This window comes from Rhizobium rhizoryzae (genome assembly GCF_011046895.1).
GTDB classification, from domain to species: domain Bacteria; phylum Pseudomonadota; class Alphaproteobacteria; order Rhizobiales; family Rhizobiaceae; genus Neorhizobium; species Neorhizobium rhizoryzae.
In genome coordinates this window covers 940,001-1,055,343 of record NZ_CP049250.1, presented here as the reverse complement: position 1 = coordinate 1,055,343, position 115,343 = coordinate 940,001, and the positions used below count along the sequence as shown (strand labels likewise).

105 protein-coding genes (2 of these 105 running past the window's edge) are annotated in these 115,343 nt (G+C 56.6%); 46 read left to right on the top strand and 59 right to left on the bottom strand.

Translation table 11 applies throughout. The features are described from left to right. Positions 1-2,666, bottom strand: partial view of an NAD-glutamate dehydrogenase gene (locus G6N80_RS11250; RefSeq protein WP_165133838.1) — the 5' portion only. It extends 2,089 nt beyond the left edge of the window; only the first 2,666 of its 4,755 coding nucleotides appear in the window; its start codon is at positions 2,664-2,666; the stop codon falls past the left edge of the window. A gap of 174 nt (positions 2,667-2,840) precedes the next feature. On the opposite strand from G6N80_RS11250, the gene pdxY reads away from it, so the two are divergent. Together pdxY and G6N80_RS11240 are read left to right on the top strand one after the other, a co-directional pair. Further along, complete coding sequence (gene pdxY / locus G6N80_RS11245; protein ID WP_165133835.1) at positions 2,841-3,713, top strand: pyridoxal kinase PdxY; 873 nt, start codon at positions 2,841-2,843, stop codon at positions 3,711-3,713. Between the two features lie 131 nt (positions 3,714-3,844). Beyond that, positions 3,845-4,486 carry a carbonic anhydrase gene (locus tag G6N80_RS11240; RefSeq protein ID WP_062557225.1) on the top strand — a complete coding sequence of 214 codons (642 nt, stop codon included), beginning with the start codon at positions 3,845-3,847 and terminating at the stop codon, positions 4,484-4,486. A gap of 63 nt (positions 4,487-4,549) precedes the next feature. On the opposite strand, the gene G6N80_RS11235 is transcribed toward G6N80_RS11240, so the two are convergent. Further along, positions 4,550-5,359 carry a lytic murein transglycosylase gene (locus tag G6N80_RS11235; protein ID WP_062557226.1) on the bottom strand — a complete coding sequence of 270 codons (810 nt, stop codon included), beginning with the start codon at positions 5,357-5,359 and terminating at the stop codon, positions 4,550-4,552. Between the two features lie 187 nt (positions 5,360-5,546). Further along, positions 5,547-6,581 carry an aspartate-semialdehyde dehydrogenase gene (locus tag G6N80_RS11230; protein ID WP_062557227.1) on the bottom strand — a complete coding sequence of 345 codons (1,035 nt, stop codon included), beginning with the start codon at positions 6,579-6,581 and terminating at the stop codon, positions 5,547-5,549. Between the two features lie 367 nt (positions 6,582-6,948). On the opposite strand from G6N80_RS11230, the gene G6N80_RS11225 reads away from it, so the two are divergent. From G6N80_RS11225 to G6N80_RS11215, 3 genes are all read left to right on the top strand, one after another. Next, a complete protein-coding gene (locus G6N80_RS11225; protein WP_165133832.1) occupies positions 6,949-8,022 on the top strand; it encodes an MraY family glycosyltransferase in 1,074 nt (357 codons plus the stop codon). Beyond that, entirely contained in the window at positions 8,019-8,951 is a 933-nt protein-coding gene (locus G6N80_RS11220; RefSeq protein ID WP_165133829.1) for an NAD-dependent epimerase/dehydratase family protein, read from the top strand. Before G6N80_RS11225 ends, G6N80_RS11220 begins: the two co-directional genes overlap by 4 nt. A gap of 68 nt (positions 8,952-9,019) precedes the next feature. Continuing rightward, complete coding sequence (locus G6N80_RS11215; protein WP_062557230.1) at positions 9,020-10,915, top strand: polysaccharide biosynthesis protein; 1,896 nt, start codon at positions 9,020-9,022, stop codon at positions 10,913-10,915. Between the two features lie 14 nt (positions 10,916-10,929). On the opposite strand, the gene G6N80_RS11210 is transcribed toward G6N80_RS11215, so the two are convergent. The 4 genes from G6N80_RS11210 to G6N80_RS11195 form a co-directional block, all read right to left on the bottom strand. Beyond that, on the bottom strand, positions 10,930-11,676 hold the full coding sequence (locus G6N80_RS11210; RefSeq protein WP_165133826.1) for a phosphatase PAP2 family protein: 747 nt from the start codon (positions 11,674-11,676) through the stop codon (positions 10,930-10,932). A 478-nt stretch (positions 11,677-12,154) separates the two neighbouring features. Next, positions 12,155-13,264 carry a 3-isopropylmalate dehydrogenase gene (leuB, locus tag G6N80_RS11205; RefSeq protein ID WP_376748652.1) on the bottom strand — a complete coding sequence of 370 codons (1,110 nt, stop codon included), beginning with the start codon at positions 13,262-13,264 and terminating at the stop codon, positions 12,155-12,157. Positions 13,265-13,407: 143 nt separating this feature from the next. Then, entirely contained in the window at positions 13,408-14,013 is a 606-nt protein-coding gene (gene leuD / locus G6N80_RS11200) for a 3-isopropylmalate dehydratase small subunit (RefSeq protein ID WP_062557233.1), read from the bottom strand. A gap of 315 nt (positions 14,014-14,328) precedes the next feature. Next, entirely contained in the window at positions 14,329-14,562 is a 234-nt protein-coding gene (locus tag G6N80_RS11195; protein WP_062557234.1) for a hypothetical protein, read from the bottom strand. Between the two features lie 113 nt (positions 14,563-14,675). Here G6N80_RS11195 and G6N80_RS11190 point away from each other — a divergent pair, with 113 nt between their 5' ends. From G6N80_RS11190 to G6N80_RS11180, 3 genes are read left to right on the top strand one after another with little or no spacing between them, the layout of a single operon-like run. Then, positions 14,676-15,575 carry an HpcH/HpaI aldolase/citrate lyase family protein gene (locus G6N80_RS11190; protein WP_165133820.1) on the top strand — a complete coding sequence of 300 codons (900 nt, stop codon included), beginning with the start codon at positions 14,676-14,678 and terminating at the stop codon, positions 15,573-15,575. Beyond that, positions 15,572-15,778 (top strand): DUF1737 domain-containing protein, encoded by a 207-nt coding sequence (locus G6N80_RS11185; RefSeq protein ID WP_062557236.1) that lies wholly within the window; start codon positions 15,572-15,574, stop codon positions 15,776-15,778. The genes G6N80_RS11190 and G6N80_RS11185 overlap by 4 nt, the downstream gene beginning before the upstream one ends. A gap of 22 nt (positions 15,779-15,800) precedes the next feature. After that, complete coding sequence (locus tag G6N80_RS11180) at positions 15,801-16,433, top strand: LysE family translocator (RefSeq protein WP_165133817.1); 633 nt, start codon at positions 15,801-15,803, stop codon at positions 16,431-16,433. A gap of 16 nt (positions 16,434-16,449) precedes the next feature. Here G6N80_RS11180 and G6N80_RS11175 read toward each other — a convergent pair whose 3' ends face one another. After that, positions 16,450-16,893 (bottom strand): metallopeptidase family protein, encoded by a 444-nt coding sequence (locus G6N80_RS11175; protein WP_062557238.1) that lies wholly within the window; start codon positions 16,891-16,893, stop codon positions 16,450-16,452. 204 nt (positions 16,894-17,097) lie between these two features. Here G6N80_RS11175 and G6N80_RS23345 point away from each other — a divergent pair, with 204 nt between their 5' ends. The 5 genes from G6N80_RS23345 (at position 17,098) to bfr (ending at position 23,777) form a co-directional block, all read left to right on the top strand. Next, positions 17,098-18,015, top strand: a complete 918-nt coding sequence (locus G6N80_RS23345; protein ID WP_246251475.1) for an ImuA family protein — start codon at positions 17,098-17,100, stop codon at positions 18,013-18,015. A gap of 40 nt (positions 18,016-18,055) precedes the next feature. Then, positions 18,056-19,486, top strand: a complete 1,431-nt coding sequence (locus tag G6N80_RS11170) for a Y-family DNA polymerase (RefSeq protein ID WP_246251474.1) — start codon at positions 18,056-18,058, stop codon at positions 19,484-19,486. Next, complete coding sequence (locus tag G6N80_RS11165; RefSeq protein ID WP_165133811.1) at positions 19,483-22,884, top strand: error-prone DNA polymerase; 3,402 nt, start codon at positions 19,483-19,485, stop codon at positions 22,882-22,884. The genes G6N80_RS11170 and G6N80_RS11165 overlap by 4 nt, the downstream gene beginning before the upstream one ends. Before the next feature lie 121 nt (positions 22,885-23,005). Continuing rightward, a complete protein-coding gene (locus G6N80_RS11160; protein WP_343048872.1) occupies positions 23,006-23,326 on the top strand; it encodes a (2Fe-2S)-binding protein in 321 nt (106 codons plus the stop codon). After that, positions 23,292-23,777, top strand: a complete 486-nt coding sequence (gene bfr / locus G6N80_RS11155) for a bacterioferritin (protein WP_062557243.1) — start codon at positions 23,292-23,294, stop codon at positions 23,775-23,777. Before G6N80_RS11160 ends, bfr begins: the two co-directional genes overlap by 35 nt. A 53-nt stretch (positions 23,778-23,830) precedes the next feature. Here bfr and G6N80_RS11150 read toward each other — a convergent pair whose 3' ends face one another. After that, a complete protein-coding gene (locus tag G6N80_RS11150; RefSeq protein ID WP_165133808.1) occupies positions 23,831-24,790 on the bottom strand; it encodes a quinone oxidoreductase family protein in 960 nt (319 codons plus the stop codon). An 88-nt stretch (positions 24,791-24,878) separates the two neighbouring features. On the opposite strand from G6N80_RS11150, the gene G6N80_RS11145 reads away from it, so the two are divergent. Continuing rightward, on the top strand, positions 24,879-25,721 hold the full coding sequence (locus G6N80_RS11145) for a LysR family transcriptional regulator (protein WP_062557245.1): 843 nt from the start codon (positions 24,879-24,881) through the stop codon (positions 25,719-25,721). Between the two features lie 6 nt (positions 25,722-25,727). Here G6N80_RS11145 and G6N80_RS11140 read toward each other — a convergent pair whose 3' ends face one another. From G6N80_RS11140 to rplU, 14 genes are all read right to left on the bottom strand, one after another. Continuing rightward, entirely contained in the window at positions 25,728-26,255 is a 528-nt protein-coding gene (locus tag G6N80_RS11140) for an RNA pyrophosphohydrolase (protein ID WP_165133805.1), read from the bottom strand. A 12-nt stretch (positions 26,256-26,267) separates the two neighbouring features. After that, a complete protein-coding gene (locus tag G6N80_RS11135) occupies positions 26,268-27,443 on the bottom strand; it encodes a divergent polysaccharide deacetylase family protein (RefSeq protein ID WP_165133802.1) in 1,176 nt (391 codons plus the stop codon). 75 nt (positions 27,444-27,518) lie between these two features. Continuing rightward, entirely contained in the window at positions 27,519-28,898 is a 1,380-nt protein-coding gene (locus G6N80_RS11130) for a S41 family peptidase (RefSeq protein ID WP_062557248.1), read from the bottom strand. Further along, the gene (locus G6N80_RS11125; RefSeq protein WP_062557249.1) at positions 28,888-30,282 is read right to left on the bottom strand and encodes a murein hydrolase activator EnvC family protein; all 1,395 of its coding nucleotides are present in this window, start codon (positions 30,280-30,282) and stop codon (positions 28,888-28,890) included. The genes G6N80_RS11130 and G6N80_RS11125 overlap by 11 nt, the downstream gene beginning before the upstream one ends. An 81-nt stretch (positions 30,283-30,363) precedes the next feature. Beyond that, complete coding sequence (gene rlmH / locus G6N80_RS11120) at positions 30,364-30,846, bottom strand: 23S rRNA (pseudouridine(1915)-N(3))-methyltransferase RlmH (protein WP_165133799.1); 483 nt, start codon at positions 30,844-30,846, stop codon at positions 30,364-30,366. A 104-nt stretch (positions 30,847-30,950) separates the two neighbouring features. Continuing rightward, entirely contained in the window at positions 30,951-31,394 is a 444-nt protein-coding gene (rsfS, locus tag G6N80_RS11115) for a ribosome silencing factor (protein WP_082547382.1), read from the bottom strand. Between the two features lie 68 nt (positions 31,395-31,462). Then, positions 31,463-32,053 carry a nicotinate-nucleotide adenylyltransferase gene (locus G6N80_RS11110; protein ID WP_062557327.1) on the bottom strand — a complete coding sequence of 197 codons (591 nt, stop codon included), beginning with the start codon at positions 32,051-32,053 and terminating at the stop codon, positions 31,463-31,465. 40 nt (positions 32,054-32,093) lie between these two features. Beyond that, positions 32,094-33,374 carry a glutamate-5-semialdehyde dehydrogenase gene (locus G6N80_RS11105; RefSeq protein WP_165133796.1) on the bottom strand — a complete coding sequence of 427 codons (1,281 nt, stop codon included), beginning with the start codon at positions 33,372-33,374 and terminating at the stop codon, positions 32,094-32,096. Continuing rightward, on the bottom strand, positions 33,367-34,539 hold the full coding sequence (gene proB, locus G6N80_RS11100; RefSeq protein WP_165133793.1) for a glutamate 5-kinase: 1,173 nt from the start codon (positions 34,537-34,539) through the stop codon (positions 33,367-33,369). Before proB ends, G6N80_RS11105 begins: the two co-directional genes overlap by 8 nt. 1 nt (position 34,540) lies before the next feature. Then, on the bottom strand, positions 34,541-35,602 hold the full coding sequence (gene obgE, locus G6N80_RS11095; protein WP_165133790.1) for a GTPase ObgE: 1,062 nt from the start codon (positions 35,600-35,602) through the stop codon (positions 34,541-34,543). Positions 35,603-35,762: 160 nt separating this feature from the next. Next, the gene (locus tag G6N80_RS11090) at positions 35,763-36,335 is read right to left on the bottom strand and encodes a GNAT family N-acetyltransferase (protein WP_165133787.1); all 573 of its coding nucleotides are present in this window, start codon (positions 36,333-36,335) and stop codon (positions 35,763-35,765) included. Further along, positions 36,332-36,967 carry a GNAT family N-acetyltransferase gene (locus G6N80_RS11085; RefSeq protein WP_062557255.1) on the bottom strand — a complete coding sequence of 212 codons (636 nt, stop codon included), beginning with the start codon at positions 36,965-36,967 and terminating at the stop codon, positions 36,332-36,334. The genes G6N80_RS11090 and G6N80_RS11085 overlap by 4 nt, the downstream gene beginning before the upstream one ends. A 136-nt stretch (positions 36,968-37,103) precedes the next feature. After that, positions 37,104-37,373 carry a 50S ribosomal protein L27 gene (gene rpmA / locus G6N80_RS11080; RefSeq protein ID WP_062557256.1) on the bottom strand — a complete coding sequence of 90 codons (270 nt, stop codon included), beginning with the start codon at positions 37,371-37,373 and terminating at the stop codon, positions 37,104-37,106. 40 nt (positions 37,374-37,413) lie between these two features. Then, the gene (gene rplU, locus G6N80_RS11075) at positions 37,414-37,725 is read right to left on the bottom strand and encodes a 50S ribosomal protein L21 (RefSeq protein ID WP_062557257.1); all 312 of its coding nucleotides are present in this window, start codon (positions 37,723-37,725) and stop codon (positions 37,414-37,416) included. Between the two features lie 355 nt (positions 37,726-38,080). Here rplU and G6N80_RS11070 point away from each other — a divergent pair, with 355 nt between their 5' ends. Next, positions 38,081-39,703, top strand: a complete 1,623-nt coding sequence (locus tag G6N80_RS11070; protein WP_062557258.1) for an ABC-F family ATP-binding cassette domain-containing protein — start codon at positions 38,081-38,083, stop codon at positions 39,701-39,703. 135 nt (positions 39,704-39,838) lie between these two features. Continuing rightward, a complete protein-coding gene (locus G6N80_RS11065) occupies positions 39,839-40,225 on the top strand; it encodes a thermonuclease family protein (RefSeq protein ID WP_246251473.1) in 387 nt (128 codons plus the stop codon). A 38-nt stretch (positions 40,226-40,263) separates the two neighbouring features. On the opposite strand, the gene acs is transcribed toward G6N80_RS11065, so the two are convergent. Beyond that, positions 40,264-42,225, bottom strand: coding sequence for an acetate--CoA ligase (gene acs, locus G6N80_RS11060; RefSeq protein ID WP_062557328.1), 1,962 nt, complete (start codon positions 42,223-42,225; stop codon positions 40,264-40,266). 224 nt (positions 42,226-42,449) lie between these two features. Here acs and G6N80_RS11055 point away from each other — a divergent pair, with 224 nt between their 5' ends. Continuing rightward, entirely contained in the window at positions 42,450-43,154 is a 705-nt protein-coding gene (locus tag G6N80_RS11055) for a DUF1013 domain-containing protein (RefSeq protein ID WP_062557260.1), read from the top strand. 79 nt (positions 43,155-43,233) lie between these two features. On the opposite strand, the gene G6N80_RS11050 is transcribed toward G6N80_RS11055, so the two are convergent. Together G6N80_RS11050 and G6N80_RS11045 are read right to left on the bottom strand one after the other, a co-directional pair. Next, positions 43,234-45,171 carry a propionyl-CoA synthetase gene (locus G6N80_RS11050; protein ID WP_165133781.1) on the bottom strand — a complete coding sequence of 646 codons (1,938 nt, stop codon included), beginning with the start codon at positions 45,169-45,171 and terminating at the stop codon, positions 43,234-43,236. 101 nt (positions 45,172-45,272) lie between these two features. Continuing rightward, entirely contained in the window at positions 45,273-45,932 is a 660-nt protein-coding gene (locus G6N80_RS11045; RefSeq protein WP_062557262.1) for a YggS family pyridoxal phosphate-dependent enzyme, read from the bottom strand. 162 nt (positions 45,933-46,094) lie between these two features. Here G6N80_RS11045 and leuS point away from each other — a divergent pair, with 162 nt between their 5' ends. Genes leuS through holA form a run of 3 tightly spaced genes read left to right on the top strand, consistent with a single transcriptional unit; the run spans position 46,095 to position 50,286 of the window. Then, the gene (leuS, locus tag G6N80_RS11040; RefSeq protein WP_165133778.1) at positions 46,095-48,728 is read left to right on the top strand and encodes a leucine--tRNA ligase; all 2,634 of its coding nucleotides are present in this window, start codon (positions 46,095-46,097) and stop codon (positions 48,726-48,728) included. Beyond that, positions 48,718-49,239 carry an LPS assembly lipoprotein LptE gene (locus G6N80_RS11035; RefSeq protein ID WP_244484849.1) on the top strand — a complete coding sequence of 174 codons (522 nt, stop codon included), beginning with the start codon at positions 48,718-48,720 and terminating at the stop codon, positions 49,237-49,239. Before leuS ends, G6N80_RS11035 begins: the two co-directional genes overlap by 11 nt. 3 nt (positions 49,240-49,242) lie before the next feature. Next, positions 49,243-50,286: a DNA polymerase III subunit delta gene (gene holA / locus G6N80_RS11030; protein ID WP_165133772.1), complete on the top strand. Its 1,044-nt coding sequence runs from the start codon at positions 49,243-49,245 to the stop codon at positions 50,284-50,286. Positions 50,287-50,375: 89 nt separating this feature from the next. Here the strand turns inward: holA and G6N80_RS11025 are convergent, their stop codons facing one another. The 8 genes from G6N80_RS11025 to hemE form a co-directional block, all read right to left on the bottom strand. After that, the gene (locus G6N80_RS11025; RefSeq protein WP_062557265.1) at positions 50,376-51,257 is read right to left on the bottom strand and encodes a ParB/RepB/Spo0J family partition protein; all 882 of its coding nucleotides are present in this window, start codon (positions 51,255-51,257) and stop codon (positions 50,376-50,378) included. 37 nt (positions 51,258-51,294) lie between these two features. After that, entirely contained in the window at positions 51,295-52,086 is a 792-nt protein-coding gene (locus G6N80_RS11020) for a ParA family protein (protein WP_062557266.1), read from the bottom strand. An 18-nt stretch (positions 52,087-52,104) separates the two neighbouring features. Continuing rightward, positions 52,105-52,725 carry a 16S rRNA (guanine(527)-N(7))-methyltransferase RsmG gene (gene rsmG / locus G6N80_RS11015; RefSeq protein ID WP_165133769.1) on the bottom strand — a complete coding sequence of 207 codons (621 nt, stop codon included), beginning with the start codon at positions 52,723-52,725 and terminating at the stop codon, positions 52,105-52,107. Between the two features lies 1 nt (position 52,726). Beyond that, positions 52,727-54,604: a tRNA uridine-5-carboxymethylaminomethyl(34) synthesis enzyme MnmG gene (gene mnmG, locus G6N80_RS11010; protein ID WP_165133766.1), complete on the bottom strand. Its 1,878-nt coding sequence runs from the start codon at positions 54,602-54,604 to the stop codon at positions 52,727-52,729. 36 nt (positions 54,605-54,640) lie between these two features. Continuing rightward, positions 54,641-55,945: a tRNA uridine-5-carboxymethylaminomethyl(34) synthesis GTPase MnmE gene (gene mnmE / locus G6N80_RS11005; protein WP_165133763.1), complete on the bottom strand. Its 1,305-nt coding sequence runs from the start codon at positions 55,943-55,945 to the stop codon at positions 54,641-54,643. 46 nt (positions 55,946-55,991) lie between these two features. After that, positions 55,992-57,257 (bottom strand): transcription termination factor Rho, encoded by a 1,266-nt coding sequence (gene rho / locus G6N80_RS11000; RefSeq protein WP_137133652.1) that lies wholly within the window; start codon positions 57,255-57,257, stop codon positions 55,992-55,994. 160 nt (positions 57,258-57,417) lie between these two features. After that, positions 57,418-57,963, bottom strand: a complete 546-nt coding sequence (gene hemJ, locus G6N80_RS10995) for a protoporphyrinogen oxidase HemJ (RefSeq protein WP_062557270.1) — start codon at positions 57,961-57,963, stop codon at positions 57,418-57,420. Next, a complete protein-coding gene (gene hemE / locus G6N80_RS10990; RefSeq protein ID WP_165133760.1) occupies positions 57,956-58,993 on the bottom strand; it encodes a uroporphyrinogen decarboxylase in 1,038 nt (345 codons plus the stop codon). The genes hemJ and hemE overlap by 8 nt, the downstream gene beginning before the upstream one ends. A 401-nt stretch (positions 58,994-59,394) precedes the next feature. Between hemE and G6N80_RS10985 the strand changes: the two genes are divergently transcribed. Genes G6N80_RS10985 through dnaQ form a run of 5 tightly spaced genes read left to right on the top strand, consistent with a single transcriptional unit; the run spans position 59,395 to position 62,987 of the window. Then, positions 59,395-60,216, top strand: coding sequence for a pyruvate, water dikinase regulatory protein (locus tag G6N80_RS10985; protein WP_062557272.1), 822 nt, complete (start codon positions 59,395-59,397; stop codon positions 60,214-60,216). A gap of 28 nt (positions 60,217-60,244) precedes the next feature. Further along, a complete protein-coding gene (locus G6N80_RS10980) occupies positions 60,245-60,844 on the top strand; it encodes a Maf-like protein (RefSeq protein ID WP_062557273.1) in 600 nt (199 codons plus the stop codon). Further along, positions 60,837-61,688 carry a shikimate dehydrogenase gene (locus tag G6N80_RS10975; protein ID WP_165133757.1) on the top strand — a complete coding sequence of 284 codons (852 nt, stop codon included), beginning with the start codon at positions 60,837-60,839 and terminating at the stop codon, positions 61,686-61,688. The genes G6N80_RS10980 and G6N80_RS10975 overlap by 8 nt, the downstream gene beginning before the upstream one ends. Next, complete coding sequence (gene coaE, locus G6N80_RS10970) at positions 61,685-62,296, top strand: dephospho-CoA kinase (protein ID WP_165133754.1); 612 nt, start codon at positions 61,685-61,687, stop codon at positions 62,294-62,296. The genes G6N80_RS10975 and coaE overlap by 4 nt, the downstream gene beginning before the upstream one ends. Further along, entirely contained in the window at positions 62,289-62,987 is a 699-nt protein-coding gene (gene dnaQ, locus G6N80_RS10965) for a DNA polymerase III subunit epsilon (RefSeq protein WP_165133751.1), read from the top strand. Before coaE ends, dnaQ begins: the two co-directional genes overlap by 8 nt. Positions 62,988-63,079: 92 nt before the next feature. Here the strand turns inward: dnaQ and secB are convergent, their stop codons facing one another. Both secB and G6N80_RS10955 read right to left on the bottom strand, forming a co-directional pair. Continuing rightward, on the bottom strand, positions 63,080-63,541 hold the full coding sequence (gene secB / locus G6N80_RS10960) for a protein-export chaperone SecB (RefSeq protein ID WP_062557277.1): 462 nt from the start codon (positions 63,539-63,541) through the stop codon (positions 63,080-63,082). A gap of 83 nt (positions 63,542-63,624) precedes the next feature. After that, entirely contained in the window at positions 63,625-64,137 is a 513-nt protein-coding gene (locus G6N80_RS10955) for an FxsA family protein (protein WP_062557278.1), read from the bottom strand. Positions 64,138-64,253: 116 nt separating this feature from the next. Here G6N80_RS10955 and G6N80_RS10950 point away from each other — a divergent pair, with 116 nt between their 5' ends. The 13 genes from G6N80_RS10950 (at position 64,254) to G6N80_RS10890 (ending at position 77,758) form a co-directional block, all read left to right on the top strand. After that, on the top strand, positions 64,254-64,952 hold the full coding sequence (locus tag G6N80_RS10950; RefSeq protein ID WP_062557331.1) for a Tim44/TimA family putative adaptor protein: 699 nt from the start codon (positions 64,254-64,256) through the stop codon (positions 64,950-64,952). Further along, positions 64,949-66,067: a murein transglycosylase A gene (gene mltA, locus G6N80_RS10945; protein WP_165133748.1), complete on the top strand. Its 1,119-nt coding sequence runs from the start codon at positions 64,949-64,951 to the stop codon at positions 66,065-66,067. The genes G6N80_RS10950 and mltA overlap by 4 nt, the downstream gene beginning before the upstream one ends. Next, positions 66,064-66,618, top strand: a complete 555-nt coding sequence (locus G6N80_RS10940; RefSeq protein WP_062557280.1) for a Smr/MutS family protein — start codon at positions 66,064-66,066, stop codon at positions 66,616-66,618. The genes mltA and G6N80_RS10940 overlap by 4 nt, the downstream gene beginning before the upstream one ends. Beyond that, on the top strand, positions 66,615-66,980 hold the full coding sequence (locus tag G6N80_RS10935; RefSeq protein WP_165133745.1) for a helix-turn-helix domain-containing protein: 366 nt from the start codon (positions 66,615-66,617) through the stop codon (positions 66,978-66,980). Before G6N80_RS10940 ends, G6N80_RS10935 begins: the two co-directional genes overlap by 4 nt. 131 nt (positions 66,981-67,111) lie before the next feature. After that, the gene (gene gyrB / locus G6N80_RS10930) at positions 67,112-69,538 is read left to right on the top strand and encodes a DNA topoisomerase (ATP-hydrolyzing) subunit B (RefSeq protein ID WP_165133742.1); all 2,427 of its coding nucleotides are present in this window, start codon (positions 67,112-67,114) and stop codon (positions 69,536-69,538) included. A 295-nt stretch (positions 69,539-69,833) separates the two neighbouring features. Next, the gene (locus tag G6N80_RS10925; protein ID WP_062557283.1) at positions 69,834-71,114 is read left to right on the top strand and encodes a polyhydroxyalkanoate depolymerase; all 1,281 of its coding nucleotides are present in this window, start codon (positions 69,834-69,836) and stop codon (positions 71,112-71,114) included. Positions 71,115-71,268: 154 nt separating this feature from the next. Then, the gene (locus tag G6N80_RS10920) at positions 71,269-71,688 is read left to right on the top strand and encodes a DUF2852 domain-containing protein (protein ID WP_165133739.1); all 420 of its coding nucleotides are present in this window, start codon (positions 71,269-71,271) and stop codon (positions 71,686-71,688) included. 204 nt (positions 71,689-71,892) lie between these two features. Next, entirely contained in the window at positions 71,893-72,663 is a 771-nt protein-coding gene (locus tag G6N80_RS10915) for a M48 family metallopeptidase (RefSeq protein WP_165133736.1), read from the top strand. A gap of 56 nt (positions 72,664-72,719) precedes the next feature. Next, positions 72,720-73,391, top strand: coding sequence for a phosphoribosylanthranilate isomerase (locus G6N80_RS10910; protein ID WP_165133733.1), 672 nt, complete (start codon positions 72,720-72,722; stop codon positions 73,389-73,391). Next, a complete protein-coding gene (gene trpB, locus G6N80_RS10905) occupies positions 73,388-74,608 on the top strand; it encodes a tryptophan synthase subunit beta (RefSeq protein ID WP_062557286.1) in 1,221 nt (406 codons plus the stop codon). The genes G6N80_RS10910 and trpB overlap by 4 nt, the downstream gene beginning before the upstream one ends. A 2-nt stretch (positions 74,609-74,610) precedes the next feature. After that, complete coding sequence (gene trpA / locus G6N80_RS10900) at positions 74,611-75,450, top strand: tryptophan synthase subunit alpha (RefSeq protein ID WP_165133730.1); 840 nt, start codon at positions 74,611-74,613, stop codon at positions 75,448-75,450. A gap of 39 nt (positions 75,451-75,489) precedes the next feature. Then, positions 75,490-76,374, top strand: coding sequence for an acetyl-CoA carboxylase, carboxyltransferase subunit beta (accD, locus tag G6N80_RS10895; RefSeq protein WP_062557288.1), 885 nt, complete (start codon positions 75,490-75,492; stop codon positions 76,372-76,374). Positions 76,375-76,414: 40 nt separating this feature from the next. Continuing rightward, positions 76,415-77,758 (top strand): bifunctional folylpolyglutamate synthase/dihydrofolate synthase, encoded by a 1,344-nt coding sequence (locus G6N80_RS10890; RefSeq protein WP_165133727.1) that lies wholly within the window; start codon positions 76,415-76,417, stop codon positions 77,756-77,758. Between the two features lie 77 nt (positions 77,759-77,835). Here G6N80_RS10890 and trxA read toward each other — a convergent pair whose 3' ends face one another. From trxA to G6N80_RS10830, 12 genes are all read right to left on the bottom strand, one after another. Then, positions 77,836-78,156, bottom strand: coding sequence for a thioredoxin (gene trxA / locus G6N80_RS10885; protein ID WP_137133630.1), 321 nt, complete (start codon positions 78,154-78,156; stop codon positions 77,836-77,838). Positions 78,157-78,228: 72 nt separating this feature from the next. Next, positions 78,229-81,786: a double-strand break repair helicase AddA gene (gene addA, locus G6N80_RS10880; RefSeq protein ID WP_165133724.1), complete on the bottom strand. Its 3,558-nt coding sequence runs from the start codon at positions 81,784-81,786 to the stop codon at positions 78,229-78,231. After that, positions 81,779-84,979 (bottom strand): double-strand break repair protein AddB, encoded by a 3,201-nt coding sequence (gene addB, locus G6N80_RS10875; RefSeq protein ID WP_165133721.1) that lies wholly within the window; start codon positions 84,977-84,979, stop codon positions 81,779-81,781. Before addB ends, addA begins: the two co-directional genes overlap by 8 nt. Positions 84,980-84,982: 3 nt before the next feature. After that, on the bottom strand, positions 84,983-85,726 hold the full coding sequence (locus G6N80_RS10870; protein ID WP_165133718.1) for a nucleotidyltransferase family protein: 744 nt from the start codon (positions 85,724-85,726) through the stop codon (positions 84,983-84,985). Positions 85,727-85,731: 5 nt separating this feature from the next. Beyond that, entirely contained in the window at positions 85,732-87,252 is a 1,521-nt protein-coding gene (gene tsaE, locus G6N80_RS10865; RefSeq protein WP_165133715.1) for a tRNA (adenosine(37)-N6)-threonylcarbamoyltransferase complex ATPase subunit type 1 TsaE, read from the bottom strand. Next, positions 87,249-89,828, bottom strand: a complete 2,580-nt coding sequence (locus G6N80_RS10860; RefSeq protein WP_156379370.1) for a PAS domain-containing sensor histidine kinase — start codon at positions 89,826-89,828, stop codon at positions 87,249-87,251. The genes tsaE and G6N80_RS10860 overlap by 4 nt, the downstream gene beginning before the upstream one ends. A 192-nt stretch (positions 89,829-90,020) precedes the next feature. After that, the gene (gene ahcY / locus G6N80_RS10855) at positions 90,021-91,421 is read right to left on the bottom strand and encodes an adenosylhomocysteinase (RefSeq protein WP_062557296.1); all 1,401 of its coding nucleotides are present in this window, start codon (positions 91,419-91,421) and stop codon (positions 90,021-90,023) included. A gap of 146 nt (positions 91,422-91,567) precedes the next feature. Further along, on the bottom strand, positions 91,568-91,843 hold the full coding sequence (locus G6N80_RS10850) for an HPr family phosphocarrier protein (RefSeq protein WP_062557297.1): 276 nt from the start codon (positions 91,841-91,843) through the stop codon (positions 91,568-91,570). An 8-nt stretch (positions 91,844-91,851) separates the two neighbouring features. Further along, positions 91,852-92,253: a PTS sugar transporter subunit IIA gene (locus G6N80_RS10845; protein WP_062557298.1), complete on the bottom strand. Its 402-nt coding sequence runs from the start codon at positions 92,251-92,253 to the stop codon at positions 91,852-91,854. A 107-nt stretch (positions 92,254-92,360) separates the two neighbouring features. After that, positions 92,361-92,852 carry an HPr kinase/phosphorylase gene (locus G6N80_RS10840; RefSeq protein ID WP_165133695.1) on the bottom strand — a complete coding sequence of 164 codons (492 nt, stop codon included), beginning with the start codon at positions 92,850-92,852 and terminating at the stop codon, positions 92,361-92,363. Continuing rightward, positions 92,849-94,657, bottom strand: a complete 1,809-nt coding sequence (locus G6N80_RS10835; protein ID WP_062557300.1) for a sensor histidine kinase — start codon at positions 94,655-94,657, stop codon at positions 92,849-92,851. The genes G6N80_RS10840 and G6N80_RS10835 overlap by 4 nt, the downstream gene beginning before the upstream one ends. Before the next feature lie 97 nt (positions 94,658-94,754). Beyond that, a complete protein-coding gene (locus tag G6N80_RS10830; RefSeq protein WP_137133620.1) occupies positions 94,755-95,480 on the bottom strand; it encodes a response regulator transcription factor in 726 nt (241 codons plus the stop codon). Positions 95,481-95,807: 327 nt separating this feature from the next. Here G6N80_RS10830 and G6N80_RS10825 point away from each other — a divergent pair, with 327 nt between their 5' ends. Both G6N80_RS10825 and arfB read left to right on the top strand, forming a co-directional pair. Continuing rightward, entirely contained in the window at positions 95,808-97,418 is a 1,611-nt protein-coding gene (locus G6N80_RS10825) for a phosphoenolpyruvate carboxykinase (RefSeq protein ID WP_165133692.1), read from the top strand. A 133-nt stretch (positions 97,419-97,551) separates the two neighbouring features. Further along, positions 97,552-97,986, top strand: a complete 435-nt coding sequence (arfB, locus tag G6N80_RS10820; protein WP_062557303.1) for an alternative ribosome rescue aminoacyl-tRNA hydrolase ArfB — start codon at positions 97,552-97,554, stop codon at positions 97,984-97,986. Between the two features lie 51 nt (positions 97,987-98,037). On the opposite strand, the gene coaA is transcribed toward arfB, so the two are convergent. Genes coaA through hisB form a run of 7 tightly spaced genes read right to left on the bottom strand, consistent with a single transcriptional unit; the run spans position 98,038 to position 102,623 of the window. After that, positions 98,038-99,030: a type I pantothenate kinase gene (gene coaA / locus G6N80_RS10815; protein ID WP_062557304.1), complete on the bottom strand. Its 993-nt coding sequence runs from the start codon at positions 99,028-99,030 to the stop codon at positions 98,038-98,040. Continuing rightward, positions 99,027-99,350, bottom strand: a complete 324-nt coding sequence (locus tag G6N80_RS10810; protein ID WP_062557305.1) for a phosphoribosyl-ATP diphosphatase — start codon at positions 99,348-99,350, stop codon at positions 99,027-99,029. The genes coaA and G6N80_RS10810 overlap by 4 nt, the downstream gene beginning before the upstream one ends. 11 nt (positions 99,351-99,361) lie before the next feature. Continuing rightward, a complete protein-coding gene (gene hisF, locus G6N80_RS10805) occupies positions 99,362-100,138 on the bottom strand; it encodes an imidazole glycerol phosphate synthase subunit HisF (RefSeq protein WP_062557306.1) in 777 nt (258 codons plus the stop codon). Beyond that, entirely contained in the window at positions 100,135-100,878 is a 744-nt protein-coding gene (hisA, locus tag G6N80_RS10800) for a 1-(5-phosphoribosyl)-5-[(5-phosphoribosylamino)methylideneamino]imidazole-4-carboxamide isomerase (RefSeq protein ID WP_165133689.1), read from the bottom strand. Before hisA ends, hisF begins: the two co-directional genes overlap by 4 nt. A 1-nt stretch (position 100,879) precedes the next feature. Then, the gene (hisH, locus tag G6N80_RS10795; protein ID WP_062557308.1) at positions 100,880-101,530 is read right to left on the bottom strand and encodes an imidazole glycerol phosphate synthase subunit HisH; all 651 of its coding nucleotides are present in this window, start codon (positions 101,528-101,530) and stop codon (positions 100,880-100,882) included. Further along, the gene (locus G6N80_RS10790) at positions 101,530-102,012 is read right to left on the bottom strand and encodes a DUF2628 domain-containing protein (protein ID WP_062557309.1); all 483 of its coding nucleotides are present in this window, start codon (positions 102,010-102,012) and stop codon (positions 101,530-101,532) included. The genes hisH and G6N80_RS10790 overlap by 1 nt, the downstream gene beginning before the upstream one ends. A gap of 14 nt (positions 102,013-102,026) precedes the next feature. After that, positions 102,027-102,623, bottom strand: a complete 597-nt coding sequence (hisB, locus tag G6N80_RS10785) for an imidazoleglycerol-phosphate dehydratase HisB (RefSeq protein WP_062557310.1) — start codon at positions 102,621-102,623, stop codon at positions 102,027-102,029. Between the two features lie 191 nt (positions 102,624-102,814). Here hisB and hslV point away from each other — a divergent pair, with 191 nt between their 5' ends. The 5 genes from hslV (at position 102,815) to G6N80_RS10760 (ending at position 109,593) form a co-directional block, all read left to right on the top strand. Next, positions 102,815-103,342 carry an ATP-dependent protease subunit HslV gene (gene hslV, locus G6N80_RS10780; protein ID WP_165133686.1) on the top strand — a complete coding sequence of 176 codons (528 nt, stop codon included), beginning with the start codon at positions 102,815-102,817 and terminating at the stop codon, positions 103,340-103,342. A 77-nt stretch (positions 103,343-103,419) separates the two neighbouring features. Then, a complete protein-coding gene (hslU, locus tag G6N80_RS10775; protein ID WP_062557312.1) occupies positions 103,420-104,727 on the top strand; it encodes an ATP-dependent protease ATPase subunit HslU in 1,308 nt (435 codons plus the stop codon). 237 nt (positions 104,728-104,964) lie between these two features. Beyond that, positions 104,965-105,885 (top strand): DUF1402 family protein, encoded by a 921-nt coding sequence (locus tag G6N80_RS10770; protein WP_165137019.1) that lies wholly within the window; start codon positions 104,965-104,967, stop codon positions 105,883-105,885. Positions 105,886-105,929: 44 nt separating this feature from the next. Continuing rightward, a complete protein-coding gene (locus G6N80_RS10765; protein ID WP_165133683.1) occupies positions 105,930-107,330 on the top strand; it encodes a cytochrome P450 in 1,401 nt (466 codons plus the stop codon). A gap of 91 nt (positions 107,331-107,421) precedes the next feature. Next, complete coding sequence (locus G6N80_RS10760) at positions 107,422-109,593, top strand: malate synthase G (RefSeq protein ID WP_165133680.1); 2,172 nt, start codon at positions 107,422-107,424, stop codon at positions 109,591-109,593. A gap of 101 nt (positions 109,594-109,694) precedes the next feature. On the opposite strand, the gene G6N80_RS10755 is transcribed toward G6N80_RS10760, so the two are convergent. Then, the gene (locus tag G6N80_RS10755) at positions 109,695-110,363 is read right to left on the bottom strand and encodes a L,D-transpeptidase (protein ID WP_062557314.1); all 669 of its coding nucleotides are present in this window, start codon (positions 110,361-110,363) and stop codon (positions 109,695-109,697) included. A gap of 275 nt (positions 110,364-110,638) precedes the next feature. On the opposite strand from G6N80_RS10755, the gene G6N80_RS10750 reads away from it, so the two are divergent. Then, the gene (locus tag G6N80_RS10750; protein WP_062557315.1) at positions 110,639-111,142 is read left to right on the top strand and encodes an MmcB family DNA repair protein; all 504 of its coding nucleotides are present in this window, start codon (positions 110,639-110,641) and stop codon (positions 111,140-111,142) included. On the opposite strand, the gene G6N80_RS10745 is transcribed toward G6N80_RS10750, so the two are convergent. From G6N80_RS10745 to hrpB, 3 genes are all read right to left on the bottom strand, one after another. Further along, positions 111,143-111,709 carry an ActR/PrrA/RegA family redox response regulator transcription factor gene (locus G6N80_RS10745; RefSeq protein ID WP_156379372.1) on the bottom strand — a complete coding sequence of 189 codons (567 nt, stop codon included), beginning with the start codon at positions 111,707-111,709 and terminating at the stop codon, positions 111,143-111,145. A gap of 73 nt (positions 111,710-111,782) precedes the next feature. Then, the gene (locus G6N80_RS10740) at positions 111,783-113,099 is read right to left on the bottom strand and encodes an ActS/PrrB/RegB family redox-sensitive histidine kinase (protein WP_062557317.1); all 1,317 of its coding nucleotides are present in this window, start codon (positions 113,097-113,099) and stop codon (positions 111,783-111,785) included. Position 113,100: 1 nt separating this feature from the next. Beyond that, positions 113,101-115,343: the 3' portion of an ATP-dependent helicase HrpB gene (gene hrpB / locus G6N80_RS10735; protein WP_210300875.1), read on the bottom strand. The gene runs 226 nt beyond the window's last position; the window shows 2,243 of its 2,469 coding nt (coding positions 227-2,469); its start codon lies off the right edge, out of view; it ends in the stop codon at positions 113,101-113,103.

Genomic DNA, 115,343 nt, shown 5'->3' with positions numbered 1-115,343 from the left:
TCACCATCCAGTCGCAGCGTATCGGCAGGGCCAATAATGTCACCGCCGACGATATTATCGGTGATGGACAGCATCGTACGGATAAAGGTCTTGTAGGCATCGCGGCCCGCATTGAAGAACAGATCGCGCTGTGCTGGCGAAGGCAGCTTTTTCGGGAAGAATCCGCCCTTCGCACCAACCGGTACGATAACTGCGTTCTTGACCTGTTGCGCCTTCACGAGGCCCAGCACTTCCGTGCGATAGTCTTCACCGCGGTCGGACCAGCGAAGACCACCACGGGCTACCTTGCCGAAGCGAAGGTGAACGCCCTCCACTTCAGTGCCGTATACGAAGATTTCGCGGAAAGGCAGAGGCTGCGGCAACCCTTCTAGGCGGCTGGGGTCCAGTTTGAAGGCTAGGATAGCCTTAGACTTTCCATCGGCATCCTTCTGGAAATAGTTGGTGCGCAACGTGCTGTCGATGAGGTTCACGTAGCGACGCAGCGTCCGGTCGTCGTCCAGGTTGGGAACGGCAGTGAGTGCGCCTTCGAGTGCTGCGTGATGATCCGCCAGTTTGCGCTCGCGCTGCTTGTCGCCAATGCTTGGATCGAAGCCGTCCCGGAACAGTTCGAAAAGGCGGCGGCTGATCTGCGGATAGCGCGCGAGGGTATCCGCGATATGGGCCTGCGAGTAGACGATGCCTGTCTGGCGCAGATAGCGGGCGAAAGCACGCAAGACATTTGTCTCGCGGACGGACAGCCCGGTGAGCAGCACCAGTCTGTTGAAGCTGTCATTGTCGACGGCACCGGAGAAGGCGGCGAGAAACGCCTCCTCAACCAATGGCGCTTCTTTGACCATATCGATGGAGCGCTGTTCCGTGAGTTCCAGCTCCATGTCGTGCACGACGATGCGCTTGCCATCCGCCTTCAGGAACAGATCGAACGTCCGTTCGCTGACGACCTGGAAGCCGAGATTTTCGAGAAGCGGAACACGGCGCGATAGAGCCAGATGTCCTTCCGCATGGAAAATCTTGAGGGATAGGACCTTGCGTCCTTCCTCCACAAGCTTGCGCTCATAGAGAGCGATACGGATGGTTTCGCCCTGCCCGCAGGCAAGGATATCGTCCAGATCTTCTACCGTTTCTGCTGGCGTGAAAGCTTCCTGGAAGGCGTAAGTCGTTTCCAACTGCGGCACTTTGGAGCCAGCAAGAGCGACAAACTGCTCTTCCCAAGGCGTCGAGATATCGCGAATCGCATCTTCGAGCTTGCTCTGGGCGACGCGCGGCGTCTTCCCGTCGCGGCGTCCGATGATGAAGTGCACGCGCGCCGTGCCGCCTTCCGGGAATGCCGGATAATAGGCTGAAACATGCCCCTGGAACACCTCGGCGAGGTAGTGGCCGATCTTTTCGCGAACGACCGAGTCATAGTTTTCACGTGGAACATAGACAAGGATGGATACGAATCGATCGAAGTGGTCGATACGCGCCAGAGCACGCACGCGCGGACGCTCCGCCAGTTCCATGATCTGCTCGCAGTAGCGCGCCAGAAGATCCGGATCGATCTGGAACAGGTCGTCGCGCGGATAGGATTCCAGCGTGTTCTTGAGCATGCGTCCGGAATGGCTCAAGGGGTCGAAGCCGAAATGATCCTCGACCTTGGCGACCTTCTCGCGCAACAGCGGAATGTCGATGACAGAATGCGTATAGGCGGTTGCGGTGAACAGACCGACGATCCGCAGTTCGCCGGTCACCTTGCCCTCAGCGTCAAAGCGCTTCACGCCGACGTAATCCATGTAGGCGCGCCTGTGAACGACAGACTTCACATTGGCCTTGGTAACGATGAGGTAATCCGGCCCCTGCAGAAACTGCAGGATTTCCGGCGTCGTGGTCACCTTGTCCTTGCCCTGGCGCAGAACCAGAACATCCGGATCGGAGAGAATCCCAAGACCGCGACCCTTTCCGCGCTCGACGGTCGCGCTTTCGCCATCGCCGGAATAGATATACTCCCGCATACCGAGGAAGATGAAATTTCCGTCCCGCAGCCAGCTCAGGAAATCCAGAACCTCCCCGCGCTGCATCTTGCGGCCGCGCGCCACATTGTCCGGAAGTTCGCTCATGGCGGCGTCGAGAAGATCCAGCATCGGCTTCCAGTCGCTGATGGCGGAATGGACACGATCCAACACCTGGCGCAGGCGTTCGATCAGGGAGTGAGCCTGCTCATCGCTCAAAAGCGCCAGATGGATCTGAATGAAGCTAACATGCCGTGCATTTGCCTGACTGCGCTCATGCGAATAAAGCTTAGGAGACGAGCCTGGCTCAAAATCCAGAATAGGATGAACCGCGAGCGTGATATCGCGATGGGTGCTGGTCACCTCTCCCATGACGGAATCGAAGAGGAAAGGCATATCCCGGTCGATAATGGTGAGGATGGATATGCGCTGGCCATTGGGCTGAACGTCGTCTGAGGACGAAACAGTGATCCTGGCCGCATCGCCCTTCCAGGCCTTCAGCTCTTCGCTTGCGTGAAGCGCGGCGGCAGCCAGCATCTCCGGCGTATAGGCGGCGATATCATCGTTACTCGCCCGCCCGAACAGGATTGCCGGATCGAGAAGGACCCCGCTATGGTCCGTCAGCACAGTTTGCGCCAACTCGATCTGCTTTTCCCGTTTCGGATTTTGCCTTACGGCCATGATTTCCTCCCATAGAGTTGTTTTTTGTATGAGATATTGAGGAATTTCTTGAATATTGCAGCCATATCAGAGCCGCATGGCAGCCTTTGGACAAGTTTTGGCAGAATTCAATACGTTTTCTTGGCGCGATCGTCGTAAAATCGATTCAACAGGTTCGAAAGGGTGTCGTATTCGATGAAAAACGATCAAAGCGCGGTCATTGTGATCTCAAGTCACGTGATTCGGGGTTCCGTCGGCAATCGTGCGGCCGTGTTCGCATTAGAGACCATGGGAGTTCCCGTATGGGCCATGCCGACAGTCCTGTTACCCTGGCACCCGGGCCACGGACCATCGACCCGCATGGTGACACCGCCTGACATCTTCGAACAGATGATTGATGACCTTATTCGCAGCCCATGGACGGGAGAGGTCAAAGCCGTGCTGACCGGCTACTTTGGTCATCCGGATCAGCCGGCCGCTGCCGCGCGACTGGTCAACAGTCTGCGTCAGAAAAATCCTGATCTGTTCTACGCCTGTGATCCCGTCATTGGCGACAGAGGCGGCCTCTATGTACCTCAGGCGACAGCAGAAGCGGTTCGTGATCATCTGTTGCCGTTGGCTTCCCTGGCAACGCCCAATCGATATGAACTTGCCTGGTTCGCCGAAGCCGACCTTGACACCAACAGCGCCATCATGGACGCGGCAATCGCGCTCGGTCCTTCGCGAATGCTGGTTACGTCAGCGGTCCCGATGATGGCTGGCGGCACCGGTAATCTTTACATCAGCGGTAACACCGCTCTTCTGGCGGAACATCGGCTGATTGATAACGCACCGAACGGGCTTGGCGATCTGCTCTCCGCCATCTTCCTTGCCCGATTGCTTTCCGGCATGTCCGAAGAGAAGGCCTTGCAACTCGCAACTGCCAGCGTCTTCGAGATCCTGGCACGAACAGCCAAACGCGGCAGCGACGAGCTTGGACTGGAAACGGACTCTGCAAGCCTGTCAGCGCCGATGGCCATGGTGCAGATGCGACATCTTATGCATCCATCACGGGCAAAACGGCGGTGAATGTCGGCAAGGTAGATCTCCAGACCTCAATCAGACCAGCGCATTTGTGATTAAAAGACAAAATTGTTGAGCAAGCCCCGTTACGGGTTTAAGCGGGAGGCATTGAATTCATCTGAAGGATAAGCCTGACCATGAGCGATTTTCCCGTCTCCCTGCTGAAAGGCTACGAAGACTTCATGAGCGGGCGATATGTGGAGGAGAGCGGGCGGTACCGCTCACTCGCCGAAAAGGGTCAGAAGCCGCACACCTTGATGATTGCGTGCTGCGATTCGCGGGCAGCACCGGAAACCATTTTCAATTGCGGGCCGGGTGAACTTTTCGTCGTGCGAAACGTCGCCAATCTGGTTCCGCCTTACGAACCGGACGGACAGTTCCACGCAACATCGGCTGCCCTGGAATATGCCGTACAAGCTCTGAAGATTCGCGATATCGTCGTGATGGGTCACGGTCGCTGCGGCGGCATTCAGGCCGCACTGGACCCAATGGACGAGCCCCTCTCACCGGGCGATTTCATCGGCAAATGGATGGGCATGCTTCGCTCGACTGCCGACCAGATCCCAAGCACGGAGATCATGACGCAGTCAGAGCGGCAGACGGCGCTCGAGCGCGTTTCAATCCGCAATTCGATTGCGAATCTGAAGACCTTCCCCTGCATCCGCATCCTGGAAGAAAAGGGCAGCATGCGTATTCACGGGGCCTGGTTCGATATCTCGACCGGCGAGCTTTGGGTCATGGATGGAAAGACAGGCGATTTCATCCGGCCTCAGGCATAACGACCTCCAAAGAAAAAAGCGCCCCTTTGGAAGGGACGCTCTCCAATCAGGATCAAGGGCGTATCAGCCGTCGATCTGAGCGCCGATATAGGCGATAGCCTGCTGATACACTGTCGCTGCATTCCAGCCTTGGATAGCCTTGAAGTTCGGCTGTCCCTGCTGATAACCAGCACCACGCTGCCATCCGTGACCGACAAGGAAATTCGCTGTCGATGCCAAGGCGTCTGCGCGCGAACGAACCATGTCGACATGGCCGTCACCGTCGCCATCCGCACCATAGCGAATGACGTTCAGCGGCAGGAACTGCGTCTGCCCGATCTCGCCATGGGCAGCACCCTTCGCCGTGGTGGAAAGATCACCGCGGGCAACAAGCTGGAGAGCTGCATAAAGCTGTTCCGTGAAGTAGTCCGAGCGACGGCAATCATAAGCCAGCGTGGCTACGGCAGAAAGCGTATGCTGATCGCCCAGGAAGGAACCAAAGCCGGTTTCCATGCCCCAAATTGCAAGCAAGGGACCAGCCGGAACGCCGTAGCGGCGTTCAATATTGGCAAACAGCGCCGCATTTGCAGACTTCATGCTTTTGCCGCGTGAGATGATCGCCTGTCCGCCGCGCTTCTTCATGAACTCGTCGAACGAAAGCTTGAAGCTTTTCTGACCACGGTCAGCCCGAATGGTCGGCCGGTTATATTGCACATTCGCAAAAGCCGTCTCGAGCACGGAGGGGGAAATACCCTTGGATGGCGCAACCCGCTTGAAATTATCCACCCAGGCATTGAAACCCGAGGCATCGTTTCCGCAGGATGCAGCCTGGGCTGCACTGACGCTGAGGAGCATTGCGAGGGCGGCAACACCGCCAGCGATCGATTTCAACATTCGTTGATCCCATCCGTTGCAGAACCGCGGCTCTTCGCACCACCAGGGTTCCTGTTTCTGTCGAGGTTATGGCGAGAGGCTTCGTCGCGCACAACTCAACCACTTATGAAATGATCGTGAACTGTCCAGAGAAAAGCCCCGCTCGTGAGAGCGAGGCTTACCGAAACATGGTTACGAAACCGTAAGTTTATGCCGCCTTGCTGCGCGGCTTGATAAGACCGCGGTTGACGAGAAGCTCTGCGATCTGAACGGCATTCAGTGCAGCACCCTTGCGCAGGTTGTCGGAAACGACCCACATGTTGAGACCGTTTTCGACCGTTGCATCTTCGCGGATGCGAGAGATGTAGGTGGCATCTTCACCAGCGCATTCGACAGGCGTGACGTAACCGCCGTTCTCGTGCTTGTCGATGACAAGGCAACCGGGAGCTTCGCGCAGAATATCACGTGCCTGATCGGCAGTGATTTCGTTTTCGAATTCGATATTGACGGACTCCGAGTGACCAATGAAGACCGGCACGCGCACAGCGGTGCAGGTAACCTTGATCTTCGGATCCAGCATCTTCTTGGTTTCGGCCAGAACCTTCCACTCTTCCTTCGTGTAGCCGTCTTCCATGAACACGTCGATATGCGGAATTACGTTAAACGCGATGCGCTTGGTGAACTTCTTGGACTCAACCGGGTCTGCGACGAAGACAGCACGCGTCTGTGTAAAGAGTTCGTCCATGCCTTCCTTGCCCGCGCCGGAGACGGACTGATAGGTCGAAACGACGACACGCTTGATCTTCGCGACATCATGCAAGGGCTTCAGGGCGACGACAAGCTGCGCCGTCGAGCAGTTGGGATTTGCAATGATGTTCTTCTTGGTGAAGCCGGCAATCGCATCCGGGTTAACTTCCGGCACGATCAGCGGAACTTCCGAATCATAACGCCAGGCTGATGAGTTATCGATGACGACGCAGCCCTGCGCGCCGATCTTCGGCGACCACTTCTGCGAGATCGTGCCGCCGGCAGACATCAGGCAGATGTCCGTATCGGAAAAATCGTAATTGTCGAGATTGGAAACCTTCAGCGTCTTGTCGCCGAAGGAAACTTCCGTGCCCTGACTGCGAGCGGAAGCCAGCGCGACAACTTCTGATGCTGGAAAACCGCGTTCGGAGAGGATGTTCAACATCTCCCGTCCGACATTGCCGGTCGCGCCGACGATTGCAATCTTGAAACCCATGTTACTGCTCTCTTTCTCTTCTCTCCTCGGATGTGGGAGGGGGGAACCACGGAAACGCGCCGTGTATCCCTTATCCCCGGCCAGACCGGGGAGAGAGCGGTGGGCCAGAGACGTCAGACGGTTTTCGTCGTCGTTTTGGCCGTGGTTTTTTCGGATGCGGATGCAACGGGAAGCGATCCGGCTGGTCGAGCCGGTTGGCAGAAGGCAGCGATGTGATTGTCGCAGCGATACATTCTTGCTTCCTTTCGGCTGAACTCATTAGAAGATTTCGTGATGAAGTCAAGACCTCGCTGGGCCGTTGCCGATCTTCGACTGGACAAGACAGGGCACGCCTTCTAGAGCAGGCGGCATCAGGAGAGAACACTGCATGCTGGCCAACATTGCCATTCTCATCGGCTGCTTCGCCGTCAGCGTATTTTGCGTCTATGTGATGATCCGCAACGCAGCGGCGCTGGGCCTCATCCAGATCCCTCTTGGAAGATCGTCTCACGTGAAACCAACCCCGGCAGGCGGCGGCGTTGGCATCGTTATCGCTGCCTGCATGGCCGGTTTTCTTCTTCCCGGAACGACACTCAGCGATCTAGCCCTGCTTTTTCTTTCGCTCATCATCGCTGTCGTTGGTTTCATCGATGACCGCAATCCGCTTCCGGCGCGATTGAGAATGGCTGTCCAGACAGTATGCGTCATGGGTGCATTGCTCATCACTCAACCGGTCGCAGTGCTCAGCGGCGGGACCAACCTCATCCTGATGCCTTTGCTTACTCTCCTTCTCCTCATCAGCGGAGTCTGGTGGATCAATCTTTTCAATTTCATGGACGGGATCGATGGAATTGCAGGGCAGCAAGCCGTGACGATGATGGTATCTGCGATGACACTTTCCTTCCTTCAGGTTCCTGCGGCCCTCGATCAATGGCCTTGGTGGATGATGGCAATCGTCGCGGTTGCTACCCTTGGCTTTCTTGTATTCAACTGGCCTCCTGCAAAGATCTTCATGGGTGATGCAGGCAGTACTTTTCTGGGCTTCATCATCGTGGCACTGGCGTTCCAGACCTTGGTCCAGGGCTGGATGACGCTGCCACAATGGCTGTTGCTCTCCCTTCTGTTTGCGACCGACGCCACAACGACACTGATTGTCCGCTTTCTGGGCGCCGACAGGCTGTCACAGGCTCATCGTGCACATGCCTATCAGCGCCTGTCTCGCCGCTTCGGAGGCGCGCGGCCCGTCTCCACAGCAGCGTTTTTCATCAATCTTCTGATCCTTCTACCGCTCGCGATGATCGTGCCGCAGGGGTTCGCCGGATGGTGCATCGTCCTCATCGCCTACGGCCTCGTGATTTTGGCTGTGCTGGCGGCGGGCGCCGGACTACCTGACGACGTTTCAGCCTCTCCACAGGCCTACCGCGCTCGATGTGTTCGGCTGAACGGCAGGAAGCCGACATGATCCTTGTTACCGGAGCCAATGGATTCGTGGGTCGCCATCTGTGCGATGAACTGCAATATCGGAATATTCCGCTCCGGCCAGTCACGCGCAATGGCGCAAACGCGACGACTGCGATTGGCGATATCAGCCGGACCACGGACTGGTCGGCGGCTTTGCAAGGAATCGAGACGGTCGTCCATCTTGCAGCCCGGGTGCATGTCATGTTCGAAACGGAAGCGGACCCACTGGCTGCCTTCCGCGCGTTGAACGTGGAAGCCACGGTCAATCTGGCACGGCAGGCACAGGCTGCAGGGGTCCGTCGCTTCGTTTTTGTAAGCTCCGTCAAAGTAAATGGCGAAAGAACAGGCCTCGGAATAGCCTTCAAGGCAAGTGACCCTCCGGCACCCGAGGACGCCTATGGTCAATCGAAGGCCGAAGCAGAAGTACAATTGCTGAAACTTGCCGACGAAACAGGGCTTGAGGTCATCATTGTAAGACCGCCACTGGTCTACGGGCCGGGCGTGGGCGCCAATTTCAGTCTGTTGATGCGATGGGCAGCAAGCGGCCTCCCCTCCCCCTTCGGTCTCTGCCAGAACAAGCGCTCGCTGATCTATGTCGGAAATCTGGTTGATCTCCTCATCAAGGCGGCAAAAGCAGAGATGCCGAACGAGAGAGTGTTCATGGCAAGTGACAAAAAGGATTTGTCGACAGCCGACCTCTTCTCCAGGCTGGCACGCCTACAAGGTCGAAACGGGTTCAATCTTCCGGTACCCCCAGCCCTTTTGCACGCAATGGCTGTCGCGCTGGGGAAACGTTCCTATAGCGACCGCTTGCTTAGCAATCTCCAGGTCGATATAGGCAAGACGGTCGAAAGCCTTCGATGGTCACCACCATTCGAGGTCGATGACGCCTTGAAGAAGACCGTTCTGGGATTACCCTCGCGAGAATGACATTTCGTTGATGCGGAGTTTGCGCCGCTTGATATGCCCACAGTAACAGGGTTCCCGCCGGATAGACGATGCTTCACTTTTTGCGCCACATCATCGAAAGCATGCCGCGCTTCTGGAAGCGAGTGATCCTGATCGGTTACGACTGTGCTGCGCTGATCATGGCGATCTGGGCAAGTTATGCCCTGCGCTATGCTGTCTGGGATCCGGTGTTGACGGACGAGCGCATCTTTCTCGCACTGGCAGCACCCATCATCGCCATACCGATCTTCATACGGCTGGGCCTCTACCGCGCTGTGCTGCGCTATTTGCCTGATACGGCCATCTGGACAATCCTCCAGGCCATGGCGGCAGCCACCATGCTCTGGATCCTTGTCGTCTTCATGCTGGAAATGTCCGGGCGCGGCGTCGTTCCCCGCTCGGTCCCGTTCTTCTATTTCGCGATCGGCACGACGCTCGTCGGCGGCTTTCGGTTTGCCGTGAAAGTTATCCTGAACCAGGGCACCGGCATGCGCCGGGACGAACATCCGATTTTCATCTACGGTGCAAGCGCCTCCTCGGTACAGCTTGCAACCGCGTTGCGCGGCAATGGCAATCGATATGTCGTCGGATTGCTGGATGAGGATCCGAACCATCATGGTCGCGATCTTGGTGGATATCGCGTCTACAATCCGGCCAACTTGCCAAAGCTGATCGATCAATATGGCGTCGAGGAAATCATCCTCTCGCTGTCGTCGCTTTCGGCAGATCGGCGCAAGAGCGTGATCAGCAGCATCAGTGGTCTCGGCGTGAAGATCCGCACAGTGCCAGACATTACTGACCTCGTGGATGGACGCTATCTCGCCAATCAGATCCGTGAGATCGAGATCGACGAATTGCTGGGTCGCTCCTTCGTACCGCCGGATCCGAAGCTGCTCGGCAGGATCCTTGAAGATCGTACAGTGATGGTGACGGGCGCGGGCGGATCGATCGGATCGGAACTCTGCCGCCTCATCGTTCAATGGAAGCCCAAGGCCCTCATTCTTTTTGAAGCCAATGAGTATGCGCTTTACATGATCGACCAGGAACTGCAGGCGACAGGGCGCTGCCCCGTCATTCCGGTTCTGGGGTCCATCACCCATGAAGCGCGTGTGCGCGATGCCATTTGCCAGCACAAGGTGGATATTCTTTACCACGCGGCAGCGCACAAGCATGTGCCGCTGGTCGAAGCCAATGCCATTGAAGGTATCGAGAACAACATCTTCGGAACGGCAACGGTTGCGAAGGTTGCCTTCGAGGAAAACATCGCAGACTTCGTCCTCATCTCGTCCGATAAGGCGGTTCGCCCAACCAATGTCATGGGCGCTACCAAGCGCTGGGCCGAACTCATCGTGCGCCAGATGGCGCTGAAGGCGCGGGAACTGGGTCGCGAGCAGAACTTCTGTGCGGTTCGTTTCGGGAACGTTCTGGGCTCGAATGGCTCCGTGGTTCCGCTGTTCAAGAAGCAGATCGCCAATGGTGGACCCGTAACGGTAACCAATCCGGACATGCGTCGTTATTTCATGTCGATCCAGGAAGCAGCCGAACTCATCGTCCAGGCAAGCGCGCTATCACAGGGCGGCGATATCTTCCTGCTGGAAATGGGCGAACCGGTCCGTATCGGCGATCTGGCGGAGAACATGATCCGGCTGGCCGGGTTTGCAGTCAGGGACGCCAGGAACCCGGTGGGCGGAATTGAGGTCAAGGTGACAGGCAGTCGCCCCGGTGAAAAGCTTTTCGAAGAGCTGTTCTACGATATGGCAAACGCCATGAAGACCGAACATCCCAAGATCCTGCGTGCGGATTCCAGCGCCATTGCCAAACTGCCGCTCAAGGAAGCGCTGGACGACCTCTGCGACGCGGCCCGGCGTCGGGACGAAGACAAAGCCCGTGACATCCTGTTTTCGTTTATCGGCATGGATCCGGACAACGACCCGGCAAAGGCCTGATCCGCCTCATTCGATCATTTTATCGCGATCGGGTCTGGTCCACTGGTCAGGCGCAAGCCGCTGCGCGGGCGAGGGAAATCTCGCTCCATCTTCCTGAACAGCAATCCGTATCGCGCAAAAATGCTGGCAAACAACAGGGCAAACCAGGCTCCAAGAGCCAAGCCGGCAATGACGTCGCTTGGATAATGCGCCCCAACCATGACGCGGGAAAAGCCGAGCCAAAGCGCGAGAATCAGGATCGGGAGGCGCAAGATCGGAGCCAGAAGATAGATGCTCATCATGATGGCGCCGATGGTCGTGGCATGACCGGACGGGAAACTTGCATAAAGATGGCCGCCCTCGAACGGCGCAAATGTAAATGTGCTTTCGAGCGCCGGTCGCGTTCGCCCAATCAACCATTTCAAAAGATTGGCAGTCAGGCCTGAGATCGCGACCGTCAGAATCACGTAGCTTGCCGCCTGCATGATGAGTGAGGCGTTGTAGCGAATGCTACGGCAATCGGCGGCTCGCAGATGTTTCAGCGCCTGCAGAAGCAGGACGCCCGCCACGGCAAAGATCCATCCCGAATTGCCAACTTCAGTAATGACTGTCCCGAAGGATTTGAGCTCCGAGTGCGTAGAGCGAAAAAAGCGGGCGACAGGCTCGTCGAAAACAAAAGCGGACAGAAGCGCGATATTTCCGCCCAGGATCAGCCACTCAGGATGATAATCGACTGGACTATGACGATGTCTGTTAGAACGCCGGACGATGGACTTGAGCATCGGGCCACCTCATCGCTGAAATTAGCCTAGGATACACTAGCTACGTAACAGCAGTTTGATGCCCTTCTCCCTATGTTAGAGCGGGGTTCGACCTGATTGAATCATTCTGCGGCCATGGATTTTCGTCAGGATCAAGGATTTTGCCGAAGGGCATATCTGGATATACGTCCGAGGCGAAAGCCGAAAATACAGGCCGCCCACCGGCCACGCCGCTTTGCCGAGGCAAAGCGACAAGCGTGTTCGGCACTTCAAATGCTTGCCGGATTGCAAGGCAATCCGGCGGGAGGATTAGCCGAAACCGGCCGTCCACTGTGTCGAAGGGCTTGGCCGTATGCGATAGCTACGACACGCGCCCTTCTCCTCGTGGAACGAACCGGTTTGGGCTAACCGAATTGATCCCATCAGATCGAACCCCGCTCTAAAATGCAAACGCCCTGCAGATGCAGGGCGTCGCAATCGTCGTAGATGAAAAATTCGCTCAGGCCGCGAGCGACTTGAACTCGGCCAGAATGGCATCGCCCATTTCGGCGGTGCCGACGCGTGTTGCGCCTTCAGCCATGATATCGCCGGTACGGATACCCTTGTCGAGGACGTTGGCGATAGCCTTTTCGAGGCGATCGGCTTCCGCAACCATGTTGAACGAATAGCGCAGGCACATGGCGAAGGAGGCAATCATGGCGATCGGGTTTGCAATGCCCTGACCTGCAATATCCGGCGCCGAACCATGTACAGGCTCATAAAGCGCCTTCCGCTTGCCGGTCTTGGGGTCCGGTGCCCCCAGCGAAGCAGACGGCAACATTCCGAGGGAGCCGGTCAGCATGGCGGCCACGTCGGACAACATGTCGCCAAAGAGGTTGTCGGTTACGATCACGTCAAACTGCTTCGGCGCACGAACGAGCTGCATCCCGCCGGCATCCGCCAGCATATGGTCCAGCTTCACATCGGAGAACTTCGCCTTGTGGGTCTCGGTCACAACCTGATTCCACAAAACGCCAGACTTCATGACGTTGCGCTTTTCCATGGAGCAGACGGCGTTCTTGCGCGTGCGGGCGAGTTCGAATGCGACCGACGAGATACGCTCGATTTCATAGGTATCGTAAACCTGCGTATCGATTGCGCGCTTCTGGCCATTGCCCAGATCTGTGATTGTCTTCGGTTCGCCGAAGTAAACGCCGCCCGTCAACTCGCGAACGATCAGGATATCGAGGCCTTCAACCAGCTCGGGCTTCAGGGAGGACGCATTGGCAAGTGCCGGATAGCAGATGGCCGGGCGCAGGTTTGCAAACAGTTCGAGATCCTTGCGCAGGCGGAGCAGACCGGCTTCCGGACGCACTTCGTAAGGCACCGCATCCCACTTCGGACCACCAACGGCACCGAAGAGAACGGCATCAGCTGCCATGGCCTTTGCCATGTCGTCCTCGGAAATGGCCGAGCCATGCGCATCATAGGCGCAGCCGCCGACCAGGCCTTCTTCAGTTTCGAAGCCTGTATTCATGGCTTCATTCATATAGGCGATGATCTTGCGAACTTCGGCCATGGCTTCCGGACCGATACCGTCACCGGGAAGAAGGAAAAGCTTGTGAGACATCAATCATATCCTTGGCAAAAGCAGGCTCACCTCTGCGCTGCCGTCAGCCAGCGCTCCTCTCCTCACCTCGTCCGAGCCTGCCGCAGAACGAGAGCAAAAGAAAACCCGGTTCCTTGAGGAGCCGGGTTCATGTTCGATCAGTTTCAGAGCCAGGGACGCTCGGCCTGTACCTTGCTCTCGAAGCTCGCGATTGCGGAATCGCTCTTCAGCGTGGTGGCAATGTCGTCAAGGCCTTCCAGCATGATGTGCTTGCGCGCCGGGTCGATGTCGAAGGTGATCTTGCCGCCATCCGGACCGGAGATTTCCTGTGCTTCCAGATCAACCGTCAAGACTGCGTTCGAGCCACGCGAGGCATCGTCCATCAGCTTGTCGAGATCATCCTGCGAAACAACGATCGGCAGAATGCCGTTCTTGAAACAGTTGTTGTAGAAAATGTCGGCGAAGGACGTGGAGATCACGCAGCGGATGCCGAAATCCAGCAGCGCCCATGGCGCATGCTCGCGGGAAGAACCACAGCCGAAGTTATCACCGGCCACCAGGATCTTGGCATTTTCATACTGAGGCTTGTTGAGAACGAAGTCAGGGTTCAGCGAACCATCATCCTTGTAGCGGGCTTCAGCAAAGAGACCTTTGCCGAGACCGGTGCGCTTGATCGTCTTCAGGTAATCCTTCGGAATGATCATGTCCGTGTCGATATTGACAACGGGAAGCGGCGCAGCAACGCCGGTAAGCTTGACGAATTTTTCCATGATCTGCCTCCGCGAGACTTATAATTCGGAAGCTGCCATAGACCAAATTGCAGGGAATTTGAAGACCGGATTAACGTCAAACGGTACTAAAGCATGTCGCGCAAAAGTGTTCAGCGGTTTTGCGCTAACGACATGCGATAAAATAAAGAGTTAAAGCGTCATAAGCGGATATTAACAATCGCGACCCGCTTTAAAGCAGGGCCAAACAGGCGCGTCGCGCAAAAGTGTCAGACAATTGCACCTCTGCGATAGGCCCGGGGGCATATTCCCGAGAGGCACTCCACTCAAGCGCCTCATCAACAAGCTGCTTAGATTTCAGAGATCGATGATGGTGCCTCGGCCATCGTTCCAGACACGCATTTCGAACTGGGTAGATTTTGCCTTGGCGCGCACAGGTGCGGGTTTGAGGCGAGGCGTCATGGCTTTCACCACGGTAAAGACGGCCAACATTCCGGCAAAGGCGAGCGTTAGGGACGCTGTCAGCACAACAAGTGTACCGATCGCAGCAATACCGACCAGACCATAGAGGAGTGCACGAATGTTCTGCATGATATTCAAAGCCTTTCTTCTGTGGGAAATGTGGGCCTTAATCTTGAGTCTTGCAAGGGCTTTTGCATTTCTGCGCTATTGCATCGCATCACAAAGATTGTCACAAAGTTGCGATGACTGAACGTGCCTCTTCTCTTCCCGTTCTGCACCGATCTCTCCTCAGCGTTCCTGCCTCGAATCAGCGAGCGCTGGAAAAGATTCGCATGCTCGAATGCGATGGTGTGATCCTCGATCTGGAGGATTCCGTGGCAGTCGAACAAAAAGCAGCTGCCCGCGACAATCTGCGTCAGTTCTTTTCGGCAGGACGGATTGCTGATTGCCTCACCATCATTCGCGTCAATCCGCTGGCTTCCGAGTTTGGAGCGGAAGATATCGCTCTCGTGCGAGAATTAGTGCCGGATGCGGTTCTCATTCCCAAACTGGAAACCCTCGCAGAGCTCGAGGCCTGTGAGACGCAACTCGCCGCTACGTCGCCCTCACTGGCAATATGGGGCATGATGGAGACGCCGAAGGGCATCCTGAATGCGGGGATGCTGGCTGCCGCCCGCCGTGAAATCGCCCCAAGACTTCAAGGCTTCGTGGTGGGGCTGAACGATCTGCGCAAGGAAACACGCGTTCTGCCGAAGCCCGGCCGGGCCTACCTTGTTCCTTGGCTCATGCAGGTGGTGCTGGCCGCCCGCGCCCACGGCCTCACCGTCATCGACAGCGTATTCAACGATTTTCGTGATGGCGAAAACTTCGAGAACGAGTGCCTGCAAGGCCGTGAAATGGGATTCGATGGCAAGATGCTGATCCATCCTGCCCAGATCGAACCGGCAAACCGGCATTTCGGTCCTTCTGAACAGGAACTCATTGAGGCGCGCATGATTCTGGACGCCTTTGCAAAGCCGGAAGCGTCTCAACTCAATGTCATCAACCTCGATGGCCGAATGATCGAGCGGCTGCACCTTGAACAGGCAGAGCGATTGATCAACCAAATGCACATCATTGAACGAAGAAAGATGAAAATATGAAAGTCTATCGCTTCCTGACCGGACCAGACGATTCCAGCTTCTGTCATCGCGTGACCGATGCCCTCAACAAGGGCTGGGAACTTTATGGCTCGCCATCCCATACGTTCAACGCCGCAGAGAACAAGCTTTACTGCGGTCAGGCAGTTGTAAAAACGGTAGAGGGTAAAGAATATGATCCAAGCATGAAGCTGGGTGAGCAATAATATTATAATGAATGGAGTGCTAATGCCTGATATTTTAACTATATCTACATTTGCACTTATTGCCTTGGGCATGGTTCTGACACCCGGACCGAATATGGTTTACCTGATTTCGCGCTCGATTTGCCAGGGGCCGAAAGCAGGACTCATTTCTCTCGGCGGCGTGGCGCTCGGCTTCATATTTTACATGCTGTGCGCGGCATTCGGTATAACGGCCATCGTCATGGCCGTTCCTTATGCCTATGATGCGCTGCGGATTGGCGGAGCGGTCTATCTGCTTTATCTGGCATGGCAGGCGGTAAAACCGGGCGGCAGATCGCCATTTCAGGTGAAGGACCTGCCGCAGGATAGCCCAGGCAGATTGTTCGCCATGGGCTTTGTGACCAATCTTCTCAACCCGAAGATCGCCGTCATGTATCTTTCGCTGCTGCCGCAATTCGTCCAGCCCGATCATGGGAGCGTGCTCGTACAATCGCTAGCACTTGGAACGACGCAGATCATGATCAGCATTACAGTGAATGCTATGATTGCACTCGCAGCAGGATCCATCGCAGGCTTTCTATCCCGCCGGCCAAGCTGGCTGGTTGTTCAACGCTGGCTGATGGGGACAGTCCTGGCAGGCCTTGCCATTCGCATGGCAACGGAAGCCCGTCGATAAGATGGGACCAGGCTAATCAGCCGGTACGATCCGCTGCCTCGTCTGCGCTTTCCTCGATGCGCTCCATATCATCGTCACTCAAGCCGAAATGGTGGCCGATTTCGTGGATGAGAACATGGGTGATGATATCGCCCAGCGTCTCGTCATTTTCAGCCCAGTAGTCAAGGATAGGGCGACGATAGAGGCGGATGCGGTTGGGAAGCTCACCCGTTTCCATGGTGAAGCGTTCAGAAATTCCACGTCCTTCAAAGAGACCCAGAAGATCGAAAGGCGTTTCCAGCGCCATATCCTCAAACACTTCATCATCAGGAAAATCTTCGATCTCGATGATCAGGTTCGTCGTCAGCGCACGAAATTCTTCCGGAAGATTGCCATAGGCCTCGATTGCCAGCGACTCGAAAGTGCTGATGGTTGGGGCGTGGCGATCCCGCCAATCATCTGTCTGGTCAACACGGGCCATAACTGCTCCTTTTCTCGACCCCATATAAGGTTTTCTCAAAAAATTTTCGAGTGCGGATTCAATCACCACCTGCATGAGTCGGTGAAACTGGTTACCAGCCCCGTTGACTCTTGCCGCGACCTCTGGAATCCATAAGAACATAACATGAACATATGATCTCTTCAGGCGTTATACCGAGGAGATCCAAGCGATGGAGCTGACGTCATGGCGAAAAACGCCTTGGCGCAGGAGACTGTTTTTGCCCTGCGCGAAACGATTGCCCGGTTGGAAGGCAAATCCCTTCCGGCACTGGCCGCCGCCCAGGCAAGCCATGCCGGACATCCGGCAGGTGGCGACGAGGCCCGGATCAGGACGGGAGTGGATTTCCTGGATGAAGCTTTGGACGGCGGTCTGCCTTGTGGCGGGATCACCGAACTGCGCAGTGACGGTCTACGTCATGCAGGCGCTCTGTCCGGCTTTGCCATGGCGCTTGGATGCCTGTTCCAGAAGGCTGAAAATCGCCCACTGCTGTGGATTTCAGATCGCATGACCGCCAGTGACGCCGGTCTGCCCTACCCAATCGGGTTGAAGCGCTTTGGCCTGTCCATCCACCGGTTCCTGCATGCGGCACCGAACCGGCTGGAAGACGCCCTGTGGCTTGCAGAAGCCGCGCTTTCAAGCGGCATCTTTGCCGCAACCTTTTTTGAAGTGCGCGGAAACCCTGCCCACTTCGGCTTGACCGAAAGCCGACGATTAAGCCTGCGGGCAAAGGCAGCAGGACGTCCGCTTCTGATCTTGCGACATGGGGGAGAGGAAGAGGCATCCAGCGCCCTTTTCCGTTTCCATGTCGAACCCTCCCTCGCCTCCCCTCGTCGCCTGCCAGATGGATCGATGCTTGGCGGCAGCATCGGTTCATCCGTCTTCCATCTAACTTTGGAAAAGAGCCGCAATGCGGCCCCGCTTTCCCTGCATCTGGAGTGGAACCATCATGACCGCCGTCTCATCGCCCTCGACCCGACAGAACGCGCTCTTTCGTTCGAACGGCCGACAGCGCATTCTGGCGCTTCACTTCCCAAGGCTCTCGACAGACAGGATCCTTCGCCGCCGCTGGGGGCTGTCCTGGCGTTCGACCGGGCGTCCTGAAGACATCATTTTCGTCTGCGCCGGCCGGCGGGAAAACGCCATGCGTCTGACCGCACTGGATTCGCATGCTGAAACCGTGGGGCTGAAGCGAGGGCAGGGGCTGGCGGAAGCGCGCGCCATCCATCCTGCTCTTGTCATGGTGGAAGAAGATGAAGCAGCGGACAAACGCTTTCTGGAAGCCCTGGCGGACTGGTGTGACCGCTACACGCCTTTGGTGGCACTGGAAGGCAGGGATGGCCTGTTCCTGAACATTACTGGCTGCGCGCATCTTTTCGGTGGTGAAGAGGCCATGCTGCGGGAAATCCTGCTGCGGCTGGAGCAGATGGGACTGGAGGTCAAAGGTGCCATCTCGTCCGCTCCAGGTCTTTCGTCGGCTGTCGCCCGTTTCGATGCAAGCCGAATTATCGGGGAGGATGAGCATGAACGCCTACTGGCGCCCTTGCCGCTCGCAGCTCTGAGGATTGATGATGCAACCGTGCAAGGGCTCGCCAAGCTTGGCCTGAAACAGGTTGGCGATCTGCTGGAGGCCCCACGCGCACCTCTGGCACGACGTTTCGGGACACAGCTTCTTCTGCGGTTGGATCAGGCCTTGGGTCTGGATGACGAAGCCATATCCCCTCGCCGACCCGTAGCGCATCTTTCCGCTGAAAGACGTCTCGCCGAGCCCGTTCAGGCGGAGGACGACATTCTGGAACTCACCTCACAGGTGGCGCAAAGCCTCAAACCGGGGCTGGAGGCAAGAGGTGCAGGTGGGCGCGTCTTCGAACTGGTTCTGTTTCGGGTCGATGGCAAGGTCTTTCGGCTGAAGGCGGGTGCCTCTCGGCCCTTAAGGGATGCTGCTCGTATTGCCAAACTCTTTGCCGAACGGCTGAAAGGTGTTCACGATGATCTGGATGCGGGCTTCGGTTTTGAGCTCCTGCGGCTGAACGTGCTGCGTCACGAGGTTTTCGATCATGCCCAGAAGGATTTCGAAGGCGAGGATGAAAGGCATTTATCACTTGCCGATTTCGTGGATCAGGTTTCGGCCCGCTTCGGCCCCGAGTGTCTTACGGCCTACCAATTACGAGAGAGCCATATTCCGGAGCGCGCTATCCTTTCCGTGCCAGCCCTCAGCCATATCTTCAAGCCGGTGCCGATACCGGAAGCAGCACCGTTGGTAGAGAATGCTCTTATCGGCAAAGAGCGTCCCTTGCGCCTGTTCCGCCATCCGGAGCCACTGGAGGCCTATGCCGTGGATGTACCGGATGGCCCACCCATCCGTTTTCGCTGGCGCAGGCTGACGCATAAGGTTTGCCATGCGGAAGGGCCTGAACGCATTGCCGCCGAATGGTGGCTGGAAGGTGAGGACGCGCCGACGCGGGATTACTTCCGGCTGGAATGCGAGACGGGTCAGCGCTTCTGGGTCTATCGCCAGGGGCTCTATGACCAGATCGCCAATCCAAGCTGGTACATGCATGGCATTTTCGCATGAGACCGGATACGCCTGCCTTCTGCGAGATTGGTGCTCGCACCAATTTTTCCTTTCTGGAGGGAGCATCCCATCCGGAGGAAATGGTACAGGCTGCGGCTGAACTCGCGAAAACAGGCGAGCTCAAAGGTCTTGGCATTGCCGACCGCAATTCTGTGGCAGGCGTTGTGCGTGCCCATGCGCAACTACGGGATCTGCCAGAGGATACGGAATTGAAGGTACAGCCGGGTTCGCGGCTTGTCTTCAGCGACGACACACCCGATGTCCTGGCATTTCCATTGAACAGGAAAGGATGGGGCAATCTTTGCCGTCTGCTGAGCGCTGGTAACTTGCGCACGGAAAAGGGAAGCTGCCTGATCTATCTCGAGGATCTTCTGGAATGGGGAGACGAGATGATGTTGGCTATTGTGCCGGATCGCCCCCTGCTGGAGGATGCACAAAAGGCCTCTGACTTCCCTGCCCTTCTGGATCGTCTCAAAACTCGCTTCGGCGACCGGCTCTATATGGCGCTTGTTCCGGACTATGACGGACTTGATACATTCGCCTTTGCCAGTTTCGCGCAATGGGCAGCGAATGCCCGCATTCCCTTGATCGCCACGAACCAGCCGCTTTACCATCATCCCAGCCGCAGACCGCTATCGGATGTCGTGACGGCCATCCGCGAACATGTCACGGTTCAGGAAGCGGGATTTCGCTTTGCAGCGAATGCAGAACGCTATCTGAAGACCGCGCGTCAACTGGCTGCAGTGTTCCGACACTATCCGCAGGCGGTTTCCAATAGCGTGCGATTTTTCTCACAACTCACATTTTCATTGCGGGAGTTGAAGCACAACTATCCGGAGGAGAGGATCAATGGCGAGACACCTTGGGAAACCCTGCGGCGCCTGACCTATGAGGGTGCTCGCGAACGCTTTGGCGGCACCATCCCGCCCAAGGTTGAAAGACAGATTCAGGAAGAACTGGCCCTGATTCTGGAGAAGAAATATGCGCCCTATTTCCTGACGGTGCGCAATATCATGGAATTCGCCCGTTCTGAAGACATCCTCTGTCAGGGTCGCGGTTCCGCCGCCAATTCCACTGTCTGCTATTGCCTGCGCATTACCGATGTCGACCCAGACCAGAACAAGCTGCTGTTTGCCCGATTCCTTTCGACAGAACGCGATGAACCGCCGGACATCGATGTGGACTTTGAACATGCACGGCGTGAGGAAGTCATCCAGCACATCTACAAAACCTACGGCAAGGAGCATGCAGGGCTTGCCGCAGCGGTGACAAGTTACAGGACCAGATCTTCGGGCCGCGAGGTTGCCAAGGCATTTGGCCTTTCGGAGGACGTGCAATCTGCCCTTTCCAGCACCGTCTGGGGCTGGTCGACTGAAGGCCTCTCGGAGCGGGATGCCAAAAACGCCGGGCTTGATGCACAAGACCCCCTGACCCGGCGCATGCTGGATTACGCTCGACAGCTCATGGACTTCCCCCGCCATCTGACCCAGCATGTCGGCGGCTTCGTGATTACACGCGATCGGCTGGATGAAGTGGTACCCATCATGCCGACAGCCATGCCGGACCGCTACATGATCGAGTGGAACAAGGACGATCTCGACACACTCGGCATTCTGAAAGTTGATGTTCTGGCGCTCGGCATGCTGACCTGTCTCGCCAAGGCATTTCATTTGCTGAAAAGCCATTATGGACAGGAGAAATCGCTGCCCGAGATCCTCAAGGATCATCGTTCCGAGGTCTATGACATGATTTGCCGGGCCGACACGATCGGCGTCTTCCAGATCGAAAGTCGGGCACAGATGAGCATGCTGCCACGCCTGCAACCTCGCAAGTTCTACGATCTCGTGATTGAGGTCGCCATCGTTCGTCCGGGACCAATCCAGGGAGATATGGTTCACCCCTACCTCAAACGGCGGGAAGATGAACGCCACGGACGTGAGATTGAATATCCGAGTGTTGAATTGAAGGACGTTCTGGAACGCACGCTGGGTGTGCCACTGTTTCAGGAACAGGCGATGCAGATTGCCATCGTCGCAGCAGAGTTCTCCCCAAGCGAGGCAGACAAGCTGCGCCGTGCCATGGCCACCTTCCGCCGCACCGGCACCATTCATCACTTCCGTGACAAGATGGTCAGCAAGATGATCGAGCGTGGATATGATCCAGGCTTTGCGGAGCGCTGCTTCAGCCAGATCGAAGGCTTTGGCGAATATGGCTTTCCGGAAAGCCATGCCGCATCCTTCGCACTTCTGGTTTATACCTCATGCTGGTTCAAGGCCTTCTATCCGGACGTATTCCTGACCGCCATTCTGAACTCACAGCCCATGGGTTTCTACGCGCCTGCCCAACTGGTGCGCGATGCCCGGGAGCATGGCACTGCCGTTCTTCCGGTCGATGTGAATTTCTCCGATTGGGACAGCATTCTGGAAGGCGGTAAGGGCTATGATCCGCGAATGCTGAGCCCCCAGCACGCGGATATGCGACAGGTAATCCGTTCGAAATATAGCGTCAGGCTGGGTTTCCGGCTGATCAAGGGGCTGCCGGAAAAGGAAATCATCGATAAGCTCATGCCGAACCGGGGATCCGGTTATCGCTCGATCCGGGATCTCTGGCTGCGATCCGGCATGAACCGCGCCAGTATCGAGCGCCTTGCCGAGGCGGATGCGTTTAGGTCCATGGGGCTGGATCGCCGTCAGGCTCTCTGGGAGGTGCGCGCGCTGGATGCTCGCAATGCCAGTGAAAACCTGCCGCTTTTTGAACATGCCATCCGTGACGGCACCCTCAAGCGGGATGATCTTCAGCAGGAGCCGGATTTCGAACTTCCGGAAATGCCTCCAGGCGAACAGGTGATTGAAGATTACCGCAGCCTGACCCTCTCCCTGAAGGCGCATCCCATAACCTTTCTACGAAACGAACTCGTCAAGCGACGCATCATTCAGATGCGTGACCTGCTGACGGCACCGAAAAACAGGCGTGTGGAAATTGCGGGGCTGGTGCTTATCCGGCAAAGGCCCGGAACCGCTAAGGTCATTTTCATGACGCTGGAGGATGAAACAGGTGTGGCAAATGCCATTATCCGCCCGAAAATTTTCTTACGCTTCCGTTCCGTTGTCATGGCGGCGCGTCTCGTGCGTATTCGGGGCATGTTGCAACGAGAGAGCGGGGTCATTCACGTGATCGCCGATGAGATCGAAGACATGACCCATATGTTGGGCCTGCTGCAGGCAGAGAAGCGACGGTTTAGTTTGTGCGAGCGCGTCGATGAGGTTTTGCGCCCAACGGCGGACCATCGCGACCGGCCACGCAGACCCATGCCCGAGGCTCTTTCAACGGTTAAAGGAGAAGCTTCCCCTCAACATCCCAATGCCGAGGTCCTGCCCAAAGGACGCAATTTTCATTGAAGCCAAGCCGCAGATAGCAATCCAGTCTCACAAGAAAGAGAGCAGATGCGCCGTCTGCCATTTTTTGTTGACATTCATCGTCCGCTTTATAAAAGAGGATATCGAATGTCATGTTTGATGGCTGAACAGCATGCTTGTCTGTAGTTGCAATTACATTACCGATCGGGAAATCAGGGACGTGATCAACGGTCTCCTCGACGAGGACTGTTGGCAGCTCATTGTGCCTGCAAAAGTCTATCACGCCATGCAGAAGCGCGGCCGGTGCTGCGGATGTTTTCCCAATGTGGTTGACCTGATTATCCGTACAACCGAAGAATATCATGCTGCTCACCACTCGACGGAAGCAGATGTCATCGACTATATGTCTCGCTTGAAACAATTCCACGAGGAAAACAGGAGAGCGGACATTGAAAGGCGACAAAAGAGTCATCGAGCGGCTTAATGAGGCCCTCTTTCTAGAACTAGGCGCCGTAAATCAGTACTGGCTACATTATCGCCTCCTGGAAGACTGGGGCTATACAAAGCTAGCCAAGAAAGAACGCGCTGAGTCCATTGAAGAAATGCAGCACGCCGACAAGCTTGTTGCTCGCATTATCTTCCTTGAGGGTCATCCGAATCTGCAAACACTTGCTCCGCTTCGCATCGGCCAGAACGTTCGCGAAGTTCTGGAGGCAGATCTTGCCGGTGAATACGATGCGCGTACCGCCTACAAGGCATCGCGCGATATCTGTCACGAAGCTGGCGACTATGTTTCCATGAAGCTTTTCGAGGAACTGCTGATCGATGAGGAAGGTCATATCGACTTCCTCGAAACGCAGCTTGAGCTTCTCGGCAAGATTGGCGAAGAAAAGTATGGTCTGCTGAACGCAGAATCTGCGGACGCTGCCGAATAATATTTTCAAGATTTCAAAAGCCGGGTGTGAACAAACGTCCGGCTTTTTTGATGTCACGATCTGAAGACTGCTGCGCCTGTGATCATTCCCGCTTCCAGATCACGATGCCCTGCCACGGCATCCGTCAGTTCATAGGTTCGGGACGGAGTGTCCAGCACACCCGCCTCCATCTTTTCCAACACCGCCATCACGGCCGGCCGGTAAGCCGCCTCATTGGCCGTAAAAGCCATGACGCTCGGTCGTGAAAATGCGTTTGATCGAAGAGCACTCAACGGAACGGCAGGCGGCGCACCGGCGACTTGGCCAATATTTGCCGTCATTCCAAAGGGTCGGACAGAGGCAATCGTCTTGGCGAGCGTCGCTCCCCCGATACCGTCGATTGCCAGGTGAACGCCCTGGCCACCCGTCAATTTTTCGACTTCCACGGCAAGGTCCACATCACGTCCCACGATTACATGATCCGCGCCAGCCTGCCTTGCCAGTTGCGCCTTTTCCAATGAACTGACCGTACCGATCACCTCGGCGCCAAGAGACTTCGCCCACCGCACCAGGATCGTACCGAGACCACCTGCGGCCGCATGAACCAGTATCACCATGCCCGCAGAGACAGGGTAGACTTTGTGCAGCAGCATGAATGCGGTCAACCCGCGTAACAATGTACTGCCGGCCAGATCGAAATCCAGCGAGTCCGGAAGTTTGACGGCTCGCCATGCAGGCAGGAGTCGCGTCTCGGCATAGGCACCAACGACCCCAGCATAGGCGACCCGATCACCAACCTTGACGTTTGTGACATATTCACCGACCGCTTCTACCACCCCCGCTCCTTCTACACCTGGTACGGCAGGCAAAGGCAAAGGGTAGATCCCCTGGCGATGATAGACATCCACGAAATTCAGACCAATAGCAGAATGTCGAATCCGGATTTGATCAGCCCCGGGATCTTCGAGTTCCACGTTCACTTTCTGCAGAACATCGGCTTCACCCGTCTGAGCAAACTGAATGGCATAGGACATGTCGCTTCTCCTTTGACAGGCACTATACGCACACTGAGCACTGTGCAAAATTCGCGAAATCAACACATGAATTGTGAGAAAGTGCACAATGAATTGGGATGACCTTCGTCACTTCGCCGCTTTGTGTTCAGAGGGCAGCCTTCTGGGTGCAGCAAAGGCACTCGGCACCGAACATGCGACAGTCTCGCGCCGGATCGAAGCCCTGGAAAAGAAAACCGGTCTTAAACTGGTCGACAGACGAGGACGTCGTCTCCAACTCACCAATGATGGACAACGCATAGCGACACTCGCAATGCGAATGCGGGATGAAGCAGATGGCATCCAGCGCATACTGCGTGGCAAGCGGGATGAAATTGCAGGGGAAGTCACCATATCAGCGCCGCCAGCGCTTTCCGTTTGCGTGATCGCTCCTTGCCTCGCCTCGCTTGCAAATCGCTATCCGCTTTTGACAGTGCGGCTTTTGGCGGAAACCAGGCAGGCGTCTCTCAATCGTCGTGAGGCTGACATCGCCGTGAGACTGTCTCGCCCGGTCGAAGGAGATCTTGCATTGGTGAAACTGATGGAAGTCATCTTCAGGCCCTATGCCAGTATTCACCTGATAGACAAAATGAATAGTCGCGATATGCCATTGATCGGATCTGATGGCGATGTGCGAGATTCACCTCAGCAGCAGGCTCTTGAGCAAATTGCCCATGGCCGACCCTATACTTTCCGCTCCAGCGACGTGATGGTACAGTTCGCCCTCGCCAAGGCCGGTGCCGGTATCGCAATGCTACCGGATTTCCTCGCCCCGGAGCAGCATGGCCTCTTCAGCGTTGATCCTGATGCCAAGCCACTGGTGCGTGAGGCGTGGCTCGTAATCCATAACGATCTTAAAAATTCAGGTCCTGTCAGAGCGGTTGTTGACCATTTGCGGCAGTCCATCGGTTGAGAATGATCAACCTTTGCTGCCTGCCAAATCGCTGAACGCAGCAACAACCTCTATATAGGCCTTTTTCTTGAACGAGACGATCAGTTCAGGCAGGTCGGCCATCGGCTTCCATGCCCAGGCGTCGAATTCCTGATGCTGGCCCGCTGGCGGGTGCTCGATATTGATCTCCGACTCATCGCCTTCGAAGCGGAACGCAAACCAGCGTTGCTTTTGCCCGCGATATTTCCCCTTCAGACCAATACCGATGAGATGGCTTGGAAGATCGTAATAGATCCAGTCGGGAGCCTCTCTCAGCAAAGAGACAGACCGAATGCCTGTTTCTTCGAACAATTCGCGGTAGGCTGCTTCCAGATGGTCTTCGCCCTTGTCGATACCGCCTTGCGGCATCTGCCAGAGCTGTGGCGAACCATCGGACTCACTATTGTCTTCAGAAAGCCTGCGACCCACCCATACGAGTCCCTCGCGATTCAGCACCATGACACCGACGCAGGGGCGGTACGGAAGCTCGTCCGCAGACACTGGCTTCTTGCTCATGATAGCTCCTTCTCATTCCGACTTATCTGACACGAGGGACGCAACCCCCACGATCTCGATACCGCGCCCTTGCGCCTCTTTGGCCCATTCCGCAACTGCATCGATCGTCTCGTCGAAAGCCGAGCCCATGCCGATGGCGGTCCCCTTTCGTTGCGCGACGCGCTCCAGTTCATCCAGTTTTCGGAGGATGGCCTGGCGATCGAGCTGTCCATCTATGGTGATATCGGCAAAGGCATAGGGGGCGTCCAAGGGTTTGGCCACCTTTTCCGTAACCGTGCGGGCGGAAGATCCGTCATCCAGAAACAGAAGGCCTCTCTTTGCCGTATCGCGCAAAACCGGTTCCACGGCAGACGGGTTGGAGAGATAGCCGGCGCCGAGATAATTGACGATCCCCGTGTAATTGGTGATCTTGCCCATGGCTTCATGAAGCCGGCTCAGATTGGCTTTGGTGCCGTCCGCCGTGACGAGGGTCAACGGGCCGGGATCATTTGCCGGATAATCAAGGGGTTCCATCGGAATTTGTATCAGAAGCTCGTGTCCTTTGCGGCGCGCCTCCTGCATCCAGCGCTGAAGGCTATTGCCGGAAGCCGCGAATGCAAAGGTTACCTCACCCGGCAGATCTTCAATGGCGCGCTGTGTGCCCGTCTGGCTGAGCCCGAGCCCACCGATCACGATCGCAATCCGCGTGCCGCGCGCACCGGACCAGGGCCGCGCATATTGCTCCATCGGACGAAGACCATCATGGCCCTTGATTGGCAATTTCCCGAAGGGACTAACCTCGAGCAAATCCTCATTCGGCAAGGTTGCCATGCGAGGATCCTGACCGAAACGCTGGGCATTGATGATGAGCGGCCCCTCGCCCGGCCTCGAACGTGGTGTGATCTTGGTGATGATCGAACCGTCATCCATGAGACTACGTTCGATATTTGCGCCCGCTTGCCCGTTTGTCTGAAGCTGTTTCTGATCAGGCCGCTGCGTCGGTGGGGCCGGTTCGGCAGGGGGAACCGCGACGGTTACTTCCGTGGCGGGAGCCTGCTCCAGCTTTTGCGCTCGCATGGCATAAAACGACAAACCAAGCATGCCGCTTCCGAACACGAGAGCAGCAAACATTGCTGTCAGGCCGCCGGATCTGGAACGACCAGGCTTCTTTCTATTCTGCCCGAGAGGAGCGCGAAGATCTGTCCCCACCGGATCGTTCCGCCTTGACACTATTCTTGGAAGAAAGAGCCACCCTCCAGCGTGCCGGAGGGTGGCTTGATGCGATTAAGGCTTGGCCGGAGCCGGTGCGGGCTTGGCTTCTGCGGGTTTTGCATCCGCAGGCTTCGCCTGAGCAGCCTTCTGCTGCTGCGGCGGGAAGGATGGGTCCGACTTGTTCCCGCGCAGAAGATCGAGCGCATAGGTCAACTGCACGTCATCCTTGGCTTCCGGCGGAACGTAAGCCGCGGAACCTGAGCCCTCATCGGTCTCATTCTGGCCCTGGATATGGCCCGGCAGGCTCGATTCACCCTCGGTGCGCAACTTGCCCTGCAGTTCCGCAGGCAGAGGCTGATCGACCTTGATGTCCGGCTGGATGCCCGTACCCTGGATCGACTTGCCCGAAGGAGTGTAATACAGCGCCGTCGTCAAACGGAGGGCACCGGCTTCACCCATCGGAATAATCGTCTGGACAGAACCCTTGCCGAAGGACCGGGTACCGACCACCGTTGCTCGCTTCAGATCCTGAAGAGCGCCGGCGACGATTTCGGAGGCCGAGGCCGAACCGCCATTGACGAGCACGATAACCGGCTTGCCATCGGTCAGGTCGCCCGGACCAGCATTGAAGCGGCGGGTTTCCTCGGGATTGCGGCCGCGCGTGGAAACCACTTCGCCGCGTTCCAGGAAGGCATCGGAAACGTTGATGGCCTGATCGAGCAGACCGCCGGGATTCAATCGAAGGTCAAGCACGTAGCCCTTCAGCTGATCGGCAGGAACCTGCGCCTTGATCTTCTTGATGGCCTTCTCGAGGTCGTCATAGGTCTTCTCTGTAAAGGAGATCACACGCAGATATCCGACATTCCCACCTTCGATGCGCGACTTGACAGCCTGTACGGCGATGATGTCACGAACGACAGTCAGTTCGATCGGCTTGTCAGCGCCCTTGCGCAGGATCGTCAGCTTGATCGGCGTGTTGACCGGACCGCGCATCTTCTGCACAGCATCTTCCAGCTTCAGGCCGCGAACAGGCTTTCCGTCGATTTCGGAGATGAAGTCACCAGCCAGAACACCGGCCTTTGCGGCAGGCGTATCGTCAATCGGCGTAATCACCTTGACGAGTTCATTTTCCATCGTGACTTCGATACCAAGGCCACCGAATTCACCCTTGGTCTGGACGCGCATATCAGCCGCATCCTTGGCGTTCATGTAGCTGGAATGCGGATCGAGCGACGACAACATTCCGTTGATCGCATTCTCCACCAGCTTCTGCTCGTCCGGCGGCGTCACATACTGAGCACGCACACGCTCGAAGACATCGCCAAAAATAGATAGCTCACGATAGGTCGAAGACCCTGCGGCCTGGGCAGGCACGCCAGCAGAGTAGACGACGCTCATGGCCGTGGCGCCGAGCAGCGCCCCGACGATGACAAGTGAAGCCCTACGAATCATTTCGTGCCCTTCCAGTTTCTTTAACGGCCCACCACGGCTTCGAATCGATCGGGTTGCCGTCCTTTCGGAATTCAATGTAAAGCGTCGGTCGATCCGTTTCCAGCGCCAACGCGGTTGCGCTTGCCACTCTTTTCTCACCCATTGTGGCAATGGGCTCACCAGAGAATACGAACATTCCCGGTTGAACGTTCACTTTGTCCATTCCAGTCATGACGAGGTGGTAGCCCTCGCCCGCATTCAGGATAATCATCTGACCATAACTGCGGAAGGCTCCGGCGAAAACCACCGTTCCATCGGCTGGGGCTGTTACCACAGCACCGGCGCTGGAGGCGAGTGTCAATCCGCGGGCTGGGTGGCCCGTACCATCGGGGTCACCAAACGACCGAAGCAGATCACCCTCAACCGGATAGGCAAGTTTCACCTTGAGGCTGGCGAAGGGATATGCGGGGGCAATGCGGTTTTTGTCGGGCACGCCGTTTTCAGCCAGCTGACGCGCCCTCTCGCGCTCTTCCGCCGTCAGCTGCTTTTGCCGTTCTTCCTCACGTTTTGCGCGTTCCATGGCAAGGCGAACCGAGGAAATTTCGCTCTCGAGTGATTGAATAAGCCCCTCGAGATTGGTCGCTTTTCCGGCAAGTTCCTGGGCCTTACGTCTTTCCTCGGCAAGGCTGGCAGATTTGACAGCATTCTGCTTGGCATTCTCCTCCAGCAGCAGCGCTATGCGTCGATCTTCCTCGAGCCCGGCCTGAATGGCGGCACTGGCCTTGCCACGCTCATCCGCCACATCGCGTTGAACATCGGCCAGGCCTTGCAAATCGGCCATAAGCTTTTCAGCTTGAACCCGCATGCCCGGCACGACCGCGCCGAGAAGAATAGCGCTGCGCACCGAGCCCAGGGCATCCTCGGGGGAAACGAGCAGAGCAGGAGGCGGATTGCGTCCCATGCGCTCGAGCGCACCTAAGACTTCGGCGAGCACGCTGCGTCGCTCTCTCAGCGATGCACGGATAGTCTCCTGCTTTATCTTAAGATCGGTCAGCTTTTTCTCGCTTGTCTGAACCTTTGCCTCATAGTCCTTGCGACGCGTAGCGGCGTCAATAAGAGCCTGCCGAAGGGACGCGCTCGTCTTGTCCAGATCGGCAATCGCAGCTTCGATCGATCGAGCCGCATCCGTCGACACTGACATGGTCTTCGACAGGGCCTCCAACTCAGCGCGGGTCTGGTCGCGCTTCGACTGAAGGACGTCAATTGGTAAGGATGAGGTAGAAGGCTCTGCGGACGGGGAAGGAGGAGCCTGCTGGGCAACGGCAATGCCCGCATTGCCACAGGCCAACAGAATAGCCGTGCCTAGCGAAATTGCCACTCTAGATGTCGCTTGCCTGACCAGCATCTGTACCCGTCAAAAGATCAATCCGGCAAAGCTAGACTGATTTGGTAAATAGAACCAGAAACAAGATCGTGTTCTTGTTGGTCAGACGCGGTGATAGGGATGGCCGGAAAGAATGGTCACGGCGCGATAGAGCTGCTCCGCCACTAGAATCCGCACCAATTGGTGCGGCCACGTCATGGTTCCGAGATTGATGATTGCATCTGCACGATCGTAGAGAGCAGGATCCAGTCCATCCGCCCCACCGATTGCCAGCAGCATTTCGCGTTTTCCCTGATCCCGAAACTTCCCGAGAAGGTTCGCGAACGTGGGACTGTCGAGCGATTTCCCCCGCTCATCGAGGAGGACAAGCACTGCACCGTCGCTCAGGCTCCTTTCAAGAAGCCCGGCCTCTTCCCGCTTGCGCGTTTCAGCGCCTGATGCGCGGCTCTCGTTAACCTCGATCACACGACCAAGTTCCAGGCTGACCCCAGGACCAGCCTTGGCAAAACGGTCGAGATATCGCGCCGCAAGTTCCTTTTCAGGGCCGGACTTCAGTCGCCCGACCGCAAAGAGGCCAATCTTCATGGATTCTATCCGTTCAAGGCCGATCAATGTACCGCCTGCCACGTCCGCAGACGCGCCGACAGGATCATTTCATCGGCAGCGACCGGATCTCAATCCATTGTCGCTTAGTGGCGTGTCTCTTCCTCGTCCGGAGCAGCCCACATCTTTTCGATGTTGTAGAACTCCCGGATTTCTGGCCGGAACACATGGACGATCACATCGCCGGTGTCAATCAACACCCAATCGCCTGCCTCAAGCCCTTCGACGCGGGCGGGGCCGAAGCCCTCGTCCTTCAGGTCGCGGAGCAAGTGGTCGGCGATTGCCGAGACATGCCGGTTCGATCGCCCTGTGACGACGACCATGTAGTCGCCAAGCGCAGACTTTCCAGCAATGTTGATGGAGACGATATCTTCGGCTTTGGAGTCCTCAACGCTGGCGAGGACCAGTTCAAGAGCACGGGCGGCAGCATCGGCGCCACGTTCCAGGCTCTTCGGAGGAACGCGAGACGTTCTTCCCTTAGCATGTACTGTTGTCAGGGTTTTTCCTTTCCTCAATGACAGAACAGGCACATCCGCGAATCCGTTTCGATGGGGTCCGCACTATGAAGGTGGCACTGAATGGTTAATCTTTCAAGGCATCAGTTTCCTGGCGTACCTTGACGGATAGCTGTCGAACTGAGGCTTGATCGGGGCCCATGGATAAAGGTCCAGCGGGGCGGCGTTCTATGTGCCAGAATACCTGCATCGGATTCATCGATACGCGAGTGGCTGAGAGCCCTTGCAGCGGGCGACGACAGAAAAGACAGGGTAGCACCCGGCCGGTCTATGACAGCAATCGGCAGGCTTGCGGCAATGTGCCGCCACCTCTGCCATCGATGAAACGTCTTGAGACTATCCGCCCCCATGATCCAGACGAAGTGTACGCCCGGATTGCGCGACAAAACGTGGTCGATGGTTTGAGCCGTGAAACCTGTCTGAAGGCGTTCCTCGAAAGCAGTAACGCGGATGCGGCGGTTTCGCGTCAGTTCCTCACTGAGACGGATCCGCTCCTCGAGAGGCAAGAGGATCGAACGGCTTTTCAGGGGATTGCCCGGCGTGACCATCCACCAGAGTTGATCAAGCCGCAATTGCTTCAGTGCGATTTCGGCAACAAGCCTGTGGCCGTCATGCGGCGGATTGAAAGATCCCCCGAAAAGGCCCACCACCATGCCGCGCTCCACATGCGGCATGGTCAGATACGACTGAAGCGCGACCTCTACCGTCACCAGTTCAGGGCCGGATCTGGCCGGTGCCGTGCACCCGGTACTTGAAAGACGTCAACTGCTCCACCCCAACCGGACCACGGGCATGCATCTTGCCTGTGGCGATGCCGATCTCGCCGCCCATACCGAATTCGCCTCCATCGGCAAACTGGGTCGATGCATTGTGCAGGAGGATCGCGGAGTCGATCTCATTGAAGAAGCGCGCAACAACCTGCGGATCTTCAGCAATCACAGCTTCCGTATGGTTGGACGAATAGGTGTTGATGTGTTCGATCGCGCCATCGATACCATCCACCAGCTTCACGGAGATAATGGCTTCGAGATACTCGGTCCGCCAGTCTTCCTCACTTGCAGCCTTAAGCCCCTCGATCTGGGCGCTCACCTCTTCCGAGGCCCGGACTTCGCATCCCTTCTCGATGAGAGCCGAAAGGATCAGCTGCAAATGTGTCGCGGCTACCGCACGATCGACCAGCAGGGTTTCGGCGGCACCACAGATGCCGGTACGGCGCATCTTGGCATTCACGACCACCTTGACGGCCATATCGAGATCCGCAGAGGCGTCCACATAGATGTGGCAGAGCCCTTCAAGATGGGCGAAGACCGGTACGCGCGCCTCTGTTTGCACACGCGCCACCAGACTTTTGCCACCGCGCGGTACGATGACATCCACCGCACCATTCAGACCGGAGAGTAGCGCCCCAACCGCGGCACGATCGGCAATCGCCACCAACTGTATGGAGTCTTCCGGCAAGCCTGCTGCGCGAAGCCCTGCGGAAAGGCAGCGATGGATCGCTTGCGATGAATTAAGCGAGTCTGATCCGCCCCGCAGAATGACAGCATTGCCAGCCTTCAGGCACAATGCACCTGCATCGGCGGTCACGTTCGGTCGGCTTTCGTAGATGACGCCGATCACGCCGAGCGGCGTGCGCACGCGCTCGATTTTCAATCCGTTAGGACGCTCCCAATCCGCAATCACATTGCCAACCGGATCGGGCAGGGCTGCAATAGCCCGCAGCCCCTCGGCCATTTCGGTTACACGCTTTTCATTCAACGTCAGACGATCAATGAACGACGGCTGCAAACCCTTGTCTGCCACGGCCTCCAGATCGAGGGCATTGGCCTCCAGAATTGTTGCTACAGATGAAAGTATCGCATCGGCAGCGGCGTTCAGCGCTTTGTTCTTCTGATCTGTCGAAGCAACGGCAAGTTTGCGGGCAGCCAAGCGGGCGCGTTCGCCCATTGCCAGCATCAGCGTATCGATATCGCTCGATTGCACCTTGTCAAGCATTGGCATCCTCCTCCCGTACGGCTTCATTTTCATTGGCAATCATGCCGGTGATGACGAGATCATCCCGATGCACCATGGCTGCGCGTCCGGCATAGCCCAGGATTTGCTCAATCTCGCCGGATTTACGGCCAGCGATCTGTCGCGCCTCATCGGCATCATAGCTCACCAGTCCACGCGCTATTTCACGGCCTGACACACCGATCACAGCAACTGTGTCCCCGCGGCTGAACTGTCCGCTAATGGACCGGACACCGGCAGGAAGCAGGCTCTTGCCGGAAGCGAGCGCTTTTTCAGCACCAGCATCAACGGTAAGTTCACCGGCAGGCTGAAGCTGCCCGGCAATCCAGGTCTTTCGTGCCGTCACGGGCGTTCCGGATGGCGCGAAGAATGAGGAGCGCGCGCCGCTTTCGATAGCCTTCAAAGGATGCGCAGTCTTGCCGGATGCGATGATCATGCCGCAACCGGCAGCGGTCGCGATCTTGCCCGCATCGATTTTTGTGCGCATTCCACCACGCGACAGTTCTGAGGCCGCGCCGCCGGCCATGGCCTCGATCTCCGCTGTGATCGCGGGTATGACGGGCAGGAACTGGGCGTTCGGATCGAGATGCGGCGGGGCGGTATAAAGCCCATCGATATCCGAGAGAAGGATCAACAGGTCCGCACCGGTCATGGTGGCCACACGCGCCGCCAGCCGGTCGTTATCGCCGTAGCGGATTTCGGACGTGGCGACCGTATCGTTCTCATTGATGATCGGCACAGAACCGAGCTTCAACAACTGGTTGATCGTCGCACGCGCATTCAGATAGCGGCGACGTTCTTCGGTATCGCCCAGCGTCAGGAGGATCTGCCCGGCGATGATGTCATCGCGCGACAGACTTTCTGACCAGGCGCGCGCCAGTGCAATCTGACCGACTGCGGCAGCCGCCTGGCTTTCCTCCAGCTTCAAGGCGCCGCCGGGAAGCTCGAGGACCGTCCGTCCCAGTGCAATGGCGCCCGAAGAAACGACAAGCACATCGATATCCTGAGCCCGCAAAGCGGCAATATCGGCACAAACCGAATCCAGCCATTCCTTCTTGAGACCCGACTTGCGATCGACCAGCAAAGCAGAGCCAATCTTGATGACGATGCGGCGATGTTTTGCGATAGGCTTGCGCTGCAGTGTCATCTCAGGCGTCATCCTCGTCGGTATCGGCATTCTCCGCAGGGTGCTGACTGCGGTCAGGAAGGGCTGTCTCTCCAGCCGATTCAACAATCACATCACGCAGTGCGCGTAGCGCCTCGGTCATACCCATATGGGCAGCGGCGGAGAGAAGAAGCGGAGGCTTTCCGCACGCCTTCTGCAATTCCTTCGCCTTCTTCTTGATCTCGGCCTGATCAAGAACATCGATCTGCGAGAGAGCTACGATTTCAGGCTTGTCCTCCAAGCCGCCGCCATAGGCGTTCAACTCGTGCTTCACAGTCTTGTAGGCCTGTCCGACATTTTCCTCCTGCGCCGACACCAGATGCAGAAGAACGCGCGTCCGCTCCACATGGCCCAGGAAGCGATCACCCAGACCAACACCTTCATGGGCGCCATCGATCAAACCGGGAATGTCGGCCAGGATGAACTCACGTCCATCAATCGTCGCAACGCCGAGGTTGGGGTGCAGTGTCGTAAACGGGTAATTGGCGATCTTAGGCCGAGCGCGCGTTACCGTTGCCAGAAAGGTAGACTTGCCGGCATTGGGCAGGCCGACCAGACCGGCGTCGGCAATCAGCTTGAGACGAAGCCAGATGGTCTTTTCCTGACCGGGAAGACCGGGATTTGCCCAGTCGGGCGCCTGATTCGTGGAAGATTTGAAGTATGCGTTGCCGAAACCGCCATTGCCGCCCGCAGCGAGGCGAAAGCGCTGCCCCTCCGTGACCATATCGATGATCAGCGTCTCATTATCTTCCTCGAAGATCTGCGTTCCCACCGGAACCTTGAGGGTGACGCTCGCACCGTTTGCGCCGGTACGGTTACGACCCATGCCGTGAATGCCGGTGCCCGCCTTGTAATGCTGCTGGAAACGGTAATCGATCAGCGTGTTGAGGCCGTTGACCGCCTCGACCCATACGTCGCCACCGCGACCGCCATCACCGCCGTCCGGGCCACCAAATTCGACGAACTTCTCACGCCGGAAGGAAACTGCACCTGCGCCACCATCGCCGGAGCGGATAAAGACTTTTGCTTCGTCGAGGAACTTCATGATGTTTTGAGCCGTCTTCTCGGAGTTGAATGGGTATGCAGGAAAATGTGCTGTTTTCGTTATCGCTGCTTGGCGGTGAGGTCAAAGCCTATCGCGTCATCAGCTTGATTTGCACCCGGCGAGGCAGTTATTTTGTCTCGCCGGGGCGACTTATGGCCGATCAAGGCCTCCGAAAGTCTTCGGGACGCAACCGGGTTTCAAGATGCGGGGCCATGGCATTGCGGGCCATGCTGAAGAGATCCGAGCAGCCGACGATGGAAAACCCCATTCTCTCCTGAATGCGAAGCGAACCGGCGTTATCAGCGAAGGCACCCGAAAAGAGTTCGGTTTGCGGCATACGACGGAAGAACCGGTCGAGCACTGCCGACACTGCTTCCGTCATCAGCCCCTGACCCCAATAGAAGCGGTTGAGCCAGTAACCCAGATGCCAGCGCCCATGCCGAAGTTCGATGCTCACACAACCGATATGCACACCATCGCCTTCAGTGATGGCGAAATGCCAGTCGTTCGTGCCAAGCACCATGTTCAGCCAGTCCTGCGCATCACCCCTGCTATAGGGAGCGGGGACGCGCGACAACATGCGGGTGACCTGCCAGTCATCGAGCGATTGCGCAATCGCATCCGCATCAGCGGCCTGATGCGGACGCAAGACCAGCCGTCTTGTTTCAACTATAGGGCAGGGCCCAAGCTTCGGTACGACCAGGCGCGGACGTTCGAGAACTGCGGCATTCATCGCATTTCCCCCCAGCTCTTCAACGACATCCAGGTCTTGCGATCCAACCGGAACCACTCGACAGGCACCATTCCACCCATGGCGAGCGAGCCAACCATGCCGGAACCTTGAAACTGGAAACCGCACTTCTGGATGACCCGGCGCGATGCGATATTGGTCACCCGGCACCGTGCATCGATATGGTCGATGTCGCGTGTCCGGAATGCCATATCAATCAGGGCGTGCGCTGCTTCCGTGGCATATCCCTGATTCCAGTGGGGTTCACCAAGCCAGTAGCCAAGCTCGACTGTCTGCGGATCGCCCGGATGGGGCTCAAGACCGCAGCAGCCTAGAAACGCTCCATTATCTCCTCGCGTGATGGCATAGACGCACTTGCCGATCTCGCCGAGTTTCGCGCGTCGCACGAAGTCTGCAGCGTCTTTTGCCGTATACGGGTGAGGCATACGGGCCACCATGGTGGCGATGTTGGCGTTGTTGGCGAGATGGGAAAGGGCGTCGATGTCTTCTTCATGAGGGGCGCGGAGAACAAGTCTCTGCGACAATAAGACAGGGCAATCGCTTCTTAACCGTTGCGGTCTCAACCGCTCCTCGGGCGACCGGCTTTGGCCGCTCCGTAACAATTCCGCTTGCATGGTTCAGTCCTCCTTGTGGGAAAAGAAAAAGGGAAGGTGGGTTTGGCGTCCCATCTTCCCTTTTTTCTGGTCTGAACCTTTTGCGGGTATCAGCCGGGTCGATGTGACGCCGGCTGTTTTAACGCGCTACCGGCTATTATTCCGCTGCTTCCGCTTTCGGCATCACAGACACGTACACGCGGCCATTGGCCTTCGTACGGTAGTTCACATTGCCTGCTGTAAGCGCAAAAATGGTGTGGTCCTTGCCGAGGCCAACATTGGCGCCCGGATGCCACTGCGTACCGCGCTGACGCACGATGATGTTGCCAGCGAGCACAGCTTCGCCGCCAAACTTCTTCACGCCAAGGCGCTTGGATTCAGAATCGCGACCGTTACGCGATGAACCGCCAGCTTTTTTATGTGCCATTGGAGTTCTCCTTTAAACCTTCGAAAATCCTACCGAACGATCAGGCGTTGATCGCGGTGATGCGAACAACCGTGTGATGCTGGCGATGACCGCGAATACGCTTGGAATTCTGACGGCGACGCTTCTTGAAGGACAGAACCTTCGCACCACGGTTATGCTCGACCACTTCAGCCTTGACCACGGCGCCAGCCACGAAAGGCGCGCCGATCTTGGCATCAGCGCCTTCGCCGATAACCAGGACTTCGTTGAATTCGACAACTTCGCCAGCGGCGACGTCCAGCTTTTCAATTGTAACGACATCATTTGCCGCTACGCGGTACTGCTTACCGCCGGTCTTGATGACTGCGAACATTTTTTATCCTTTCATGTTCGATCCGGCTCTGCCCGCCCATGGCAAGCGGCCGTCTTTTTATCAGTCCACGTTTGAGCAGGATTCGAAGAAAGATCTTAGAACCGGTCTGCCGGTGAATTGAGCTTTCGCCCTATCGAAGTAAAGACCTTTTACGGGCCTATATCCAGATGCGTCGGGGGATACGTGAGCACTTGTGTACTGTCAAGGAAAAAGATTGACATTGCTGCGCTTTTGCCGTTCACGCAGCCTCTTGGACCCAAATCGCTGGCCAAGTCACTTTAAACAGAGGGACGGTTCCTGCCGCCTCTGACATAGCTTGCCCAACTTCCTGCCGTCTGCAAGGATTTCGAATATCATGATCCGCATTGAGAACATCTCCAAGCAGAACAGTCATCGGCTGCTTTATATCGAAGCCTCGGCAGCGCTGAACCGCGGTGAGAAAATCGGTCTTGTCGGGCCGAACGGTGCGGGCAAAACAACGCTCTTCCGCATGATTACCGGCGAGGAGCAGCCGGATGAAGGCCAGGTTTCCGTGGATCGCGGGGTCACCATCGGGTATTTCGATCAGGACGTCGGTGAAATGTCGGGCCGTTCTGCCGTGGCGGAGGTGATGGCCGGGGCAGGGCCAGTCAGCGAAGTGGCCGCAGAACTGCATGATCTTGAAGCCGCCATGTCGGATCCCGATCGGATGGACGAGATGGATACGATCATCGAGCGTTATGGCGAGGTGCAGGCCCGCTATGAGGAACTGGATGGCTACGGACTGGATGGACGCGCGCGCGAGGTTCTCGCCGGTCTCTCCTTCAGCCAGGAAATGATGGATGGTGACGTCTCGAAGCTCTCCGGTGGCTGGAAGATGCGCGTTGCGCTCGCCCGTATCCTGCTAATGCGGCCTGATGTGATGCTGCTCGACGAACCGAGTAACCACCTGGACCTTGAAAGCCTGATCTGGCTCGAAAATTTCCTGAAGACCTATGACGGAGCATTGCTCATGACCTCGCACGACCGCGAGTTCATGAACCGCATCGTCAACAAGATCATCGAGATCGACGCGGGATCGCTGAACACCTATTCGGGCGATTACACCTTTTATGAGCGTCAGCGCGAACAGAATGAAAAGCAGCAACAGGCCCAGTTCGAGCGTCAGCAGGCCATGCTGGCGAAAGAAATCAAATTCATCGAACGCTTCAAGGCGCGTGCGTCTCACGCAGCGCAGGTGCAAAGCCGCGTCAAGAAGCTGGACAAGATCGACCGGGTTGAGCCGCCAAGACGCCGTCAAACCGTCGCCTTCGACTTTTTGCCTGCACCCCGCTCGGGGGAAGATGTCGTCAACATCAAAGGAATCCACAAAGCCTATGGCAGCCGCGTGATCTACAACGGGCTGGATTTCATGATCCGTCGTCGCGAGCGTTGGTGCATCATGGGGGTCAACGGTGCCGGAAAATCGACCCTGCTGAAGCTGGTGACTGGCGGCACGGAGCCGGACGCAGGAACCGTGACTATCGGTGCCAGCGTCAAGCTCGGCTATTTCGCCCAGCACTCGATGGATTTGCTGGATGGTGAAAACACAGTGCTTGGATGGCTGGAAGAGCGTTTCCCGAAAGCCGGACAGGCACCTTTGCGTGCTCTTTCCGGCTGCTTCGGTTTTTCGGGAGACGATGTCGAAAAGCGGTGCCGTGTTCTGTCTGGAGGCGAAAAGGCACGGCTTGTCATGGCGGCCATGCTTTTTGACCCGCCAAACCTGCTGGTGCTGGACGAACCGACGAACCACTTGGACATCGATACCAAGGAAATGCTGATCAAGGCACTCTCCTCGTTCGAAGGCACCATGCTTTTTGTCAGCCACGACCGTCACTTCCTCGGTGCGCTTTCCAACCGAGTTCTGGAAGTCACTCCGGACGGCGTGGAGCGCTATGAAGGTGGCTATCTGGAATATGTCGAGCGGACAGGACGCGAGGCTCCCGGCATCCATATCTGACAAAATTCATAGGTGATAATTCCTATTGACGCGCCCTCGCATAAAGGAATAGTTTCCTTTATGCGCTCAATATTATCTCTTGTTTTGATCATATTCCTAGTATGCGCCGAAGCGGCTGCCGTAGAAGCAGGCGCTGTGGTTGAAGGTCCCGTATCCGCGGAGGTGATCCGCGTCATTGATGGCGACACAATTCTGGTAACAGCGCGACCGTGGCCGCAGCAAAGCGTGGAGGTCTATGTTCGGCTTCGAGGTATCGACACGCCGGAACTGAAGTCGAAATGCGCACGCGGACAAGAGGCGGCTGAAGCAGCGAAACACTTTCTGGAAGAGATGGCCGGTGCCTCGTCAACCGTCAAACTGACCCGCATTTCGGCCGACAAATATTTCGGCCGCATCGTTGCTGACGTCGTACTGCAAGATGGACGTGATCCAGCCCGTGAAATGATGGCTGCCGGTTTCGCCGCCAGCTATTCCGGGCAGGGCCGGAAGAATGATTTCTGCCAACTGGCCAGCAATGAATGAGCAAGGGGCCGGCTTGCGCCGGCCCCTCGATGGATAGTTCAAGCGGCGGCTGGCGCCTTGTTCTGCCGGTTGGCGATCAGATCGTCGACAACACCCGGATCGGCCAGCGTGGAGGTATCGCCCAGCGCGCCGAAATCGTCTTCAGCAATCTTGCGCAGGATGCGGCGCATGATCTTGCCGGAGCGCGTCTTGGGTAGACCGGGCGCGAACTGGATCTTGTCAGGTGAGGCGATGGGACCGATTTCCTGACGCACATGCTTCACGAGCTCCTGGCGCAGCGCGTCTGTGCCCTCGTTGCCCTCCATCAACGTCACATAGCAATAAATGCCCTGTCCCTTGACGTTGTGCGGATACCCAACCACTGCTGCTTCGGAAACAAGATGATGCGAAACCAGCGCGGACTCGACTTCCGCCGTCCCGAGACGGTGGCCGGAAACGTTCAGAACATCATCCACGCGACCCGTGATCCAATAGTAGCCGTCCGCATCACGGCGGCAACCGTCACCCGTGAAGTACTTGCCCTTGTAGGTGGAGAAATAGGTCTGGATGAAACGCTCGTGATCGCCGTACACGGTGCGCATCTGTCCCGGCCAGCTATCGGTGATGCAGAGATTGCCGTCAGCGGCACCCTCAAGCACATTGCCTTCGTTATCAACCAGTTGCGGCTTGATGCCGAAGAAGGGCAGGGTGGCCGAACCGGGTTTCAGATCCGTCGCTCCTGGTAGCGGCGTAATCATGTGGCCGCCCGTTTCCGTCTGCCACCAGGTATCGACCACGGCGCAGCGTTTCTCGCCCACCACATTGTAGTACCATTCCCAGGCTTCCGGGTTGATGGGCTCACCAACGGTCCCGAGCAGACGAAGGCTTGTGCGGTTCGATCGGGTGACGAACTCGTCGCCAGCCCCCATCAGGGAGCGGATGGCGGTCGGCGCGGTATAGAAGATGTTGACCTTGTGCTTGTCGACCACTTCCCAGAAGCGGCCCTGATCCGGAAAGTTCGGTACGCCTTCGAACATCAGCGTGGTGGCGCAATTCGCCAGTGGACCATAGACGATATAGGAATGGCCCGTGACCCAGCCCACATCGGCTGTGCACCAGTAGATGTCACCGTCATGATAGTCGAAGACGTATTCATGGGTCATGGCAGCGTAAACGAGATAGCCGCCGGTGGTGTGCAGAACACCTTTGGGTTTGCCGGTCGAACCTGAGGTGTAAAGAATGAAAAGCGGATCTTCCGCCTTCATCTTCACGGGTTCGCAATGGCCTTTTACGCTGGCGATTTCCTGATGGTACCAAAGGTCGCGGCCTGGTGCCCAGTTGATCTTGCCACCGGTACGGCGCACGACCAGAACGTTGGAAACGGTAACATACTGACGTGCAGCGATATGGATCGCCTTGTCGGTATTTTCCTTTAGCGGCACCGGCTTTCCACCGCGGACACCTTCATCGCAGGTGATGACGAAGGTTGACTGGCAATCCACGATGCGGCCCGCCAGAGCTTCCGGCGAGAAACCGCCGAACACCACAGAGTGAACTGCACCGATGCGGGCGCAGGCCAGCATGGCATAGGCGGCTTCTGGAATCATCGGCATGTAGATGGTGACGCGGTCACCTTTCTTGACGCCATGTTTTTTCATGACGTTCGCCAGGCGGCAAACCTGGTCGTAGAGCTGGTTATACGTGATCTTCTTGTCGATGTACGGATTATCGCCTTCCCAGATGATGGCGGTCCGCTCACCATGAGTTTTCAGGTGACGGTCGATGCAGTTGTAGGAAACATTGGTCAGGCCGTCTTCAAACCACTTGATGGAGACCTTACCCTTGAAGGAGGTATTCTTGACCTTTGTGTAGGGCTTGAACCAGTCAATGCGCTTGCCATGCTTGCCCCAGAACTTGTCAGGGTTTTCAACGCTTTCCTCGTACCATTTCAGGTACTTGTCCTTGTCGATCAGCGCGCGCGCCTTCACTGCCTTCTGCACAGGATAGACTTTTTCCGTCATGCTTTCCTCCTCATGCTCCCGACATTGCACGTCCAGCGCGCAGATGTCCCTCTTGTCCGCATTCTTATCATCTGCAGCGATGGCGGCAATTAGACAAAGGGTCATGCCTGCATGACAATTGCAATTTGATCGCAATCGAGTTATAGACGCGACGAATTCCCGGAAATTGTGGTTAACTACCCACGGCTCGCGACACCGGCGCGGACGATAGAAGGATCATATCCATGGCTCAACAATTGCTTATGCCGAAGGCAACCGCAGTATGGCTGGTTGACAACACGGCACTCTCCTTCGATCAGATCGCTCAGTTTTGCAAGCTGCATCCGCTCGAAGTGAAAGCAATTGCGGATGGTGAAGCAGCGCAGGGCATCAAGGGCCTGGACCCGATCGCGACCGGCCAGCTTTCCCGCGACGAGATCGCACGCGCCGAGAAAGATATCAACTACAAGCTGAAGCTTTCCGAGCCGAAGGTTCGCGTTCCGGAATCGAAGCGCCGCGGCCCGCGTTACACCCCGGTTTCTAAGCGTCAGGATCGTCCGAATGCCATTCTCTGGCTGGTTCGCAACCATCCGGAACTGAAAGACACGCAGATCTCACGTTTGGTCGGGACGACAAAATCGACCATCGAGCAGATCCGCGAGCGTACCCATTGGAACGCCGCTAACCTGACGCCGATGGATCCGGTTACACTGGGCCTTTGCAGCCAGATCGATCTGGATCTGGAAGTAGAACGTGCATCGAAGAACCGTCCGCTGCCGACAGCTGCGGAACTCGGCGCGACACTGCAGGCCGCGAATGAGACCGAAAATCTCGGTTACCGTTACGAGCGGGAAGAAGAGAAAGAACTGGATGCGGACGCCGTCTTCGCCAAGCTTTCATCGCTCAAGTCCACGCGTCGGGATGACGAAGAGGAAGAAGATCGCTTCTGATCTTTGGTGGATCGAATTGAAGAAGCCGGCCTTACGAGCCGGCTTTTTTATTGGAAGAGAATCTGACTTTCTATTTTGGTTAGCCGGCTAGAGCTTTCTGAGGCTCGCAATATCCATGCTTCTGCAGGATTTCGCTGATCTCATCAAGAATAGTAGGGTCATCGATGGTCGCGGGCATTTTCCAAGGTAGTCCATCCGCAATCTTCTGCATGGTGCCACGCAAGATTTTGCCGGACCGTGTCTTGGGCAGACGCGTCACGACCATGACATTCTTGAAAGCGGCGACGGGACCGATTTCGTTGCGGACGAGCTCCACGATTTCCTTGGCAATCAGTTTTTCATCACGATCAACCTTGGCCTTGAGCACAAGAAAGCCGCACGGAATCTGACCTTTCAGCGCATCGGCGACGCCGATGACGGCACACTCCGCCACATCAGGATGCATGGCGCAGACTTCTTCCATGGCTCCTGTCGACAGACGGTGACCGGCGCAGTTGATGATGTCGTCGGTCCGCGCCATGACGAATACATAGCCGTCTTCATCCACCAGACCGGCGTCCGCGGTTTTGTAGTAGCCTGGAAACTCCTCCAGGCAGGACGTACGGAATCGATCGTCCGCATTCCAGAAGCTGACCAGACATCCCGGCGGAAGCGGCAGTTTGAGGACGATGTTACCAAGCGTATTGGCAGGGACCGGGTATCCGGCATCGTCCACCACCTGGAGGTCATAACCGGGCATGGGAAGAGTAGGGGAACCATATTTGACGGGCATGAGACCGAGCCCAACAGGATTTCCGGCAACAGGCCATCCTGTTTCGGTCTGCCACCAGTGATCGATCACCGGCACCTTCAGCATGCGTTCGGCCCACTTGATGGTCTCGGTATCGGCCCGTTCACCCGCCAGAAACAGAGCCCGCAAGCCAGACGTATCGTAGCGCTCAATATGTTCACCATCGCCATCCTCCCGGCGTATAGCGCGGAAGGCCGTCGGAGCGGTGAACATGACCTTGACGTCGTGATCCTGCACGACACGCCAATAGGTGCCAGCATCCGGGGTGCCGATCGGCTTGCCTTCGAAGATGACGCTGGCATTCCCCGCAATCAGCGGCCCGTAGACGATATAGGAATGGCCAACGACCCAGCCGATATCCGAAGCCGCCCAGAATGTTTCACCGGGTTTCACGCCAAAGAAGTTGCGCATGCTCCAGAGCAGGGCGACCATATGGCCCCCATTATCGCGTATGACGCCTTTGGGCTGGCCGGTCGTTCCGGACGTGTAGAGCACGTAAAGCGGATCCGTTGCAAGAACCGGAACGCAAGGCACCTGTGTGCCCTTGACCTTCTCCGCCTCCACCGCCTGAGCGAAATCCATGTCGCCATGCTCATACCGAAGCACCGCATGATGCTGGTCGCGTTGCAGGATGATGCAGGCCTGCGGCTTGACCCTTGCCATATCAACGGCCTGATCGAGCAATGGCTTGTAGGGAACGACGCGCCCGGGCTCCAATCCGCAGCTGGCGCTGATCACGATCTTTGCCTGCGAGTCATCCAGCCGCGTTGCCAGCTCATGGGCCGCAAAGCCCCCGAAAACCACCGAGTGGATCGCGCCGAGACGCGCGCAAGCCAGCATGGAGAACGTCGCTTCTGCCACCATCGGCATGTAGATGACGACCCGGTCGCCTTTTTCAACGCCCAGGTTTTGCAGAACAGCAGCAATAGCCTGAACTTCCGTCAGCACTTCGTCATAGGTATAGACGCGCTTCTCGCCCGTCATGGCGCTATCATAGATGAGGGCGGGCTGGGCACCCTTGCCATCTGCTACGTGCCTGTCGAGACAGTTATAGCAGGTGTTGGTTTCGCCTCCGACGAACCAGCGCCCGTAGACGCCCTGCGATTCGTCGAAAATCTTGTCCGGCTGCTTGAACCAGTGAAGATTGTCCGCTTGCTTCGCCCAGAACGCTTGCGGGTTCTGTTGCCAGTCCTGATAGACCTCACGATATCGGCTGTTTGCGTGCATCTGATCCTCCCATCGTCTGCCGCACATATTCGAGCGCACAGATTAGGAGGTCAGAAGGCGCGTGGAAAGCCCGACGAAAGAGGGACGCCTCTTGCGCTTTATCAGCGATGACCAAAAATTGCGGAACCGACCCGGACGCTGGTGGCACCAAAACCGATAGCCGTTTCGAAGTCACCCGACATTCCCATGGAGAGCTTGGACACGCCAGCCTCTTCCGCCAGCTTGCGAAGCAATGCGAAATAGGGACCGGGATGATCTTCCGCGGGTGGGATACACATCAGGCCCTCAATTTCCAGCTTCAGTTCATCACGGCAGAAATGGACAAAAGCAACCGTCTGTTTCGGCTCAATACCGGCCTTTTGCGGCTCCATTCCGATATTGACCTGCACGTAAAGCCGAACTGTCTTGCCTTGCTTTTGCATTTCTGTTGCCACGGCCCGGGCAATTTTCTCCCGGTCAATGGTTTCGATGACATCAAAAAGCGCAACCGCGTCAGCCGCCTTGTTCGATTGCAAAGGACCAATAAGGTGGAGCTCGATGCCAGGAGTTTCCGCCTTCAGCTGTGGCCACTTTCCTTCGCTTTCCTGAACACGGTTTTCACCGAACACGCGCTGACCGGCTGAAATAACAGGGCGAATCGCATCAGCATCGAAGGTTTTGGAAACGGCAACCAGCGTTACCGATGCCTCCGCGCGGCCCGCATCCCGTTCCGCCATCGAAATCTTCTGCTTAACGTCCTGAAGTCGTTCTTCGACAGTCATCGCCTTGCCTCAATTATTCTGCTGCAACGCAGTTAGCGAGGAAGCCGCCCTATGCCAAGGGATTGATCGCGTTCTGACCCTCGCGAGCCTCAAAAACTTGACGCTCAACGCCTTTCGTGATGAAGGTCACCGCAACTCTATTCATACCCGGAATTCTCTGAAATGGCGACCGAACGTTACAATCCGCGGGATGCCGAACCCCGTTGGCAGGCAAAGTGGTCCGAAGCGAAAACCTTCGAGACAGACAACAGCGATACGCGCGACAAGTATTACGTGCTTGAGATGTTCCCCTATCCGTCGGGTCGCATCCATATGGGCCATGTGCGCAACTATGCCATGGGGGATGTTGTTGCTCGCTACAAGCGTGCGCGTGGTTTCAACGTTCTGCATCCCATGGGCTGGGATGCGTTCGGCATGCCAGCGGAAAACGCGGCCATGCAGAACAAGGTTCATCCAAAGGACTGGACCTATCAGAACATTGCCACCATGCGCGGCCAGCTGAAATCCATGGGCCTTTCATTGGATTGGGCGCGCGAGTTCGCAACCTGCGACGTGGCCTACTATCAGCGTCAGCAGCACCTGTTCCTCGACATGATGGAAAAGGGTCTGGTTTACCGCAAGCAGTCCAAGGTCAACTGGGATCCGGTCGATCAGACTGTTCTCGCCAATGAGCAGGTCATCGAAGGGCGCGGCTGGCGTTCGGGGGCCCTTGTCGAACAGCGCGAACTGACCCAGTGGTTCTTCAAGATTACAGAATTCGCCCAGGATCTGCTTGATTCGCTGGACGGCCTCGACCAGTGGCCGGAAAAAGTGCGTCTGATGCAGAAGAACTGGATCGGTCGCTCTGAAGGCCTGACCATTCGCTGGGAACTGGCGGAAGCAAGCCGTATTGCTGCGGACTGCAGCGAAATTGAAGTCTATACGACCCGTCCTGACACTCTGTTTGGCGCATCCTTCCTCGCGATCTCGGCAGATCACCCTGTCGCCAAGGCACTGGCGGCATCCAACAGCGAGATCCAGGATTTCTGCGAGGAATGCCGTCGTCAGGGCACGTCGCTTGCCGCGCTCGAAACAGCCGAGAAGAAGGGCTACAATACGGGCCTGTTCGTCAGGCACCCGCTCGATCCGGCTTGGGAAGTTCCGGTTTACATCGCGAATTTTGTGCTGATGGATTACGGCACAGGCGCCATTTTCGGCTGCCCGTCTGGTGATCAGCGCGACCTGGATTTCGCCCGCAAGTACGATCTTCCCGTTGTTCCAGTGGTCATGCCGGAAGGTGGCGATGCAGCCAGCTTCACCGTGGGCACCGAGGCCTATGACGGTGACGGCGTGATGATCAATTCCCGGTTCCTGGATGGTCTGACGACAGACGCCGCCTTCCAGAAGGTAGCCGATCTGCTGACATCCCAGCAACTTGGGAACGCTCCGCAGGCTGCCCGTAAGGTGAACTTCCGCCTGCGCGATTGGGGCGTTTCTCGCCAACGCTATTGGGGTTGCCCGATCCCGGTCATTCATTGCGAAGACTGTGGCGTCGTCCCGGTGCCGAAGAAAGATCTGCCCGTTCAGCTTCCGGATGACGTGACCTTCGATGTACCCGGAAACCCGCTGGACCGTCACCCGACTTGGCGCAATGTGGCGTGCCCATGCTGTGGCAAGCCTGCTCGTCGTGAGACGGACACGATGGATACCTTTGTGGATTCCAGCTGGTACTTCGCCCGCTTCACAGCGCCCTGGGAAGACAATCCGACAGATCCGGCAGTGGCCAACCGATGGCTTCCCGTGGACCAGTACATCGGCGGCATCGAGCATGCGATCCTGCATCTCCTGTATTCGCGCTTCTTTACGCGCGCCATGCGCGAGACGGGTCATCTCGACCTCAAGGAACCCTTCAAGGGCCTCTTTACGCAGGGCATGGTGGTTCATGAAACCTACCGCCTCGGCGAAGGCCAGAGCGGCCAGTGGGTCGCACCCGCGGATATCCGTATTGAAGAAGTTGATGGTGCCCGCAAAGCCTTCCTCTTGAGTTCCGGTGCGGAAGTGGCCATCGGCTCGATTGAAAAGATGTCGAAGTCGAAGAAGAACGTCGTGGATCCCGACGACATCATCGCTTCCTATGGTGCCGACACTGCCCGCTTCTTCGTGTTGTCCGACTCGCCTCCCGATCGCGATGTGATCTGGTCTGAAGCCGGAGTTGAGGGCTCGCACCGGTTCGTCCAGCGCGTCTGGCGCCTGATCTCGGAAGCGGCACCTGTTTTGAGCAAGGTTGCGGCGAACCCTGCCAAGGAAGGCGCTGCGCTGTCTGTTTCACAGGCCGCACACAAGACTTTGCAGGCCGTTCAACAGGACTATGACAAGCTGGCGTTCAACAAGGCCGTTGCACGCATCTACGAACTGGTGAACACTCTTGCATCTCCGCTGACGCAGGTGGCAGCAGGCACTCAGGATGATGCTTACGTAGCTGCTGTCCGTGAAGCTGCACATATCCTGATCCAGATCGTCGCGCCGATGACCCCCCATCTTGCGGAAGAGTGCTGGTCCGTGCTCGGCAATCAAGGTCTTGTCGCAGAAGCCACCTGGCCTGCCTTCGACCCGGTTCTGGTTGCTGATAACGAGGTCACTCTTCCGGTCCAAATTAACGGAAAGAAGCGTGCCGAATTGACAATCGCGCGTGACGCAGACCAGAATGCGGTTCAAGCTGCGGTCCTGCAGCTGGAGGCGGTTCAGGCTGCTCTTTCCGGTAGCGCACCGAAGAAGATCATTATCGTCCCACAGAGGATCATCAACATTGTTGTTTGAGCGTTCTTCCGCCCTGCGGCAAATCGGTCGCGCCGTGGCATCGATTGCAATTGTGGCAGCCCTTGCGGGCTGCCAGGCTCGCCCGCTCTATTCTTCGGCCGGAGGAGTTCCGGTGAAGATGGCTGCCATCAAGATCAACCCTCTCGGTGACCGAGTCGGACAAGAGGTTCGTAATCGTCTTGTCTTCCTGACGGGTGGTGGGGCTGGTGAACCTGCACTCGCTGAATATCAGCTTCAACTCTCCGTCACGTCCACCCGCGCCAATATCCTCGACGACGAAATCGCAGCGGCGGTTCTTCCGGGGCGCGTCACCGTCTCTGCCACCTATGCACTGACACGAATAAAAGATGGTCAAGTGCTGAAATCGGCGACCCGCTCATCGACCGCACTGCTTGATCTCAGCAATCAGGAATTTGCGAAGTTGCGCGCCTATCGGGATGCGGAGAACCGGGCAGCGAACGAAGTCGCGGAATTCGTCCGGGCGGATTTGGCGATGGCGCTTTCCAAGTAGACTATGGCCGAAATCAAAGCGCACGAATTTGATCGGTTGCTTTCACGAGCAACCGAACTCTATCGTATTTTTCTGGTCTATGGCCCTGATAAAGGTCTGGTGTCAGAACGTGCAAAGGCGCTTGCGGAAAAAGCAGGCGTAAATGTCGATGATCCCTTTTCCTACACGCGTCTCGATCTATCGGAACTGCAGGGGGATCCTGGCCGGCTGATTGACGAAGTCAACTCACTTGGTTTGTTTGGCGGGCAAAAAGTCATTCACCTACGCGGATCGGGCGGTGAGAAGATTGGGGCTGACGCGATTGCGGCACTCGACTCAGGTCGAATTCCCGGCAACATACTGATCATTGAAGGTGGCGATCTCAAGAAGGGTAGTGCTCTGCGAAAAAATGCAGAGCAGGCGAAGATCGCGGTCGCCGTCCCATGTTACTCGGATGATGTAAAGTCCCTCAATGCCTTGATCGATCAGGAATTGGCACAAGCTGATCTTCGGATCACTCCGGAAGCTCGCGCTACCCTGCTTGAAGCACTCGGTGGAGATCGTGTCGCATCTCGAAACGAGATACGAAAACTAATCCTTTACTGTATGCAGCAGAAGCAAATCGAGCAGGACCACGTGACCGATATCATCGGAGATGCAAGTGCCATCTCGGCTGATGATGCAGTGGATTGTGTCCTGGCGGGTGACCTTGACGGGCTTCACCGCGCAATACAGAAGATTGTCCAATCCAAGCAGCCAATCTTTCTTGTTTTGCAGTCCTGCCTACGAACGTTCCAAATGCTCGATGCGATGAGAGCAGAAATGGAAGAGAAGCGTTTGCAGAGCGCGCAAATCATGCAAACCTCAGGCCGCCATATTCATTTCAAGCGTAAGCCTTTGATGGAGAAGGCGCTGAGAAATTGGTCATCAACGTCATTGGCCCGTGAGACGCAGAGGCTGCACACGGCGATCTATCAGTCACGTCAGCAGGCACAATTGGATGACTCGATAGCGTTCCAGACGCTCCTTGCATCAGCGCTTCAATCTCAGCGCGCAAACAGATCCTAACATGCCAGCTGTCGCTTCCCTCGATCAGCGCTAGGGCCGCACATTGAAAATCTGACAAAGAGAGCTCATAAGCCGGCTTAACACGGCCTTCAGCGTCGTTCCAGCAACCGGCAAACCTCTTCCAGCTGCTCCAAGGTCTTATAGTTGATCTTGATATGTCCGCTACCGCCTCTGTGACTGATCTTGATTTCAAGACCAAGAGAGTCGCTCAACGATCGTTCAAGAGCAAGCGTATCTGAATCTTTGTTCTGTATCGGAGCAAGCTTTGGCGGCTCTGACTGCGCCTTGATGTCATTTTGCGCGAGGCGCTCGGCATCCCGAACAGACATACCCTTATTAACAATGACCTTCGCCAATCCGGTGGGATCGGAGGTGGAGACAAGTGCACGAGCATGACCGGCTGAGAGCTTGCCGCCTGCCAACAAATCGCGAACAGGCTCCGGAAGCTTCAGCAGGCGCAAACTATTGGCAACGTGACTTCTGCTCTTACCGATGATTTCGCCGAGATCATTCTGTGTATAGCCATGCTCGGCAATCAGTTGCTCGTAGCCGAGAGCCTCTTCCAGAGGATTTAGATCGGACCGCTGGACATTCTCAACAATTGCAATTTCCAGCGCTGTGCGATCATCCACATCCCGCACAATAACCGGAATTTCAATGAGCCCAGCCAACTGGGCTGCACGCCATCGGCGCTCGCCAGCAATAATCTCAAAACCTGAAGAAACCGTGCGCACGACAACTGGCTGCACGATCCCGTGCTGCCGCAACGACGCCGCGAGATCATGCAACTCGGCCTCATCAAACATCCGACGAGGGTTTCGAGGGTTTCTGGTAATCAGCTCGATTGGAACGAGGCGATCTGGATTCACGGGTTTTGCTTGTTGTTCGCCCAAAGGGGCAACCTGATCCATTTCTCCAATGAGAGCAGCTAGGCCACGCCCCAGACGGCGCCGTGAAGGATCATCAACCACTGTACTGGTTCCTACTTTTTCCGTTCAAACGTCCTGATCAAGCCGCCTTACGACGGCGCTCTCTCTGGATTACTTCAGATGCCAACTGAAGATAGGCTTGGCTACCGGCGCATTTAAGGTCGTACAAGATAGCCGGCTTGCCATAGGATGGCGCTTCCGACACGCGAACATTGCGAGGTATCAGTGTGTGATAGACCTTGTCACCCAGATAGGTCCGCACGTCGTTCACGACCTGCTGCGCGAGATTGTTTCTCGCATCGAACATCGTCAGAACGATTCCCTGAATATCCAGATGCGGATTCACGCTCTGCCGAACCTGATCCACAGTTTCAAGCAATTGACTCAACCCCTCCAGGGCAAAGAACTCGCACTGGAGCGGCACAAGAACCGAATGCGCAGCTGTCATTGCGTTGACGGTTAGAAGATTGAAGGATGGCGGGCAATCAAGAAGGACGTAGCTGTATCCTGTCGCATCTGGTTGGGAGAGAGCTCGCCGCAGACGGAACGCCCGATCGCTTTCGCGACTAATCTCCATCTCCAAGCCAAGGAGATCCATTGTGGAGGGGACGATCGACAGATTCGGAACTGCAGTTGCAACAACTGCCTCGCTTACGGAAGCATTTCCCATCATCACATCGAATGAAGACAGATGACGATTGCGCCGATCAATGCCGAGGCCTGTGCTGGCATTTCCTTGCGGATCCAGATCAACGATCAAGACATGCTCACCAATTGCAGCCAGTGCTGTCGCAAGGTTGATAGCAGTCGTTGTCTTTCCCACGCCACCCTTCTGGTTCGCTATTGCAATAATGCGATTAGGTTCCTGCATTTTGACACCCGCGACCTGTTACGATGCGCGCTTGAGACCTGAGATCTGCAGCACGACTGAATCTTCTTCCACATGGCTCGCATGTTTTAACAGATCAAAGGTCCAACTTCTATTGGCTTTCAAAACCTCTGTTTGATAATCCCGCCCTTTGTGGAGATAAGCGGTCACGCCCGGTTTATTCAGCATCCATGGACTGCAGTAATCGAGCAAAAGTGGAAGTTCAGCGAGAGCCCTTGCAGAAATCGCATTGATCTCCTTTGAAATGACAGCAGGTGCGTCTTCAATCCTCACCGTATGGACGGAGCCACGAGCACCGGTTTCGCTGAGCACAGTTCGCAAGAACGAAGCCTTCTTATGATTGCTCTCCACAAGATCGACCCAGCCAAAGCCTGTTTCTGCCAGGAGAATGGCAGTGATAACTCCTGGAAACCCGCCACCTGACCCGAGGTCAAGCCATTGGCAGGGTTCAGGATTGAGCTGATAGATCCGAGCGCTGTCTGCAAAATGGCGGCTCCAAAGATCGCCTTTAGTTGAGGGCGCGACTAAATTGATGGCTTTCGCCCATTTGTAAAACAGCTCGGCAAAAATGTTTAGTCGCTGTTCTGTTTCACGTGAAACAGCAATACCATTCAACTTCATCTTATGCGCTCGCTTCCAGTCCACTTGCTGGATAGTTAAATCGGCGGACCAACGTGAGCAGTAATGCCAGTGCTGCTGGTGTCATTCCATCGACCTTAGATGCCTGTGCAATATTCCTCGGCTTTACCTTGGAAAGCTTTATTCGCAGTTCATTCGACAAACCTGAAATTGTACCATAATCGAAATCATCTGGAATGACTCGCTCTTCGTCCGCGCGAACCGCTTCCACGCTTTGACGCTGACGACCAAGATAGACCGCGTAGCCAGCTTCAATTTCCAGGGCCTCTTTTGCCTTTGTAGAACACGCACCAAGTTCTGGCCAAATGCGTACAACGGTATCAAAGGTGATGTCTGGATAGGCGAGCAAATCATAGCCGCTTCTTCGTTGCCCGTCCTGATTCAGGTGAACATCGAATGCAGTGGCCTGATTTGGTGTGACCTGGCTGGTTTGCAGGACAGATCTGAAATGAGCGAGTTCATTTTCAAATGACGCGAACCGCTCCCGACGGTCACGTCCGACCAACCCTAACCCATTACCGATCGGCGTCAGACGCGCATCCGCATTATCGGCTCTCAGCGTCAAGCGATACTCTGCTCGGGATGTGAACATCCGATAAGGTTCTGTGACCCCTTTGCTCGTCAGGTCATCGACCATCACACCAATATAGGAGTCGGTACGACTGAAGACGAAAGAGTCTTGCCCGCCAGCCCGCCGGGCGGCGTTCAACCCAGCAACCAATCCTTGTGCGGCAGCTTCCTCATAACCTGTCGTGCCATTGATTTGACCAGCCAGGAACAATCCGTCAACGGTGCGAACCTGAAGATCAGCGCCTAACTCTCGAGGATCGACATGGTCATACTCAATGGCATAACCTGGCTGGAGTATCTTGACCTGCTCCAAGCCCGGAATCGTCCGGATGAATTCGTCCTGGACGTCGGCGGGCAAGGATGTCGATATACCGTTCGGATAGACCGTGTCATCGTCAAGTCCTTCCGGTTCGAGGAAAATCTGATGACCGTCCCGTTCACCGAATCTCACGATCTTGTCCTCGATTGAAGGACAATAGCGTGGACCTATCCCACTAATCTGGCCTGAATACATTGCGGACTTGTGGATATTGTCTGAAATGATTGTGTGCGTTCGATCGGTCGTCCGGGTTACACCACATTCTATTTGGCGATTGGTGATGTGGTCGGTCATAAAGGAGAATGGCACCGGCTGATCGTCGGCGGCTTGCTTCCCGATGGATTGCCAGTCAATCGTGCGACCATCCAGTCGAGCTGGGGTTCCAGTTTTGAGTCGACCAAGCTTGATACCAAGATGCTCGAAAGTCCGTGATAGACCAAGAGAGGGATCCTCTCCGACGCGTCCAGCTGGTCTTGTTTCGTTTCCGATATGGATCATTCCGCGCAGGAAAGTACCGGTTGTAACGACGACGGTCTGACATGAGAGTTGTCGACCGTCGGCTAGAACGAGGCCGGTTATAGCGCGATCATCCAGGATGAGATCGAAAGCATCGCCCTCGATGACCACAAGATTGTGCGTCTCTGAAATGGCATTTTGCATTGCTTCGCGATACAGACGCCGATCGGCCTGTGTACGGGGACCACGTACGGCAGGCCCCTTCTTGCGGTTCAGCAGTCGAAACTGAATACCAGCACTATCGGCGACCCGCCCCATAAGACCATCGAGCGCATCGACCTCTCTGACGAGATGGCCTTTGCCCAACCCGCCAATCGCTGGGTTACAGGACATCACACCGATGGTCTCTATTTTATGGGTAACGAGCGCTGTTTTGGCACCAAGTCGAGCAGCAGCAGATGCAGCCTCACAGCCGGCGTGGCCACCGCCGATTACAATCACGTCAAATTTGGTCATAGCGTCCACTCTGCGTCTAGCAGTGTTTCACGTGAGTCACTTGCCGATACAAAACTCGGAGAAGATGACCCCAAGCAGATCTTCAACATCCACACGACCGGTAATCCGGCCGAGCTCGTCGGAGGCCAGGCGCAAGCTCTCAGCCTTAAGCACGATATCGCTTTGCTTTAACCCGTCTTCGATGAAATTGGAAGCCTGTTGGAGATGCGAGATGTGACGCAATCGTCCGGCGCCAAGCGACGATATGGCTTCCCAGCTCTGCTTCAGCTCTTGCAGAATCAATGAACGGAGATGGTCAATGGTCTGTGGCAGGCTGACGCTGATGCAAGCATCATAACGCGTGTCTTCTGCTGGATGCAAATCGGCTTTGGTTCCAACACGCAATCGTTTTGCGTCGGTCAGGAATGACATTTGTTCCGCTAGCGAATCGATCTCGCTGAGATCAAGAACGAGGTCCGCTGATTCAATCGCCCGCCTCGCTCGCCTGACACCCTCACGCTCAACCACGTCATCGGTCTCTCGAATTCCGGCGGTATCAACCAGTCTGACAAGGAACCCGTCCATATCCAGCTCGACCTCAATGAGGTCACGGGTCGTGCCAGCGACAGAGGTGACAATCGCAACATCTCGCCCAGAAAGGGCGTTGATGAGACTGGACTTTCCGGCATTGGGTGGACCGGCAATAACGACATTGAAGCCGTCCCGGACCAACCGACCGCTCTGCGTGGCGGTCACCTGCTTTAAGATCTCACGGTGGAGAAGCGAAATATCGGGCCATATCCGGTCCGAAACACTTCCAGGTACATCCTCTTCGTCGGCAAAATCGAGTTCGGCCTCGATCATAGCGCGAGCGTGGGTCAGACGGTTTGCCCAATTCTGATACAGCGAAGACAACCCGCCGCTTGCCTGTTCAATGGCCAGCCTTCGCTGCATTTCCGTGTCTGCGGCGATGAGATCACCGAGGCCTTCGACCTCGACAAGATCCATCTTCCCATTGCTGAAGGCACGCCGGGTGAATTCTCCAGCTTCGGCAGCAACGCAGCCTAGTTCCAGCAGTTCCCGGCTGATGGCTGCTACAATGGCGCGACCTCCATGAACCTGAAGTTCAACGCAGTCTTCGCCAGTGAACGAAGCTGGACCAGGAAATGTCAGGATAAGACCTTGATCGATTTTGGAATTGTTTCGGTCCCGAATCGTTCTGAGGTTCATTCCTCTGGTTCTGTTCAACGGACCAGCCATCCAGCCGACGATATCAAATGCTGAGGGTCCAGAGATGCGTATGACCGCAACTCCGGACGGGGTAGAGCCGGATGATAGGGCGAATATTGTAGGAACGACCATACAGCCTCACAGGCAGAATCCGGCTAATTGCTGAATTCTGCTTGAATCAGGTGTTCATCGAATCGAAGAAATCACCGTTGTTCTTGGTCTGCTTGAGTTTGTCGATGAGGAACTCGATGGCATCGGTTGTTCCCATTGGCGCAAGAATACGCCGGAGCACGAAGATCTTCTGAAGATCCTGACGCGGAACCAGGAGATCTTCCTTACGGGTACCGGACTTGAGAATGTCCATCGCCGGGAAGATGCGCTTGTCAGCAACCTTGCGGTCCAGAACAATTTCAGAGTTACCCGTACCCTTGAACTCTTCGAAGATCACTTCGTCCATACGGCTGCCAGTATCGATGAGAGCGGTCGCGATGATCGTCAGCGAGCCGCCTTCTTCAATGTTACGGGCCGCACCAAAGAAACGCTTCGGGCGTTGCAGGGCGTTGGCATCAACACCACCGGTCAAGACCTTGCCGGATGACGGCACAACCGTGTTATAGGCTCGACCAAGTCGGGTGATGGAGTCGAGCAGAATGACAACATCTCGACCGTGCTCGACAAGACGCTTGGCCTTCTCGATGACCATTTCAGCTACCTGAACGTGACGTACTGCGGGTTCATCGAAAGTAGAGGAAATCACTTCGCCGCGAACGGAACGCTGCATGTCCGTCACTTCTTCCGGACGTTCGTCAATCAGCAGAACGATAAGATAACATTCCGGATGATTTGCAGTGATGGAATGCGCGATATTTTGTAGCAGGACCGTTTTACCAGTTCTCGGCGGTGCCACGATCAGACCGCGTTGACCTTTGCCCAGTGGAGCGACCAGATCGATCACGCGTGATGACAGATCCTTCGACGTCGGAATGTCCTGCTCCATCTTGAAGCGTTCATTCGGATAAAGCGGCGTCAGGTTATCGAAGTGAACCTTATGGCGGATTTTTTCCGGGTCATCGAAATTGATCGTGTTGACCTTCAGAAGTGCGAAATAACGTTCGCCTTCCTTGGGCCCACGGATCGGTCCTTCGACAGTGTCGCCGGTCTTCAGCGAGAAACGGCGAATCTGCGAAGGAGAGATGTAGATATCATCCGGACCAGGCAGATAGTTCGCATTGGCCGATCGCAAGAATCCGAAACCATCCTGCAGAACTTCCACAACGCCTTCACCGATGATCTCGACGTCCTGGCTTGCAAGAACTTTCAATATTGCGAACATGAGCTCCTGCTTTCGCATAGTGCTCGCGTTCTCGACCTCCAGTGATTCGGCAAAGGTCAGCAAATCAGTCGGTGATTTGCTCTTGAGTTCTTGAAGCTTCATTTCAGCCATGAAGAAGGGACCGCTTTGAATTTGAATGGGAATTTGGCGTGATGCTGAGGTGCGTCACCGCGAGCGCCGCGGAAGTCAGACTGTACAGACAAGCCATGGGGATGAGTGACGTAGAAATAGCCGCTTCACCGACGACCTGCAAGGGGTACGCGCTCAAATCTTAAGCGAAGGGCTTCACGATCACGAGGATTACGATCAAAATCATCAATACGGTCGGGATTTCGTTCATCATTCGCCAGTAGCGCGCAGGCTTTCGGGGCGCATCCTTCGCAAATCGTCTTACCCAATGCGACTGATGGACATGAGCCAGGGTCAGCAGAACGACAGCCAGAATTTTGGCATGCAGCCAGCCTCCCTGAAACCGGAAGCCTTCCCAGGCAAGATACAGCCCGAAGAGCCATGAGATCATCATGGCCGGATTCATGATGACCTTGAGCAAGCGTTGCTCCATCACCTTGAACGTTTCAGACTGGACAGAGCCTTCCGGCGCATCGGTATGATAAATGAAGAGCCTGGGCATGTAGAAGAGACCTGCCATCCACGAAATCACGGCGATGACGTGAAAGGCCTTTGCCCAAAGATAGAACTGATCTGGCACCAGGATGTAGGGCAAAGCGAGAAGCGCTAGAAACACCACGAGCGCGATGGCAGCCTTGAAACGGGCTCGACGTCCAGACGCTTCATGCGTTTGCAGCTCGTCAGCCATCCTTCGATCCACGAACTTGAGCAACGAGTTGTGTCACATGGTCCGGATTAGCTTCCGGCGTAATACCATGGCCAAGATTGAAGACGAGTGGTCCGCTACCCAACACCTGGAGGATGGCATCTATTCCCTCTTCCAGCGCCCGACCGCCTGCTACAACGCGCATTGGATCCAGATTGCCCTGAACAGGACCCTCCTTCTGCAGCTCTGCCGCAAAACTCAGAGGCACAGACCAGTCTAGCCCGATCATATCAGCGCCTGTCTGCTGCCGATAGTGTTTCAGGTTCATCCCAGCGCCTTTGGCAAAGGCAATGATCTTCGCTCCTGGACGACGGGCTTTCACAGACGCAATCATGCGAGCGACCGGCTTGACCGCAAACCCCTTGAACTCTTCTTCACCCAGAACACCCGCCCAGGAATCGAAAATCTGCACCGCATCGGCGCCCGCATCGATCTGGGCAACCAGATAGTCGGCAGAGATATCGGCCAGAAATTCCAGAAGATACTGGAACCGTTCACGGTGACGATAGCCAAACAGCCGTGCCGGTGCCTGATCCGGTGTCCCGCGGCCAGCGATCATATAGGTAGCGACGGTCCACGGTGCACCACAGAATCCCAAAAGCGTTGTCTCTTCTGGAAGACTACGTCGAATGCTGGAAACAGCCTGCATGACGGGGGTGAGATGCGACAGAACGTTTTTGCCGTCCAAAGCAGCGATGCCTGCTTCGTCGATCGGATCCATGCGAGGGCCTTCGCCCTCGACAAAACGCACACTGCGCTTCAGCGCGTCCGGTATCACGAGGATATCTGAGAACAGGATTGCAGCGTCGAACCCATAGCGACGGATGGGTTGAAGTGTCACTTCCGTGGCCAGTTCGGGAGAATAGCAAAGCTGCAGAAAGCTTCCCGCTTGCTTCCGCGTCTCTCGATATTCCGGCAGATAACGTCCGGCTTGTCTCATAAGCCAGATTGGTGGAGGCGAGACAGTCGCTCCGTCCAGAACTTCGAGAAGCTTGCGTCTCACAGCGCTCACGACAGTCTCCCTTAAAACAAAGAAATCTAGAATCTTTAGATTTTCTGATTCTTAGAGTCGGTGACTATCAGGGATAAAGTCTGTTGCACAGATCGTCCCGTTTCCTCGCTTCAGCAAAAGACAATCACGCTGGAAAGGAGCAAATGAACCCAACTGTGGGGACAACTCATTTTACGGATGAAAATCAGTCACATATCGCAACGATCAGCGCTTTCACTTTGTGGATAACTTCGGAAAAGTCATGATCTGCGCCATATTGTCCACATTTCCCACAGCGGCTGGATAAGCTATCGGTTGCCGGATCCAAATGTGGATAAGTCGGCTGTTATCCCGCTCCCGGATACCTCGGTCCCAATAATGGCCTGTCTATCCCAGGTTATGAACAGCAAAGCGAGATTAGCGTGGAGAACCGCAGAAACTTCTTCCATCTCCATCTGATATCTGACTCAACGGGAGAGACGCTGATCTCTGCGGGCAGGGCAGCATCTGCCCAGTTTCGGGGCGCCAATCCGATCGAGCATGTCTATCCGCTTATCCGGAACAAGCAGCAGCTACTGCCGGTTCTGGAGCATATCGACGAAAAGCCTGGCATCGTACTCTACACCATCGTTGACCAGTCCCTTGCAGACTATGTCGATCAACGCTGCAAGGAATTGGGAGTTCCGTCGGTCAATTTGCTTGAGCCGGTGCTTGCGGTATTTCAGGCCTATCTGGGATCACGCTCGCGTCGTCGCGTTGGAGCGCAGCACGTCCTGAATGCGGATTATTTTCGACGCATTGAGGCTCTGGATTTCGCCATGGATCACGACGATGGCCAGATGGCTGAAGAGTATGATGAGGCTGACGTCGTGATCGTCGGGATCAGCCGCACGTCCAAGACGCCCACCAGTATTTATCTTGCCAATCGTGGAATCAAGGTCGCGAACGTACCGCTCGTGCCGGGTACACCTTTACCGGAAAGTCTGTTGAAAGCGACCAAACCCCTGATCGTCGGTCTGGTTGCGACGACCGATCGTATTTCACAGGTCAGGGAGAACAGGGAACTCGGCCATACCAAGGGTTTTGACCCCAGCCCTTATACAGACCGTGCAAGTATCATTGAGGAGCTTAAGTACGCACGCGCCGTGTGCGCGCGCCACCAATGGCCCGTTATCGATGTCTCTCGTCGTTCTATTGAAGAAACGGCTGCGGCTATCGTTGCTCTACGCCCGAAGCTGCGCTAACCGAAAACGGAGCAAACGAGGTGCCGCCTTGCAACCGAAACTCATTCTGGCTTCGTCCAGTCCTTTTCGCCGCAGCTTGATGGAAAACGCCGGACTGGTGTTCGAATGGTCTGCTGCCAATATAGACGAGCGAAAGATGGAAGCTGAGCTGCAAAAAAGTGCAGCAGGGCCCAGAGAGGTAGCGCAGCATCTCTCACGGGCAAAAGCGATGGATGTCAGCCAACGGTATCCGGATGCTTTTGTCATCGGTTCAGACCAGACCATGTCTCTCGGCGAGCACGTCTTTCACAAGCCTAAGAACCGCGAAGAGGCAAAAGCGACCTTGATCGCCCTCTCCGGCAACGTTCATTATCTGAATAGCGGAATCTCCATTGTCCGCAGCGGTCATGTTGAGTGGGAAGGCGTATTCTCGGCCTCCCTCCATGTCCGCGAGCTTTCGGACAAGTTTATCGAACGCTATCTTGATCGCGTTGGAGACAAGGTCATGACAAGCGTGGGAGCGTATCAGCTTGAAGGAGAGGGGATCCATCTCTTCTCACGCATTGACGGCGACTATTTCACCATCCTTGGCCTCCCCATGCTTCCCCTTTTAGAGGCCCTCCGAAATCTGGGAGTGATTGATGTCTGATTCACGTGAAACGTTAACCGCTTTCGTGGTCGGTCATCCCATCCATCATTCACGCTCGCCGATGATCCATACGCATTGGCTACGTGGTTTTGGAATAGCCGGCGAATATCGAGCGATTGACGTGGCTCCGGAGCAGTTTGGAACCTTCTTCTCTGACCTTCGGACCTCGAAAAAGTTTCGTGGTGGGAACGTCACCATTCCTCATAAGGAAGTCGCATGCAAACTTGCTGACCGACCGGATGAACTTGCTCAGGAACTTGGGGCGGCCAATACCCTGTGGGTCACCGATGGTTTGGTCCACGCAACCAATACGGACGGATATGGTTTTGTTGCCAATCTCGATCAGCGAGCACCAGGCTGGTCGAAGGCCGACAAGGCCGTCATCCTTGGAGCAGGTGGCGCCAGTCGTGCGGTGATCCAAGCGGTGCGTGATCGAAAGATTGGCGAAATCCATGTCGTCAACCGCACGGTGGAAAGGGCGAGGGAACTGGCCGACCGGTTTGGCTCGTGTGTTCATGCGCATGAGATGGGTGCCTTGCGCGAGGTCATGAGCGGAGCAGGCCTCTTCATCAATACAACCTCTCTTGGCATGGACGGACAGGAGTCGATTGCAATTGATTTTACGGGCATGCAGGACGAAGCGACCGTCACCGATATTGTCTACGTGCCGCTGAAGACCCCGATGCTTAAAGAGGCGGAACGGCAGGGAAAGACGACAGTGGATGGATTGGGCATGTTGCTCAATCAGGCAGTTCCCGGTTTTGAGAAATGGTTTGGCAAGCGACCGGCGGTCGATGAGCAGCTGCGTCAGCTCGTCATTTCGGATATGGACAAGCACCAATGATCCGCATTGGCCTTACTGGCTCGATTGGCATGGGAAAATCCACGACTGCAAAGCTGTTTGCCGAGCAGGGCGTGCCCGTCAATGATGCCGATCAGGTTGTCCACGAACTCTATGCCGGGAGTGCCGTGGCAGCTATCGAAAATAGTTTTCCCGGTACCGCTCAAAACGGCGTGGTGAACAGAACCGAATTATCTCGCCAACTTGCACTCCACCCTGAACGCTTCAAGGAACTGGAAGCCATCATCCATCCGCTTGTGCGCGAGGGTGAACGCGCCTTCCTCGAACGGCAACAATCCGTTGGGCAGGATATCGTGCTTCTGGATATTCCGCTGCTGTTTGAAACGGGCGCGGAAGACCGGGTTGACGTCATCGTTGTTGTAAGTTGCGAGGCGGATCTGCAGAGGCAGCGCGTTTTGGCGAGGCCGGGTATGACGGCAGAGAAATTCGACCTGATTCTCTCTCGTCAGATGCCGGATACTGAAAAGCGCAAACGCGCAGACTTTATCATCGATACAGGGCAAGGCATCGAGGAAGCGCGTCGTCAGGTCATACAGGTCTTGAATTCAATTCGCTCTGGGGCGAACGAGGAAGCCGAAAATCATGCGTGAGATCATATTCGATACGGAAACCACAGGTCTTGAAACAAGAGTTGATCGTGTGATCGAAATCGGTGGCATCGAGCTTCTCAATCATTTTCCGACCGGTCGGACCTTTCATGTCTACATCAACCCAGGCGACCGCAAGGTCCATCCGGATGCTTTGGCAGTTCATGGGATCACAGACGATTTCCTGAAAGACAAGCCGGTCTTTGCCGAAATTGTTGATGATCTGAGAACCTTCTTCGAAGGTGCGAAATGGATCGCTCATAACGCAACCTTCGATATGGGTTTCATCAATGCCGAGTTTGACAGGCTCGGGATCCCGCCCGTTTCTCCGGAACACGTCATCGATACTCTGGCACTGGCCCGCCGAAAGCATCCCATGGGACCAAATTCTCTGGATGCTCTCTGCCGACGTTACGGGATAGACAACTCCCATCGGACGAAGCACGGGGCACTTCTCGACTCCGAGCTTCTTGCCGAAGTGTACATTGAAATGATCGGCGGAAGGCAAGCAGCTCTGGTGCTGGGTGGATCTGAAGCTGCGCGAACGATCAATGAGGCTGAAGACATCGAGGTCATAATCTCAGCTCGACCGAGACCGCTCGCGCCACGGCTGACGCAAGTCGAAATCGAGGCGCATCAGGCCATGGTCGGCAGCATTGGGGCGAAGGCCCTTTGGACTCGCTACTCCTCCTGATACCGGGTGTTGGCGCATCCGCCTCTGTCAGTGGGATCGTCACAAAAAAGCCCGGTCGATGCCGGGCTTTTGAAGGTTCGTGAATGGGAATGTCAGCTGTTCAACGAGGAACGCGACTCTTCCTGGGCAAGACGCTGTGCAAACATCTGGCCGAAATCAATCGGGTCGATCATCAGCGGTGGGAAGCCGCCATTGCGCGTGACATCGGAGATGATCTGACGCGCGAACGGGAAGAGCAGCCGCGGGCATTCGATGAAAAGCACCGGCAGCATATGTTCCTGCGGGAATCCAGTGATGCGGAAAACGCCGCCGTAAACCAGTTCCGTTGCAAAGACGACCTTATCGCCATCCTTGGCTTCCGCACTGAGCGACAGCACGACATCGAATTCCGTGTCGGACAATGGGTTCGCGTTGACGTTCACATTGATATTGATGCCGGGAGCCTTGTCACGTGCCTGCAGTGAACGCGGAGCGCCTGGATTTTCGAAGGACAGGTCCTTCGTGTACTGCGCAAGAATTGTGAGGGATGGGTTCTGATCGTCTTCATTGGCCATTGGCTGTTCCTCGGCTTTATCTTTAGCGCCGTCTATCACTTCAGTGTGACCCTTACAACCCGTTCGCAGGGTCGCGGACGAGGCTAGGAGCCAAGCTTCGGGCCGTTCGGATCCGGTCCCGAAGACCAGGGCGATGACGGATTCGGTTTGCGTTCATACTCGTTGTCTTCGAGGTCGATAACTTGTTCGCTCATCGTTGATGAGGGGTTCGCGCCGGACGTTTGCGTAAACGAAGACCTGACGACGATCCGCTGCGCCATGCGCTTCCAGATCCAGCGACGAATGAAGGGGACGAAAAGGATCAATCCCACGATATCCGTTATGAATCCCGGAATTATCAAGAGGATAGCGCCAACAACCATCATGGCTCCGTGGCCAATTGTTTCCGCGGGAACACGCCCGAGACGACTGTCGGCCTGAACTTGCCGCAGAACTCCGAGACCCTGGACACGCAGGAGCAACGTTCCCACCAACCCGGACAGGATGATCAGGCCAAGCGTTCCGAACACACCCACCCATTTTCCAACAATGACGAAGCCTGCGATCTCTGCCAACGGCAAAGCAAGGAGGACCAAAGGAAAAAGAGTGTTGCGCATGGCAATGTGTCGACTCGCGTTTCAAGACGTTTGAAGTCCTCAGCACTATTTGAATGCCGGACGGTTCAGACTATATGAGGTGTATAAAGACATATTCCAACCAACTGCGGGTGAAAATGGGCGCGAACGACTTCATAACTTTGTTCTTTCTGGTCGCCGCTGTGCTGATCTTTCTGCAGCTGAGAAGCGTTCTCGGACGCAGGACTGGCCACGAAAAACCCCCTGCCGATCCCTTCAGCGCGCGCCAATCAATCAAAACCACTGGCAGTGAGGAAGAAAAGGTCGTCACTCTGCCTCGACGGGAGACGGTTGACGAAGAGCAGCGCTGGGTGGAAGTGGATGCGATTGCGAAACCCGGTACCGAACTGAATGAGGGTCTGCGCCATCTTATCAAGGCAGATCCGTCCTTCCGTCCCAAGGATTTTCTCAACGGTGCCAGAATGGCCTACGAGATGATCGTCATGGCTTTTGCTGATGGAGACAGGAAGACCCTGAAGGGGCTTCTTTCGAAGGAGGTCTACGACGGCTTTAATGCGGCCATCACCGAGCGCGAAGCTCGTGGTGAGGTCATCAAGTCCACGTTCGTCGGAATAGACAAGACAGACTTTCTGCAAGCGACCGTCAAGGATCAGGAAGAGCTTATCACGTTGAAAATCGTCAGCCAGCTCATTTCGGCGACCTATGACCGCGACAACAAGATTGTCGATGGTGATGCGGAGACTGTCGGCGAGGTGATCGATATCTGGACTTTCGCGCGCGACATTCGCTCGCGTGATCCAAATTGGAAACTGGTCGCGACTGAATCCGAACAATGACACATAATCTGCCGCAACTTCGTGTGATCGACTTTGCCGATGTCGAAGGCTGGAACACGGATGATCCGCGTCCCGTCTTCGAGGGTATGCGCCATTGCTTGAACTACTTGCGGCAGGGAAAGCCCTATAAGACAGGCGCGCTGGGTCTTTCCGCGCAGGATTTGATTCCCTTGCTGGAGAAGGCGGAAACTCTGGGCCCGCCGCAAAGCGCCGCCGCGGCGCGTACATTCTTTGAGGAAACCTGCGTTCCCTTTGCAATCTGTCCAGATGACATCCAGACCGGCTTCGTGACCGCGTTTTATGAACCGGAAGTCGAGGTGAGCGACAGGCAGGAATCCGGCTATCAATATCCGTTTTATAGTCGGCCGTCTGATCTCGTTGATGTGGATGAGACCAACCGTCCGGCAGGCATGGACCCCTACTACGCCTTTGGGCGGGTAACGGGGAGCGGAATTGAGCCATACCCCGATCGAAAATCCATCGATCAGGGCTATCTGGAGGGTCAGGGTCTCGAGATTGCCTGGGCGAAATCGAAGGTCGATGTTTTCTTTACGCATGTGCAGGGAGCGGCGAGGCTTCGTTATCCAGATGGCCGTGTAAAGCGGATCACCTATGCGGCAAAGGCAGGACATCCATTTTCACCCATCGGACGGCTTCTGATCGATCGCGGTGAGATTGACGCTACAACAGTCTCCATGCAGACGATCCGCTCATGGCTGAACGAAAATCCGACTAAGCGAGACGAGGTTCTCTGGCACAACAGGTCTTATATCTTCTTTCGGGAAGCAGAGGTCAGTGAGCAGGATCTCGGCCCGATTGCGGCTGCAAAAGTTCCCTTGATCGCAGGGCGTTCGCTGGCTGTTGACAGGCTGATCCATACATTTGGTTTTCCATTTTTCATTCGCTCGGAAAGCCTCACTCATCTTGATGATGGGCTACCCTTCGCGCGCCTCATGCTGGCCCTCGATACGGGATCAGCGATTGTTGGTCCAACCCGCGGTGACATCTTCACAGGCTCCGGTTTCGAAGCAGGAGAGAAAGCGGGAACAGTGCGCAACAACGCACTGTTCTTTATCTTTGTGCCGAAGCAGGCTGCAATCAGGTTCATGCCATGAGCGGTCGCAAGCTGGATGGCGATGAGCGAATTCTGTGGGGCAAGGTGGCGCGCACCACGCGTCCTATGCCCGGGCGCCTGGAACAACTGCTTGAATTCGAAGACGCTCTCGATGCAGAGGTGCGAGAGCCTAAACAGACCTTCGCTTTGAATCCGGCTAAAAAACAGTCAGAATCTCATGAAAGTCAGGATGGTATTCAGAAGCCGAAAGGCCAGCATCATCCACTGGAGCGCCCCGTCAAGCGCAAGATCGCCAGAGGTCGACTGGCACTTGAAGCGCGCATCGACCTCCATGGCATGATCCAGAGTGAGGCGCACGGCATCCTTCTGGATTTCCTGCTACGAGCCCATGAACGGGGGCTGCGCCATGTGCTTGTCATTACCGGCAAAGGCAGTTCGCTTGGCAGCGAAGGTGCGCTGAAGCGGGCCGTGCCGCTGTGGTTCTCCAAGACCGAGTTTCGCTTTCTTATTTCGTCTTATGAAACGGCAGCACGCCAGCATGGTGGTGAAGGTGCCCTGTATGTCCGCCTCAGCCGGAGAGGGCAGACGTGACCCCGTTCGGTGAAGCACTTCGCGAACTCCGCAAGCACAAAGGGGTAACCCAGCAGCAGATGGCGGCGGCGCTCGGTGTTTCCTCTGCCTATCTGTCTGCCTTGGAGCACGGGAGGCGAGGACGTCCCAGCTTTGATTTTCTCCAGAGAGTTGCCGGGTATTTTCATATAATCTGGGATGAGGCTGAAGCTCTTTTTCGGCTCGCAGAGCAATCAGACCCTCGGGTCGTAATAGATACAGGTGGCCTTCCGCCTGCTTACACAGCCTTTGCAAACCTTCTTGCGAGACGGATTGGCTCTCTGGAACCAAGCGTGATACAAGAAATGACGATGCTGCTGGAAAATGCCGCAAATAAGGGCTAATTCGGGCTGGTTCTCCCCGGTTTTCAACGCTTGGCGCTTTGGAAAACAGGCAGGAAATTTCTATAGTCCGCGTCAGGACAACGGTGATTCGCCGCCCACCGTGCACAGCCAAAGAACAAGAAAGTTGATTGATGAGCGATACACCCGTCAGCGCGAGTGCAGAATACGGAGCCGATTCCATCAAGGTCCTCAAGGGGCTTGATGCTGTTCGGAAACGTCCGGGCATGTACATCGGCGATACGGACGATGGCTCCGGTCTGCATCACATGGTCTACGAAGTCGTGGATAATGCGATTGATGAGGCGCTTGCAGGACACGCTGATCTGGTGACAGTGACATTGAACGCCGATGGGTCAGTCACCGTCACGGACAATGGTCGCGGCATTCCGACGGATATCCACACCGGGGAGGGCGTGTCTGCGGCCGAAGTCATCATGACGCAGCTTCATGCGGGCGGTAAATTCGACCAGAATTCCTACAAGGTCTCCGGTGGCCTGCATGGCGTCGGCGTATCTGTCGTTAACGCGCTGTCTGTAAAGCTCAGCCTGAAGATCCGTCGTAGCGGCAAAATCCATGAGATGAGCTTTACGCATGGGGTGGCGGATTCCCCCCTGGTCATCACAGGCAACTACGAAGGCCGTTCTGGCACGGAGGTCACGTTCCTGCCAAGTGGAGAAACCTTCACCAAGACCGAGTTCGATTATGGAACGCTGGAGCACCGCCTGCGGGAATTGGCATTCCTGAATTCGGGTGTCCGCATCCTTCTGACGGACAAGCGCAAGTCCGATATCCGCCAGGAAGAAATGCTTTACGACGGTGGTCTGGAAGCTTTCGTTCGTTATCTGGATCGGGCGAAGAAGCCTCTGGTCGACAAGCCGGTTGCAATTCGTGGAGAAAAGGACGGCATCACCGTTGAGGTCGCGCTGTGGTGGAACGACAGCTATCATGAAAACGTGCTGTGCTTCACCAACAACATTCCGCAGCGCGATGGCGGAACGCATATGGCAGGGTTCCGCGGCGCCCTGACGCGTCAAGTCACGTCTTACGCGGATTCTTCTGGCATTCTGAAAAAGGAAAAAGTCTCACTCCAGGGTGAGGACTGCCGCGAGGGATTGACGGCCGTTCTGTCCGTGAAGGTGCCTGATCCAAAGTTCTCGTCCCAGACCAAGGACAAGCTTGTGTCGTCCGAGGTCCGCCCGGTTGTCGAAAATCTTGTGAACGAGGCTCTGAGTATCTGGTTTGAAGAGCATCCGTCTGAAGCGAAAATTCTGGTCGGGAAGGTTGTCGAGGCAGCAGTTGCCCGCGAAGCTGCCCGCAAGGCGCGCGAACTGACACGTCGTAAGGGCGCGCTCGACATCGCATCGCTGCCTGGCAAGCTGGCAGACTGCTCCGAACGTGACCCGGCCAAATCGGAACTCTTTCTTGTCGAGGGTGACTCGGCTGGCGGATCCGCCAAACAGGGACGTTCACGTGAAAACCAGGCTATCCTTCCTTTGCGCGGGAAGATCCTGAATGTTGAGCGCGCGCGTTTTGATAAAATGCTGTCGAGCCAGGAAATTGGCACGCTGATCACGGCACTTGGGACATCCATCGGCAAGGATGAATTCAATGCCGACAAGCTGCGTTATCACAAAATCATTATCATGACGGATGCTGACGTTGATGGCGCGCATATTCGCACGCTGCTTTTGACCTTCTTCTTCCGCCAGATGCCGGAACTGATCGAGCGCGGTCATCTCTACATTGCCCAGCCACCACTTTATAAAGTGACACGTGGGAAATCCGTTCAATACCTGAAGGATGAAAAGGCCCTTGAAGAGTATCTGATCGGGCAAGGTCTTGAGGATACGACCCTCACACTGGGCTCGGGGGAGGTCCGTGCTGGCGCTGATCTGCGAGACCTGATTCAGGACGCGCTTCGTCTGCGCTCTCTCCTGGATGGTCTCCATTCTCGCTACAGCCGGTCCATCGTCGAACAGGCAGCTATTGCTGGCGCTTTGAATCCGGAACTCACCGATAATCCTGCCAAGGCTCAGGAAACAGCCGATGAAGTTGCGCGCCGTCTCGATGTCATTGCAGAAGAAACCGAACGGGGCTGGTCCGGCCATGTCACGGGCGAGGGCGGACTTCGTTTCGAACGCATGGTTCGCGGCGTCAAGGAAGTCGCTGTCATTGATGTCGCGCTTATCGGGTCGGCGGATGCTCGCCATATCGATCAGATGACCGCTCGACTGAAAGAAATCTATGCGACCCCGCCGATCCTGACATTGAAAGACAAGACGTCGGAAATTTCCGGCCCTCGCGCCCTTCTGGACAGCATCTTCGCCGCCGGTCGCAAAGGTCTTTCCATGCAGCGATATAAGGGCCTTGGCGAAATGAACGCCGAGCAGCTCTGGGAAACGACGCTGGATCCTAATGTGCGCTCCCTTCTGCAAGTCAAGGTGAATGACGCAACCGATGCGGATGGCCTCTTCGCGCGCCTGATGGGGGATGAGGTAGAGCCTCGGCGAGAATTCATCCAGGACAACGCGTTGAACGTCGCGAACCTCGACATCTGATCAATTTTTGTTTCACGTGAATCTTTTCTGTGGATTGATTCACGTGAAACACACTCGCCTAATCCCAAAAGGTCACACTTTTCTCACGGAAAACGTTGCATTTTTTCTGCAGGGAACAAACGCTCTTCTGCCGACTTGATGCATTGCAGCAGGTAAAAATCAGCGCCTTGCCAAGGAGTACCTTGTCACTATGTTGCGCTGCACTCACTTCCTGTTAGTTTACTTTTCACGTGCTACTCATGTCTGACGGAATTTTCTCCTTCAGACGAAGGAAAAGAAGAAAGGTGGCGTTCGCATGTTCTACCAGCTTTATGAGTTGAACCACGCCGCGATGGCGCCGCTGCGCGCCTCGACAGAAGCGATGCGCTTCTTCTACAGCAATCCTCTTAATCCACTGTCGCAAACTCCCCTTGGCAGAAGTGTCTCGGCATCGCTTGAAGTGTTCGAGCGCGCCACACGTCGCTATGGAAAGCCAGAATTCGGTTTGCCGACCACCACAGTCGATGGGCACACCGTCAAGGTTACAGAGAAGGTGGTCTGGTCAAAGCCATTCTGCAACCTTCTCCATTTCGAGCGCGCTCTCCCAGCATCCCGTGTGCCCGACCCCAGAATTCTGATTGTTGCGCCGATGTCCGGCCATTATGCGACGCTGCTGCGCGGCACTGTCGAAGCCCTGATGCAAGGCGCGGATGTCTACATCACAGACTGGCAGGACGCCCGCAACGTTCCGATCACGGAAGGGACGTTCGATCTCGATGATTACATCGATTACGTCATCGAAATGCTTCATCATCTGGGTCCGGATACGCATGTGGTTGCGGTTTGCCAGCCATCCGTTCCGGTTCTTGCTGCTGTTGCAGTCATGGATGCGGCCAACGATCCCTTTGTACCATCCTCCATGACGTTGATGGGCGGTCCAATCGACACGCGCATTAACCCCACGGCCGTGAACCAGTTGGCACAGGATCGCCCGCTCAAGTGGTTCAAGGATAACGTCATCATGACGGTACCATGGCCGCTCGCCGGTTTCATGCGACCTGTGTATCCAGGATTTCTACAACTGTCCGGCTTCATGTCGATGAACCTCGATCGTCACCTGATCGCGCACAAGGAATTCTACGAACACCTGGTGAAAAACGATGGTGAGTCGGCTGAGAAGCATCGCGACTTCTACGACGAATATCTGGCGGTCATGGATCTGACAGCGGAGTTCTACCTGCAAACGGTGGACACCGTTTTCATCAAGCACGCGTTGCCGAAGGGCGAAATGATGCATCGGACAAATCCAGTCGATACGAAGGCGATCAAGAACGTCGCTCTTCTGACGATCGAGGGCGAGAACGATGATATCTCCGGCGTGGGTCAGACTCATGCTGCACAAACCATTTGCTCCAGTATTCCCGCAGAGATGCGGATGCACTACGTGCAACCGGATGTTGGCCACTACGGCGTGTTCAACGGTTCTCGCTTCCGTCGCGAAATCGCCCCACGAATTCTTTCCTTCACACGCGAACACTCAAAGGCACTGCGCAAGAACGCTCCGCCGCGGGTGATCAAGGGCGGAAAGAGCGGCTGACCGGATCTTTGCTCACGTCGAATTCAGAAAATGCGACCAATGGCTTCGCCGATTGTGAAGAGCATGTTCTTGAAGCGGATGAGCGCACTAACCACATCGAATCTCGAAAGGCCCGCATACCGCGGGCTTTTTGAGAAAAGAGGTAGTGCAACCCATGAATCAGTCAGCATTGATCCGTCCGGATTGGACTCCGGCAACCATCGCACTGATGGTTCTCGGCTTCGTCATTTTCTGGCCGCTGGGTCTAGCAATGCTCGCATACATCCTGTTCGGCGAACGACTGCGCGATTTCAAGCGAACCGCAAATGAACGTGCCGATGGGATGTTCTCATCTTTCCGCAGATCCAGCCGTCGCTATGGCCCGTCCTACTCAACAGGCAATGTTGCGTTTGACGACTGGCGCAAGGCGGAAATGGACCGGATTGAAGAGCAACGCCGCAAGCTTGATGAAATGCGTGATGAGTTCGATAGTTATTTGCGGGAACTACGCCGTGCAAAGGATCAGGAGGAGTTTGACCGCTTCATGCGCGAACGCTCCAACAGAGGTCCGGAAACGCATTATCCGACTGTATAAGGGAAGGCGTTTTGCATAGCGCATTGAACACTGTCACCGGCACCACAAGGTGCCGGTGTTTTGCTGTCAATTGCTCGCGCGAATCAGCTAAAGCGCATCGCGATCTTTCAGATTCGCTCCTGACGCTTTAACTCTCTGTTTTGACGCATGTCGTTATCGCAAAACCGCTTCACACTTTTGCGCGACATGCGTTAGAACAAGTCCATGTTTTCACTCCTCCGAAAACCCGCCCGAAAAAAGCCAAAGCCTCTTCGTGTTGAGGAACGTTCGCTCCAGGTTGGCGATCGGATGATGCCGCTCGTCATCAAGGAACACGCGACCGCAAGCCGGATGACATTGCGTATCGATGCGGGCGGACGCGGTTTGAAGTTGACGATCCCACGTGGCCTGAAAAGCAGGGAAGTTGAAGATTTTCTCGTCCGGCACGATGGCTGGTTGCGAGCCAAGCTGGCCAAGTTCAGCGGTGATCAGACGATCCGCCCGGGCACGCGGCTGCCCTTGCGCGGAAATCTGCATCGGATTGTCCACACAGGCACGCTGCGCGGTCTGACGGAGGTTGATATGGAAGACGGAGAGCCGGTCATTCGGGTCAGCGGCCTGGAAGATCATGTGGCTCGGAGATTATCCGCCTTTTTGAAAAAAGAGGCGCGTTACGATCTGGAGCGCCTGGCCGCCTACCACGCAGCGAGCATCGGCAGATCGATACGCTCCATCACCATGAAAGATACGCGGAGTCGCTGGGGCTCCTGTACCTGGGACGGCAATCTTTCCTTTTCTTGGCGCATCGTCATGGCGCCGGATTTCGTCATAGACTATCTCGCCGCCCATGAGGTGGCGCACCTACGCGAGATGAACCACGGTCCGGCCTTCTGGGCTCTCTGCAAGTCGCTTTGTCCTCGCACGGAGGAGGCACGTCGCTGGTTGAAAACCAATGGGTCGCAACTGCACGCGCTTGACTTCGGTGAGAAGGGATAACCCTTGCCAATCCTATTTTTCTCGACTTGAACCTCGATTCGTGTCACTTCGCCATCATGAAACCAGACATTAAAATTTGCGGTCTCAAGACGTCTGACGCGGTCAATCTGGCCGTTGCCCGCGGCGCTACGCATATCGGCTTCATTTTCTTTGAGAAAAGCCCGCGCCATATCGATCCGCTTCTTGCCGGGACGCTTGCCGATCTTGTGCGCGGCAAGGCCAAGATCGTTGCCGTAACCGTCGATGCGGATAATGAGGAACTGGAAGAAATCATCGCCTTCCTCAAGCCGGACATACTTCAGCTTCATGGTAGCGAAACTGCCGAGCGCGTCCTGAACATCAAGGCCGTGTTTGGGCTGCCGGTGATGAAGGCTTTTTCCGTGCGCACGGTCGATGATCTGCGCAAGATCAAAGCCTACGAAGGGCTCGCCGATCGTTTTCTGTTCGACGCAAAGCCGCCAACTGGGTCAGAGCTTCCGGGCGGTAACGGTGTCTCGTTTGACTGGGATATCATGGCCGCGCTTGACGAAGACGTAGATTACATGCTTTCCGGTGGCCTCAACAAGGAGAATGTGGGAGCGGCGCTGTCCAAGACCCACGCTCCCGGCATCGATATTTCCTCCGGCGTGGAAAGCGCGCCTGGTGTGAAGGATCTGGACAAGATGAACGCCTTTTTCGATGCAATCGAAAAATGGCGGCTAAATGCATCAGAGGGAGTTGCACAGTGAACCAGCCGCTCAAGCCGAATTCGTTTCGCGCCGGTCCTGATGAGGACGGTCGTTTTGGCATCTATGGCGGCCGTTTCGTCGCTGAAACCCTGATGCCTCTCATCCTTGATTTGCAGGACGAGTGGAACAAGGCAAAGACTGATGTGGAATTCCAGAAGGAACTGGCGCATCTGGGCACACATTACATCGGTCGTCCAAGCCCGCTCTATTTCGCAGAGCGTCTGACGGCCGAACTGGGTGGCGCGAAGATCTACTTCAAGCGCGATGAGCTGAATCACACAGGCAGCCACAAGATCAACAACTGTATCGGCCAGATCCTGCTTGCCAAGCGTATGGGCAAGAAGCGCATCATTGCAGAGACGGGTGCCGGTCAGCATGGCGTCGCCTCTGCAACGGTTGCTGCCCGTTTCGGTCTGCCTTGCGTCGTCTACATGGGTGCAACGGACGTCGAGCGGCAGGCCCCGAACGTTTTCCGTATGAAGCTTTTGGGCGCTGAAGTGAAGCCTGTGACATCTGGTCATGGCACGCTGAAGGACGCCATGAACGAAGCGCTGCGTGATTGGGTCACCAATGTTGATGACACCTATTACATCATCGGTACGGCGGCAGGCCCGCACCCCTATCCGGAAATGGTTCGAGAATTCCAGTCGGTCATTGGCAAGGAAGCACGCGAACAGATGCTGGCAGCCGAAGGGCGTCTGCCTGATATGCTGGTGGCAGCAGTCGGCGGCGGCTCAAACGCGATCGGTCTGTTCCATCCCTTCCTGGATGATGACGCGGTTAGCATCGTTGGCGTCGAAGCCGGCGGCAAGGGTCTTGAAGGTGAAGAGCACTGTGCCTCACTCACCGCAGGTCGCCCCGGCGTTCTCCACGGCAATCGTACTTATCTGCTGCAGGACAATGACGGCCAGATCAAGGAAGGCCATTCCATCTCGGCTGGTCTCGATTATCCGGGCATCGGACCGGAGCATTCCTGGTTGAAGGATTCAGGCCGCGTGGAATATGTGCCGATCAAGGATGATGAAGCGCTGGCAGCTTTCCAGCTTCTCACCCGCACTGAGGGCATCATCCCGGCGCTGGAGCCGAGCCACGCACTGGCGGAAGTCATCAAGCGCGCGCCGAAGATGGACAAGGATCAGATCATTCTGATGAACCTCTGTGGCCGTGGCGACAAGGACATCTTCACTGTCGGCAAAATTCTTGGAATGGGTCTCTGATCATGACTGCACGTATGGACAAGCGTTTTGCTGATTTGAAGGCTGAGGGACGCCCGGCGCTCATCACATATTTCATGGGCGGAGATCCGGATTTCGAGACTTCGCTGGGTATCATGAAGGCTCTTCCGGAAGCCGGCGCGGATGTGATCGAGCTTGGCATGCCATTCTCGGATCCGATGGCCGATGGCCCGGCAATCCAGATGGCCGGTCACCGTGCCTTGGCCAAGGGTCAGACACTGGCGCGTACGCTGGACATGGCGCGTGAGTTCCGCAAGACAGATCAGAACACGCCGATTGTCCTGATGGGTTATTACAATCCTATCTACAACATGGGCGTCGAAACCTTCCTGGATGAAGCGGTCGCGGCGGGCATCGACGGCCTTATCGTTGTCGACCTGCCACCGGAAATGGATGACGAACTTTGCATCCCGGCGCTTGCGCGTGACATCAACTTCATTCGTCTCGCAACGCCGACGACCGATGATCGCCGCCTGCCCAAGGTGCTCGAAAACACATCCGGCTTTGTCTACTACGTTTCGATGAACGGTATCACGGGCTCTGCTCTTCCGGATCTCTCCAAGATTGCGGGTGCCGTCCATCGTATCAAGTCCCATACGGATTTGCCAGTCTGCGTTGGCTTTGGCGTCAAGACCGCCGATCATGCCAAGGCAATCGGTGCCGCTGCGGATGGAGTCGTCGTCGGCTCCGCCATTGTTGCGCAGGTTGCAGGCAGCCTGACTGCGGATGGCGAGGCCACCGAGCATACGATTTCAGCCGTTGCGACGCTTGTTCGCGGCCTTGCGAGTGGCGTGCGGTCCGCACGTCTTGTCGCAGCCGAGTAAGATAACCACATTGACGATGGTCAATCAGGAGTTCTGCCAGTGAACTGGATCACCAACTATGTGCGCCCAAAGATCAACTCGATGCTGGGCCGCCGGGAAGTGCCGGAAAATCTATGGATCAAATGCCCGGAGACGGGTGAAATGGTGTTCCATAAGGATCTGGAAGAAAACAAGTGGGTCATCCCCGCATCTGGCTTCCACATGAAGATGCCGGCAAAGGCCCGGCTAACCGATCTTTTCGACGGCGGCGTTTATGAAAACCTGCCGCAACCGAAGGTCGCTCAGGATCCGCTGAAGTTCCGTGATTCCAAGAAGTACAGCGACCGCCTCAAGGACAGCCGTGTGAAAACTGAGCAGGATGACACGATCCTTGCTGGTCTCGGAAAAGTGCGCGGCGTCAAGCTCGTCGCCGTGGTGCATGAGTTCAACTTCATCGGTGGGTCGCTGGGCATGGCAGCGGGCGAAGCAATCGTGAAGGCAGCCGAACGCGCTCTGGCGGAGAAGTGCCCGCTGGTCATCTTCCCGGCTTCCGGTGGTGCTCGCATGCAGGAAGGTATTCTGTCGCTGATGCAGCTTCCGCGCACCACGGTCGCCGTCAACATGGTGAAGGAGGCGGGGCTTCCGTATATCGTAGTGTTGACGAACCCGACGACCGGTGGGGTTACGGCCTCTTACGCCATGCTGGGTGACGTGCATATTGCCGAGCCAGGTGCGGAAATCGGCTTCGCCGGTAAGCGTGTGATCGAACAGACCCTGCGCGAAAAGCTGCCGGAAGGTTTCCAGACCTCTGAATATCTGCTCGAACACGGCATGGTCGATATGGTCGTCAAGCGTCATGATATTGCGCCGACGCTTGCCAGCCTTCTCAAGATCATGCTGAAGCAGCCAGCCAACAGTGATCAGCCTGTTGCCCTGTCCGCTTGAGCGCGGACGGACGACAGAAGCATAAGCCTCGGGGACTTGCATGAACCACATTGCCGTTAGCGAGGCGGAACAGGTCATCAACGAGTTGATGATGCTGCACCCCAAGGGTTACGACATGACCCTTGGAAGGATGCGGCGTCTGCTCGATGTGCTCGGCAATCCGCAGCAGCGCTTGCCTCCCGTCATTCATGTCGCCGGCACGAACGGAAAGGGCTCCGTCAGTGCCTTCTGCCGTGCGCTTCTGGAAGCTGCCGGGCATGCGGCGCATGTCCATACGTCACCGCATCTCGTCAACTGGCATGAGCGGTATCGCATCGGCTCACGTCAGGGGCCGGGGCAACTGGTGGACGATGCACTATTGGCGGATGCACTGCGTAGGGTCGCCGTTGCCAATGCTGGTGAGCCAATCACGGTTTTCGAGATCCTAACGGCCGCGGGTTTTCTGCTATTTTCCGAACTACCTGCCGATGCGGTTATCCTGGAAGTGGGGATGGGCGGCAGGCTCGATTGCACCAACGTCATCGACCATCCTGCAGTGTCCGTCATCATGCCGATTTCTTTCGATCATCAGGCCTACCTCGGCGACAGGGTCGAGCTGATTGCCGCGGAAAAAGCCGGTATCATCAAAAAAGGCTGTCCGGTCGTTATCGGACGACAGGAATTTGATGCGGCTGAAGAGGTTCTGGTGGCAACAGCCGAGCGTATGGGCTGTCCGACATCGGTCTACGGCCAGGATTATTCCGCCCATGAGGAGTTCAACAGGCTCGTCTATCAGGATGAGTTCGGCCTTGCCGACCTGCCCCTGCCGCGGCTTCCCGGTCGCCACCAGCTTTCGAATGCAGCCGCTGCTATCCGCGCAGTCAAAGCAGCCGGTTTCGAGGTCACGGACGCGATGATGGAAAAAGCGATGACCTCGGTCGAATGGCCCGGACGCCTTCAGAAGCTGACGGAGGGCGAACTCGTTGCCCTTGCGCCCACAGAGGCCGAAATCTGGGTCGACGGCGGCCATAATACAGGTGCAGGAGAGGTCATTGCGGAAGCCATGGCCTCCTTCGAGGAGCTTCGTCCCCGGCCGCTTTATCTGATTATCGGAATGCTGAACACGAAGGACCCTCTCAACTATTTTCGGGCCTTCACCGACATTGCCGAGCAGGTCTTTACAGTTCCGATCCGCGGCAGTGACGCAGGATTGGATCCTGTGGCGCTGGCATCATCAGCCTATGATGCAGGTCTGGTTGCCGAACCGATGTCCAGCGTTTCGGATGCTCTGAAAGAAATTGCCGAGCGACAACTTGATGACGCGGCCCCGCCGCGGATACTTATTGGCGGTTCGCTCTACCTTGCCGGAAATGTGCTGGCAGATAACGGCACACCGCCCCGGTGAGGTTCAACAGAAGATGAGAGCGGCATAAAAAACCCGGCGCGAGGCCGGGTTTTTCGTTTTGTTCTCGAATGCACTGATCAGGCTGCGCCAGAAATCCAACTGGAAAGCGCAGTCTTCGGAGCAGCGCCAACCTTGATGTCAGCCACTTCACCGCCCTTGAACATGGCAAGCGTTGGGATTGAACGAACGCCAAACTTGGCTGCCAGATCCGGGTTTTCGTCGATGTTCAATTTGGCGATCTTGACCTTGCCGGCCAGTTCGGTGGAGATTTCCTCAAGGCTTGGGGCGATCATCTTGCATGGGCCGCACCATTCTGCCCAGAAATCAACGACGACGGGTTCGGACGATTCCAGCACTTCAGCCTGGAAATTGGCGGCATCAACTTTCACGGTAGCCATGGGGCTCTCCTTTGAAGCATTTCTATTGTGCACAATGTGATGTGTGCGGCACCGAAATTCAATCCTGATCTCTCACTTTGTTCGCAGTTCGGCAAGGGATCGATCGATCGCTTCGGTGGAAAGCGTGATGACTTTTGCCGTCTCCGTGTAGACCAGCACGCAGGAGATTCGATGACCTGGATACAGCGGTTTGAGAATTTCGCGGTAGATGGCCAGTTGGGCGCGATGGGCAAAAGCGACCTCTTCCTCGCTTCGCGGCACGAACCGATTGGTCTTGTAATCCAGAATGATCACCTGTCCGTTCGGCGTTATTGCCAAGCGGTCGATACGTCCCGAGACGGCATAGTCCCGCCCACTCATGGAAAGAGTTCCCATGATGGAGACTTCTGCTTGAGCCTTTTCGGAAAACAACGGTGCCAATGCTGGCTCGCGGAGAACAGCGAGCACCGAATGGTGGAGAGATTGCCGCTCGTCCCTTGGCCAAAAGTAAGCCGTCCGTTCGAGATAGCGTGATGCCGCTTCATCCCAATCCTCGCGCGGAAGGTTGGGCAGCATCTGGAGCATGCGATGGGTCAGCAAACCTTTTTGCAATGCCAGATTGCTCGCCTTCTTTTCCCCAAATAGCGGGGAAACGAATGGTGCATCGCCATCCTCATCTTCGATCATGATTCCCGCCCCGGAGGGGCTCAAGGGCCGGGGTAGCGGGCGGTGTGGCGGTAGTGGCTTGAAAAGCTCGGAAGGCAGGGATCTCGGACCTGCATCCTGCTCAGATTCCGATTTCATCTGTCCGGGTACGTCGAGAACTAGCCCAGACTCGCGCCAGAGATAACCGTTCCAATCTCCATCTGGACTTGAAAACGTTGTTTGTGTGCACCGTGTTTCGTCTTTGCTGAGTGCCTGCCTGACCAGGGCCTGCCAACTCTCATCATTCTCACGCTTGCCTCGGTAGCCGCAAATCACCAAACGGTCAGCAGCTCGTGTCATGCCGACATAGAGCAGCCGCCGGTATTCTTCTTCTGCGGCTTCCTTCAGTCGAGTATCGTCCTGAACCGTCAGGGCGTTTGACAGCGACTTCAGCGGAACCCAGGCGGGGACATCCTGGCTGTTGAGCTTAAGGAAGCGGAAGCGAGGGACGTGCGAGGAGATGAAGGCTTTCGAGCCGCTGTCCACCAGAAAGACGATTGGCGCTTCAAGCCCCTTGGAGGCATGCACCGTCATGATGCGCACTTCGTTGCGACCGCTATCCTGCTCGCGCTTGATTTCTGGAGCGTCTGCTTCGAGCGTTGAGATGAAGCTTTGCAGTCCGGGCAAGGACTTGTCCTCATGACTGAGCGCAAGGGACAGGAATTCGTCGAGAACATCGCCGGCTTCGCTGCCGAGCCGAGATAGAAACTGTTTGCGACCTCCATCAGCCCCGAGAATCCGGGCAAAGAAATCATGCGCCGTATGCTCGACAGCCAATATCCGGTAGCGGGAGAGCCGTTCTCGCACGCCTGAAAGAGAGAGCTCTCCGTCGTCCGCGAGATTGTTCAGATGCTTCCACACGCTCTCTGCCTCACTCCGCAGGGCAGCAAGCTCGAAGATCTGGTCTTCCGTCAGGTTGAAGATCGGGCTTTTGAGCGCAGCAGTCAAAGAGAGATCGTCATGCGGCTGCAAGACAAAGCGGGCCAGCGCGATCAGATCTTGTACAGCAATATGACTGGTGAGGCGCAGACGATCGGCACCGGCCACTGGAATGCTTCCGCGCCGCTTGAGCGCGCGCGTCAGGGCGTTGACGAAAGCGTCTCTCTTTCGAACCAGCACCAGGATGTCCCCTGGTTCGATGAGCCGTGTCTTGCCCCCTTCAATGATCGTTTGCCGGCCAACCATCTCACCGATGTGATGCGCAATACGTCCTGCAAGTATGGCAGCGGGTGCCTGATCGGGCGTTGAATCAAACGGTGCCGTCCAGTCTTCCTCAAGGTCGCTCTGTTCGGGAATGACCGTTTCCCATAGGTCGACTGCTCCGGCATGCCCGATGCGGTTGGACCGATGGATAACCGGTTCGCCTTCGGCGCTCAGGCCCTTGGCATGAATGGGAATTGAGAACACCTGATCGACAGCGCTGAGGACATCGGCCGTGGAGCGGAAGGAGAGGGGCAAGCGGACGGAGTTAAACAGTTGCCCGCTGCGGGTGACCCGCCTTTGCGTCTGCGTTCGCTCTTCGGCGAAACGTTCCGGGCGCGCTCCTTGGAAGGAATAGATCGACTGCTTTTCATCGCCCACCGCGAAAATCGTACGCGTACCCGGTCTTGCGCTGTCGCCCGTAAAGAAATCCTCTGCCAGAGACTGGATAATGCTCCACTGTACCGGGCTCGTGTCCTGCGCCTCATCAACGAGAATGTGGTCAATCCCCTGGTCCAGCTTGTAGTGAACCCAGGCGCCTACACCTTCTCGCGCCAGAAGCTGGGCCGCACGGGTAATGAGGTCTTCGAAATCCAGAAGGCTGCGCCGACGTTTCAAGTCTTCGTAATCGTCATCGAGCCGCATCGCGAGCGTGAGTGCTGCCAGCGTCGCCTTCAGCATCCGGACAAGGCTGAGACGATCTCGCAACGAAACCACATGATCGCGTGCCTCGGCCATCCAGAGTTCCAGGCCAGGCGCCGCCGCTGTCATTTTCTTTGTGAAAAGCGATGTGTCAGCCTTGGGTTTGCCCGCTTGCGTCAGGAATACCTGATCCAGAAGACGGGCGCGCTCCGCAAAATCCCTCACCTCGGCAACCTGCTGAAGCAGATAGCCCGTTTCGGACGATTTCGCCCCGCCTTTATCGGATTGCGCCAGTTCCAGATAGGTCGTCAGCCGTCCGTCCGCCAAGCTGGGAATGGGCCAATAATCAGCGAGGATACTGTCTTCAGTCTCAGAGGCGTCGAGACCGAAACCGGCTCTCAAGGCTCGTTCTATACCTCCAGCTTTTTCGGCCTCAGCCAGGAACTGGCGCAATGCGCCACGGTTCGCGACAATATCGGAGAGAAGAGTTTCCAGCCCGCTTTCATCGCCAAGATCAAGCACATGCGTAAAGGCATCGGCCAGGTCGCTTCCCGCTTCCAGCGAGGTGGCCGTCAAAAGGGATCGTTTGGCTTCTGCCAGCAAGGCCTGAGCGGACGCGTCGTCCAGCACGGAGAAGTGGCCTGCGACATTGGCCTCCAAAGGAAACTGGTGGAGAAGCGCCTCGCAAAAGGCGTGAATAGTCTGGATTTTCAGGCCGCCCGGCGTTTCCAGCGCCTTGGCAAATAGCCGCCGCGCTTCAGCCAGCTTGATCGCGTCTGGATATTCACCTTCGATCGCCTGGATACGTTGCGCCAACTCATTGTCCGTCAGCACCGCCCACTCGCCCAGACGCTGGAAGACGCGGTTGGACATCTCAGACGCAGCCGCCTTGGTATAGGTCAGGCACAGAATAGCGGATGGACGGCAGCCGGACAGAAGCAGACGAATGACACGCTGGGTCAGCACATGCGTCTTGCCTGAACCGGCATTGGCGGACACCCAGGCGGAACTGGTGGGCGATGAGGCCAGCGCCTGCTGACGCGCAGTCCAGCTCAGCCATGTTTGCGGATCGGTGTCGAGGCTCAGAAGGTCGGTCTCACTCATCCCCATCAGCCTCCTCTGCATCGGCGGTAGACCACTCGGCAACGCGCGCCAGATGATCGTACTCTCCTCCAAAATCGCCCTGCTGGAAGGGGATGAGCCGTGATGCGAATCCGACATCGCCACTGCGCAGACGGGTTACGAAGGCAGTCAGTTGAGCAATCGAATCGCTCGCAAGCTCGAAGGCTGATTTCGGCTTTGTCCTGGCCGTTTCCTTCGCACCCTCATTGTTTACCTTGTCGCACGTGAAACGTTCGCCGGGTCGAAGGCGCACATAGAGAAGATCGTCCGGCAAGACCTGCCCCAGAACCCTGAACGCACCGGCCTGCAAAGCTGCGGCCTCCAGAGGGAGTTGCGGATCGAGCAATGCCCTTGCCTGCGAAACAGTTGGGCTCAGACCCGTCTTGTAATCGATGAGATCGGCATGACCATTGCCCTTGATATCGATACGGTCGGCTATGCCGGTCAGGCGAATTCCAGCCTCTGGTATCTCGTAGCCTGCTGCAAGTTCCGTATAGGTACGCCTGACATCAGGCGCTCGCCGGTCGTGCCAGCGAATGAAGGCGCGGGCAACCTCGCGGAAGCGAGGTCGCCAGACCTGGTCGATATGCAGTGGTAAGCGGGCAGTGGCGAACTCCTCGCGGATCAGATCGTCCATCATGAATGCTGCTTCGTGACTTGCCGGTGCTGCCTTGACGAAACGCTCGATAATCCGGTGGTACAAGGTTCCGCGCTCGGCTGCACCGGGCTCCTGATTGAAGCCATCAAGGGGATCCAGTCGCAGGATGCGCCGGGCGTAAATCGAATAGGGATCTCTGCGCAGCCGCCCCACTTCGCTGAAGGAATACTTTCTCGGCTGAAGTTCAGCCGGTGGCTTGGGAGAAGGACGTCGCCCCAATGACTGACCTTCGCCTGCAGGTGTATCGTCAATCATCTGCGCCCAGCGGCGATAGTCTTCCCCTCGGGAGAGCATTTGTACCTTGAGCGACTTGCCTCCCAGAGCCAGCAAACGTTGCAGCCATCGAGACGCCACGGTTGGCGCTCCTCCCTGTCGCAGCGAGCGGGTATAGATCAGATCCCGCGTTCCATTCGCCATGATGAAGTCATGCGCCAACTGCCCCGTTCTGCGCTCGGGTGGCTCCAGACCGATATCCGCCTTCATGCTGCGGGACAAAAACGGATTATTGGTGGACTGGCCAGGCCACGATCCCTCATTCATGCCGCCGATCACGACTGTATCGGCTCGCTGCAGGCGTGATTCCATGGTGCCGTAGATGAACACGCGCGGATGTGCGAGCGAGCGAGGCTTGACGGCCTGACTTGCCATCAACGCTGCCAGAATATCGATCCACTGTTGCCCATCGGCTTCGATCTGACCATCGGTCGTCATGATGTCGGACAGCAGAGAGGCAAGGCGTTCACCGGCCTCACCGAGCCAGAGCATGCTCAGGTCCCCGGTCTCGGACATCGCCGCTGCTTCAAGCGCCCTGCCGGTGCGTTCTGCCCAATCCGACAGCGTCAGCCGATCCGTAAATCGCCTCCCATCCATTCGGGGTGGTTGTACTGCACTGGCAAGCGGATCGACGGCTTTCTGAATTTTGTCTGCAAGAGCTTTGGCGAGAGCCGCAACGTCTTCGCTGAGAGAAAGCCGCCACTGCTTCGGATGTCGACTCTCTTTATGCGAAGCGATCCCGGCGTCGACAAGCGCTGCAAGAGCTGTGATATCCGGTTTCTCCAGTCCTCCGCGCAAGGCAAAAAGTTCAACCGCATCTCCAGCCGCGTTTCTGGCCGTATCCGGCATGCCGAACCGGGCCAGCGGATGCTTGAGAAGTGACGTGATCGCAACGGGATCTCCCGGTAAAAGAACGGCCTGCAGAAGCACCGACAGAAAAGTGCCCTGCGGTGTAGCGGACAGAGGCGTACCGGCCGTATCGTCGGCGGTAATCCAGAAGCGCTGCAGTTCCGCCGTGACTCGACGTGCCAACGCTCGGTCGGGTGTAATCAGGGCCACCTGCGACTGGCCATCCAGGCCAGGCTTCTCAAGTGCAAGACGCAATGCGATCGCAATGGCGGCAGCCTCTTCCCGCTCGTTTGCCGCCTCGATGAGCGCCACGCGAGAAAAGGCGTCTTCCACCATTTCTGGCGCTGCCTCCTTGCGCCAACGGTTCCAGCTGTCTGTTGCATCGGCTGGGGCGAGCGCTTGCGACAGCAACAGGTTGCGGCATTCGAGATCGCCTGGTGCCTCGCCCAGTTCGATGACATCGCAACGGTCCAGCTCCAGCTTTCGCAAGAGTCGGTGAAATCCGTATTGAGGATGGCTTCTGCTTGCAGGGTCCGGCCTTCCCGCCAGATCGCCCAGCCCCAGCATCGCCCATTGATCATCCGGCATGGATCGGTCCAGGCCTGGTAGAACGACGGCACCGTTTCGAAGTCCGGCAATGGCAGCAATCAGGTTGGCAGCGGCCGGAACGGAGCCCGTCGACCCAGCGACGATTACCGGTCCGTCATGCTGGCGCATGGCGATGCGTCTGGCTTCCGCGTTGATGATCGCAGCCTGATGGCGGGCAGGGGAAGAGCGCTTCAACTCCTCCAGTCTGGTGGGCCAGAACTGGCTGGCGATCTTCAGAAACTCAGCCGAAAGTTGCCACCACAGCGAATGCTCGGTTGTTCGCAGTTTGTCGAGATCGCTCCAGTCTCTGTCTTCCGTCTCCATCGCATCAATGAGTTCGACCAGCGAACGTGCCAGCCATATCGCATCTGCAGGGCTTGCCGGTGCCACAAGGGGGGAAGTTTGATGAACATCCATCACCGCCTGTGGAAGCGCATTGCGCCATGCCAGGATCAACCGTCCCAGTTCCAGCAGCCTTTGCGTGCCACTGATCGGCATGGCAAGATCCATCTCTTCCGGTGCCGTCAGGTCGAAGAGACCGCTATCGTCATCGGTTTCGCCCAAGGGGCGGATCACCGGCAGAATGGCTGATTGACCGCCGAGGTAATCCACGAACTCGGAACGGAGAACGCGTGCCGCGCGACGGGTCGGGACGTAAAGAGTGACCTTGGCGAGCGCAAGCGGATCGCTTGCCTCGTAGCGGAAGCTGTCCAGAACGCGCCCTTCACAGAGCGCTGATGCCACCGTTTTCAGAAATGGCGCCGCCGGAGGAACGGTCAGAACCCGTTTTCTGTGCCGCGCTTCCATGGGTCAACCTGCTCCGGACGCGATCAGCTGCCGTGTCCCGAGAAACCCTTCCGCAGCCTCCAGTCCGTCGGGAGAGCCAACCGTAATCCAGTGACCGCTCAGCATCGTGCCGAAAAGCCGACCGTTCCGTATGGCTTTGTCAAAATAGATGTTCAGGTTGAAAGGTTCGTCTGGCGCATCGGCAAAGAAAGCCGTATCCACGACGAAAGCACCGGCATAGACGACAGGCGTTGGATCGCCTTCGGAATACCGCGTGAGCCGTGCCTCGGCATCCAGATTGAAGTCCTTTTTTCCGTCGTGGCCGATAGCCTGCTCCAGCGTAACGCACAGCATGGCCATATCCATCCGATCGGGATCGAAGAACTGAATCAGTTCGCGCAGATTGGAAAGCTGATTTTCCGGCTCGCCAACCCAGAAGAGGTCGGCATTCATGACGAGCACGGGACCGTCCGGCAAGAGCTTCAGCCCTTTGACGAGACCGCCGCCGTTGTTCATCAACCGGTCCCGCTCATCCGAGATCAGGATTTCCATGTCCATGCGCTTCGCCAGATGCGAGAGCATCATATCGGCGTGGTGGTGTATGTTGATGGCGACTTTCGTCACGCCTGCTTCCGCAAGGCTGTCCAGCACGTAATCGATCATGGGACGGCCGCCCACAGGTACGAGCGGCTTTGGCAATCGGTCGGTGATCGGGCGAAGGCGAGTGCCAAGCCCGGCGGCCAGTACCATCGCGTTCTGGATAGTCATAAGGATCAGGTCCGTGATTCGCTGACGTCGATCCCTGCTTGTGCCATCCATTGCCGGAGCGGCGCAAGAACGGGATGTTCAAGAACCGCAGCGAGATAGCGAAGCGTCCGAGGCATGTGCTTCAGATATCCCGGTTTCCCGTCACGCTCCTTCAAGCGCACCCATATGCCTGCGAGCTTGCAATTGCGCTGCGCGGACATGATGGCGAAGGCCTTCAGAAAACTGGTCTCGTCGAAGTTTCCCTGAACGTGGCGAAGTCTGAGATAGTGTGCCAGCAAGGCATCGCCCAGCGTGGAAGGAATATCCACGCGGGCGTCCTGTACGAGAGACGCCACATCATAGGCGGTTGGACCGATCATCGCATCCTGGAAATCGATGAGGCCGATCCGGCGCAATTCTTCCTCATGCGCCTGCCAGATAAGATTGGGCGAGTGATAGTCTCTCAACAGAAGATGCCGCTCGCAATCACCAAGCTCTGCGATCAATCCGTCCCAGACGCGAGAATAGCTTTCCCGTTGGATATCGGTGGCCTGTATGCCACCGTTCTTCCAGGGGAAGTACCAATCGATCAGCAAACGCGTCTCGATCTTCATTGCAACAGGATCGAATGGCGGAACCTGATGTTGGTGCTGCGTGTCGACGGCGATGATCGTTGGCGCCGTTTGGTGATGCAGATGTGCCAGACAGTCGATGGACGCCATGTAGCGTTCAGTGATTGGCTTTCCGCCATCGTCCAGAACGCTGCTTTGCCCAAGATCTTCCAGCAGAAGCAGACCGCTATCGAAATCGCTGGCCACGATATCCGGGGCGCGCAACCCGATGTCGCGCAGGTATTGCGCAATTGCGACAAAGGGCAAAACCTCTTCCGCCAGATGCGCAACTTTTGGATAGGGCTTGCCATCCAGCACGGGAGGACCATCCGGTCTGCGTGGCCAGTCCATGAGGATGTATCGCTTGCCGTCCTGGCAAAGAAGCGTTTCATAGGCGCGTAAAGAGGCGTCCCCGGTCAGATACCGCCGTTGTCCATCGGCATAGCCGTGTTTTGTCAGAAACTGCCGGATCAACAGGGCGCGGCTGATTCGCGCCATGGCAGTGGTTGAGCCGGTGATTTCGACGCGTCGTCCCGCTCCCTCATGCGTCAGGGTGAGGCGGATGCGATCTTTCGGCAGCTCCGTAACGGCCATTTCCGGCCATTCGACGAGACAGATACCATCAGAGAGCGCCTCGTCGAGCCCCAGTTCGTCGAGTTCGGATCCGTCTGCCAGACGATAAAGATCGAAATGCGAGATGGGAATGCGCAGGTCATAGCTCTGGACCAGAGTAAATGTCGGGCTTGGGACCTCTAGCTCGGAATCTTCCGCCATCGCACGGATAAAGGCTCTGGCCAGCGTCGATTTACCGGCTCCAAGGTCACCTGACAGGCACAGGCAGTCACCGGGCTTTAGCGCCAGCGCCAAATCTTCGCCGAGCCGGATCGTTTCCGCCTCGTCTTGCAAAAGCAGAGAGATCACGGATGCGCTGCTCATTCGGCCGCGACAGAACGAGCATAGACGGCGCTCGGAATACGGCAGGTGACGGTGGTGCCGACGCCCGGCTTGCTGTCAATCTTCACATCGCCCTTGTGCAGATGTACAAAGCTTTCGACGATGGACAGGCCGAGGCCTGCGCCGCTGCGCTTGCCGCCCTTGCCGCTGGAGAAGCGGTTGAACACCGTCGGCAGAACCTCTTCCGGAATACCGGGACCATTATCGGCCACGGAGAAATAGACATTCAGGCCTTCGCGCCAGCTGCTCAACGTGATGGTTGACCCTTCCGGTGCAAAATTTGCGGCATTGGTAATCAGCTTGATCAGGATCTGTTTCAGGCGCTGTTGATCCGCCACGATGCTTCCCATGCCGCGTGGCGCGACAATCTCGAGCATGACACTGTTCTCGTTCAACCTGTCTGCAATCTGCATGGCAACGTCGTCCAGCAGATCATCAAGCTCCACATCGCTGTAGCTCAGCTCCATGATCCCGGCATCGACCGTTGCAAGATCAAGAATGTCGTTGACGATGGTGAGAAGCACTGAAGAAGAGGTAGAAATATGATCCACATATTCCGACTGGCGTTCGTTCAACGGCCCGATTCCCGGCGTCTTCAAGAGATCGGTGAAGCCGATGATGTTGGTCAGCGGCGAGCGTAGCTCATAGGAAACGTGCTGAACGAAATCGTTCTTCAGTTCATCCGCCTTGCGGAGCGCCTCGTTCTTTTCCTTCAGTGCCCGCTCAGCCCGCGCACTGTCCGTCATATTGACGAAGGTCAGCATGGTCTGCGCATTGGGAAGCGGGATGACGGCGTAATCCAGAACGATGCCGGAGGTCAGCTCGAATGTGCCTTGTAGCGACGGACGTTCATCGTCGAAGTTCGTCAGCATCTGGCCAAAGAGGCGCCAGCCGTCCGGCTTTTCGTATTCCACAGCGCAGGCGGCTTCGATGGCCTTGATATGCGTGCCGGGCTTTGTCTGTTCTTCCGTGATACCCCAAAGCGCTCGGAATGCCGGGTTTGACAGGCGAATGCGACCATCCGGACCAAACACGGCAACACCCTCGGCGAGATGATCGATTGTCTCGCCCTGTACTTTGACGAGCGTATTATAGCGGGTCTCAAGATCCACCTGCTCGGTCAAATTCTCGAAGACCCAGGTCACGCCGCCCTGCGGATGTGCGGTCGCAATGACCTGAAGCGTCTGACCGTTTGGCAGATGCCATCTGTTCGTCTGCGTGTCGAGCGCACGATAAACAGAGAGAACCTGTTCCTTCCAGTTCCGCCAGTTCAATTGCTCTGGTAGCTTGTTTCGGCTGCGCAGCTTGTCGAGCAGTTCGTTATGATCCGGATGGCTTTCAAGGAAGCCAAGTTCGAGATCCCACAGGCGGACGAAAGCCTGGTTGTAGAACTGCAGGCGCTGCTCACGATCGAAAATGGCGACAGGCGTGGCCAGATGATCGAGCGTTTCCGCGTGGCTTGTCAGGGTGCGGGCCAGTTCCGCGCGGATGGCTTCGGCTTCCGTTACATCGATTGCCATGCCGGCAGAACCGGCAGACGCAACGACGTCCACGACCTCGAACAGTGTGCGATTGCCGCGAACGACGGTCGAAATGCGATCGTGATACGGTGAGGTCGGTGTTGCGGCTGCCCGAATCTGTTCGCGCGCAATCGTACCGAGAAACTCGCGGCTTTCACGCACTGCCTGCGCCGGGCTGGAAGCCTCTACAGCATCACCATAGGCATGGTTGACCCAAGCAAGTTTGCCTTCCGCGTCGCGATGCCAGACCGGTTGCTCCAGAGCATCGAGAAGCGACTGGAAGAGGTTCATGGAAGACACGAGCCGTTCTCGCTCGATCTTGAGCTCAGCAAGCTCCGCTCTGAGATTGTTCAGAGCAATGAAGCGCACAAAAGCCTTGCCCCCGGAAACACGCCCCTGAACTTCCAGAATCTCGTCGCGTTGCGTTTCGACCACCAGATCGAAAGTGCGGCCATCGGAACGCAAGGTCTCGATGCCCCGCTCAAGCTCGACTGCGGAGTGAGCGCGGATCCACTTGCCAAATGCCAGAAACTCGCGGTCGTCTGCCGGCGCGCCGGTTTCCGTTGGAAGTTGGCCGAGAATTTCCGGCCTCGAAGGACCCGCCTCCCAAATGACGATACGCCGGTTCTTGTCGGCAATCAGGGCTTCATATTTCGAAATACGCTGTTGTGCGTCAGAAAGCGCGCCGCGTATCTCCTGGCTTTCCGCTTCCAGATTGCCCTTCTGGCGCATCAGCCAGATGGTTGAAAGCAGTGCCGCCGCGATGGCGCCAATGGCAAGTGACGAGAAGATAACCTCCGAGGACGAGAACAGGCGACCGGTGGGAAGAACGCGTTCCTGCGCAAGCGCTGCCCCAGCGAAGCCGGAAAGCGCCGTGCTCGCCAGGCCAAGCCGGAATCCGTTGTAGAAGCGGCGCATGCCAGATGCTCCTGATTTCTGCCACTGTCCAGCCATGCGCTTCCATTCACCTCGAGACGTTCGCGTAACGTCATCGTTTGCGCCAACAGCCTTGCGTGAGGCTAAATTCCTCGTCTTCATTCAGGTCTGTCTCCGTCCATGTGCCGCATCGTCGACAAGACATCCCGGCCCGCGTGGGACTTGTGGTCCCCACGAATCAAGTCTCGAAACAATATCTGCTTCGGAAATTGGGGCAAAGGGCGACAGCCAAAAAAGAAGCCGCGGAATGTCAATTCCGCGGCCTTCAGGATCTTGTGGATAGATGAGGTGATATCAGTATCTGTAGTGCTCAGCCTTGAACGGGCCTTGCTGCGATACGCCGATATAGGCTGCCTGCTCTTCGGAAAGTTCCGTCAGTTTCACGCCAAGCTTCGCCAGGTGCAACCGGGCTACCTTTTCGTCCAGATGCTTCGGCAGAATATAGACGCCTGGCTTGTATTCATCGGTCTTCGTGAACAGTTCGATCTGGCCCAGAACCTGGTTGGTGAACGAGGCAGACATGACGAAGGACGGATGACCGGTCGCATTGCCGAGGTTCAGCAGACGGCCTTCCGAAAGCAGGATCATGCGGTTGCCCTTCGGGAACTCGATCATGTCGACCTGTGGCTTGATGTTGGTCCACTTGAGGTTCCGAAGCGATGCGACCTGAATCTCGTTATCGAAATGACCGATATTACCAACGATGGCCATATCCTTCATTTCGCGCATGTGTTCGATGCGGATCACGTCCTTGTTGCCGGTCGTGGTGATGAAGATGTCGGCGGAGGAGACGACGTCTTCCAGTTGAACCACTTCAAAGCCATCCATGGCGGCCTGCAGCGCGCAAATCGGATCCACTTCCGTCACCTTGACGCGAGCGCCAGCGCCAACCAGCGAGGCTGCGGAACCCTTGCCCACATCGCCATAGCCGCAAACAACGGCCACCTTGCCAGCCATCATGACGTCGGTTGCGCGGCGGATTCCATCCACCAGAGATTCCTTGCAGCCGTACTTGTTGTCGAATTTCGACTTGGTGACCGAATCGTTGACGTTGATGGCCGGGAAGGGCAGTAGACCCTTCTTGGCAAGTTCATACAAACGGTGAACGCCTGTCGTCGTTTCTTCCGTCACGCCCTTGATGGCTTCGCGCTGCTTCGTGAACCAGCCGGGAGATGCCTTGAGACGCTTCTTGATCTGAGCGAACAGGATCTCTTCTTCTTCCGAACCCGGATTGGAAAGAACATTCTCGCCAGCTTCGGCACGAGCACCCAAGAGGATGTACATGGTGGCATCGCCACCATCGTCCAGGATCATGTTGGAGACGCCGCCATCGGTCCACTGGAAGATCTTGTCGGTATATTCCCAATATTCGGTCAATGTTTCGCCCTTGACGGCGAAGACCGGAATGCCGGCAGCTGCGATCGCGGCTGCAGCGTGATCCTGGGTCGAGAAGATGTTGCAGGAGGCCCAGCGGACATCGGCCCCGAGAACTTTCAGCGTTTCGATCAGGACAGCTGTCTGGATCGTCATGTGCAGCGATCCAGAAATCCGCGCGCCCTTGAGGGGCTTGGTCTCACCAAACTCAGCACGGCAGGCCATCAGGCCCGGCATTTCAGTTTCGGCAATGTCCAGTTCCTTGCGGCCAAAATCGGCAAGCGCGATGTCAGCGACGATATAGTCTTTTTCAGTGCTCATTGTGGGTCTCCAGCTCTGCTTTCGGTCTGCCGCAAATCGGCGACCAGCAAGGGGTTGGGCCGACCTTCGCAAGTCGACAGTGCTGCCTGCCATGTAGCAGGGTTCCACAAAACTAGCAATAAGGATATAAAGAAGTCTTTATATGATTACATCTCTTCGCCAAAACGATCTTCGACGAGGCGTGCCAGAGCTTCGATTGCCGCCTCTGCCTGAACGCCGCTGGCGCTGACCTCAATCGTACAGCCGGGACTTGCGGCCAGCATCATCAATCCCATGATAGAGGTACCACCGACTGTCATGCCATCTTTCGAAACTTCGATACTGGCATCGAAACCTTCGACCATCTGCACAAACTTGGCGGAGGCCCGTGCATGCAGACCCCGCTTGTTGATGATGAGCAATTCTCGCGTAATGGACGACATGGAGCCTTTCACTTGCCGCTCAGGACACGGCTTGCCACGTTGATGTATTTGCGGCCGGCATCGGAAGCCTCCACCAGAGCCTTCTGCATGTCGTTGTCGCCACGAACGCCTGCGAGCTTGATCAGCATCGGCAAGTTCATGCCAGCAATGACTTCGGTCTTGCCACTGCTCATGACGGAGATGGACAGGTTGGAAGGAGTGCCGCCGAACATATCCGTAAGGATGATGACGCCGGAACCTGAATCGACCTTCTCAACGGCGTCCATGATATCCTGACGCCTTCTGTCCATATCGTCTTCCGGACCGATACAAACGGTCTCAATGTTTTTCTGAGGACCGACAACATGCTCCAAAGCATGTCGGAATTCCTCGGCCAGCTTGCCATGGGTGACAAGCACAAGTCCGATCATGTTGAGTTCTTCCCCCACTACACAATATCGTCCATGGTTCAATTTTGCACTGCAACAGACCCAAGGCGGTGGGAAGCCATCTTGTCCATGTCACAACGAAGTGCAAGCTAAAAATCAAGCAAGGAGAGTTCGCGGAATGGGCTTTCGTGACAAAATTCCGGTCGAACTGCTGCCAAAACGATCAGCGGGGCCGGATGATCATGCCGCAGGCGCATCATTGGCAAGGATCCACGTACACCAAGATCAACTACTTCGTCTCCTGGCGGCAGACGCTCCTCGACCCGGTCTGCCAAGACGCGAATGGCAAGGTGAAGAGGGGCGCGATCTATGCTTCGCAGACGACCGATACCGGTGCCGCGAACCTCAATCAACCCTGCGATGGAAGGCGGGCGAACGGCATGGATCTCATCGGCATGCCTTTCGATCAAAACCTGATCATCGCTGATGAGAGCCGCATAAGCATTCAAGCTCGCCGCATGCTGCAGAAGCGAAAGGGCAAGACTTGTCTTTCCGCTTCCGGACGGCCCAGTTAGCAGCAGGCCACGCGTTCCGATCACGATTGCGGTAGCATGCAGGTTGAACGCATCTCCTGCCGTCACGCAGCCTCTCCCATCGGAAGCGACAACGTAAAGCGAGCTCCAGTGACAGTTGTGCCATCCATCAGGTTTTCAGCCTTCAGCGTACCGCCATGGGCCTCGGCAATCTGGCGACTGATGGACAGACCGAGACCCGAATTCTGGCCAAAGCTTTCACCTTCGGGTCGGTCCGTGTAGAACCGTTCGAAAATGCGGTCGATATCCTCGGCGCGGATGCCGGGACCATTGTCGTCCACCTGGACGATGCAGCGGCTGCGGCTCTTGAACAATTTAACGGTGATCCGTCCATCCTTGTCCGGCACAAAGGAGCGCGCATTCTCGATCAGGTTCGTGATGATCTGTCCGAGGCGAAGATCGTGACCATGGACCTTATAGACACTCTTGGCGCCCGGCTTGTGGTCGACGATGAGTTCAATGTCGACGGGCTTGCGCCCGCTACGGATCTGGCGAGAGATCTCGACGAGATTACCAGCCAGTGCCTCCATATCCACCGGTGCCGCGTCCGAACGAGCCAGTTCCGCATCAAGACGCGAAGCATCGGAGATATCGGTAATCAACCGGTCCAGGCGGCGTACGTCATGAAAGATGATGTTCGTCAGGCGCTGTTTGGATTCCTCAGTCTTCGCCAGAGGCAGCGTTTCGACCGCGCTTCTGAGTGAGGTGAGAGGGTTTTTTAGCTCGTGACTGACATCGGCAGCAAAGCTTTCGATGGCGTCGATGCGGTCGTATAGCGCATTGGTCATATCGCGAAGCGCGATGGAAAGATTGCCGATCTCGTCCTGACGCGCGGAAAAATCCGGAATTTCTTCACGCTGCTTCACCCCACGGCGAACACGGATGGCCGCTGCCGCCAGACGGCGAAGCGGATTTGCGATCGTGGATGAGAGAAGGAGGGACAGCAGGATGTTGACAAGCGTTGCGACCCCGAAGACGCGCATGATGGCCAGACGTTCCGCATGCACGATGTTGTCGATGTCACCCGCCTGTGTCGAAAGCAGCAGGACGCCGAGAACGGCCCGGAAACGCTGGACGGGTACGGCGACGGAAACGATCAATTCACCCTTGTCGGTGACGCGAACGACGGCCCCGCGCACGCCGGTCAATGCATTCATCACTTCCGGATATATGGATCCGTCACCGCCTGGAGCTTCCCGGTAGGCAGGCAGATTGCCCGGCTGAAGCAGACGGTTGAATTGGCTAGTAAGCCATTCCGGCCAGGTCTGGGATTCTCCCTCGACGGGTGGAAGTTCGTACCGCAGCACCTGGCCGCGCGAGTAGAGATGGCGTGAATCGAGCAGCAGGTTCGCATCAGCGTCGAAAAGACGGGCGCGGGTTCTGGTAGGCGAAATGAGGCGCCGCAGCACTGGCGCGACCCGCTCCGGATCGATCGGGAATTCCAGATCCTCATCATTCGGAACCGGCGTAATGCTTTGCCCAGCCTGCAACTCCAGAAGCTTTTCCGGATCGATGGTGATCGAATTCGTATCGACGGAAGCCGAGGCTGAAATGGCACCGGCGATGATTTCGCCCTGGGTCAGAAGGCTCTCGACGCGCGCATCGATCAGCCCCTCGCGGAACTGGTTCAGGTAGAGGATGCCTGCAACCAGCACCACGGTCGCCGCGATGTTAAAGAACAGAATACGACGGGTAAGGCTCGAAAAGACGGCATTGCCGAAAATACGCCGGATCAGCGTAAAAGGATGCGTCCATACCCGCCGCGCCGGACGCGGCGTCTCGCGCTCGGCCTCATCGGGCTCGCGGGTATGAAATGTCTGATCGGCCAAGGCCAGGTCCTTTCCAGAGGCCATCCACCGAAACCCTGCTTACGTGCAGCTGTCACGGTGATTCGTGCCTTATATCCGCTCCGCGCCCGCAATGGCAGGGGCACCGGTCTGGATGCGCAGGTCAGGCAGCCTCGCGGAAACGATAGCCGACACCATAGAGCGTTTCGATCATGTCGAAATCCGTATCGACCATCTTGAACTTCTTGCGAAGCCGCTTGATGTGACTGTCGATTGTTCGATCGTCTACATAGACCTGCTCGTCATAGGCCGCATCCATGAGGGCGTCGCGGCTCTTCACCACACCCGGTCTCTGGGCCAGCGAATGCAGGATCAGGAACTCGGTGACGGTCAAGGTCACGGGTTCGCCTTTCCAGGTGCAGGTATGTCGCTCCTGGTCCATCGCCAGCTGTCCACGTTCCAGCGTACGGGCTGCTTGGTCTGCGGCCGATTTGGGCGTCGCACCCGCGACAGAGGCTCCTTCACGAGCGCTGGCACGACGCAGTATTGCCTTGACGCGCTCTACCAGCAGGCGCTGCGAGAAGGGCTTGGTGATGAAATCATCTGCGCCCATCTTCAGGCCGAACAATTCATCAATCTCTTCGTCCTTCGAGGTGAGGAAGATCACCGGAAGGTCGGATTTCTGGCGCAGGCGACGCAGAAGCTCCATGCCGTCCATACGGGGCATCTTGATGTCGAATATGGCCAGCTGGGGCGGCCTTGCCAGAAGACCGTCAAGCGCGGACGCACCATCAGTGTAGGTTTCAACCCGGTATCCTTCTGCTTCCAGCGCGATGGAAACTGACGTCAGGATATTTCGGTCGTCATCTACCAGGGCTATCGTCTGCATTTTCTCTGTCTCCGCCATACTACACGCGTCTCCTGGATTGTGGCCCAGCCGAGCTTCTGCTCGGGTCAGCATGTGTTTGGGGATAAAGGTGGAACAAATTGTGGCAAAGATAAAGAGGGTTCCACACTATCAAATTTAGCCGAATTTGAAGCACGGGGTGAATCGGTAAAAGTCATACCTATTCAAACCGATTTAAAAATAGAAAAAAATCTTTAAATCGATTAAATATATGATTTTATTGATTTTTTCTAAATTCCGCCCTTGCTCTTTTTAAAAAATCGTGGCTAGCGTCATTCAAACGTCAACATGGCTGAAGGAAAACGCGTCATGGAGCAGCACGGAACTTACAATCCGTCGAATAGCATTGAAGCTCTCGGGCTGGTTGGTGCTCAGCGCGTCAACTATAACCTTAACGAGAGCGAATTGTATGAGGCAGCCCTTCGCAATGGCGAAGCTGAACTCACGGTGGATGGCGCGCTGCGCGCAGTGACAGGCCAGCACACAGGCCGCTCGCCCAAGGATAAGTTCGTCGTCCGCGATGCAAATACTGAATCCACCATCTGGTGGGACAACAACAAGCCACTGTCGCCCGAGCATTTCGAAGTTCTGCGCCAGGACATGCTCGCCCATGCACAAGGCAAGACACTTTACGTGCAGGATCTGATCGGCGGCGCTGATCACGATAACGCCCTGCCCACCCGCGTGGTGACGGAACTGGCCTGGCACGGCCTTTTCATCCGCAATCTGTTGATCCGCCCGGATCGCTCCACACTTGCAAGCTTCCAGCAGAAGCTGACGATCATCAACCTGCCAAGCTTCCGTGCCGACCCGGCGCGCCATGGCTGCCGGTCTGAAACCGTCATCGCCTGCGATCTGACGAACGGCCTCGTCCTGATCGGCGGCACATCCTATGCCGGTGAGAACAAGAAGTCGGTCTTCACCGTCCTGAATTATCTTCTGCCGCAGAAGAACGTCATGCCGATGCACTGCTCAGCCAATGTGGGCGCAGAGGGTGACTCGGCAGTCTTCTTCGGCCTGTCGGGCACCGGCAAGACGACGCTTTCGGCTGATCCGAACCGTACGCTCATCGGCGATGATGAGCACGGCTGGGGCGAGAACGGCATCTTCAATTTCGAAGGTGGCTGCTACGCCAAGGCGATCCGTCTTTCTGCGGAGGCAGAGCCGGAAATCTATGCTGCGACACGCCGCTTCGGCACGGTTCTGGAGAACGTTGTTCTTGATGAGAACCGCGTCCCGAACTTCGACGATGCATCACTGACGGAAAACACCCGTAGCGCCTACCCGCTGCACTTCATTCCGAATGCGTCGGCGACGGGCATTGCTCCGCATCCGAAGACCATCATCATGCTGACGGCAGATGCCTTCGGTGTCATGCCACCTATTGCAAAGCTCACGCCTGAGCAGGCCATGTACCACTTCCTGTCTGGTTACACCGCCAAGGTGGCCGGTACGGAAAAGGGCGTGACGGAACCAGAAGCAACTTTCTCCACCTGCTTTGGTGCGCCCTTCATGCCGCGCCATCCGACGGAATACGGCAATCTTCTGCGCGATCTGATCGCCAAGCATGAAGTCGATTGCTGGTTGGTCAACACCGGCTGGACCGGTGGCGCCTATGGTGTCGGTCGCCGTATGCCGATCAAGGCAACGCGCGCTCTTCTGACTGCGGCTTTGAATGGTGAGTTGAAGAAGGCGGAATTCCGCACGGATGCAAACTTCGGCTTCCAGGTTCCTGTCGAAGTTCCGGGCGTGGAAACCGCAATCCTCGACCCACGCTCGACTTGGGCTGATGGTGCAGCCTATGACGCGCAGGCCAAGAAACTGGTGACCATGTTCATCAACAACTTCGCCAAGTTCGAAGACCATGTGGACAGCAAAGTCCGGGATGCCGCTCCGGGTGTTCTTGCCGCCGCCGAGTAAGAACAGACCTCTGGGACGGCTGGTGGAAGCCTGACGTTCAGCGAACCGATGCGCTTACCCAGAACCGCCGGTGCCTCGTGCCGGCGGTTTCTTTTTGGTCGACTTTATGAAATAGAGGGGACCGGAGACTTTCATGGCCAGCGACCCCCTCATCATCAACAGCCGTATAACGATTGCCGGATGGGAACTGACAGAGCAGTTCGTTCTGGCGGGCGGACCAGGCGGTCAAAACGTCAACAAGGTTTCGACGGCTGTTCAGCTTTTCTTTAATCTCCTAGGCTCGCCATCACTTCCAGACCGGATCAAGGAAAATGCCTCCAAGCTTGCGGGCCGTCGTCTCAGCAAAGAGGGCGTGCTGATCATCGAGGCCAACCGCTTTCGCAGTCAGGAGCGCAACCGCGAAGATGCTCGCGAACGGTTGAAGGAGCTTCTCCTGGAAGCAGCAAAGCCGCCGCCACCACCACGCCGGAAAACCAAGCCCAGCAAGGGTGCCATCGAGCGACGCTTGAAGGAAAAATCAGGCCGTTCCGAAGTCAAGAAGATGCGTGGGCGCCCGAACGGGGAATGATGCCACGATTGATAGGCAGCGATGGAATTTCAATCGTGGCCGATGGATCGCCTACAGTTTGCGGAGCGAAACCGTCTCAACAAGATGGTTGCTGCCTTTACGCAAAATCAGATCCGCCCGAGGTCGGGTCGGCAGAATGTTCTGACGCAGGTTCTTGAGATTGATGTTCTGCCAAAGGCCCTCGGCGATTTCAAGCGCCGCATCCGCATCGACTGATGCATAGCGCTTGAAATAAGAACTCGGATCGCGAAACGCCGTTTCACGCAACCGCATGAAACGCTGAACGTACCAATTGTGGATCAGCGATTCTTCCGCATCGATATAGATCGAAAAATCAAAGAAATCGGAGACCATCGGCACGATTGTGCCATCCGCTGGCAGCGTACGGGATTGCAGCACGTTGATACCCTCGAAGATCAGGATATCCGGCCTGTCAACAATCGTGAACTCATCCGGCAAAACATCGTATGTCAGGTGGGAGTACCGGGGTGCTGGCACATTCGGTTCGCCCGCCTTGATGGCAGAGAGAAAGCGGAGAAGTGCCCCGATATCATAGCTTTCCGGAAAGCCCTTGCGCTCCATCAGGTTTTCGCGCTTTAGCACCGCATTCGGAAACAGGAAGCCATCCGTGGTGATCAGATCCACCTTCGGACTGGACGGCCAACGCTTCAGCAATTCCTGAAGAATGCGGGCCGTGGTGGATTTGCCGACAGCCACAGATCCCGCGATGCCGATCACGAAGGGCGTCTTCACCTGATCCGAGAGGCTCAGAAAGCGGTTCCGCTGCTGGAACAGGAGCTGTGACGCTTCCACATGGGCAGATAACAGGCGCGACAGTGAGAGATAGATCCTGCGAACCTCGTTGAGGTCTATCGGGTCGTGCAGAGAGCGCAGGCGCTGCACTTCGTCCGCGGTGAGCGTCAGTGGCGTGTCAGCCCGGAACCGCGCCCACTCCTCGGATGTAAACAGAAAGAAGGGCGAGTAATTGATATCGCGGTTGCTTTCCGGCATATCGGAACCAGTGGGCTGGGTGGCGATCGTCATGTTGGTTTCCGGCTCGCCTTTTCCTGCAGGCCCGATTGAGCCGTGCGGCGTTGCAGTTGTTCCAGTACATCCTGTAGCGGAATACCTGCAATCTTCAATACGACCAAGAGATGATAAAGAAGATCAGCGGCCTCTGATTTAAGATCCTGCCGATTATTCTGAATGGCTGCAATGACAGTCTCGACCGCCTCTTCGCCCAGTTTCTTGGCCGCCCGCTCCTGACCGGCGGCCACGAGCTTTGCAGTCCAGGATTCGGACGGGTCCGCTTTAGCGCGTTCCGCAATGATCTGCTCGAGATCGGTCAGAGAAAATCCGCTCATACGTTCTCTCCTCAATCCAGCCGCATAGCTATACCGCGATCAGCCATGTAGCGTTTGGCCTCACCGATCGAATAGGTACCGAAGTGAAAGATGGAAGCTGCGAGGACTGCGGTTGCGTGGCCCTCGGAAATGCCTGCCACCAGATCGTCGAGATTGCCTACGCCGCCGGACGCGATGACAGGGACGCGAACTGCATCGGCAATGGTGCGCGTCAGAGCAAGATCATAGCCGCTTTTTGTCCCGTCACGATCCATGGATGTGACAAGAAGCTCGCCAGCCCCTTTCGCGACCATCGTCACAGCGAACTCGACAGCATCGATCCCCGTAGCCTGGCGTCCGCCATGGGTAAAGATCTCCCACCTAGGGGCTTCGTGTGCACTGGAAACGCGCTTGGCATCGATCGAGACAACGATGCACTGGTTGCCGAACTTGTCCGCAGCCTCGGCCACGAAGTCAGGGTTCTTGACTGCGGCGGAGTTGATCGAAACCTTGTCGGCACCTGCGAGCAAAAGCTTGCGTATGTCGCCGACGGCGCGCACACCACCACCGACAGTCAGGGGCATGAAGCAATGTTCTGCCGTCTGAGCCACGACGTCAAAAATGGTATCGCGATTGTCGGAGGAAGCAGTGATGTCGAGAAAGCACAATTCGTCCGCGCCGGCCGCATCATAGGCTTTCGCTGCTTCAACAGGATCGCCTGCATCGATGAGATCAACAAAGTTGACGCCCTTGACCACGCGGCCGTCTTTGACATCCAGGCAAGGAATGACACGAGCCTTCAGCGTCATGGGCGGGCCTCCTTGGCAGCGCGAATCACCGCAAGCGCTTCAGTCGGATCAATGCGGCCATCATAGAGTGCACGGCCGGAAATCGCGCCCTCGAGTCTGGCCGCGTCTGGCTTCAGCATGCGGTGGATATCGTCCAGAGAGGCAAGGCCGCCAGATGCGATGACAGGAATGGAAACCGCCTCGGCCAGTTGCAGAGTCGATTCCCAGTTTATACCCGTCAGGATGCCATCACGATCGATGTCGGTATAAATAATGGCTGTGACACCGGCACCTTCAAACTTCTTAGCCAGCTCAATAACGCCGAGCTCCGATGCTTCTGCCCAGCCTTCCACGGCAACTTTACCGCCTTTGGCGTCTATGCCGACAGCGATCTGACCGGGGAACTTTTCGCAGGCTTCGATCACAAGGGCGGGATTGCGCACCGCTACGGTGCCCAAAATAACGCGCGTCAGGCCACGCGACAGCCACGCCTCGATGTGGTCCAGCGTGCGGATGCCACCGCCCAGTTGAACCGGGTTCTTGGTTGTTTTCAGAATGGCATCGATGGCGAAACCATTGCGGCTTTCACCCGCAAATGCGCCATCCAGATCCACCACATGCAACCATTCAAATCCTTGATCCTCGAAGGACTTTGCCTGTGCGGCAGGATCGGGATTGTAGATCGTAGCCTGGTCCATATCACCAAGCTTCAGGCGAACGCATTGGCCATCTTTCAGGTCGATGGCAGGAAACAGGATCATCTCAGGGCATCCAGCGGAGGAAGTTGGAAATCAGGGCGAGACCAAGTGTCTGGCTCTTTTCAGGGTGGAATTGCGCACCGGCGGTGTTTTCGTGCGCAACGAATGCAGTCATCGGACCGCCGTAATCGGTTGTCGCCACTACGTCTTCCGGATTTGATGCTGCAAGATGGTAGGAGTGAACGAAATAGGCATGCAAACCATCAGGCCCCGTCGCAATGCCGTCGAACAGCGCGTGTGGTCGGTTGAGCGTCAGCGTGTTCCACCCGATCTGTGGGATCTTCAGAGCAGGATCTGACGGTGTCATTTCCGTCACGTCGCCCGCAATCCAGTTCAAGCCTTGCGTCGTCTCCTTCTCGAGGCCACGCGTCGACATCAATTGCATGCCGACACAAATGCCAAGAAAAGGATGGCCCTTGTTCTCGACAACGTCCCGGAGGGCCTCTTCCATCCCAGAAACAGCGGCAAGACCGCGCCGGCAGTCGGCATAGGCTCCGACGCCCGGAAGAACGATCCGGTCAGCACTTGCCACGACATCCGGTTTGTCCGTGAGGCATATTTCCGCATCAAGGCCCGCCTCGCGTGCGGCGCGCTCAAAGGCCTTCGTTGCCGAGCGCAGATTGCCTGAGCCATAGTCGATGATTGCAACGCGCATTAGCGTCTTCCTGTATCAAATAGTCCAAAGGACGGGCCGTACTGGGTTGCGGGAGAAGCTTCCGCGGAAAGTTTCGTCCAGTCGGTCTTTGGTGTTGTCATCTGGCGCACGTCGCCAGCAGGACCAGCGAAATAGATCTGCTCGGCTGAAGCAAGATCCGGTGCAGTCACGACGGTATCGAGAACCCAGCCACGTCGCATCAGTGTCCGAACCAGCATCTGTCGTCCTTCGAGACCGGTCAGGAGGGCAATGGAGAGTTGCGCAGCCATTCCGGCGAAAAACAGACCGGGACGGTCAGCAAGCCACCCTGCGGCGAACTGTGCCGTCAGAACTGCGATTCCCCAGAGCCAGCAGCGATTGAACAGGAGCCAGAGCCCGGGAAACACAAAAGCCGTCCACACCATCCGGTCAGCGATAAACCGCGTCGAACGATGGTCCGGCTCGGCTCCTCCCGGTGGGGTCAGAACGATATAGCTGATCACGAAATCTCCTGACCTTAAACGAGCGTGCCCTTCGTCGAAGGAACGCGGCCTGCCTGACGCGGATCGATCTCGGTTGCCGTGCGCAATACGCGGGCCACCGCCTTGAAGCAGGTTTCCGCGATGTGATGGCTGTTGGCACCGTAATGGTTCAGGACATGCAGAGTGATCCCCGCATTCTGCGAGAGCGCCTGGAAGAACTCGCGAACGAGTTCCGTATCGAATGTGCCAATTTTCGGTGCCGTGAAGGTTACGTTCCAGACAAGGAAAGGGCGACCGGAAAGATCGACCGCGGCCTTGGTCATGGTTTCGTCCATGGCAAGATCCAGCGATGCATACCGGGTGATCCCGCGGCGATCTCCAAGTGCCTTGGAAATCGCCTGACCGATTGCGATACCGGTATCCTCCACGGAATGATGATCGTCGATGTGCAGATCGCCCTTGCAGTCGATCTCCATGTCGATCAACGAATGTCGCGACAATTGCTCCAGCATGTGGTCGAAAAAACCAATGCCGGTCGAGATCTTGGAGGTGCCGGTCCCGTCCAGATTGACGCTGACGGAAATGGACGTCTCGTTGGTCTTGCGCGAAATCGAAGCGCGGCGTTCGCTCATTGTACTCACCGGTTCCTGAACACGGAAAACATTGCTGCTGCTTATCAGCCGCCCGCTTCCCGTGCAAACGATTCCGAATGGACGGTCGAGGTCGAACGATTTGCAATCCGCCGCCTCACACTTACATGTGCCTCAACAGCCGGAATCAACCGGGAATGACGTCTCCGCACAGGCGGAGCAAAAGGTGAGACATGACGACAATCATTACCGTCCGCAAGGGCGGAAAGGTGATCATGGCAGGCGACGGGCAGGTGAGTCTCGGTCAGACGGTCATGAAGGGCAATGCACGAAAGGTTCGGCGCATCGGCAAGAGCGGCGATGTCATTGCGGGCTTTGCTGGCGCGACGGCGGATGCGTTTACGTTGCTGGACAGACTGGAGCGGAAGCTCGAACAATATCCGGGGCAATTGATGCGCGCCGCAGTGGAGCTTGCGAAGGATTGGCGTACAGACAAATATCTGCGCAATCTGGAAGCAATGATGCTGGTGGCGGACAAGCAGATCACGCTTGCCATCACAGGCAATGGCGACGTGCTCGAGCCGGAACATGGAACCATCGCCATCGGCTCCGGCGGCAACTATGCCTATGCTGCAGCGCGCGCTCTGATGGATACGGACAAGTCTGCGGAAGACATTGCCCGGCAGGCGCTCGATATTGCAGCCGATATTTGTGTCTACACGAACCACAATCTGGTCGTTGAAGCACTCGACGCCGAATAAATCCGTCAGAACTATTGTGAAGGGCTCCTCGGATCGGGCCGCAAGGCCGATCGAAATGGAGATGCCAAGAGGACATCATGACAAACTTTTCCCCACGAGAAATCGTTTCCGAGCTGGATCGGCACATTATCGGTCAGCAGGATGCCAAGCGTGCCGTTGCTATTGCGCTTCGCAATCGCTGGCGCCGTCAGCAACTCGATGAAAGCCTGCGCGATGAGGTCATGCCGAAGAACATCCTGATGATTGGCCCGACCGGTGTCGGCAAGACCGAGATTTCTCGCCGTCTCGCGAAGCTGGCAGGTGCTCCTTTCATCAAGGTCGAAGCAACGAAGTTCACGGAAGTCGGTTACGTTGGGCGCGATGTCGAGCAGATCATCCGCGACCTCGTTGAAATCGGCATCGGGCTGGTGCGCGACAAGAAGCGCGCCGAGGTTCAGGCGAAGGCACATGCAAGTGCCGAAGAGCGCGTGCTGGATGCTCTTGTTGGCTCCACCGCATCTCCCGCCACCCGCGACTCATTCCGCAAGAAGCTTCGTTCCGGCGAACTGGACGATAAGGAGATCGAGATCGAGGTCGCCGATACCGGAAGCGGTGCATCGGGCTTCGAAATTCCGGGCATGCCGGGCGCCAATATTGGCGTGCTCAATCTTTCCGACATGTTCGGCAAGGCCATGGGCGGACGTACCAAGAAGGTTCGCACAACGGTTTCGAAGTCTTACGGCGATCTCATTCGAGATGAATCCGATAAGCTGATCGACAATGAAGTCATCCAGCGAGAAGCCGTTCGCTCGGTTGAAAATGATGGTATCGTCTTCCTCGATGAGATCGACAAGATCGCAGCGCGGGATGGCGGTATGGGGGCAGGGGTGTCCCGCGAAGGTGTGCAGCGTGATCTCTTGCCTTTGGTAGAAGGCACGACAGTTTCCACCAAATATGGTCCGGTCAAGACAGACCATATTCTGTTCATCGCATCTGGCGCTTTCCATGTTGCAAAGCCGTCAGACCTTCTCCCTGAACTGCAGGGTCGCCTGCCGATCCGGGTCGAACTGAAGCCGCTCTCCAAGGAGGACTTTCGGCGTATTCTGACGGAGACCGAGGCAAGTCTCATCCGTCAGTACAAGGCGCTGATGGAGACCGAGCAACTTGCGCTCGATTTTACAGAGGATGCGATCGATGCGCTTGCCGATGTGGCGGTGCATCTCAATTCCTCTGTAGAAAACATTGGTGCGCGGCGTCTGCAGACGGTGATGGAGCGGGTGCTGGACGAAATTTCCTTCCACGCGCCGGATCGCCCCAATACTGAAGTGACGATCGATTCGGCCTATGTGCGCCAGCATGTCGGCGATATTGCTGCCGATACCGATCTTTCTCGCTATATTCTGTAATGCCGCTTGTATGCCGAGTGGCAAGGGCGCAACGCGCCCTTGCCTTCGATGATCCTTTTGACGGGAAATTGAAGCACTCAGGCTCGCCTTGTCGCTCTACATTCAGTATGGGTTCATACCCATAAGTGCCTTTTATTTCGGATTTCTGATTCGTCCGAAAGCAACGTGCTGAAGAGCCTGCATGCTCTGCTGTTCCCTGGGATATTCGTCTTGAAACGTTCTTTGCTCGCCGTCTTGATGGTTTTCGCGCTTTCCGTGCCGGAGGTTCAGGCCGGGAGCTTGACCACTGTGCCGCCAGGCAACCGCAATGCCGAGCAGCCCAAGATTCCAGGCGCTTCGGTTCGACGGACCCGCGAGGGCAGGACAACATTCGATGACAAGTTCGACAAGATTCGCGATCTTCTCGCTGGCGATCGGTCACTGATATCGAAGATCAAGCAGACGGCTCGCCAATATGACATTGATCCAATCCATATTGTCGGCGCCATTGTTGGTGAGCACACCTATAACGTCGATGCTTACGACAGGCTCCAGTCCTATTATGTCAAGGCCGCGGCCTATGCCGGTGACAACTTCCGCTTCAGCTACAAGGGCGAGTCGATCACCCAGTTCGTTACGCGTCCGCAATTCGAAAAGTGCGAGCGGTTCAGCGATTCCTATAAACTCTGGTCCTGCCGCGAAAATGTCTGGGAGCAAACGTTCCGAGGTGAAAAGGTCGATGGAGTTTCCTACCCCAATGACCGCTTCAGCGCTGTATTTTTCCAACCGTTCTATGCAGGTCAGACATTCGGTTTGGGCCAGCTCAACCCGTTGACCGCGCTCATGCAGTCCGACCTTGTGGCCAGCCGCTCCGGCTATGCGAAGCTTGATCCGGCCGACGCCCAGGGTGTCTACAAGGCGATCATGGATCCGGACAAGTCTCTGGCCTACATGGCGGCGACGATCCGCCGAGCAATCGATGATTATGCAGACATTGCCGGAATGGACATCTCCCGCAATCCAGGGATTACCGCCACACTTTATAACGTCGGCAATACAGCCAGCCGTGCAGCTGCGCTTGCCGCCCGCAACCGTGGCGGCGGAGGCTCCCTGCCGGAAGAGAACTATTACGGCTGGCTGGTCAACGACAAGCTGGATGAATTGAAATCGCTCTTGTAAGTGCCGATATGAAGGCCTGTTGATCCCGTCAGGAGAACAGGCCCATGGATATGCGTCCGGAACCCTTTGAGCCACCGGCTCCCCATCCCCGAACGGCGATCCCGTCTCGGTTGGAAATCATCCGGACCGTTTTCAGGAACCCGTTGGAACTCTGGGGAGAGCCTTCCTACACACTTCCCTGGATCAACTCGAAGTTCTTTGCCGAGCGGACATTGATCGTCAACGATCCTCGTCTCATTCGCTACGTTCTCGTTGATAACGCCGCCAACTACGAAATGTCGGAAATTCGGCAGCTCATTCTGCGACCAATCCTCCGCGATGGCCTGTTGACGGCGGAAGGACCAGTCTGGAAGCGATCCCGCAAAGCCATGGCGCCTGTGTTTACCCCGCGTCACGCCAAGGGTTTCGCCGGAAAGATGCTGGCCAAGTCCGAAGAGTATCTGACCAAGTATGCAGACATTGGCTCTGAGGGGAGGGTAGAGGATATTTCCGTCGATATGACGGAACTCGCCTTTGCAATTCTGTCGGAGACGCTGTTCTCCGGTGAAATCGTCACGCAGAGCGATAACTTTGCCGATGATGTCGATTCGCTCCTGCATCGCATGGGACGGGTCGATCCCATGGACCTCTTGCGCGCGCCTGCGTGGGTGCCGCGGGTTACGCGTATCGGTGGTGCCAAGGTTCTGGGCAAGTTTCGCGAAATCGTCCGGCTGACGATGGAAAAGAGGAAGGCCCGCATGCGGAGCGACCGGGATACGACGCCGGATGATTTTCTCACCCTGCTTCTGGAACTTGACGGACCGGATGGACTGACCCTGGATGAGATAGAGGACAATATTCTGACCTTCATCGGCGCTGGTCATGAAACGACGGCACGCGCTTTGGCCTGGACGCTCTATTGCCTGTCTCATGCTCCGCAGTTTCGAGCCCTGATGGAAGAGGAGATCGACCGGGTCATTACAAGTGGAGCTGATCCAGTCGAGTGGCTGGATTTGATGCCGCACGTACGCGCAGCTTTCGAAGAGGGGATGCGGCTTTATCCACCCGCCCCGTCCATCAACCGCGCGGCTATCAAGGATGATACCTGGAAGAGCCCGAACGGTGAGGTTCTGGAAATCGCCGCAGGAACGACCGTTCTTGTAATGCCCTGGACGCTGCATCGCCATCAGCTTTACTGGGAAAAGCCGCGTGCTTTCATGCCGGAACGCTTTCTGCCCGAGAACCGCAGCCGGATTGATCGCTTTCAATTTCTGCCTTTCGGTGCTGGACCACGCACCTGTATCGGAGCCACGTTTGCCATGCAGGAGGCCGTAATCGCCTTGGCTGTTCTCTTGTCGCGGTTCCGCTTCGAATCACTTCCGAACGTCAAGCCTTGGCCCGTCCAGAGGTTGACGACCCAGCCGCAGAACGGTCTTCCCATGCGCGTCATGCCGCGGTCCGTATGATCTCGAACATGATCATTCAACGAATGCCGGATTGACTAAGCGGTCCCACCGCGCAAAAAACCTTGGCATGAATGTTTATGGAGAATTCCTGATGAGCCGCATCGACGTACATGGGTTGGCAATCGATACTGCACTTCACCGCTTTCTGGTGGAGGAAGCCCTGCCGGGAAGTGGCGTGGATGCGGATCGATTCTTTGCGGAGCTGTCGGCAATCGTTCATGAGCTCGCACCGAAAAACCGCGAACTTCTCGAAAAGCGCGATGCGTTTCAAAACCAGCTGGACGAATGGTACCGCAAGAACGGATCGCCCACCGACCTTGCAGCCTATGAAGCCTTCCTGCGCGAAATAGGCTATTTGCTGCCCGAGGGCCCGGATTTCACGGTGACAACGGAAAATGTCGATGCGGAAATTGCCCGTATCGCGGGCCCTCAACTGGTCGTTCCGGTCATGAACGCGCGTTATGCGCTGAATGCGGCCAATGCACGTTGGGGATCGCTTTACGATGCCCTCTATGGCACGGACGCAATCCCTGAAGCGGATGGCGCTGCCAAGGGCGCCGGTTACAACCCGGTCCGGGGTGCGAAGGTGATTGCCTGGGTGCGCGATTTTCTGAACCAGTCGGCTCCGCTGTCTGAGGCGAGCTGGACGGATGTCACGGGCTTTGAAGTCTCTGGTGGAACGATTCACGTGAAACTCGGCGATAAGGTTGCGGGTCTTGATGAACCTGCCCAGTTCGCAGGCTTCAAGGGAGAGGCCGCATCGCCCACTGCCATCCTGCTGACACGCAACGGCCTGCACATCGAGATCCGAATCGACTCATCGACACCGATTGGCAAGGACGATCCCGCTCATATTTCGGACGTCTGGTTGGAATCGGCAATCACCACGATCATGGATTGCGAGGATTCGGTCGCGGCTGTGGATGCCGAGGATAAGGTCGTCATCTATCGCAACTGGCTCGGCCTCATGAAGGGTGACCTGAAGGAGGAAGTGTCCAAGGGCGGAAAGACGTTCATTCGTGCCCTCAATCCTGATCTGGCCTTTGAAGGCCCGGATGGGTCCGCAGTGACTGTACCGGGTCGTTCGCTCATGCTCGTGCGAAATGTCGGTCACCTCATGACCAACCCGGCAATTCTGGATCGGGACGGGCGGGAGATCCCGGAAGGCATCATGGATGCCATGGTCACGGCGCTTATTGCTCTTTACGATATCGGACCGCAGGGACGCCGCCAGAACTCGCGCGCAGGCTCCATGTATGTGGTGAAGCCGAAGATGCATGGTCCTGAAGAGGTCGCGTTTGCCTGCGAAATCTTCTCTCGCGTCGAAAAGGCGCTCGGCATGGCATCCAATACGATCAAGATGGGCATCATGGACGAAGAGCGGCGCACCACCGTGAACCTCAAAGAATGTATCCGCCAGGCGAAGGATCGCGTTGTTTTCATCAATACGGGCTTCCTGGATCGGACGGGCGACGAAATTCATACCTCGATGGAAGCCGGCCCGATGATCCGAAAGGGCGACATGAAGCAGGCGGCATGGATTGCCGCCTACGAGAACTGGAATGTCGACATTGGCCTGTCCTGCGGTCTTTCCGGTCATGCCCAGATAGGCAAGGGCATGTGGGCCATGCCTGACCTTATGGCAGCTATGCTGGAGCAAAAGATCGCGCATCCGAAGGCCGGTGCGAATACGGCCTGGGTCCCATCGCCTACCGCCGCAACCCTGCACGCGACGCACTACCACAAGGTCAACGTTGCTGAAGTGCAGGACGGGCTGAAGTCACGCGCTCGTGCCAAACTTTCCGATATTCTCTCTGTGCCGGTATCTTCGCGACCAAACTGGACGGCTGAAGAAGTGCAACGCGAGCTCGACAACAATGCCCAAGGTATTCTCGGCTACGTTGTGCGCTGGGTCGATCAGGGTGTTGGCTGCTCGAAAGTGCCGGACATTAACAATGTCGGTTTGATGGAAGACCGTGCCACGCTGCGTATTTCTGCCCAGCACATGGCGAACTGGCTGCATCATGGGTTGGTTACAGAAGATCAGATTACTGAAACCATGAAGCGCATGGCCGCGGTCGTCGATAGCCAGAATGCCGGTGATCCAGCTTACCAGCCAATGGCCGGTCGATTCGACGATTCGGTCGCCTTCCAGGCCGCCCTTGAACTTGTATTGCAGGGCCGCGTACAGCCGAATGGCTATACCGAGCCAGTCCTGCACCGCCGTCGCCTGGAGGCGAAGGCCAAGGCTGCGGCGGTTTGACCTGAGCCGAGAGGTGAAACCAACGTTTCACCTCTCGCATTCCTGAACGCGAAACGGCACGCCGAGACGTGCCGTTTTCTATTTGGAAGAAGAGATTCGGGTTACTGAATGACGACAACCTTGGTTGCGCGACCCGGACGAACGCGGCTGTAAAGGTCGATCACGTCCTGATTCATCAACCGGATGCAGCCAGAAGACGCTGCGGTGCCGATGGAAGCCCACTCCGGCGTGCCGTGCAGGCGGAACAGAGTATCCTGACCCTTTTCATTGAACAGGTACATCGCGCGCGCACCGAGCGGATTGTTGATTCCCGGACCCATGCCGTCCTCAACATAGCGGGCGACATCAGGACGGCGTGCTGCCATTTCCTTCGGTGGATGCCACGTCGGCCATTCCTGCTTCCAAGCTACATAGGCCTCGCCAGACCATGCAAAGCCCTGCTTGCCGACGCCGATACCGTAGCGAACAGCCTTACCATTTGGCAGGATGTAATAGAGGAAGCGTTCGCGCGTATTGACGATGATCGTACCAGGGCGTTCCTTGGTTTCGAAATCGACAATCTGACGATGAAACTTCTTGTCTACACGGTTGATCGGGATCGCCGGAAGCGAATAGCCTGCATCGGTCACCGGACCATAGGCGTCTGAGAAGATCTGGTTCGTCTCGGTGCGGATGGTCGCGACCTTCGTGTCAGATGAGGTCGTGGAGCAGCCGGCCAGGGCAAGCATGGAAAGAAGGCCGGATGCGATCATGCTGTGGCGGAAGCGCATGGAATTCTCATGAAAAGGAGTGAAATCAAAGACGTGTTCAGACGCCTTAGATTTCAGGTTTATTTGCGAACCGGTGGGGCTTGGCAAGGCCGCAGAAAGGCACAGGCCTTCGCGACTGCACAATTGGAAGGGGCATTGCCTTTTTGCAACAATTCTCGAAGCTGAAGCTAAATTCGCAAATTGTCTACGTGGTCCGCAATGCCAGCTACATTTCCGGATATCGAGAGACAACACAGTGATTCGCCTCGTTGGCCAGAGATACGGAGACCCTCGACTTGACAATTATCAGACTGGGCGCCGTGAGCCCATTGATTGATGGTCGCCAGTCACAAAGAGCCATGATGGTGCGTCGCGGCGTACAGATCCTGCTCAATGACATGCGCCATTCCGTTTTGCCCGAACTGACGCTCGCTAGTGGCAGGCGCGTCGACCTGATCAGCCTGTCACCGAAGGGCGAAATCTGGATCGTTGAAATAAAAACCTCGGTCGAGGATTTTCGGGTAGACCAGAAGTGGCCGGATTATCGGGATTTCAGCGACCGCCTGTTCTTTGCGACCCATAAAGACGTGCCACTCGATATCTTTCCGGAGGACTGCGGCCTGATTCTGTCGGACGGCTATGGCGCGCATCTGCTGCGAGATGCGCCTGAGCACCGGCTTTCCGCCAGTAGCCGCAAGGCACTCACGCTGAGCTTTGCACGCACGGCGGCACAACGCCTGCTCGCCGCCGAATGGGCGACCGGCCAAAGCTTTGAGGATGCTGAAACGACTGAAAACTGATCAGCGCGGTGCGCGTTTTGCCAAAATGCGCTGCAAGGTTCTCCGGTGCATGTTCAGCCGACGCGCCGTCTCCGAGACATTGCGTTCGCACATCTCGTAAACGCGCTGAATATGTTCCCAGCGCACGCGATCGGCAGACATGGGGTTTTCCGGTACATCTGCCTTCTCGCCTGGCCGCTGCGTCAGCGCTGCATAGACATCATCGGCATCCGCGGGTTTGGAGAGATAATCGACTGCACCGAGTTTTACGGCCGTGACGGCGGTTGCGATGTTTCCATAGCCCGTGAGAACGATGACGCGCGTGTCCTCCCGTCCCTTGCGGATCGCTTCGATGACATCCAGCCCATTGCCGTCGCCCAGCCGCAAATCCACAACGGCAAACTTCGGCGGATGTGCTCTGGCCTTCGCGATGCCCTCTGCTACGGATTCAGCGATCTCCACCTTGAAGCCCCGGCTTTCCATGGCACGCGCCAGTCGGCGCAGAAAGGGCGCATCGTCATCCACGAGCAACAGCGATGGGTCCGGTCCAAGATGCACCTGGGATTCGGTAGCCGTCGAAGACTCCATCTGCTCCAATTCCATCTTTTTCTCCTTCGTCTGCTTCCTCGCATGGATTCTACGTCAAGGAAAGCAATCTAGCTCATATGGCCCGTTCACTATTGATATCCATCAAGGATCGAGGCCATACGACCCGAATTTGTGCCCCGCTCGCACCGGTTGCCCGATTGGTAAACGTCAATTTTGCGCCAGACCGTTCCAGCAAAGTCTTGGCGATGAACAGACCGAGTCCGAGGCCGCCCGCCCGCTCGTCCTGTCTCGAGCGCGACGACATGTAAGGCTCTCCGATATGTGTCAAAACATCAGGGGCAAAACCGGTTCCATCATCTTCGATGGTAATGGCGACAACGTCTATGTTGTGCTCCACGGTAATCGTGACACGGGAGCGTGCGAAGTCGACGGCATTTTCAATCAGGTTGCCGAGGCCATACATGATCGCTGCATTGCGGGCTCCGACCGGTTCACTCTCACGCTCCCCTTTTTCTACCAGCGCAATCTCGACCTCGAATTGTCTATGGGGGGCAATGACTTCTTCGACAAGCGAGGAGAGGGGAAGCCTACGAAGATGGTCTTCGCTTTCCGCGGAAAGCGATGTCAGGCGACGAAGAATGTCGCGACAGCGCTCGCTCTGGCTTCTCAGCAGGGCAACATCTTCGCCAAACTTCTCATCATGCTTGAGTTCTCGCTCCATTTCCTTGGCCACCACACTGATCGTCGCAAGCGGTGTGCCCAGTTCATGCGCGGCGGCCGCTGCAAGGCCATCCAGTTGCGACAGGTGCTTTTCTCGTTCCAGTACCAGTTCGGTTGCGGCCAGCGCATCGGCAAGCAGAGTGGCTTCCATGGAAACGCGATAGGCATAGAATGCCGCGAAGGCCATCATCGAAACGATTGCCGCCCAGAAGGCCAGAAGCAGCAGCGGATGAACGACCAGATTCTCGTCTCCTTGCCACGGCACAGGATAAGGCGTCAGGGCCAGAAGTGTTGCGCAACTCATCGCAAATGACAGAAGACAGAGGGAGTGGCGAAGCGGCAGCGACGCGAAGGAGATGATGACCGGGACGCAGAGGAGGGATGCGAACGGGTTGGCAAGCCCGCCTGTAATGAAGAGAAGCCCGCCCATTTGCAGAAGGTCGAAACCTAGAAGAACAAGGGCCGCTCCCGGCTGAAGTCTATGTGTTGGAGGATATCTCAAGGCCAAGGTCAGATTGACTAGACCGAGTGCTCCAATCAGCAAAATTGCTTCCAGGAGCGGCAGATCGAAGTGAAGGACCACGGCAACGACGAATACGGTGAGCGCCTGCCCGGCGACAGCTAGCCAGCGAAGCCAGATCAGCGTTTGCAGGCGAAGGCTGCGGCTGCTGCGCCCGAACTGCAAATGGCGGATCGACTGGCTTTCCATCTCAGGTTCCTTTGGGCTTCGCCCGGTGCGTAGCTTGCGCATGTGCAGGATCTTCCGGCCACGGATGCTTGGGATAGCGTCCGCGCATATCCGCTCGGACATCTTTCCAGGAGCCAAACCAGAATCCGGGAAGATCTCGCGTGGTCTGGATCGGACGATGTGCCGGAGAAGTCAACTCAAGCAGCAGCGGCAGTTTGCCGCCCGCTACGGCCGGATGTGCCTTGAGACCAAATAGTTCCTGCACCCGGATGGCAAGAACCGGTTCTTCTCCATCATAGCGGATCGGATGGCGTTGACCGGTGGGCGCTTCGAAATGCGTCGGCGCAAGGCGAGCAAGATCCTGACGAAGCTCAAAGGGAATGAGGGATTTCAGTCCCTCCATCAAACTTCCGGCATCCACGGCGTCCAGTCGGGTCCGGCCACTTTGGAAGGGTACGAACCATTCATCAAGTCGCTCGAGCAGGCGTTCCTCTGCCATATCGGGCCAAGGGCTGCCGATCGTACGGTGAAGAAAGCCGATCCTGTCACGCAACTGCTCGGCTTCCTTAGAGAACGGCAGGCACTGCAGGCCAAGTTGCCGCACTCCGTCGGCAAGACCACGCGCAGCGGCCTCCCCGGTTGGGCGGGGCAAAGGGGATTCCTCAATCAGGAGCGCTCCCAAGCGAACGACGCGGCGAGCGCGGACCTGTTTCGATGCCGTATCGAAGAAGGCTTCTTCCCCCGAGACAATCGAATGCTTGAGTTCGTCCTCGATATCGCTGCGTCGAACCTCTGTGGCCGCCAAAATTCGTGCCTGAGCGGCCCGTCCTGTCAGGTCGGCAATTACAAGGTACTTACAACCGGAAAGTCTTTCGGTCTCGGGAAGTTCTGCACCACGGCCATTTGCCATGACAAATCGGCCGCGTGCACCGCGTTGGATGGCCACACGGTCCGGAAAGGCGTGCAGAAGCAGCTGGCCTGCCGAGAGATCTTCCGCCTGCCCCGTGGCCTTTGGCAGCGATTTAGCGAGTCTGTCAGCCAGACCGCGTGCCGCCTCAGCTCGCTCACCGCGTTCACTGCCAAACTGACGCAGTCGAGAGTCGAGGTCGACGTCTTGTCCGCCCAGACCTTGTTCCGTCAACAGTATGGCTAGTCGAGCCGCCTTGCGAGCTTCACCGCATTCGGCGCCTGCAATCACCATCGCGGCCAACCGAGGGGGAAGAGAAAGGTCCCGCATCAGTTTCCCACGAACGGTCAGCGCGTCGTTCTTGTCCAGCGCTTCCATCATCCGCAAAAGATTGCGCGCTTCTGTCAATGCAGCGAGCGGGGGCTGATCCAGAAAGGAGAGGGTTGCTGGATTTTTCACACCCCAGTGGGCGAGATCCAGCGCCAGTGCAGCCAGATCGCTCGCCAGGATCTGCGGTGGTGTGAAAGCGGGCAGGGCCGCAGTTTGTCCCGCATGCCAAAGACGAATAGCGATTCCCGGCTCCGTTCTTCCGGCTCGGCCTGCTCTCTGGTCTGCTGATGCTCGGGAAACACGGACCGTTTCAAGCCTGGTAATCCCCGTTGACGGTTCATACACGGGTAATCGTTGCAGTCCGCTGTCAATGACGATTCGCACCCCATCGATCGTAATAGAGGTCTCCGCGATCGATGTCGAAAGAACCACTTTCCGCTGGCCGATAGGGCAAGGCTTGATGGCGAGATCCTGATCCCGTTGCGACATGGCACCATAGAGAGGTGCTAGAACAGTCGCTTCCGGCAATTTGCCAATCAGCCGCTCCTGCACGCGCTTGATTTCGGCTTGCCCGGGCAGGAATGCGAGGATCGAGCCATTTTCCCGATCGTGTGCCGAAAGGATCGCGCGAGCCACGCTGTCCTCGATCCTTTCGCTGGCGTCGCGGTCAACATGTCGAATCTCGATGGGGAAGGTTCGTCCCTCGCTTTTTACCGAGGGGGGACTATCGAGAAGTGCGCAGACCCGATCGACATCCAGTGTCGCCGACATGACAATGAGGCGGAGGTCTTCGCGCAAAGCTCCCTGCGAATCCAAGGCAAGCGCCAATCCGAAATCGGCGTCCACTGACCTTTCGTGAAACTCATCGAACAGAACGGCAGATACGCCTGTGAGCTCAGGATCTTCCAGGATCATCCGGGTGAACACGCCTTCGGTCACCACCTCGATGCGAGTCGCCTTCGAAATGCGATTGTCGAGGCGCATTCTGTAACCGACGGTCTGACCAATCTGTTCGTTGAGGATCGTCG

Excerpts from the sequence above, each read along its gene's own strand:
- G6N80_RS11055 (WP_062557260.1), top strand. The coding sequence starts at position 42,450 with ATGGCTCAACAATTGCTTATGCCGAAGGCAACCGCAGTATGGCTGGTT.
- G6N80_RS10975 (WP_165133757.1), top strand. The coding sequence starts at position 60,837 with ATGTCTGATTCACGTGAAACGTTAACCGCTTTCGTGGTCGGTCATCCC.
- hemJ (WP_062557270.1), bottom strand. The coding sequence starts at position 57,963 with ATGGCTGACGAGCTGCAAACGCATGAAGCGTCTGGACGTCGAGCCCGT.
- coaE (WP_165133754.1), top strand. The coding sequence starts at position 61,685 with ATGATCCGCATTGGCCTTACTGGCTCGATTGGCATGGGAAAATCCACG.
- gyrB (WP_165133742.1), top strand. The coding sequence starts at position 67,112 with ATGAGCGATACACCCGTCAGCGCGAGTGCAGAATACGGAGCCGATTCC.
- leuS (WP_165133778.1), top strand. The coding sequence starts at position 46,095 with ATGGCGACCGAACGTTACAATCCGCGGGATGCCGAACCCCGTTGGCAG.
- pdxY (WP_165133835.1), top strand. The coding sequence starts at position 2,841 with ATGAAAAACGATCAAAGCGCGGTCATTGTGATCTCAAGTCACGTGATT.
- G6N80_RS11140 (WP_165133805.1), bottom strand. The coding sequence starts at position 26,255 with ATGAGCAAGAAGCCAGTGTCTGCGGACGAGCTTCCGTACCGCCCCTGC.
- hslV (WP_165133686.1), top strand. The coding sequence starts at position 102,815 with ATGACGACAATCATTACCGTCCGCAAGGGCGGAAAGGTGATCATGGCA.
- proB (WP_165133793.1), bottom strand. The coding sequence starts at position 34,539 with ATGACACTGCAGCGCAAGCCTATCGCAAAACATCGCCGCATCGTCATC.
- hslU (WP_062557312.1), top strand. The coding sequence starts at position 103,420 with ATGACAAACTTTTCCCCACGAGAAATCGTTTCCGAGCTGGATCGGCAC.
- G6N80_RS11210 (WP_165133826.1), bottom strand. The coding sequence starts at position 11,676 with ATGCTCAAGTCCATCGTCCGGCGTTCTAACAGACATCGTCATAGTCCA.
- rpmA (WP_062557256.1), bottom strand. The coding sequence starts at position 37,373 with ATGGCACATAAAAAAGCTGGCGGTTCATCGCGTAACGGTCGCGATTCT.
- G6N80_RS11130 (WP_062557248.1), bottom strand. The coding sequence starts at position 28,898 with ATGATTCGTAGGGCTTCACTTGTCATCGTCGGGGCGCTGCTCGGCGCC.
- G6N80_RS11090 (WP_165133787.1), bottom strand. The coding sequence starts at position 36,335 with ATGAATGCCGCAGTTCTCGAACGTCCGCGCCTGGTCGTACCGAAGCTT.
- tsaE (WP_165133715.1), bottom strand. The coding sequence starts at position 87,252 with ATGAGCAGCGCATCCGTGATCTCTCTGCTTTTGCAAGACGAGGCGGAA.
- G6N80_RS11240 (WP_062557225.1), top strand. The coding sequence starts at position 3,845 with ATGAGCGATTTTCCCGTCTCCCTGCTGAAAGGCTACGAAGACTTCATG.
- G6N80_RS11190 (WP_165133820.1), top strand. The coding sequence starts at position 14,676 with ATGACTGAACGTGCCTCTTCTCTTCCCGTTCTGCACCGATCTCTCCTC.
- G6N80_RS11215 (WP_062557230.1), top strand. The coding sequence starts at position 9,020 with ATGCTTCACTTTTTGCGCCACATCATCGAAAGCATGCCGCGCTTCTGG.
- G6N80_RS11175 (WP_062557238.1), bottom strand. The coding sequence starts at position 16,893 with ATGGCCCGTGTTGACCAGACAGATGATTGGCGGGATCGCCACGCCCCA.
- G6N80_RS11020 (WP_062557266.1), bottom strand. The coding sequence starts at position 52,086 with ATGCAGGAACCTAATCGCATTATTGCAATAGCGAACCAGAAGGGTGGC.
- G6N80_RS11145 (WP_062557245.1), top strand. The coding sequence starts at position 24,879 with ATGAATTGGGATGACCTTCGTCACTTCGCCGCTTTGTGTTCAGAGGGC.
- hisB (WP_062557310.1), bottom strand. The coding sequence starts at position 102,623 with ATGAGCGAACGCCGCGCTTCGATTTCGCGCAAGACCAACGAGACGTCC.
- acs (WP_062557328.1), bottom strand. The coding sequence starts at position 42,225 with ATGACGGAAAAAGTCTATCCTGTGCAGAAGGCAGTGAAGGCGCGCGCG.
- G6N80_RS11230 (WP_062557227.1), bottom strand. The coding sequence starts at position 6,581 with ATGGGTTTCAAGATTGCAATCGTCGGCGCGACCGGCAATGTCGGACGG.
- G6N80_RS10745 (WP_156379372.1), bottom strand. The coding sequence starts at position 111,709 with ATGGAGTCTTCGACGGCTACCGAATCCCAGGTGCATCTTGGACCGGAC.
- G6N80_RS10740 (WP_062557317.1), bottom strand. The coding sequence starts at position 113,099 with ATGGAAAGCCAGTCGATCCGCCATTTGCAGTTCGGGCGCAGCAGCCGC.
- G6N80_RS10765 (WP_165133683.1), top strand. The coding sequence starts at position 105,930 with ATGGATATGCGTCCGGAACCCTTTGAGCCACCGGCTCCCCATCCCCGA.
- G6N80_RS11105 (WP_165133796.1), bottom strand. The coding sequence starts at position 33,374 with ATGCTTGACAAGGTGCAATCGAGCGATATCGATACGCTGATGCTGGCA.
- G6N80_RS11165 (WP_165133811.1), top strand. The coding sequence starts at position 19,483 with ATGAGACCGGATACGCCTGCCTTCTGCGAGATTGGTGCTCGCACCAAT.
- G6N80_RS10925 (WP_062557283.1), top strand. The coding sequence starts at position 69,834 with ATGTTCTACCAGCTTTATGAGTTGAACCACGCCGCGATGGCGCCGCTG.
- coaA (WP_062557304.1), bottom strand. The coding sequence starts at position 99,030 with ATGACGATCGCCACCCAGCCCACTGGTTCCGATATGCCGGAAAGCAAC.
- G6N80_RS11125 (WP_062557249.1), bottom strand. The coding sequence starts at position 30,282 with ATGCTGGTCAGGCAAGCGACATCTAGAGTGGCAATTTCGCTAGGCACG.
- G6N80_RS11225 (WP_165133832.1), top strand. The coding sequence starts at position 6,949 with ATGCTGGCCAACATTGCCATTCTCATCGGCTGCTTCGCCGTCAGCGTA.
- G6N80_RS10940 (WP_062557280.1), top strand. The coding sequence starts at position 66,064 with ATGAGCGGTCGCAAGCTGGATGGCGATGAGCGAATTCTGTGGGGCAAG.
- trxA (WP_137133630.1), bottom strand. The coding sequence starts at position 78,156 with ATGGCTACCGTGAAAGTTGATGCCGCCAATTTCCAGGCTGAAGTGCTG.
- G6N80_RS11070 (WP_062557258.1), top strand. The coding sequence starts at position 38,081 with ATGATCCGCATTGAGAACATCTCCAAGCAGAACAGTCATCGGCTGCTT.
- obgE (WP_165133790.1), bottom strand. The coding sequence starts at position 35,602 with ATGAAGTTCCTCGACGAAGCAAAAGTCTTTATCCGCTCCGGCGATGGT.
- trpA (WP_165133730.1), top strand. The coding sequence starts at position 74,611 with ATGACTGCACGTATGGACAAGCGTTTTGCTGATTTGAAGGCTGAGGGA.
- G6N80_RS11195 (WP_062557234.1), bottom strand. The coding sequence starts at position 14,562 with ATGCAGAACATTCGTGCACTCCTCTATGGTCTGGTCGGTATTGCTGCG.
- G6N80_RS10830 (WP_137133620.1), bottom strand. The coding sequence starts at position 95,480 with ATGCAGACGATAGCCCTGGTAGATGACGACCGAAATATCCTGACGTCA.
- G6N80_RS10845 (WP_062557298.1), bottom strand. The coding sequence starts at position 92,253 with ATGATCGGACTTGTGCTTGTCACCCATGGCAAGCTGGCCGAGGAATTC.
- rsmG (WP_165133769.1), bottom strand. The coding sequence starts at position 52,725 with ATGAAGTTGAATGGTATTGCTGTTTCACGTGAAACAGAACAGCGACTA.
- G6N80_RS11220 (WP_165133829.1), top strand. The coding sequence starts at position 8,019 with ATGATCCTTGTTACCGGAGCCAATGGATTCGTGGGTCGCCATCTGTGC.
- G6N80_RS10870 (WP_165133718.1), bottom strand. The coding sequence starts at position 85,726 with ATGACTATCCAGAACGCGATGGTACTGGCCGCCGGGCTTGGCACTCGC.
- G6N80_RS10810 (WP_062557305.1), bottom strand. The coding sequence starts at position 99,350 with ATGAGCGGATTTTCTCTGACCGATCTCGAGCAGATCATTGCGGAACGC.
- G6N80_RS11150 (WP_165133808.1), bottom strand. The coding sequence starts at position 24,790 with ATGTCCTATGCCATTCAGTTTGCTCAGACGGGTGAAGCCGATGTTCTG.
- mnmE (WP_165133763.1), bottom strand. The coding sequence starts at position 55,945 with ATGGTCGTTCCTACAATATTCGCCCTATCATCCGGCTCTACCCCGTCC.
- G6N80_RS10860 (WP_156379370.1), bottom strand. The coding sequence starts at position 89,828 with ATGAAGACGAGGAATTTAGCCTCACGCAAGGCTGTTGGCGCAAACGAT.
- mnmG (WP_165133766.1), bottom strand. The coding sequence starts at position 54,604 with ATGACCAAATTTGACGTGATTGTAATCGGCGGTGGCCACGCCGGCTGT.
- addB (WP_165133721.1), bottom strand. The coding sequence starts at position 84,979 with ATGGAAGCGCGGCACAGAAAACGGGTTCTGACCGTTCCTCCGGCGGCG.
- leuD (WP_062557233.1), bottom strand. The coding sequence starts at position 14,013 with ATGGAAAAATTCGTCAAGCTTACCGGCGTTGCTGCGCCGCTTCCCGTT.
- G6N80_RS11180 (WP_165133817.1), top strand. The coding sequence starts at position 15,801 with ATGCCTGATATTTTAACTATATCTACATTTGCACTTATTGCCTTGGGC.
- G6N80_RS10950 (WP_062557331.1), top strand. The coding sequence starts at position 64,254 with ATGGGCGCGAACGACTTCATAACTTTGTTCTTTCTGGTCGCCGCTGTG.
- leuB (WP_376748652.1), bottom strand. The coding sequence starts at position 13,264 with ATGTCTCACAAGCTTTTCCTTCTTCCCGGTGACGGTATCGGTCCGGAA.
- G6N80_RS10915 (WP_165133736.1), top strand. The coding sequence starts at position 71,893 with ATGTTTTCACTCCTCCGAAAACCCGCCCGAAAAAAGCCAAAGCCTCTT.
- G6N80_RS10760 (WP_165133680.1), top strand. The coding sequence starts at position 107,422 with ATGAGCCGCATCGACGTACATGGGTTGGCAATCGATACTGCACTTCAC.
- G6N80_RS11085 (WP_062557255.1), bottom strand. The coding sequence starts at position 36,967 with ATGCAAGCGGAATTGTTACGGAGCGGCCAAAGCCGGTCGCCCGAGGAG.
- G6N80_RS11235 (WP_062557226.1), bottom strand. The coding sequence starts at position 5,359 with ATGTTGAAATCGATCGCTGGCGGTGTTGCCGCCCTCGCAATGCTCCTC.
- arfB (WP_062557303.1), top strand. The coding sequence starts at position 97,552 with ATGGCCAGCGACCCCCTCATCATCAACAGCCGTATAACGATTGCCGGA.
- G6N80_RS11050 (WP_165133781.1), bottom strand. The coding sequence starts at position 45,171 with ATGCACGCAAACAGCCGATATCGTGAGGTCTATCAGGACTGGCAACAG.
- mltA (WP_165133748.1), top strand. The coding sequence starts at position 64,949 with ATGACACATAATCTGCCGCAACTTCGTGTGATCGACTTTGCCGATGTC.
- G6N80_RS11185 (WP_062557236.1), top strand. The coding sequence starts at position 15,572 with ATGAAAGTCTATCGCTTCCTGACCGGACCAGACGATTCCAGCTTCTGT.
- rlmH (WP_165133799.1), bottom strand. The coding sequence starts at position 30,846 with ATGAAGATTGGCCTCTTTGCGGTCGGGCGACTGAAGTCCGGCCCTGAA.
- rplU (WP_062557257.1), bottom strand. The coding sequence starts at position 37,725 with ATGTTCGCAGTCATCAAGACCGGCGGTAAGCAGTACCGCGTAGCGGCA.
- G6N80_RS11110 (WP_062557327.1), bottom strand. The coding sequence starts at position 32,053 with ATGCCGCATGTGGAGCGCGGCATGGTGGTGGGCCTTTTCGGGGGATCT.
- hisA (WP_165133689.1), bottom strand. The coding sequence starts at position 100,878 with ATGATCCTGTTTCCTGCCATCGACCTGAAAGATGGCCAATGCGTTCGC.
- hisF (WP_062557306.1), bottom strand. The coding sequence starts at position 100,138 with ATGACGCTGAAGGCTCGTGTCATTCCTTGCCTGGATGTCAAAGACGGC.
- dnaQ (WP_165133751.1), top strand. The coding sequence starts at position 62,289 with ATGCGTGAGATCATATTCGATACGGAAACCACAGGTCTTGAAACAAGA.
- G6N80_RS10835 (WP_062557300.1), bottom strand. The coding sequence starts at position 94,657 with ATGGCCTCTGGAAAGGACCTGGCCTTGGCCGATCAGACATTTCATACC.
- addA (WP_165133724.1), bottom strand. The coding sequence starts at position 81,786 with ATGAGTGAGACCGACCTTCTGAGCCTCGACACCGATCCGCAAACATGG.
- G6N80_RS10910 (WP_165133733.1), top strand. The coding sequence starts at position 72,720 with ATGAAACCAGACATTAAAATTTGCGGTCTCAAGACGTCTGACGCGGTC.
- G6N80_RS11170 (WP_246251474.1), top strand. The coding sequence starts at position 18,056 with ATGCGTCTGACCGCACTGGATTCGCATGCTGAAACCGTGGGGCTGAAG.
- G6N80_RS10850 (WP_062557297.1), bottom strand. The coding sequence starts at position 91,843 with ATGTCGTCCATTACGCGAGAATTGCTCATCATCAACAAGCGGGGTCTG.
- ahcY (WP_062557296.1), bottom strand. The coding sequence starts at position 91,421 with ATGAGCACTGAAAAAGACTATATCGTCGCTGACATCGCGCTTGCCGAT.
- G6N80_RS10955 (WP_062557278.1), bottom strand. The coding sequence starts at position 64,137 with ATGCGCAACACTCTTTTTCCTTTGGTCCTCCTTGCTTTGCCGTTGGCA.
- G6N80_RS10825 (WP_165133692.1), top strand. The coding sequence starts at position 95,808 with ATGGAGCAGCACGGAACTTACAATCCGTCGAATAGCATTGAAGCTCTC.
- G6N80_RS23345 (WP_246251475.1), top strand. The coding sequence starts at position 17,098 with ATGGCGAAAAACGCCTTGGCGCAGGAGACTGTTTTTGCCCTGCGCGAA.
- G6N80_RS10920 (WP_165133739.1), top strand. The coding sequence starts at position 71,269 with ATGAATCAGTCAGCATTGATCCGTCCGGATTGGACTCCGGCAACCATC.
- G6N80_RS10755 (WP_062557314.1), bottom strand. The coding sequence starts at position 110,363 with ATGCGCTTCCGCCACAGCATGATCGCATCCGGCCTTCTTTCCATGCTT.
- hisH (WP_062557308.1), bottom strand. The coding sequence starts at position 101,530 with ATGCGCGTTGCAATCATCGACTATGGCTCAGGCAATCTGCGCTCGGCA.
- rho (WP_137133652.1), bottom strand. The coding sequence starts at position 57,257 with ATGGCTGAAATGAAGCTTCAAGAACTCAAGAGCAAATCACCGACTGAT.
- secB (WP_062557277.1), bottom strand. The coding sequence starts at position 63,541 with ATGGCCAATGAAGACGATCAGAACCCATCCCTCACAATTCTTGCGCAG.
- G6N80_RS10890 (WP_165133727.1), top strand. The coding sequence starts at position 76,415 with ATGAACCACATTGCCGTTAGCGAGGCGGAACAGGTCATCAACGAGTTG.
- G6N80_RS10770 (WP_165137019.1), top strand. The coding sequence starts at position 104,965 with ATGGTTTTCGCGCTTTCCGTGCCGGAGGTTCAGGCCGGGAGCTTGACC.
- holA (WP_165133772.1), top strand. The coding sequence starts at position 49,243 with ATGGCCGAAATCAAAGCGCACGAATTTGATCGGTTGCTTTCACGAGCA.
- G6N80_RS11045 (WP_062557262.1), bottom strand. The coding sequence starts at position 45,932 with ATGACTGTCGAAGAACGACTTCAGGACGTTAAGCAGAAGATTTCGATG.